General features: G+C 39.5%; 71 protein-coding genes and 1 riboswitch (1 of these 72 cut by a window edge). Of the genes, 68 read left to right on the top strand and 3 right to left on the bottom strand.

All coding sequences use genetic code 11. The features are described 5' to 3' along the window. Positions 1–662 precede the first annotated feature (662 nt). From E7B10_RS08300 to E7B10_RS08270, 7 genes are all read left to right on the top strand, one after another. Positions 663–1523 carry a polysaccharide deacetylase family protein gene (locus E7B10_RS08300; protein ID WP_287511087.1) on the top strand — a complete coding sequence of 287 codons (861 nt, stop codon included), beginning with the start codon at positions 663–665 and terminating at the stop codon, positions 1521–1523. An 8-nt stretch (positions 1524–1531) separates the two neighbouring features. Then, positions 1532–2026: a molybdenum cofactor biosynthesis protein B gene (locus E7B10_RS08295; protein WP_058948488.1), complete on the top strand. Its 495-nt coding sequence runs from the start codon at positions 1532–1534 to the stop codon at positions 2024–2026. A gap of 226 nt (positions 2027–2252) precedes the next feature. Next, the gene (locus E7B10_RS08290) at positions 2253–2684 is read left to right on the top strand and encodes an Rrf2 family transcriptional regulator (RefSeq protein WP_287511089.1); all 432 of its coding nucleotides are present in this window, start codon (positions 2253–2255) and stop codon (positions 2682–2684) included. Positions 2685–2769: 85 nt separating this feature from the next. Next, on the top strand, positions 2770–4158 hold the full coding sequence (locus E7B10_RS08285; protein ID WP_058948490.1) for a cytochrome ubiquinol oxidase subunit I: 1389 nt from the start codon (positions 2770–2772) through the stop codon (positions 4156–4158). Beyond that, positions 4149–5168, top strand: a complete 1020-nt coding sequence (gene cydB, locus E7B10_RS08280) for a cytochrome d ubiquinol oxidase subunit II (RefSeq protein WP_058948491.1) — start codon at positions 4149–4151, stop codon at positions 5166–5168. The genes E7B10_RS08285 and cydB overlap by 10 nt, the downstream gene beginning before the upstream one ends. A 197-nt stretch (positions 5169–5365) precedes the next feature. Further along, the gene (gene cydD, locus E7B10_RS08275) at positions 5366–8953 is read left to right on the top strand and encodes a thiol reductant ABC exporter subunit CydD (RefSeq protein ID WP_316055573.1); all 3588 of its coding nucleotides are present in this window, start codon (positions 5366–5368) and stop codon (positions 8951–8953) included. Between the two features lie 272 nt (positions 8954–9225). Further along, positions 9226–10395 carry a hypothetical protein gene (locus tag E7B10_RS08270; RefSeq protein ID WP_004698486.1) on the top strand — a complete coding sequence of 390 codons (1170 nt, stop codon included), beginning with the start codon at positions 9226–9228 and terminating at the stop codon, positions 10393–10395. Between the two features lie 128 nt (positions 10396–10523). On the opposite strand, the gene E7B10_RS08265 is transcribed toward E7B10_RS08270, so the two are convergent. Next, the gene (locus tag E7B10_RS08265; protein WP_058948493.1) at positions 10524–11108 is read right to left on the bottom strand and encodes a DUF805 domain-containing protein; all 585 of its coding nucleotides are present in this window, start codon (positions 11106–11108) and stop codon (positions 10524–10526) included. Positions 11109–11129: 21 nt separating this feature from the next. Further along, the gene (locus E7B10_RS08260; RefSeq protein WP_287520764.1) at positions 11130–11963 is read right to left on the bottom strand and encodes a pyridoxamine kinase; all 834 of its coding nucleotides are present in this window, start codon (positions 11961–11963) and stop codon (positions 11130–11132) included. A 135-nt stretch (positions 11964–12098) separates the two neighbouring features. Between E7B10_RS08260 and E7B10_RS08255 the strand changes: the two genes are divergently transcribed. From E7B10_RS08255 to ftsH, 21 genes are all read left to right on the top strand, one after another. Next, a complete protein-coding gene (locus E7B10_RS08255) occupies positions 12099–13031 on the top strand; it encodes an ABC transporter permease (RefSeq protein ID WP_287520763.1) in 933 nt (310 codons plus the stop codon). Next, entirely contained in the window at positions 13024–13923 is a 900-nt protein-coding gene (locus E7B10_RS08250; protein ID WP_004695376.1) for an ABC transporter permease, read from the top strand. Before E7B10_RS08255 ends, E7B10_RS08250 begins: the two co-directional genes overlap by 8 nt. Next, on the top strand, positions 13923–14903 hold the full coding sequence (locus E7B10_RS08245; RefSeq protein ID WP_058948494.1) for an ABC transporter ATP-binding protein: 981 nt from the start codon (positions 13923–13925) through the stop codon (positions 14901–14903). The genes E7B10_RS08250 and E7B10_RS08245 overlap by 1 nt, the downstream gene beginning before the upstream one ends. After that, entirely contained in the window at positions 14903–15850 is a 948-nt protein-coding gene (locus E7B10_RS08240) for an ABC transporter ATP-binding protein (RefSeq protein ID WP_004695381.1), read from the top strand. The genes E7B10_RS08245 and E7B10_RS08240 overlap by 1 nt, the downstream gene beginning before the upstream one ends. Before the next feature lie 12 nt (positions 15851–15862). Next, entirely contained in the window at positions 15863–16681 is an 819-nt protein-coding gene (locus E7B10_RS08235) for a serine hydrolase (protein ID WP_105087037.1), read from the top strand. After that, positions 16678–18279, top strand: coding sequence for a peptide ABC transporter substrate-binding protein (locus E7B10_RS08230; protein ID WP_004695386.1), 1602 nt, complete (start codon positions 16678–16680; stop codon positions 18277–18279). Before E7B10_RS08235 ends, E7B10_RS08230 begins: the two co-directional genes overlap by 4 nt. 89 nt (positions 18280–18368) lie before the next feature. Then, positions 18369–19307: an LD-carboxypeptidase gene (locus E7B10_RS08225; RefSeq protein ID WP_004695389.1), complete on the top strand. Its 939-nt coding sequence runs from the start codon at positions 18369–18371 to the stop codon at positions 19305–19307. A 126-nt stretch (positions 19308–19433) separates the two neighbouring features. After that, entirely contained in the window at positions 19434–20573 is a 1140-nt protein-coding gene (locus E7B10_RS08220) for an amidohydrolase (protein ID WP_316055572.1), read from the top strand. A 110-nt stretch (positions 20574–20683) separates the two neighbouring features. Beyond that, positions 20684–22240: an ABC-F family ATP-binding cassette domain-containing protein gene (locus E7B10_RS08215; protein ID WP_316055571.1), complete on the top strand. Its 1557-nt coding sequence runs from the start codon at positions 20684–20686 to the stop codon at positions 22238–22240. 8 nt (positions 22241–22248) lie between these two features. Then, positions 22249–22818, top strand: a complete 570-nt coding sequence (gene folE, locus E7B10_RS08210; protein ID WP_004698508.1) for a GTP cyclohydrolase I — start codon at positions 22249–22251, stop codon at positions 22816–22818. Continuing rightward, entirely contained in the window at positions 22811–23644 is an 834-nt protein-coding gene (gene folP, locus E7B10_RS08205; protein ID WP_316055570.1) for a dihydropteroate synthase, read from the top strand. The genes folE and folP overlap by 8 nt, the downstream gene beginning before the upstream one ends. Beyond that, positions 23644–24006 (top strand): dihydroneopterin aldolase, encoded by a 363-nt coding sequence (gene folB, locus E7B10_RS08200; RefSeq protein ID WP_058948500.1) that lies wholly within the window; start codon positions 23644–23646, stop codon positions 24004–24006. Before folP ends, folB begins: the two co-directional genes overlap by 1 nt. Continuing rightward, positions 24006–24476: a 2-amino-4-hydroxy-6-hydroxymethyldihydropteridine diphosphokinase gene (gene folK, locus E7B10_RS08195; RefSeq protein WP_316055569.1), complete on the top strand. Its 471-nt coding sequence runs from the start codon at positions 24006–24008 to the stop codon at positions 24474–24476. The genes folB and folK overlap by 1 nt, the downstream gene beginning before the upstream one ends. A 101-nt stretch (positions 24477–24577) precedes the next feature. Next, entirely contained in the window at positions 24578–25393 is an 816-nt protein-coding gene (locus E7B10_RS08190) for a hypothetical protein (RefSeq protein WP_004695404.1), read from the top strand. A 94-nt stretch (positions 25394–25487) separates the two neighbouring features. After that, on the top strand, positions 25488–26435 hold the full coding sequence (locus E7B10_RS08185) for an L-lactate dehydrogenase (protein ID WP_316055568.1): 948 nt from the start codon (positions 25488–25490) through the stop codon (positions 26433–26435). Positions 26436–26612: 177 nt separating this feature from the next. Further along, on the top strand, positions 26613–26945 hold the full coding sequence (locus E7B10_RS08180) for a septum formation initiator family protein (RefSeq protein WP_004698500.1): 333 nt from the start codon (positions 26613–26615) through the stop codon (positions 26943–26945). A 69-nt stretch (positions 26946–27014) separates the two neighbouring features. Continuing rightward, entirely contained in the window at positions 27015–27416 is a 402-nt protein-coding gene (locus E7B10_RS08175) for a S1 RNA-binding domain-containing protein (protein WP_012864039.1), read from the top strand. A 97-nt stretch (positions 27417–27513) separates the two neighbouring features. Beyond that, positions 27514–28410 carry a phosphatase gene (locus E7B10_RS08170; protein ID WP_316055567.1) on the top strand — a complete coding sequence of 299 codons (897 nt, stop codon included), beginning with the start codon at positions 27514–27516 and terminating at the stop codon, positions 28408–28410. After that, positions 28379–29377, top strand: a complete 999-nt coding sequence (gene tilS / locus E7B10_RS08165; RefSeq protein WP_316055566.1) for a tRNA lysidine(34) synthetase TilS — start codon at positions 28379–28381, stop codon at positions 29375–29377. Before E7B10_RS08170 ends, tilS begins: the two co-directional genes overlap by 32 nt. A gap of 23 nt (positions 29378–29400) precedes the next feature. Continuing rightward, positions 29401–29946 carry a hypoxanthine phosphoribosyltransferase gene (gene hpt, locus E7B10_RS08160; RefSeq protein WP_287507789.1) on the top strand — a complete coding sequence of 182 codons (546 nt, stop codon included), beginning with the start codon at positions 29401–29403 and terminating at the stop codon, positions 29944–29946. Between the two features lie 88 nt (positions 29947–30034). Beyond that, the gene (gene ftsH, locus E7B10_RS08155) at positions 30035–31963 is read left to right on the top strand and encodes an ATP-dependent zinc metalloprotease FtsH (protein WP_316055565.1); all 1929 of its coding nucleotides are present in this window, start codon (positions 30035–30037) and stop codon (positions 31961–31963) included. 53 nt (positions 31964–32016) lie between these two features. Here the strand turns inward: ftsH and E7B10_RS08150 are convergent, their stop codons facing one another. Continuing rightward, on the bottom strand, positions 32017–33360 hold the full coding sequence (locus tag E7B10_RS08150; protein ID WP_004695419.1) for a threonine/serine exporter ThrE family protein: 1344 nt from the start codon (positions 33358–33360) through the stop codon (positions 32017–32019). 171 nt (positions 33361–33531) lie between these two features. On the opposite strand from E7B10_RS08150, the gene E7B10_RS08145 reads away from it, so the two are divergent. From E7B10_RS08145 to E7B10_RS07950, 40 genes are all read left to right on the top strand, one after another. Beyond that, positions 33532–34506 carry a biotin--[acetyl-CoA-carboxylase] ligase gene (locus E7B10_RS08145; RefSeq protein WP_008715815.1) on the top strand — a complete coding sequence of 325 codons (975 nt, stop codon included), beginning with the start codon at positions 33532–33534 and terminating at the stop codon, positions 34504–34506. 9 nt (positions 34507–34515) lie between these two features. Then, positions 34516–35283 (top strand): type III pantothenate kinase, encoded by a 768-nt coding sequence (locus tag E7B10_RS08140; protein ID WP_004695423.1) that lies wholly within the window; start codon positions 34516–34518, stop codon positions 35281–35283. 94 nt (positions 35284–35377) lie between these two features. Next, positions 35378–36364 carry a tRNA dihydrouridine synthase DusB gene (gene dusB, locus E7B10_RS08135; RefSeq protein ID WP_021147862.1) on the top strand — a complete coding sequence of 329 codons (987 nt, stop codon included), beginning with the start codon at positions 35378–35380 and terminating at the stop codon, positions 36362–36364. A 123-nt stretch (positions 36365–36487) separates the two neighbouring features. Then, positions 36488–36961, top strand: a complete 474-nt coding sequence (gene greA, locus E7B10_RS08130) for a transcription elongation factor GreA (RefSeq protein ID WP_004695428.1) — start codon at positions 36488–36490, stop codon at positions 36959–36961. A 29-nt stretch (positions 36962–36990) separates the two neighbouring features. Next, positions 36991–38505: a lysine--tRNA ligase gene (gene lysS / locus E7B10_RS08125; RefSeq protein WP_021147863.1), complete on the top strand. Its 1515-nt coding sequence runs from the start codon at positions 36991–36993 to the stop codon at positions 38503–38505. A gap of 556 nt (positions 38506–39061) precedes the next feature. After that, positions 39062–41236, top strand: a complete 2175-nt coding sequence (locus E7B10_RS08120) for an ornithine decarboxylase (RefSeq protein WP_021147864.1) — start codon at positions 39062–39064, stop codon at positions 41234–41236. Positions 41237–41298: 62 nt separating this feature from the next. Then, a complete protein-coding gene (gene potE, locus E7B10_RS08115) occupies positions 41299–42618 on the top strand; it encodes a putrescine-ornithine antiporter (protein ID WP_021147865.1) in 1320 nt (439 codons plus the stop codon). Positions 42619–42768: 150 nt separating this feature from the next. Then, a riboswitch (purine riboswitch) is annotated at positions 42769–42867 on the top strand. A gap of 53 nt (positions 42868–42920) precedes the next feature. After that, a complete protein-coding gene (locus E7B10_RS08110; RefSeq protein WP_024060965.1) occupies positions 42921–44270 on the top strand; it encodes an NCS2 family permease in 1350 nt (449 codons plus the stop codon). A 129-nt stretch (positions 44271–44399) separates the two neighbouring features. After that, complete coding sequence (gene guaD, locus E7B10_RS08105; RefSeq protein WP_021147867.1) at positions 44400–45686, top strand: guanine deaminase; 1287 nt, start codon at positions 44400–44402, stop codon at positions 45684–45686. 152 nt (positions 45687–45838) lie between these two features. After that, on the top strand, positions 45839–46792 hold the full coding sequence (locus tag E7B10_RS08100) for a cation diffusion facilitator family transporter (RefSeq protein ID WP_021147868.1): 954 nt from the start codon (positions 45839–45841) through the stop codon (positions 46790–46792). A gap of 125 nt (positions 46793–46917) precedes the next feature. Beyond that, a complete protein-coding gene (gene serS, locus E7B10_RS08095; RefSeq protein WP_004695438.1) occupies positions 46918–48198 on the top strand; it encodes a serine--tRNA ligase in 1281 nt (426 codons plus the stop codon). A gap of 13 nt (positions 48199–48211) precedes the next feature. Continuing rightward, the gene (gene fsa, locus E7B10_RS08090; protein WP_008715804.1) at positions 48212–48856 is read left to right on the top strand and encodes a fructose-6-phosphate aldolase; all 645 of its coding nucleotides are present in this window, start codon (positions 48212–48214) and stop codon (positions 48854–48856) included. Between the two features lie 59 nt (positions 48857–48915). Then, a complete protein-coding gene (gene glpX, locus E7B10_RS08085; RefSeq protein WP_004695442.1) occupies positions 48916–49878 on the top strand; it encodes a class II fructose-bisphosphatase in 963 nt (320 codons plus the stop codon). Positions 49879–50079: 201 nt separating this feature from the next. After that, positions 50080–51345, top strand: coding sequence for a UDP-N-acetylglucosamine 1-carboxyvinyltransferase (gene murA, locus E7B10_RS08080; protein WP_004695444.1), 1266 nt, complete (start codon positions 50080–50082; stop codon positions 51343–51345). Then, complete coding sequence (locus E7B10_RS08075) at positions 51326–52711, top strand: rod shape-determining protein (protein ID WP_038125913.1); 1386 nt, start codon at positions 51326–51328, stop codon at positions 52709–52711. Before murA ends, E7B10_RS08075 begins: the two co-directional genes overlap by 20 nt. A 227-nt stretch (positions 52712–52938) precedes the next feature. Continuing rightward, positions 52939–54279 (top strand): phosphodiester glycosidase family protein, encoded by a 1341-nt coding sequence (locus E7B10_RS08070; protein ID WP_008715801.1) that lies wholly within the window; start codon positions 52939–52941, stop codon positions 54277–54279. 88 nt (positions 54280–54367) lie between these two features. After that, complete coding sequence (locus E7B10_RS08065) at positions 54368–54652, top strand: biotin/lipoyl-containing protein (RefSeq protein ID WP_004695449.1); 285 nt, start codon at positions 54368–54370, stop codon at positions 54650–54652. A gap of 12 nt (positions 54653–54664) precedes the next feature. Beyond that, positions 54665–56647 carry a SpoIVB peptidase S55 domain-containing protein gene (locus E7B10_RS08060; RefSeq protein WP_008715799.1) on the top strand — a complete coding sequence of 661 codons (1983 nt, stop codon included), beginning with the start codon at positions 54665–54667 and terminating at the stop codon, positions 56645–56647. A gap of 30 nt (positions 56648–56677) precedes the next feature. Further along, complete coding sequence (locus tag E7B10_RS08055; protein ID WP_004695453.1) at positions 56678–57439, top strand: ABC transporter permease; 762 nt, start codon at positions 56678–56680, stop codon at positions 57437–57439. 21 nt (positions 57440–57460) lie between these two features. Further along, positions 57461–58219, top strand: a complete 759-nt coding sequence (locus E7B10_RS08050; protein ID WP_287507773.1) for an ABC transporter ATP-binding protein — start codon at positions 57461–57463, stop codon at positions 58217–58219. Next, positions 58219–59478 (top strand): MlaD family protein, encoded by a 1260-nt coding sequence (locus E7B10_RS08045; RefSeq protein WP_287507771.1) that lies wholly within the window; start codon positions 58219–58221, stop codon positions 59476–59478. Before E7B10_RS08050 ends, E7B10_RS08045 begins: the two co-directional genes overlap by 1 nt. Before the next feature lie 42 nt (positions 59479–59520). Continuing rightward, a complete protein-coding gene (locus tag E7B10_RS08040) occupies positions 59521–60981 on the top strand; it encodes a TolC family protein (RefSeq protein WP_316055564.1) in 1461 nt (486 codons plus the stop codon). Between the two features lie 178 nt (positions 60982–61159). Beyond that, positions 61160–65449, top strand: a complete 4290-nt coding sequence (locus E7B10_RS08035; RefSeq protein ID WP_279008231.1) for a translocation/assembly module TamB domain-containing protein — start codon at positions 61160–61162, stop codon at positions 65447–65449. A gap of 176 nt (positions 65450–65625) precedes the next feature. Next, positions 65626–67791, top strand: a complete 2166-nt coding sequence (locus E7B10_RS08030) for an outer membrane protein assembly factor (protein ID WP_287507769.1) — start codon at positions 65626–65628, stop codon at positions 67789–67791. A 106-nt stretch (positions 67792–67897) separates the two neighbouring features. Further along, positions 67898–68386 (top strand): OmpH family outer membrane protein, encoded by a 489-nt coding sequence (locus E7B10_RS08025; RefSeq protein ID WP_316055563.1) that lies wholly within the window; start codon positions 67898–67900, stop codon positions 68384–68386. A 29-nt stretch (positions 68387–68415) separates the two neighbouring features. After that, positions 68416–69387: a hypothetical protein gene (locus E7B10_RS08020; protein ID WP_287507767.1), complete on the top strand. Its 972-nt coding sequence runs from the start codon at positions 68416–68418 to the stop codon at positions 69385–69387. An 11-nt stretch (positions 69388–69398) separates the two neighbouring features. Next, positions 69399–69926: a hypothetical protein gene (locus E7B10_RS08015; protein ID WP_287507765.1), complete on the top strand. Its 528-nt coding sequence runs from the start codon at positions 69399–69401 to the stop codon at positions 69924–69926. Positions 69927–69956: 30 nt separating this feature from the next. Next, complete coding sequence (gene lpxD / locus E7B10_RS08010) at positions 69957–70988, top strand: UDP-3-O-(3-hydroxymyristoyl)glucosamine N-acyltransferase (RefSeq protein ID WP_004695469.1); 1032 nt, start codon at positions 69957–69959, stop codon at positions 70986–70988. Between the two features lie 6 nt (positions 70989–70994). Continuing rightward, a complete protein-coding gene (locus E7B10_RS08005) occupies positions 70995–71897 on the top strand; it encodes a lysophospholipid acyltransferase family protein (RefSeq protein WP_039965501.1) in 903 nt (300 codons plus the stop codon). Between the two features lie 263 nt (positions 71898–72160). Then, entirely contained in the window at positions 72161–73000 is an 840-nt protein-coding gene (lpxC, locus tag E7B10_RS08000; RefSeq protein WP_215675945.1) for a UDP-3-O-acyl-N-acetylglucosamine deacetylase, read from the top strand. Continuing rightward, positions 72997–73422: a 3-hydroxyacyl-ACP dehydratase FabZ gene (gene fabZ / locus E7B10_RS07995; protein WP_004695477.1), complete on the top strand. Its 426-nt coding sequence runs from the start codon at positions 72997–72999 to the stop codon at positions 73420–73422. The genes lpxC and fabZ overlap by 4 nt, the downstream gene beginning before the upstream one ends. A gap of 20 nt (positions 73423–73442) precedes the next feature. Beyond that, entirely contained in the window at positions 73443–74255 is an 813-nt protein-coding gene (gene lpxA, locus E7B10_RS07990) for an acyl-ACP--UDP-N-acetylglucosamine O-acyltransferase (RefSeq protein ID WP_004698481.1), read from the top strand. A 329-nt stretch (positions 74256–74584) separates the two neighbouring features. Continuing rightward, a complete protein-coding gene (locus tag E7B10_RS07985; RefSeq protein ID WP_287507761.1) occupies positions 74585–75421 on the top strand; it encodes an LpxI family protein in 837 nt (278 codons plus the stop codon). Further along, on the top strand, positions 75421–76563 hold the full coding sequence (lpxB, locus tag E7B10_RS07980; protein ID WP_008715788.1) for a lipid-A-disaccharide synthase: 1143 nt from the start codon (positions 75421–75423) through the stop codon (positions 76561–76563). The genes E7B10_RS07985 and lpxB overlap by 1 nt, the downstream gene beginning before the upstream one ends. Next, positions 76556–78286, top strand: coding sequence for an ABC transporter ATP-binding protein (locus E7B10_RS07975; protein ID WP_012864071.1), 1731 nt, complete (start codon positions 76556–76558; stop codon positions 78284–78286). Before lpxB ends, E7B10_RS07975 begins: the two co-directional genes overlap by 8 nt. Before the next feature lie 2 nt (positions 78287–78288). After that, entirely contained in the window at positions 78289–79593 is a 1305-nt protein-coding gene (locus E7B10_RS07970; RefSeq protein WP_012864072.1) for a 3-deoxy-D-manno-octulosonic acid transferase, read from the top strand. Between the two features lie 54 nt (positions 79594–79647). After that, positions 79648–80760: a tetraacyldisaccharide 4'-kinase gene (lpxK, locus tag E7B10_RS07965; RefSeq protein ID WP_004695492.1), complete on the top strand. Its 1113-nt coding sequence runs from the start codon at positions 79648–79650 to the stop codon at positions 80758–80760. A 44-nt stretch (positions 80761–80804) separates the two neighbouring features. Then, positions 80805–81536, top strand: a complete 732-nt coding sequence (gene kdsB, locus E7B10_RS07960) for a 3-deoxy-manno-octulosonate cytidylyltransferase (RefSeq protein WP_004695494.1) — start codon at positions 80805–80807, stop codon at positions 81534–81536. Further along, on the top strand, positions 81537–82355 hold the full coding sequence (gene kdsA / locus E7B10_RS07955) for a 3-deoxy-8-phosphooctulonate synthase (RefSeq protein WP_008715784.1): 819 nt from the start codon (positions 81537–81539) through the stop codon (positions 82353–82355). Between the two features lie 11 nt (positions 82356–82366). Continuing rightward, a protein-coding gene (locus E7B10_RS07950; RefSeq protein WP_287531421.1) for an SIS domain-containing protein crosses the window boundary here: on the top strand, positions 82367–82773 show its beginning. The gene runs 565 nt beyond the window's last position; the window shows 407 of its 972 coding nt (coding positions 1–407); it begins with the start codon at positions 82367–82369; its stop codon lies beyond the right edge, outside the window.

The raw sequence follows: 82773 nt of genomic DNA, 5'->3' as shown, positions 1-82773 counted from the left end.
GCTGATTAACGAAAAGAAAAAGGTCTACCGAATGGTAGGCCTTTTTCTTTTTGCTCATCTTCGACTAGCTAACCCTGCTAGAACCGTCTCCAGCCAAGGTTGTAGAAGTATTGTCTATGTGTATTTATTAATAAGATGGCGTGGGAAAAGTAGGGCAGTAGAAGATGGAGGAGTGAAACGACGACAGATTCACTGCATCACTTTCTTCCGAACGTAAGATTTACCGAACTGCGAAGCAGTGAAGGAAAATCCACAGTGAGGAAGCAAGTAGGGCAAGGGAAAAGTAATTAGGATTAAACGAAGTATGGGGCCCACACATCACTTTCTTCCGAACGTAAGATTTACCAAACTGCGAAGCAGAGAAGGGAAATCCACAGTGAGGAAGCAAGTAGGGCAAGCGAAAAGTAATTAGGATTAAACGACGTATGGGGCTCACACACCACCTTCTTCCGAACGTAAGATTTACCAAACTGCTAAGCGGTGAAGGGAAATCCACAGTGAGGAAGCAAGTAGGGAAAGTTAAAGGTAATAAGAATTAAGCGACGACAGATTCATTGCATCAACCGTTTTTATATTAATCTTATGAGGGATTTTCTTGATAATAGCCACTTATATGTGGTATTCTCATTATGTATGTAAGTCGATGGGAGTGATTATTTTATATGTATAAATATGGCAAGAGCTGCATTAAAAAGTTGTTATATTGTATTGCAATATGTATTGCAATTTTAGCGGTTTCTATTGGGGCTATGTGGGGACTGTCTTCAAATTATAAGTTATATGGTGTACCGGTACTTAATTATCATCAAATAAATGATGAGAAACACTCCGCGTTAACATTGCATGTGGATCAGTTTAAGGAGCAGATGGAATACCTCCATAATCATGGATATCATACGATAACATTGGATCAATTGTATGAGTATTTGCAAAATGGTACGGAGTTACCAGAGAAGCCAATCGTAATAACATTTGACGATGGTTATGTAGATAATTATGAACATGCATTGCCTATATTAAAAGCATATAATATGAAAGCTACTTTGTTCATGATTAGTGACGCAGCCAATACGCATGGTTTTGTAAATACAGCACAAATGCGTCAAATGGAGACGGCAGGATTTGATATTCAAGGGCATACAAATCATCATAAGATACTAACTCATATGGATCCTACGGAATTGCCTGATGCCATTCTCGGTGGTAAAACATCTATGGAAGGTATCTTAGGAGAACCTATTAGTTACTTGGCCTATCCTGGTGGTTTTAATGATATGCTCGTTCAATATGTTACTAAACAGTCTGGGTATAAAATGGCTTTCACTGTCCAACCAGGGACAGTAAAGCCAGGAGATAATCTCTATGCCTTAGATCGATTAGCCATATTCCAAGGTGATACACCGTTTTTATCGTTCTGGTTGCGTCTACATTGCGCACCACTTATTAAGTATACTTGGGCATTGCGTGATACATTACGCGATAATGGATGGCCGATATTGGCGTCTGTTGTGCCTTTATTTTAGGAGGAATTATGTCTTACGAAGTTGTAGCAAGACCATTACGTGTTGCAGTCTTAACTGTATCTGATACTCGTACATTAGAAACTGATAAGGGGGGCAATAAGGTCCAAGAGTTCTTGGAACAAGCGAATCATATTGTAGCAGATCGTAAAATTGTAATTGATGATTGTGATGCTATAATAAATGCTATGACTCCATGGTGTAATGATGAGTCTATTGATGTCATTATATCTACTGGGGGAACTGGTATTGCTATGAGAGATGTTACCATCGAAGCGGTGAATAGCCTATATGAAAAGCATATTCCAGGCTTTGGTGAAATCTTTAGATATTTATCCTATACGGAGGATATTGGTACGAAAGCAATGGCATCTCGTGCAGAAGCTGGTGTTAATAATAACACTTTAATGTTCTCCGTTCCTGGTTCTGTAGGGGCTGTTACCTTGGCGATGAGCAAACTCATCATTCCTGAAATGGGTCATTTGGTGCGAGAAATTACAAAATAATACATATATTGAGACTGCTCTTTTGTGGAGCAGTCTTTTTTTGAAAGTGCGATTATAATAAGCATTTTGTGGAGATTAAAGTAGTCATTTGGCACATAAAGCATGTGCATGAGAACTAAGTGAGTTTTTTCGTTATATTTAAAACAATACCATTGCAGTATTGTTTTATTTCATTTATACTAGATTTAGTAATACGTTTGTCCGAGTGCATGAGAAAGGAGACTTTATGAAGTTAAATCAGGCCACGGATTATGCATTTCGCATGGTCTTGCATATAGCGCTACTACCTTCGGGCTCGAAGATAACTGGTGCTGTATTGGCTGAGCAAGAGTTGATTCCAGAACGCTTTTTGCTTAAGATTATGCGTAGTCTCATTGCAGCAGGAATTATGAAATCTTTCCGCGGTGTAGATGGCGGGTTTGCCTTGAATCGAAGCCCTCAAGAGATTTCGTTGCTTGATGTAATTATAGCAGTAGAAGGGGATGCGTATTTACAACGTTGTTTATATGATGTAGGTTCTTGCTCTAAGTCTTGTAAGGGGCATTGCGCTATAAATGAAGCAATGGGCGTGATTCAGCATCAATTGGTCAATCAGTTGGAAGCGGTTAATTTTAAGAACCTTGCCCAACGAGAACAGTTGATTATCGCTGAGGCTTGAGCTTTTTTTATAGTCGCAATGATGCAAGGTTTTTTGTAAAAGCTCGTCAAGTGATGTTAGTATTTTATTCTAAGGAGGAAAACACATGTTTGAAGCTGTAGATTTAGCCCGATTGCAATTCGCGCTAACATCTATCTATCACTGGTTATTTGTGCCGTTCACACTAGGTATGACAGTGATTGTTGCTGCTTTAGAGTGGACCTACGTGTCGACTGGTAAAGAAGTATACAAAAAAATGGCTAAGTTCTGGGGCAAATTGTTCCTAATTAACTTTGCTATGGGTGTGGTGACTGGTATTGTTCAGGAATTCCATTTCGGTATGAACTGGGCAGAATATTCTCGTTTTATGGGTGACATTTTCGGCGCTCCATTGGCTCTTGAAGCATTAATGGCATTTTTCTTGGAATCTACATTCATGGGCGTTTGGATTTTCGGTTGGGATCGCTTACATAAATGTGTTCACGCCCTTGTAGCTACATTTGTAGCATTAGGTACAAATCTATCTGCGTTCTGGATTCTTGTAGCAAACTCTTTTATGCAACATCCTGTAGGTTTTGTATTACGCAATGGCCGTGCAGAGATGGAAAATTTCCTGATCATCGTTCAAAATGGCTATGTACCTGGACAATTTTTCCATATTGTATTGAATGGTTTATTAACAGCTGGCGTAATTATTATGGCAGTCAGTGCATGGCACTTATTACGCAATAATGCGACAGAGTTCTACCGTCGCTCTGCTAAATGGGGCATGGTTATCGCTCTAGTATTCGGTACTTTAGGCGCATTAGCTGGTCATCACCAAGGTCAGTACATCACAAAAGTACAACCTATGAAAATGGCTGCTATGGAAGCGTTGTGGGAAACACAAGATCCAGCGCCATTCTCTTTGGTAGCTAACATTGATACTAAGGCACAAAAGAATACAAGTGCTCTTGAAATTCCTGGTGGTTTATCCTTCTTGACTCAAAACTCCTTTACGTCTGGTAAGGTAGAAGGTATCAAAGACCTTCAAGCAAAAGCGGAGGCTCAATATGGTCCTGGCAACTATATTCCAGATGTTCCAGCAATCTTCTGGACATTCCGTGTCATGGTAGCATCTGGTTCTCTTATGTTGCTTGTTGCCTTTGTAGGGCTTATCCTAAATGCAAAAGACAAACTTGTTGAAAATCGTACATTCTTAAAAATTATGTTCTGGATGTTGCCATTGCCATTTATCGCTCACTCCACTGGTTGGTTTGTAGCGGAAGCAGGTCGTCAACCATGGCTTGTATATGGCTTGCAATTGACTGCAGATGGTGCGTCTAAATCCGTAACGGCTCCAGAAATTATGACTACAATCATCGGCTTTACACTTGTGTATATCGTGGCTGCTATCGCGGCTATTTATCTTGCTGTAGAACACATTAAAAAAGGTCCGGATGGCAACCCATCTCATGATGTAGTTGAAAAAGAGGAGGCGAGATTATGGAATTAATTTTTAATAACCTTGAAGTGGTATGGTTTATCTTGATTACTGTACTATTCGCTGGCTTCTTCTTATTAGAAGGTTTTGACTATGGTACTGGTATTTTGTTACCATTCATTGGTAAAACTGACGTTGAACGTCGACAAATGATCAATGCCTTAGGTCCTGTGTGGGATGGTAATGAGGTCTGGATGATTACTGCCGGAGGTGCATTATTTGCATCCTTCCCTCACGTGTATGCTACATTATTTAGTGGATTCTACTTAGCTCTATTCTTGATGCTTGCAGCTCTTATTATTCGTGGTGTATCCTTTGAATTCCGTTCTAAAAGCCCTAATTTGTTATGGCGTAAAACATTCGACTACTGCATCTTCTTTGGTTCCTTGATTCCTGCACTATTATGGGGTGTTACAGTAGGTAACTTGATTCAAGGTACTCCAATTGATGCAAGTATGACATATGTTGGTACATTTTTTGATTTATTAAGCCCTTACACAGTACTTTGTGGTATTGCGTTCATTTTGGTATTTACATACCATGGTGGCTTATTTACTTCTATTAAAACAGCTGGCGCTATTTCTGAACGCGCTCGTGCTGCTTCTTTGGTAGTAGGTGTTCCTACAGCTATCGGTGCATTAGCATTGGTAGGTGCAACTTACGTATATACAGATTTGTTTAATTCTGTATTAGCTGTAGTTTGCTTTGCATTAACTATCGTGTTCTTCCTCATTTCTTGGGGCGCAGCACGCACTCGGAATACAAAATGGGGGTTCCTATTCAGCTGTTTATCTGTTATTTCTGTAACAGCTGCATACTTTGCAGGTTTGTTCCCTCGCATTATGGTTTCTTCTTTGAATCCTGAGTGGAGCTTGACTATTACTAATGCAGCTAACTCTACTTACACGTTGACTTTGATGACTTGTGTAGCATTCGTATTTGTGCCAATCATTTTGGTTTATCAATCTTGGGTATATTGGACATTCCGTCATCGTGTAACAGAAAAAGATTTACATTATTAATAGAATAGCCTTATAACTCTTGTGAGTAAAAATTAAATTTTAATGTGAGGCGTGCCGTAGCGGCACGCCTCTTTTTTGTGGTAAGATGATTATAATATTGATAAATTTAGATTCACTTGGACTTTTTTAGGCCTATTTAAAGGGATTTAAATTTGTTTGATTTTATATATTTAAGTTGATTTACCATAGAGGATAGTATGATACAGCGTACCGCATTTAAAGCGCTGCTAGAACATAAAGGACGGCTTGGATTACTCGGTTTAACCTGTTTAATAGAAAGTCTGTCAATTGTTGGGCAAGCTTGGTTCTTTGGAACCTTAATAAATAACCTTATATTTTTGGAACATACACTAGCTGATGAAATGAACACCATCATTTATTTGTTTGTAGCTATTGTTATGAGATTGGTGGCACATTACGTTCAAGAGGCAGTGGCAAATCACTTGGGGAGTGCAGTAAAAGCATCCTTTAGAGAACGCTCTTTGGCCCATATGTTTAAGCTTGGTGTACAACATAAGGAACGTCATGGTGATGTCATCCATATGCTTACCGATGGTTTAGAGCAAGTTGATGCATATGTGGCTCGTTACATTCCGCAGATTTTATACGCTATTATGATTCCACTTATTATGGGAATCGCCATTATAGATACATTATCAATAATTGGTATTATTTTAATTGTTACGGTGCCTTTAATTCCATTTTTTATGATCTTAATTGGGAAGCAAGCTGATCGATTAAATAAGGAACAATGGGAGCGTATGAGCTTCCTATCAGGGCATTTTTTAGACGTATTGCAAGGGATTACTACGCTAAAACTCTTTGGTCGTGCAAAAGATCAAATTAAGGTTATTGGTCGATTATCTCAAGAGTTTAAAGACTCTACTTTACGAGTATTGAGGGTGGCCTTTTTATCCGCTTTAGTGCTTGAGTTAGTGAGTACGATTAGTACTGCTTTGATTGCGGTATATTTAGGCTTAACTTTATTAGATGGTGAAATTACATTCTTCCCAGCCTTCTTTATTTTATTGTTAGCTCCGGAGTTCTATACCCCATTTAGACAATTAGGGGCTGCTTTCCATACGGGGATGGCAGGTAAAACATCTATTCTGAAATACGAAGAATTTATGAATCGTCCGCAGTCCTTACCATTAGGTGGTGATTCTAAACTCGAGAAATCTATACAAGAGATTGCAATTAAAGATTTAACTTTTACCTATGAAAATAGTGAGAATGGGGTACACCATATCACACTAGAGGCTGAGCGTAATGTACCTATTATGCTCGTTGGTGAAAGTGGAGCTGGCAAATCTACTATGGCCCATATTATTGGTGGATTTTTACAGGCTCCGAAAGGAACAGTTACTATCGATGGCATTGATATATGTGATTTAGATATCGACTGGTGGCGTCAGCAAATTACCTATGTGTCTCAACATCCACATATTATGAAAGGGACCTTACGAGAGGTCTTATCCTTTGGTATGGATGTAAGTGATGCAGAGATTCTCGATGCGTGCAAAGAGGTTCAGTTATTAGATGTTATTAATCGACAACAAGATGGTCTTGATGCAGTTATCGGTGAAGGTGGCTTAGGCCTTAGTGGTGGTGAGCGGCAGCGTATTGCTTTAGCTCGTGCATTCCTGCGGAAGGGTCAGGTATTGATTCTTGATGAAGTGACAGCACATCTAGACGTAAAAACAGAAGCTATTATAAGTACGGCTATTCAGCGTTTGATGGAAAATAAGATTGTCATCATTATTGGGCATCGATTACAAACTATGTATTGGGCATCTAAACTATATGTCTTGAAAAATGGATTAATTATTCAAGAAGGTTCTTATCACGACCTACTTCAAGAAGAGGGGTATTTTAAAGAACTTGTTACATCTGGCTTAGGTCAATTTTCAGCAACTCTTGAAGAACCATTGTATATTGGGAAGCAATTTGATTCAGAGAATACATTGGGCATAGATACACCTATCAATGGCACAGAGTATTTTGATAAATCTGTTAAATATACTGAGAACCTTAAAGATAATGCAAAAGGTTTTAATATGGGCATACAAGGTTGGAAGTTGTTGTTTTCTGTATTGAGTCCCGCTAAGTGGTCATTAGTATTGGCCTTGCTATTTACGTTCTTAACAGTGTTCATGAATGTGGGGCTTTTAACAGTATCCTCTTGGCTATTGGCATCTGCCGCACTGCAACCAGGACTTACTTATTTAAGTCTTGCAATCGTAGGAGTTCGATTCTTCGGTGTTAGTCGTGCTGTATGTCGTTATTTTGAGCGCTATACATCTCATCGCATGGCATTCCAAGGACTCTATGGCTTGCGCTTGTGGTTTTATGCTCATTTGGAACCATTGGCACCTGCTATACTCAAACGGTTTGGGGCAGGTGATATGTTGGGACGCATCATGGGGGATATAGAGGTATTACAATTCTTCTACTTGCGCACTTTGATTCCACCCGTAGCAGCCGTTGCCTTGACTATATTGATTGCATATGGAGTTTCTACAATTGACAATAGTTTGATTATACCTATTCTTTTGTCGGCCTTCGTATTAGGTGTAATAGTACCTTTGGTTGTTTATTCGTATAATAAAGAATCTTTACGTACGATTGGGCCCCAACAAGGCGATTATAAAGCGCTTTTAAGTGATACTATGGATAGTTTGGAAGATGTGATTAGTTATGGCAATGAAGACATGGTATATAAGCGTATTCAGCATATGATGCGCAATGTAGATGCTCAAAAAGGTACTATTGAGCGAGGCATGAATATGGGTAATACACTATTCATGGGCGGCGTTCAGTTAACTGTAGTTATTGTAGCTATTATGGCTTCTAATGCGTTAACAGGTGCTTGGGCTAGTGTTATGGTAGCGGTGGCTGCCATTGGCACACAGGCTTGGTTTGAAGCGTTACAGCCTATGATTGCTGCTGTTCATCATGGTGCAGAAAGTAAAGTTGCTACAAGTCGTCTCATGGCTCTCAGTAATGAACCGATATCTATTGTAGAACCTATATCACCAGAATCATTTAACCCTAATGATGATATTATTTTTACAGATGTATCCTTTGGTTATGATGAATATCGCCATATTTATGAGACTCTCAGACTACATATTCAGCAAGGGAAATCCATTGCTATCGTTGGTGCTAGTGGGTCTGGCAAGACGACATTATTTAATATGCTTGAGAGGTTATATGATTATGGTGGATCCATTCGTATAGGCTCGGTGGAGTTGAAAGATATTTCAATTGATACTTGGCGTAATGCATTGGGGACTATAACTCAAGATACGTATATTTTTAATGCTTCCTTTAAGGATAATATACGCCTTGCAAGACCTGAAGCTTCTATGGCGGATTTAGATCAAGCCATTAACCGTGCATCATTGCGATCGGTAGTTGAAAAATTACCAGAAGGTATGAATACGATTGTAGGGAGTGGAGGGCAAGGTTTGAGTGGTGGTGAACGTCAAAGAGTTGCATTAGCTAGATTGTTCTTGCGGAATCCTAAAATCGTTTTATTAGATGAACCTTTAGAAGGCTTGGATCAAGTAACAAGAAAAGCTTTACATCGTGACTTGATGCATTATGTAGAGGGTAGGACATGTCTATATATTACGCATCAATTGGAAGGTTTAGAACAAATGGACCGGATTTTATTTATGGATAAAGGGCAAATTGTTGAAGATGGAACGTATGAAGAGCTAATGGCGCTTAAAGGTCGTTTCTATGAATACTGTTATTTATCCATGGCAAGTATTCAATAAAACTAAATATCATTTAAAGTATCTATTATTAATGCTTAATTATAGATTTGAACAATGTTTAATATTACGTTGCAATTTAAGATCTATTATGAATATTAAATTATAATATGACTAATGTTTAACTACATTAATAAGGCCCCTTTTACTATGCAAAAAGGGGCTTTAATTATATTTATATTTAATAGTATATGTAGTATACTTTTATCGATAAATCATGCAATATATGGTATAATTTTTGTGTTAAGAGCTATTATTTCACCCTTGGAGGGGTTATGACTAAAATCTTCACCAAATTACGAGCTTTGGTGGATGAAGCATTATCTGATCGAGATGCGGTGGTGGATAAGGCGCCCGTATTAGAAAAAGCACCTTTAGAACAAGATTTGTTTGACCATCGCTTATTATATATAGAAGAAGATATGGTTAATCGCATGTTGCGTGCCGCTCTTCGCAATCATTGGTTCTTTTATGCTATAACATTTGAATTTGAACCAAACAATCAAATATTCCTATCCATTATTACCAAATGGGGGAATGTGATTAATGTGGAATTCACCTTAGAGGATCTATGGTTTGATGATTATTCATCATCCTTTGCAATTCGACTTGATACAAATAATATAGATACAGGTGGGTTTATTTTGAACTCCATTTTACACTTGTTGGGGAACTGGTGTCTCAGTCTCTTTGGTATATTCTTTAACCCTATTGCATTGGGAGAAAAAGGATCTACTGTACGCTTTGAGAAGAAAGGGATTATTCAGTTTGACTTATTGCCTAATACGCAAGTGAAAAAATTCATACCTATGCCTGAGCGCCATATTGGTAGCAATGGACCTGTTTTGTTGGGAAACCCGCGTACCAGTCAATCTGTGTTGCAGTTAGATTACTATGCGTTCCATGATCCTGTAGATACTTTTACAGTACCGGATGTACCAACTCGCACTAGCTGGCTTCGATCGATTGATATTGCGGCTGTTCTTTTGTTGCCGATTGGTGTATGGATTACATTTGTTATCTTGCATCATTACTTGCCGACGGAAACACTGGAATTCTCATTTTCTACGTACTTTTTGATTTCCTTAGGGATTTTTATCATTTCCTTCTTAGTTATGAATATTCCGCGATATCTGTATATGTATTTTGATTCTCGCAAACAGTGGCAAAGTGCGTTTGTACATAACAATATCAAAATCCAAATGCGTAAACTACATCGTCGTATCTTCATGCAACAAGCTACATTGACATCTGATTGTGATGAGGATACAGCAAATGAAAGCCAAGAGCGAATTAAACACCTCTTGTTGCAAATTCGAGATAAACGATTCCTTGCAAATCGTCTTAAAATTGCAGATGATGATAGAGCGCGTAAACAAAAGGTTAAGTTTATTATTGCCTATATCGGGTGTACATTGATTGAGTTGATGTTACTAATGAATTAATGTTGTAAGAAATATAAAATATAAAAACGTATCTCTATGTGATATGTCCCACCTTTACTGGATATCCAATAAAATGGGTACATATCAATGAGAGATACGTTTTTTTGATTACAAGTTATTAATTTTGGTTATCGTTTTTTACGACGTTTTCGAGCTGGCTTGCGGTTTTCTTGTTTTTTGCTTGATACAGGAGTTTGTACGGATTCATATGTTGGCTGATTTACAGGCATAAATGGAGGATTACCGTATTGGTTAGGCTCAGGTTGTCCTGGTAATACCCAGAATAGGAAGCCGATGAGCCATATAAAAAGCTCTAGCATGTAATTGAATGGAGAGACAGCCGAGTAAGTATTAATGAAGATCATAATTATCGACCAAAGAATTCCTGCCCATGCATTGAAGCCGATGTCGTGAATACGACGACCAAATAAGACACAAGATAATGGGAAGAGGGTTGCTAATAAGAGCCAGACAATGACTCTAGTCAACCAATATGCAGGTAGGGATACGACAAAGTCCAAGAACATGTTATCTATGTAGTGGACAATATGAAATAAAATCATTAAAGCGATGAAGCAAATGATAAATTGTAGTCGATTTAACCGTCCCGTCAGGTTAAAAATCGATAGGCCCATGCGACGTCCTTGGAATGCAATGAGCAAACCAATGGTACATATGAGCAATGTTCGTAATACGACATAAAGTAAATCCATAAGTTCCCCTTTATTTTTAGCTTATAGTTGAGTTAATTCTGGCAAGATGAGCTCAAATGCAACACCATGTTTCATTGATTTTACTGTATCTAACGTAGCTTGAATTGCGTTGGTAGTAAAATTCATTGCCAGTTCTGCCGCATCATAAGGTGAATATCCTCTCATTACTGCACCTGATAATACAGCAGTAAAAATATCTCCTGTGCCTGTAGCTTTTACAGGTACTAGAGGAATAGAGTATGTTTTTAAAAGGTCTGTAGGACCATTATAGACGGCAATGACCGCATGCGTTTCCGATGGAACACTGGTCATGATAACCATTTCAGGCCCCATGTGATGTAACTGTTTGCACCGTTTGCGCAATTCATCCTCATTAATAGGGTCTGTCGAGAATGGAATATCTAATAAGAAGCAAGCCTCAGTATAGTTTGGTTTTACGATGTGAGCCTTAGATACGAGTTGGCGCATAGCTACAACCATATCAGGAGTATAAATGGAATAGAGGCGACCATCATCGGCCATTGCGGGATCGACGATAACCATCTGACCATTAGAGGCAAATCGATCGATTGCTTCTTCAACGAGGTGAATTTGTTCTGGTGATGCCAAGAATCCACTTACGATAGCGTGAAAGTCAATTTCGTTTTTATCCCAGCAGTCCATAAAATCTCTCATATGAGCAGATAAATCAACGAATTCATAGTGTGGATACTCTAAGTGATTGCTTAGTACCGCTGTCGCCAAAGGAACCGCCTGACAGCGCATGGCACTGATGATAGGAATCATAACAGTAAGGGCACAGCGTCCGATAGAGCTCATGTCTTGAATTGTTAAAACTCTAGGTACTGCTACCATAGACACCTCCAAATAATCATATATTTTATTGTACGTTATGTGAGCCTTTCTGTAAATGTAATGATGTTAATCATGAAATTAACTTCATAATGTAGTATAATAAAACGAATAAACTTTTTATGGAGGAAAGTGACAATGACGAGGTATGTATTTCGACGCCTAGGTGGCGCAATCATAATCTTATGGGTCATCATTACCGTAACATTTGCATTAATGCATGCGATACCTGGTGGGCCTTTTACAACAGAAAAGAAATTACCGCCTCAGGTGAAAGCAAGTATCGAGGCTAAATATCATCTCGATGATCCTGTATGGAAACAGTATGGAGATTATTTAGGTGGCGTCATTACAGGTGACTTGGGCCCATCATTTAAATATGAAGGCCGTAGTGTAAACGATATAATTGGTGATGCATTCCCAATTTCCGCACAGCTTGGCTTATTATCTTTAATGGTAGCTATAGTTGGTGGTATTACAGCTGGTGCGATTAGTGCCATGAGACCTAATAGCATTGTAGATTATGCGGTAACTGTATTATCTACAATAGGGATTTCGGTACCAACATTTATTATCGGTGCTGTTCTTGTGTACATAGTAGGCTTTGAATTGGGATGGTTCCCGGTAGCCTTATGGCGTGGCCCCTCTTACATGGTGTTACCTGTGTTGACATTAGCAGCGCAACCGATGGCATTTATTGCTCGCTTAACGCGCAGTGGTTTACTTGACGTTTATCAACAAGAATACATTCGTACAGCTCGCGCAAAAGGTCTAGGTTCTTGGACCATTTTGACACGTCATGCCCTTGGCAATGCAATTTTGCCAGTTATTACGTACTTAGGTCCATTGGCAGCTAGTTTGTTAACAGGCAGCTTTATCGTAGAAACAATTTTTGCGATTCCTGGTTTAGGTCAGTATTTTGTAACATCTATTTATAACCGAGACTATACGGTTATTCTTGGTATTACGATTTTCTATAGTGCACTTATAGTATTTCTTAATATTTTGGTGGACATGATTTATCCATTAATCGATCCACGAGTTACAACGGAGGAGGGGACAGATGAATAAGGAAGACTTTTTACCTATTGAACGAGCCCCTCAAGAAGAGATTACTAGCTTTATAAAACGTCCTAGTAAATGGGAACGATTTAAGGTAAATCGTTTAGCTGTAGTTGGTGCAACCATCATTATTGTGATGATGGTACTTGCTATTCTAGGTCCACTTATTTCACCTTATACCTATGCGGACCAATCCTTAATTGATGCGAACCAAAGTCCAAGCTTTAGCCATTGGTTTGGTACGGATACATTGGGCCGTGATATCTATACGCGTGTTATGTACGGCGCTCGTATTTCCTTAACCATTGGTTTTGTAGCAGCTTTTATTAATCTTGTGATTGGCGTTGCTTATGGCGGTATTGCGGGTTATATAGGTGGCAAGGTAGACCGTATCATGATGGGGATCGTAGATGTTTTGTACGGTATTCCACTTTTACTATACGTAATCTTATTGATGGTTGTACTTGGGCCTGGGCTAATCTCTATTTTTGTAGCGTTGGGGATTGCGTATTGGCTTAATATGGCCCGTATCGTACGCAGCCAAATTTTGAAAGTTAAAAACGAAGAATACATCATTGCAGCAGAAGCTATGGGTATTCCTAAGCATCGAATTTTATTGCGTCATATTTTACCAAACTGTGTAGGGCCGATCATTATTACTTTAACATTGGCCATTCCTGAGGCTATTTTTACAGAAGCATTTCTTAGTTTTATCGGTTTAGGTGTAAATGCACCTATGGCGAGCTGGGGCGTACTAGCTTCTGAAGGTATTAGTAGCATGCGCTCTTATCCGTTCCAATTGATTTTCCCAGCTGTTGCTATTAGTATTACCATGCTTGGTTTCGCATTTTTTGGCGACGGTTTACGCAATGTATTAGACCCTAAGGAAGGAGATAGATAATGAATAATGCTATTGTTGATGTACGTAATGTATCTATTACCATCAATACCTTTCAAGGTCCGTTGCGAGTTATTCGCAATCAAGATATTTCTTTATACCCTGGTGAGATTTTAGGTATAGTCGGGGAATCTGGGTGTGGTAAATCCGTTTTAGTTAACTCTTTAATGGGCTTATTGCCATATGGTAAAACTAAAATTAAAGCGGATACATTCATGATTGATGGTCATGATTGTTTAGGATTTACTGAAGATGATTGGAATGAACTTCGTGGTACGACGGTTGCCATGGTGTTCCAAGATCCTATGACCTCCTTGAATCCTATCATGACCATTGGAGAGCAAATGTATGAGGTTATTCATCGTACAAATGCGTATGGTGAAGATTACGATGAAAGGGCCATTGCCATCGATTTATTGAAGAAGATGGGTCTGTCTACACCGGAACGCCGGTTATCTCAATATCCTCATGAGTTGAGTGGCGGTATGCGTCAACGCGTATGTATTGCCATGGCAGTGGCCGGTCGTCCTAAGATTTTGATTTGTGATGAGCCCACAACAGCTCTTGATATTACTACAGAGGCACAAATTTTGCGCCTTATGCAAACATTAGCCGTAGAGGCTGGCATAGGGATTATCTTTATCTCTCATAACCTACGTGTTATTGCTCAAATTTGTGATCGGGTTATGGTTATGTACGCAGGTAAATGTGTTGAGTCTGCTACAGTAGATGGTATTTTTAGCGAGCCTCGTCATCCATATACTTTGGGGCTGTTGCTTGCATTGCCTCAAGGTAAATGGCACGGCGAATTGAAGGCTGTTGAAGGTCAACCACCTGATCTATTTGATTTACCTCGTGGATGCGCATTTAATCCTCGTTGTAAATGGGCTATGCGAATCTGCGGTAGTCGGGTTCCGATGGTTACAAATGTTGGTGAAAGTCACCAGTTTACATGTTGGTTAGCTAAGTTGGAGGGACTTTAATGAGTTACGTATGGGAGACTGACAATCTCGTTAAAGAGTTCACCCTGTCAGGCGGCTTATTTAAGCCAAAACAAACGGTACACGCCGTACAAGGCGTGAGTCTATATCAATCACCAGGGGAAACCCTAGGTATCGTAGGTGAATCTGGATGTGGTAAATCTACATTTGGTTACACTTTGATGGGTTTATATCAAGCTACATCTGGTTCTATTTATATGAATGGTCGACATATCAACCCTTATGTGGATAGAGAGTCTGTTCACCCGGTGATGCAAATGGTATTTCAAAATCCTTATGCATCCCTTAATCCGCGGCTTACGGTTAATGCAATTTTAGAGGAGCCTTTAGAACTGGATCCAAAGTATACACCCCGAGATCGCGTGATTCGTGTAAAAGAGGTGCTTGACCAAGTTGGCTTAAATATGTCATTTGGTGAGCGTTATGCTCATGAACTATCTGGTGGGCAACGTCAACGTATCGGCATTGCACGGGCTCTTATTATGGAGCCTCAATGTATCATTTGTGATGAGCCGATTTCTGCATTAGATGTATCTATCCAAGTGCAAATTATGACATTACTAGAACGGTTACAAGAACAACATGGTATTTCGTACCTCTTTATTTCTCATGATTTAAATATGGTGCGCTACATTAGTCATCGCATGGTTGTTATGTATTTAGGTGCCGTCATGGAAGAAGGTCCTGCATTGGACTTATATGAATTCCCTCAGCATCCGTATACCCGTGCATTGACGGCCTTAAATGGTCCAGTTATGCCACATGCACCAATTGGGGCACCGCTTAAAGGGGATCCACCAAATCCACTAGATCCACCAAAAGGGTGTCTGTTTAGTGGTCGATGTCCAGAAGCGGAAGGGCGTTGTTTTACAGAACGTCCGCCACTTAGAGATTGGGCAGATCGCCGCATCGCATGCTGGCACATATAATGGGAGAATAGTATGGAAAAACTAATTGTTGGCAAGTCCTTGGAACATCAACTAGATACAGTCATTAAAGAATTGGCACCAGCAGGGAATATATCTTATGCGGTGCTACAATTTGATGATGAAGAGGAACCAACACTCATCGCAGCTAGAGGTGAAAATACTGTACATTCTAGTGCGAGTTTAATTAAGGTACTTATCATGGAATATGTCTTTCATTTAGCGCGTACTGAGCAATTGGACATTAATGATACAGTTCCTTTATCTAGAACTCCACGCGTTGAAGGTGGCGGCGCACTACAAGAGTTAGTTGGTAAACATAGTTTTACATATCTTGAGTTATGTCGTCTCATGATGGTTCTTAGTGATAATATCGCAACAAATCTACTCATCACAGTGCTCGGCATGGAAAATATCAATGCTCGTGCAGAAAAGCTTGGTGTGGATGAGATGGAGCTTAATCGTATGATGATGGACCTTAACGCCCTAGCTGAAGGTCATGATAATCACATTACAGCTATGTCGTTAGCTCGTTTGTATAAACACATTTTTGAATGTCGTGATAGAGATGCTTATGGCAGAGAAATGTGGAATATCTTAGGTCGCCAACAATTCCGTGATATCTTACCATTTTACTGGGGAGAAGGCATACGCTTTCACCATAAAACAGGATCCCTTGATCGTGTAGAACATGATGGGGGTGTAATAGAAACATTTAGGGGTCATTTTTGTTTTATCCTTTTAATGAGCGATATCGATAATGACCGAGGTAAAGAGTTAGGCGCTCGAGTTGGGCGCATCATGAAAGAATTTGTAGAGGAAGCATTGCCATGATGGATAAACGAAACTTGTTAAAACTCATGGTCCTCGCTCTAGGGGTGAGCGTACTCTTATTCGTATTTGGGTACCCTCGTGGTGTTCAACCAATCGATGAACACACAATCCGCTATGTTATTGAGCAGGAACCATCCACATTGGATCCCGCAAAGTCTACTACCTCTCCGGAGGCTACGGTTCAACTTCAATTATTCGATGGTCTAGTTCGTTTGAATGATGAAAGTGAACCTGAAGCAGCACTTGCTAAAAATTGGGACATCTCCGATGATGGTCGTGAGTATACCTTCCATTTACGACCTAATTTAAAATGGTCCAATGGAGAGCCTTTGACGGCTTATGACTTTGAATACGCTTGGAAGCGCGTATTAGACCCTGAAGTCCATGCGGATAATGCATATATGTTATATGTATTGGAAAATGGTGAAGCTTTTAATACGGGTAAAGCTGCAGCTGAAGATGTTGGGGTTAAAGCTATTGATGAGGATACATTGGTAGTTACCTTAGAAAATCCAACGGCTTATTTCTTGAAATTATTAGCGTCTCATAGCTATTACCCAGTGAGTAAAAAAGCAGTAGAAGCTCACGAAAACTGGGCGGCTAATGCGGAAACAATAGTATCTAATGGTCCATATCGTTTACTTTCTTGGAAGCATAATGGGGAAATGGATTTCATTAAGAATCCAAACTATTGGGATGCAGAATCTGTGAAGACAGAGAAAATGAATTGGCCTATTAGTGAGTCTCAAAGTACACGCCTTACCTTAGTTGAAGGTGGCGAAGCTGATATGACGGTTGAGCCTCCTGTAGCGGATCAAAAACGTCTAGAAGAAGCCGGCCTATTACATATTGGCCCTATGCTTGGTAACTACTATTACGTATTCAATGTGAAAGCAGAACCTTTCACAGATCCAGATGTGCGTAAAGCCTTTTCTATGGTTATCAACCGTGCTAATATTGTTAATAATATTGTTAGAGGCGGTAAAGAGCCAGCTTATGCATTCGTACCATATGGTATGCTTGAAAGCAATGGTCGTGAAGACTTCCGTGAAGCTGGTAGCTATCTCGTATACGAAGATGTAGAGCAAGCCAAGGAAATCCTGAAAAAGGCTGGCTATGGCAAGAATCGTCCATTGCCGCAAATTACGATTTTGTATAATACAAGTGAATTACATAAAGCTATTGCAGAAGCGATTCAAGATGCATGGATAAATGCATTTGGCGCAGATGTACGCTTACAAAATCAAGAGACAAAGGTATTCTTGGCAGACCGTGAAGCTGGCAAGTACCAAGTAGCTCGCGCTTCTTGGGTTGCCGATTATAGCGATCCACAAAACTTTTTAGAGGTATTCTCTGCTGAAGATAACGATGGTCAGTATCATAGTGATGAGTATAATGAGTTGATTGCACGTATTCGTACAACTCCAAATGGGGCGGCTCGTGATGCGTTGATGCATGAAGCAGAAAAGATGATTTTTGATGAATCTCTTGTTATGCCGTTGTACTTTACAACACAACCATATGTGACAAACGGAACAATTCAAAATTATTTCTGGACCACATTGGGACTTGTTGACTTTAAAAAAGCATACAAATAAGATACACTTAAGACGTACACTTTGTGTACGTCTTTTGTTGTATGGGAATATTAATATATTATAAGTTAACAGGTATTTTCTGAGGATATATGGACTGGATTGAACCAAAACGTTTGGCACCGGGGATGACCATAGGTATTATGGCACCTGCTAGTGCTAGCGATGAAGATTTACATAGAATAGAAGAAATTTGTAAGGCTAAAGGCTATAAGGTGCTTGTAGGTGAAAGTGCAAGGAGAAAGGGGCTATATGGAGGCACACCTGAGGAGCAAGCCGTAGAATTTCAATACATGATGACTGTGGCTCCTTGTGATACGGTTCTTGCCTTGCGCGGTGGTTATGGCACGATGCGCTATTTAGATTTATTAGATTATAAAGCGATTCGTAAGTATCGGAAGGCTTTTGTTGGATATAGTGATTGTACAGCACTTCATATGGCTATTAATCGATATAGCCGCCTCATTACTTATCATGGACCTATGGGGGTAGATTTTAAATTAGACCGTAAGTCAGATATTGATACGCTATTTAATGCTTTAGAAGGCAAATTAAAAGTTATAGAACCCTTGCCAGAGCCTCCCCGAGGTGCGATTGGCACAGAACTCGGTGAGGGTATTTTACGAGGTGGTAATATGACGATGGTATCCATGTTATCGGGAACGCCTTATTTTTTAGAGAATGAATCATGGGAAGATACCTTACTATTTATTGAAGATGTAGGGGAGGCTCCTTATAAGCTGGATCGCATGTTACAACAATTTCGACTCAGCGGTTTGTTGAGCCGTATTAAAGGCTTAGTCATTGGTATCTTTACAGATTGTGAAGGAGATGAAGATGAGCGTGATTACGATTTAGGTTATGAAGCATTGCGCTATATGGAGGAAAATAGAAATCCAAAATTACCAGATCCTTTTGTATGCTATGTGCCAACGGGACATGGGGCGCCACATCAAACATTACCGCTAGGAGCGACGATTAGCTTTAGATATATTTCTAATACCATCATCGTTCATCCTTATACGAAATAGTTAAGAGCTTTTGGATGAACGATTTTACTTAATAGGCAAATAGATATTAGATAAAAATAGTAGTTACCGTGATATTAGGTAATAAAATAATAGGTAATAAGATATTAGATAATAACAAGGGGAGTTATGACACTACAAGAACGAGAGGCTCGCGCCTGTGCCATCATAGATAGTATGGCACGGGAATTGCGTGCAGTTTCCATATATTTACACGATAATCCTGAATTGGGCTTGAATGAGCATAAAGCAGTAAAGGTAATTCACCAATTCTTAGAAACACATAATTTTATATCTCATGTAAGTCTAACTAATCGGCCAGAGTTACAAACAGCGTTACGGGGCGACTATAACGGTACTGCACGGCATAAAATAGCCTTCTTAGGTGAATATGATGCGTTACCGGAACTAGGCCACGGCTGTGCTCATAACCTTATTGCTATGATGAGCTTAGGTGCTGCTGTTGCTTTTAGTCAAAGTGCACCACAGGATTGGGGTACAACATTCTTTGGGTGCCCTGCAGAGGAAACTATCGGTGGTAAGGTATATATGGCAGAAGCCGGTCTTTTTAAAGGCTATGAGGCAGCACTTATCATTCATCCAGGTGGAGAAAATGAGGTGGGAGGTACATCATTGGCGACACATCCTCTAGAGGTTACGTTCCATGGACGTTCTTGTCATATTGCATCCTTAACAGATTCAGGAATCAATGCCTTAGATTGTGCGGTAGACTTATATCAAAGGGTAAAAGATTTAAAAAAGACCTTTCCTAAAGGTGCTATTGTAGGTGCCATCTTTACAGAGGCAGGTACGGCACCAAATGTGGTTACACCAAAGGCTACGATTCGTATGACTGTTCGTGGTAGTACAGTGGATGATTTAGAAGGTATTATTTTGCCGGCTATTAAAGAGGCAGCCCAAGAAATCGGTTCATCCTATGGAGCTCAAGTTGAGATGCATCACTATGAGCCACTCTTTAAGGATATGCGTCAAGATAAACAGTTATTAAATCTCTTTAAAGATGTGATGACTGAATTTGGTGAAAGCCCACGTATATTGCCTGATGATGAGGCGGATGGTAGCACTGATGTAGGTAATGTGTCTTACGAAGTACCAACAGCACAGCCTACCTTGCAGATTGGATTAGGTTTAGAAGCGCATACGCCAGAATTTACTTGTGCTGCTGGATCTGACTATGGGTTAGACCAAGCGATTAAGGGTGCTAAGATTATGGCTGTTGTAGCCTTGCGTTATGCGATGTGTAAGTAAGTTCAATTTTTGACATATAGAGGTCAAAAAGGTACAATAGATATAATATTTAAGTAAGTATGAAATAAGCCGTCTTCAACAAGACGGCTTTTATTCCGGTGGAGATAGATATGAGTGTTTTAACCGTTTCAAATGTAACTCATGGTTTTGGAGCGCGACAAATTTTAGATGATGCATCATTCCGTTTGCTAAAAGGTGAACATGTAGGCCTCATTGGTGCAAATGGTGAAGGTAAATCTACGTTTCTTAATATCATTACAGGTAAATTGCCACCTGATGAGGGGAAAATTGAATGGTCCAATCAGGTAACTGTTGGGTATTTGGATCAACATGCTGTTCTTGAAAAAGGTATGACCATCCGTGATGTATTACAACGTGCTTTTGATGATTTATTCGTCATGGAGCAAAACATTAACGATGCGTATAATCGCATGGGTGATGTGTCCGAAGATGAAATGAATAAGCTACTTGAACAGGTAGGGGAATGGCAAGAAATTCTTGAGCAACGTGGGTTCTATGAAATTGATGCGGTTATTGAGCGTACCGCTGCCGGATTGGGACTTATGGATATCGGCTTAGATCGAGATGTAATAGAGCTCAGCGGTGGTCAACGTACCAAGGTTTTGCTCACAAAACTATTACTAGAGAAACCGACTATTTTGCTCTTAGACGAACCGACAAACTATCTTGATGTGGAGCATATTCAGTGGTTGCAAAACTATTTGCAAAATTATGAAAATGCCTTTATCTTGATTTCTCATGATATGGAGTTTTTAAACTCCGTAGTCAATGTTATTTACCATATCGAACAAGCGGTGCTTACGCGTTATACTGGTGATTATCATCAGTTCCAAGCTGCTTACGAGGTGAAAAAAGCGCAAGCAGCTAAGGCGTATGAACGTCAACAGCAAGAGATTGAGCGTATGGAAGACTTTATTCAGCGCAATAAAGCGCGCGTTGCAACACGTGGTATGGCAAATTCTCGAGCAAAGCGCTTAGAAAAGATGGAAATTCTAGAAAAGCCAAAAGAGTATATCAAGCCCACTTTTGGCTTTAAAGAAGGCCGTACGCCAAGTCGCTTTATCGTAGAGGCTTTTGGATTGCAATTAGGTTATGATGAACCATTAACAAGACCAGTAGACTTTCAAATTGAAAGAAACAAAAAAATTGCTATTCGCGGTGTCAATGGTTTAGGTAAAACAACGTTGTTGAAGACTATTTTAGGTCTATTAAAGCCTGTTAGTGGTGAGTTGGTAAAAGGTGAGTTCTTACAAGTAGGTTATTTTGCCCAAGAGGATACGCCATCCAATTCTGAAACAGCGTTAGACTATATTTGGAATGAATATCCTGCTATGACCAATGCAGAGGTGCGTGCAGCATTAGCTCGTTGTGGCCTTACTAATGAACATATTACGTCTCAAATGCGCGTATTATCTGGTGGTGAGAATGCAAAGGTTCGCCTATGTAAGCTCATGCAGAATAAGTACAATGTGTTGGTGCTAGACGAACCGACCAACCATTTAGACATATATGCGAAGGAAGAACTGAGCCGAGCATTGCGTGATTTTAAAGGTACGATTGTACTGGTTAGTCATGAGCCCGAATTTTATCAAGGTTGGGTTACGGATATTTGGAATATTGAGGATTGGACGACAAAGATCGTTTAGGAGGACCGATGAATCAACGTGCAAAGGACGGGATAAAGCAATTCTTAGAGGCTTTATCTGTTGATACAGAGGCACCAGAATTAGAGAAGACACCAAGTCGTGTAACAGAATTATATAGTGAATTATTCAGCGGTGTAGGATTAGATACGAAAGCTGCATGGGGAGAGACTTTTAGTACAGACTATAAAGGTCTCGTAGCAGTTACAGGGATTCCGTTTTACTCCATGTGTGAGCATCATTTATTGCCTTTTTTTGGTACCGTAGATATCGTGTACCAACCTAAGGATGGATGTGTGGCAGGACTTAGTAAGTTTCAAGATATCGTGAATATCCTCAGCCGTAGACCGCAATTACAAGAGCGATTAGCATCCGAATTAGCTGATGCGATTATGAATGATTTATTTGCTCATGGCGTATTTGTACGCATTACATCGACTCAGTTGTGTATGCTCATCAAAGGTACCATGCAGCAAGATTCAAAGGTTATTACATTAGAAAGCCGAGGCGTATTAGCCGAAAAGGGCACATTAAGAGATGAAGCGTTGGCAATGTTAGGCGGAGGACAGGTAAATGTTTAAACGTAGAAATTATACATGGAATGATGGCAAAAGTTTGTCTTTGTGCGATCGAACCCTTATTATGGGGATACTGAATGGTACACCTGATTCCTTCTCTGATGGAGGTCAATTCAACACACCAGAAACAGCAGCAGCGCATGTAAAACAAATGATTGAAGATGGTGCAGATATTATCGATTTAGGCGTTGAATCTACACGCCCTGGTTCTACACCTTTGACCGCAGACGAGGAAATAGAACGCTTATCTCTATTAATAGAGCCTGTCTTACAGGCCTCTACAGTGCCTGTATCTATTGACACATATCATGCTAAAACTGCAGAATATGCTTTCTCTAAAGGGGCACATATTTTAAATGATGTATGGGGATTACATTATGATCCTGACATGGCCGCGGTGGTGGCTAAATATAAGGTACCTGTTATCATCATGCATAATAGTAATGATACAAATTATGGTGATATCATTGAAGATATGAAAGCGTTCTTCTTCTGTGCTATCGATAAAGCGTTGAAAGAGGGGGTAACGCCACAACAAATCTGGCTTGATCCAGGTATTGGCTTTGGTAAAACTGAAGAACAAAATATTGAAGTTGTGCAACGCTTGGGTGAGTTAACCGCTTATGAATATCCTGTTTTACTTGCGCCGAGCCGCAAGCGTTTCATCGGATCTATGTTAGGCGGATTGCCTCCAGCAGATCGCGATGAAGGTACGGTAGCAGCTTGTATTACAGGTGTATTCCAAGGTGTTGATATGGTGCGTGTTCACAATGTGAAAATGCACAAACGCGCCTTAGCAGTAGCAGACGGCTTGTTACGAGGTGAATAATGGATAGAATCGTTTTAAAAAATATGGCATTCTACGGATACCACGGAAATTTGGCATCTGAGCAAGAACAAGGACAACGATTTTTTGTAGATGTAGAAATAATAACTGATCTTACAAAGGCCGGTCAAAGTGATCAATTAGAGGACTCAATCAATTATGTAGAGGTATATGAAATTGTAGAAGCGATTATGACTGGTGAAAACTACAATCTTTTAGAACGATTAGGGACGCTTATCGCCGATTCCTTGTACCAACATTATCAAGGTATTGTAGGTCTCTCTGTAACGGTGCGTAAACCATCTGTACCGATTTCAGGTATTTTGGATTATGTTGAGGTTATCACTACAAGAGGACAAATTTGATGTATACCTATTACATCGGTGTAGGCTCGAATATAGGGGACAAGAGAGACCACATTAATTCTGCTTTTCAATCCTTACAACAACATGGGGAAATTTCTAAGCTAGTCACTTCTTCTCTGATTGAAACTGAGCCGTGGGGATATACGGAACAAGATATCTTTGTTAATGGCGTATGGTCTTGTGAAAGCACTTTAGAACCACATCAAATGCTCAGCCTTATTCAGCAATTAGAGCAGGCGGCTGGACGAAAACGATTGATTCATTGGGGCCCTCGCACATTAGATTTGGATATTATTTTAGTGTACGATACAGAGGGGAAAATGATTTCTCTGTGTGATGAAAGTCTTGTGATACCGCATCCTCATTTTTGGAATCGTAATTTTGTACTAGAACCGCTATCTCAGCTGTTACCAACTTTCACATATAAAGGGGTTAAGGTTGCCGACCGATTATCTCAATTGGAGGTATAAGCTAGAATCGTATATAAGCTAATGTTAGATACATTGTAAACACGATACATATTGTACGCATGCTTTTACGTTTTATGATTGGGGAGTCATGGAGAGCGTAGATGAATATAAAACGTATTGGATTATTTGTACTGGCACTTATTATAATGGGCATATCTTACTGGCTTGCTGTAGGGGCAAATTATGATAGTAAAACAGTACGTATTGATCCAGAAGCGCATACACTGGTTAATTCTAGTGATGCCATTATTTCAAAACGAATATTAGCGATGAAGACCAGTGGATCACAAGTGTATTTCTTAGGTTATGAAGGACTAGGGATTTATAATTTATCTGATAATGCACTTCGTTTAATGCCAATAACCTTTAGGGGGCAACATATAGAGCCAACTAAATCGGATGATTACCAACGAGGTTTACGGAATATAACAAAGCTAAAATCTTTATCCGATTTCAGTGCTGAAGAGCAAAAAGAATTTAAAGGCTTGTTGGAGTCTACTGATGGAGGGGCCCATTATTATGGTGACTTTTACCATTCTGGTTATGAGTCGTCCCTCATTGATTTGAAGGACCAGTATTTTATTACGAATACAGTACGTGCATTAAAACGTGTTAATCATACATTATATGTGTATGATGGATCAGGTTTTATTATTATAGATTTAGGTAATCGTCGTATCCAAGGGTTCTTTAATAACCGCATTAGTGGTGAAGGCTCTAAGGGTGTACCTGATAGCTTACGTGGGCACTATGGTTCTGACTTTACTATGATATATGCATTATCAAAATTGGATCCTACAGATTTGGATATTTTATGGTCCATGCGTAAACAATATTTAGAAAAATCTCCTCAAGCGATGGAAGGAAAAGATTTGTTCCCACTCAATTTGGATGAGATGAATTTAAATGAGTTATGATTCTATTAAGATAAATCATATACAGATATACGTGATTTAAATAATTGGCATTTGAGGATATGCTATCGTTTTATGCTAAGGTATGGAGGCTCTTATGAAGTTACGTAAGGTAGGTATTATTGGCACTGGCCATGTAGGCTCTCATGTGGCATTTTCTTTAGCCTTGCAAGGTGAGGTTGATGAATTATATTTGATGGATATTGACGAGAAAAAAGCTCAGGCGCAAGCTATGGATATTAATGATGCCGTTAGCTATATTCCACATCAAGTAACTGCTACATCAGGTCCTATTGAAGAATGTGGAGATTGTGATATCCTCGTTTTTAGTGCGGGGCCTTTGCCGAATTTGTATCAGGATCGCCTTGAGAGCCTTGGTGAAACAGTGGCTGTACTAAAAGACGTTATTCCACGTATTAAGCAGTCTTCTTTTCAAGGTTTCATCATTTCAATTTCTAATCCTGCTGATGTAGTAGCTACCTATTTATGTAAACATCTTGAGTGGAATCCTAAGCGTATTATTTCAACGGGAACCGCTCTAGACTCAGCTAGATTACAAAAAGAATTAGCTCATATCTTTACTATTAGTAATCGCTCTATTACGGCCTACTGTTTAGGTGAACATGGAGGTAGTGCCATGGTGCCGTGGTCCCATGTCTGTATACAAGGTAAACCACTTTTAGAATTATATCGAGAGCTACCTCATAGATTTCCTAAACTTGACCATACAAAAGTACTAGATGATGTTAAAATTGGTGGCTATCATGTACTAGCTGGTAAAGGCTCTACGGAGTTTGGGATTGCTAGTGCTACCACAGAATTGATTCGCGCCGTATTCCATGATGAAAAGAAGGTATTGCCTTGCTCCTGTTATTTAGATGGACAATATGGAGAAGAAGGAATATTTGCATCTACTCCTGCTGTTATTGGTAAAGATGGTATCGAAGATGTTTTTGAACTGCAACTAACCAATGAAGAGCTAGCCTTATTTAAAACTTCTTGTGCTGTCATTCGTGAACATGTTGCAAAGGCTGAGTCTATGTAAGTGGATGTTTACTTTTGTGTATAGAAAACTACAATTGCGTATGAAGTTTTAAATTTATACGGATTTATATTATTGTTCTTAATGAGAAATATCTGTAATTTTCTTTAGTCCTAAGCTCTGTTATGTGGTATAATCTAAAAATGACAGTATACAGATGATGAATATTTGGGGGACATTATGACTCAGGACACTATGGATGTACAACGCCCAAAAAGGCCGCGCAAACGGGTTCGTCCTAATCGCAAAGCACAGGATCAGCGTATTATCCTCATGTGGATCAAGCGAATTGGCATAGGGATTATGGTGCTGTTACTGTTAGGGCAGGCTTATCGCTTGGTGGCTGTATATCAAGAAAAACAACATATAGAGCAACAATTGCAAGAGTTACAGCAGCGAAATGAAGAGTTAGAACAGGAAAAGGCCAGGTTACAAGATCCAAAGACCATAGAAGGGGTTGCTCGTGAGGAGCTAGGATTGGTAAAACCTGGTGAAGTACCATATGTAAAATAGAGTGTATTCTATTATTTTTTCTTTTCATCAGTTTGTAGTTTAAGGTTTCCGCATTAATTAGGAGGTTGCATGGCAATCGAAGTTGGTAACATTATTGATGGTACCGTATCAGGTATTACAAAATTCGGCGTATTTGTTGATTTAGGAGAAAAACAAACAGGGTTAGTTCATATTTCTGAAGTAGCTCATGGGTATGTCGAAGATATTAATACTCTTTTAAAGGTTGAGGATCCGGTAAAGGTTAAGGTTTTATCCATTGATGGTAATAAAATTGGCCTTTCGATTCGTCAAACACAACCTAAAGAGGGTATGGACGAAGAAAAACGTCCTCATCGTGTTCAATCGAAACAAAGTATAGAGTCTTTCGAAGCGAAGATGAAATCATTCTTGCGCGATAGTAATGAACGATTACACGATTTAAAACGCAATACCGAAGGAAAACGCGGAGGCCGAGGTGGTCGTCGAGATTAATAGTGAGAGATGGCATCTAGCCATCTCTTTACTTATGTATAGAGTATTAACGCTATAATAGTATTAGGAGAAATCTATTTATATGTAAGGAGCGATTATGAAGTTAGCAATTATCGATATTGGCTCTAATTCGGTGCGCTTATTATTGGCTACCTATGAGAATAACGAGTGGCGTTATGAGCCTAAGCAGTTGTGGACTACTCGTTTAGGTCAACGAAATGCAGATGGTACCTTGCGAGCTGAATCCATGGAAGCATCCTATCAAGCTTTTACAGATATAAAAAAAATAGCAAGCCAATATGGTGCTGAGTATTACTTTGGTTTTGCTACGAGTGCTGTTCGTGAAGCGGCTAATGGACTTGCATTTATGGAACGTATTAATGAATACTGTCCCATGGAGTGGCGAATTTTATCTGGTGCTGAAGAGGCTATTTATGGTTTTAATGGTGCGTTAGGAGATCAATTAAAGGATGGACGTCATTATACGACCATCGATATTGGTGGAGGTAGTACAGAGCTTGCATTAGGTAACAAAAATGGAGTGTACTGGAGCCGTTCCTATCCTGTGGGGGCTGTACGACTTCAATCTATGTCTGATGAAGGGCCTCAACGAGTATGGGAGGAAACACGATTTCTCTGGGACCCGATGATGATCGAAGGTGAATTTGGTGAATTTATCGGTATTGGTGGCACTCTAACAACCTTGGCTGCTATTGATTTAGGCTTAGACCACTATGATGGTACAAAGGTGCAAGGTCATAAATTGAGCCGTGAAACTGTAGAAGGTATCATTATGAAATTGCGCTATATGAGCCGCGATGAGAGATTACAAGTGAAAGGTTTACCGGCAGGTCGTGCCGACATTATCGTTGCTGGTGCGGAGATTTTAACGTCCTTTATGGATTCTTATGAGGTCTCTCATGTATTTGTGAGCGACCAAGATGGTATGGAGGCGATGGCCTGTGAATGTGAAAGCACTCATTCGAACCGTTAATCACACTTTAAAATTACATGATATATTTCCTGAGAATTGTCGTATCTTGGTAGCTTGTTCTGGTGGTCCTGATTCGATGGCTTTATTACATTTATTGCAAGATATTGCTACACATCGCCATACAGTATATGAGCTTGGAGTTGCCATCGTAGATCATTGTATTCGTCCTGAAAGTAAGGATGAGGTTCTATGGTTACGAAATCAAGTGGAAGCACTAGGACTGCCATTTTATACGGCGACTTTTGACGTGCCTAAATTGAGTCAAGCTCAAAAGCTATCAGAGGAAACTATAGGCCGCCAAGTTCGGTATCAATGGCTAACCGATATAGCACAGTCTGAGGGGTATGACTATATTGCAGTAGCTCATCATAAAGATGACCAAGCCGAGTCAATCTTAGCACATCTCATTAGAGGGACTGGACTTAATGGTTTGACAGGCATGGCCGTTGTTAGTAATGATTATAGTATTCCAGTAGTAAGACCTCTGTTAGATGTCACAAAAGAAGAACTACTTTTATATTTGAAAGAAAAAGATATTTCTTACTGTGTAGATAGGACAAATGAGGATGTGCGATATCAAAGAAATAGAATTCGTCATCGCATTATACCTGAGTTAGAAACTATTAATCCTAACGTTGTTAATACTGTCGTAAGACTAGGGAATTCTGTACGTGAAGATGTAATACTTATCTCCCAATTAACGGATACGGCATTTAATGAGTTAGTAACTATCTCTGATGAGGGCGCGTTTATATCTCGTAGGGGGTTACGTAAGAAGCCGTTGGCTATCCAACGTCGATTGTGGCAAAGACTGGTGAGCATCTTTGATCCTGAAATCAAGCTTACCACTGCTCATCAAGAGCAATTACTCGACATTGTTAACACTGGGGAAGGGAAAACTTTCAATATTAAAAGTATAAAAGTAAGTGCTCAATGTGATACAATAAAGGTATATTGCAAACATTAATATGAATCGCGGAGGTCATATAGATGCATCAAGATGCAAAAGATATTTTATATACAGAGGAACAATTAAAGGCTCGTGTGGCTGAATTAGGTCGTCAAATCAGTGCTGACTATAAAGGGGAATCCGTAGTTCTCGTAGGTGTATTGAAAGGTGCTATCGTTTTCTTTACAGATTTAGCTCGCTCTATCGATGAGAATGTGGATGTAAGCTTCGATTTTATTTCTTGCTCTAGCTATGGCAGCGGTACAACTAGTACAGGGGTAGTTCGAATTTTAAAAGATTTGGATCGCTCTGTAGAAGGAAAGCATGTACTCGTTGTAGAAGATATTGTAGATACGGGTACAACATTACATTACTTGCTAGAAAATTTACATGCTCGTGGAGCTAAAAGTGTACGCCTTGCAGCGTTGTTGAATAAGCCTGAACGCCGTAAAATGGATGTAGAAGTAGACTATGTGGGCTTTGTCATCCCTGACTACTTTGTTATCGGCTATGGTTTAGACTATGCAGAAAAATATCGTCACTTACCTTATATCGGTATTTTAAAGGAAGAAATGTATCAAAATTAAAAATATGATATAATATATGAGTGCATCTCTCAATGAGATGTACTCAATTCGTTTATGCCACTAAACTATTATTGAAAGGGGTAATATTTTGGGTCGATTTACAAAAAATATCGTCCTTTATTTACTTATCATTGCCGCTTTCGTTATCGCCATTGACGCTTTCTCTGGTCAAAGTGCGAATAAATCTGAACTCAGTTATACAGGATTTATTCAACAAGTACAACAGAAAAAGGTTGAGTCCGTAACGATTACCAATGATCATGGTATTAAAGGTAAACTAAAAAATGGAACAGAATTCAATTCTTATGCGCCAACTGATGAAACGTTAATCAAAACTTTACAAGATAATGGCGTAGAAATTACTGCAGCTCCACCTGAGCAACCAGCTTGGTGGATGAGCTTGTTAGGTTCTGCTATTCCAATTATTATTTTGGTTGTATTGTTCTTCTTCATCATGCAACAAACGCAAGGTGGCGGTGGCCGAGTGATGAACTTTGGTAAAAGCCGTGCTAAATTGATGGGTGAAGGCAATGTAAAGGTTAGCTTTAAAGATGTAGCTGGCGCTGAAGAAGCAAAACAAGAATTAGAAGAAGTAGTAGAATTCTTGAAGGATCCAGGCAAGTTCACTACTATCGGGGCTAAAATTCCGAAAGGTGTATTATTAGCAGGACCTCCAGGTACAGGTAAAACATTACTTGCTAAAGCCGTTGCTGGTGAAGCAGGTGTACCATTCTTTACGATTTCTGGTTCTGACTTTGTAGAAATGTTTGTTGGTGTTGGTGCTTCTCGTGTGCGTGATCTTTTCACACAAGCAAAAAAGAACGCCCCATGTATCATCTTTATAGACGAAATTGATGCGGTTGGTCGCCAACGTGGTGCCGGCCTTGGTGGTGGTCACGATGAACGTGAACAAACATTAAACCAATTGCTTGTTGAAATGGATGGCTTTGGTGCCAACGAAGGTATTATTACTATTGCTGCAACAAACCGCCCAGATATTCTAGATCCCGCACTTTTACGTCCAGGTCGTTTTGACCGTCAAGTTATTGTAGGTCGTCCAGACCTACGCGGCCGTGAAGCAATTTTGAAAGTTCATGCTTGTAATAAGCCTTTGGCTGATGATGTAGACTTGAAAATAATTGCGAAGAAAACTCCAGGCTTTACTGGTGCAGACTTGAGCAATTTGTTAAATGAAGCAGCTCTTTTGGCGGCTCGTCTTAACAAAAAAGTAATTACTATGGCTGAAGTTGAAGAAGCCAGTGAAAAAGTTAGCATGGGACCTGAACGCCGCAGTCATATTGTGAGCGATAAGGATCGTAAATTAACAGCATACCATGAATCTGGTCATGCTATCGTAGCACATCTATTGCCTCATGCAGATCCTGTTCATAAAGTAACGATTATTCCTCGTGGTGCAGCTGGTGGCTACACTATGATGCTTCCTACTGAGGAACAAAACTACAAAACAAAATCTCAATTATTAGCAGATATTCGAGTTGCTCTTGGTGGTCGAATTGCAGAAGCCTTGATTTTAGATGAAATCAGTACAGGCGCTTCTGGGGACCTTCAAAGTGTAACTAATACTGCTCGCGCTATGGTAACGCGTTGGGGGATGAGCGATGAGCTTGGTCCTATCGTGTTTGGTGAACAACAAGAACAAATCTTCTTAGGAAAAAACCTAGGTCATGAGCGCAACTATAGTGAAGAAATCGCTGCGAAAATCGACTCTGAAATTCATCGTATCGTAGAAGAAGCTTATAAAGATGTAACAAAACTTCTTAGCGATAATGAAAAATTCTTACATGACATGGCAAATGCTTTGTTAGAAGAGGAAACAATCGATGCGAAAGCGGTAGATAATCTTTACAAATATGGTACAACAAAAGAACCTGAAGCTGAGGAGCCTAAAGTAGCTTCTGAAGTAGAAGGTAGCGTAGTACCAGAGAGTGTTGATGCTAAAGAAATAACTAGTACTGTAGCAGATCCTAGTGAAGCATCATCTAATGAAATTAAATAATGGATTTTGTCCAAATGAAAAAGAGCTAGCCTTTTTAGAAGGCTAGCTCTTTTTTACTGTCCATCGTTTATATGACGTGTGGCAAGAAGTTCTGTCATGCGTTGTTCTTTTAGTTTTTGCAAATATTTTTGTGCCAAAACATTTGGTATAGCTACACCGATTGCTATAGCTATAGTTGTAAATGTGCCAGTTACACCATTTTGTATCATAAGGATTAGACTAGCATCATTTAATGCATTGATGTGTAACATGTCGAAGAGAAATCGGTAGTACAGTATACCGGGCATTAATGCGATGGCAGACGGCACGATAATGATAGTGCTAGATGTTTTTAACCAAGTAGAAACTTTTACAAAAATAATACTCATAATGGCAGCACCAATAAAGGTAGCACCTGGTGTAGAAAATCCTAATTCTACGGATAGTATATTGCGAATACATACACATAGTACGCCACCAATACCAATGGATACTAATAGTCTGACAGGAGCATTAAAAAGTACCGCAAAAGCAGCTGCAGCTGTAAAAGAACCGATAACTTGCTCAATGGAAATAACATGAGGTTTAATATCAACAAAATTAAATGCTGGTGCAGGGCTAAAGTAGAGTGCCATGGCCATACCTAAAGTCATGCTACCCACGATGAGTAATGTTCTAATAGCGCGTGTCATACCCGATAAAATATGATTATTAATGATATCGATGACACAATTGATCAATGGTACCCCAGGAATCATGAACAAGGTACAGCAAACGAGTACATATAGTAAGGATTCATTATTTACATGACTATAAAAAGCGTAAGCCGATATCATGGCACCAAATCCGCCTAATGCGATTCCTACATATTCATTAAGCCCTAATCTGCCTGATAGGGTGCGCGTAAAATAACCAATACTAGAACATATGATGGTAACGATGAATGCGATAATATCGCCACTGTAAAGGTATGCAAGACCTGCCGAACCTAGTGCACAAGCTAGTCCTTTTATCCAGTTTGGATACGTTGGTATAGTTGTATCCAGTTTGGCAATTAGTCGTTCATAGGTCGTTAGTGAGTAATGTCGCTCAAAGGCGCGCCATGTGAGCTTTGATACGGCATTGATCATAGCCATATTCGGAATATGAACCGGTGTTTTTCTGAAGACTGTTATGGATCGTTCTTTGTGTAATAGATTGACCATAATAGTGGTATATGAAATATGGATATTTAAGTAATCATGAGGAATTCCCATAAATGTTGCGGCTTTTAGCATTTCCTCAATGATTCGATTTGTATTTGCCCCACATTCCATTAGTAACTTCCCTATATTGAGTAGTACATCCAGTTTTCGATGAATATGGATAAAAGGGTTCTCTAAAACTTGATTTTTCTCTTCTAATGTAAACTGTTTCATATATCTCTCCGAAGGATAATAGATAGCATTATTGTTATCTATTTTTTTATGTATACCTTTATACTATATACATTATAACATTAATTATTTTAAATAATCCTTGCATTTTACAAGGTACACTTGTACAATCGAATTGTAAACCTAGGTTGACAAAGAAAGGGGCTCTAAACTATGCGTGATGAAGTGCTAGAATTCTTGAGACAAAACCAAGGTAGTTTCGTATCGGGACAAGATATGTCCGAAGCCTGCCATGTTTCGCGCACAGCTATTTGGAAACATATCAAGGCGTTACGTCAAAAAGGCTACAAAATTGAATCTTATACCAAGAGAGGGTATCGATTATTGGAAGAACCTGATTTGTTGAGCCCCTTGGCAATGAAACAAATCTTAAAAACAGATGTATTTGGTAAACGATATGTTTATATGGATACCACGGAGTCTACGAACTTAGAAGCTCGTCGTTTAGCTCAACAAGGTGCAGAAGAAGGTACGGTTGTGGTTACTGAGGAACAGGCTGCTGGTCGTGGGCGTTTATCTCGCGGTTGGTATTCTCCATTTGGCAAAGGCTTGTGGTTTAGCTTGATTTTACGTCCTGATTTTCCACCTGTAGAGGCTCCAAAGTGTACTTTGATGGCTGCAGTGGCTTTAACAAAGGCCTTTCATAAGATGGGGCTCACTGATGCGGGGATAAAGTGGCCTAATGATATTCTTGTGAATGGTCGTAAGCTAGTAGGTATTTTGACAGAAATGTCTGGTTCTATGGAAGAAATTTCTCATATTGTAATGGGCATTGGGGTCAACGTAAAAACAAAACAAGAAGAACTACCAGAAGAGTTAAAATTAATTGCTACATCCCTTGCGATGGAAGATATTGATATTGAGCGCACAGAAGCATTTAGACTTATATTAGAAGAATTAGAACATCAATATTATGAAGTGCTCGATAGTGGCTTTGACGAAACCCTTAATGAATGGCGGCAATTATCTGTTACTCTCGGTGAAGAAATTGAAGTGCGTGCTCCTGGCAATACCTATGAAGGGGTGGCTACAGATATTGATGAAGATGGTAATTTATTAGTAAGAATCTCAGATGGGACAATTAAACGTATTGTGGCAGGGGACGTATCAATTCGTCCGCGTAAATAGGAGGCATTAATGTTATTAGTAATTGATGTGGGAAACACCAATATTGTTCTCGGTGTATACGACAAGACAGAACTTGTGGGTCACTGGCGTATTTCCACAGATCGGGTCCGTACCACCGATGAATATGGCATGCTGATGATGAACTTATTCTTTCACGACCGTAAGGTTGATGTAAAAGATATTAATGCTATCATTATTTCCTCGGTTGTACCACCATTAATGCCTACATTAGAGCGCGTGTGTTTGCGCTACTTTAATGTAAATCCTCTTATTGTAGGTCCAGGTACTAAAACTGGCATCGCTATTAAGTATGATAATCCTCGTGAAGTAGGGGCTGACCGTATTGTAAATGCTGTAGCAGCACATGAGCTTTATAAGGGCGATTTAATTATCATCGATTTTGGTACGGCTACAACTTATTGTGCGGTACAAGGTAATGGCGATTATATGGGCGGGGTTATTACTCCAGGGGTAACAATTTCTGCAGAGGCTTTATTCCAACGGGCGGCCAAACTACCTCGTATCGATGTGAGAGACCCGGGGCAAGTCATTTGTCGAAATACGGTGTCCTCTATGCAATCTGGTATGTTCTACGGTTATGTAGGTCAAGTAGAAGGCCTCGTGTCTCGTATGAAAGCGGAAATGGGGAATCATGTAACTGTAGTGGCTACAGGTGGTTTGGCACAGCTTATTAGCAGTGCTACAGACTGCATTGACCATGTAGAACCTATGCTTACATTAGAAGGCTTACGCCTTATTTACGAAAGAAATAAATAATGCTACTATAATATAGTTACGTATAGGTAACGAAGTAGTGTACATTCGGGTACAGCTTATGCTGTACCTTTTTTATTAAGGGAAATAGAATTATATGAATAATAAACAGTGGCAAATTGGGGCTGTCAAAATTGATGGTCAAGCCATATTAGCGCCTATGGCAGGGGTTAGCGATATTGCGTATCGACTACTGGCCAAAGAACAAGGTGCAGCCTTGGTATGTACCGAAATGGTCAGTGCTATGGGTATTAAATATAAGAATGAACGTACTCATGAATTATTGCGCATTGAAGAGGCAGAACGTCCTGTATCCATGCAAATTTTTGGCTCTAATCCAGAAGCAATCGCTTTGGGGGCTAAGGTTGTGGCCGATGCGGGTGCCGATATTGTAGATATAAACATGGGCTGTCCTGTAAAAAAGGTAGTTACCTCTGGCGATGGTTCGGCACTTATGAAAAATCCTGATCTAGCGGCGCGTGTTGCAGAAGCCGCTGTTGAGGCTGTTGATGTACCTGTTACTGTAAAAATGCGTATCGGTTGGGATAGTGACTCTATTAATGTTGTGGATTTTGCAAAACGCATTGAGTCTACAGGTGTGGCTGCTATAGCCGTACATGGGCGTACAAAGGAGCAAATGTATAGTGGACATGCGGACTGGTTTTATATTAAGGCTGTGAAAGAAGCGGTATCTGTACCCGTACTTGGCAATGGTGATATTGTGAATCCTGAAGATGCTAAGCAAATGCTTGATGAAACCGGTTGTGATGCTGTAATGGTAGGCCGTGGTGCACAGGGGAATCCTTGGATCTTTGGTCGTATTCATCATTATTTAGCCACTGGTGAAGTATTGCCGGCTCCGACCGATATAGAGCGTCTAGATATGTTATTAAAGCATTTTGACTTGTTATGCCAATACAAAGGTGAAAGTATGGCCGTTAAGGAGATACGCACTCATGCGGGCTGGTATATGAAGGGACTTCCGGAATCTGCATATTGGCGCAATCGAGTGAATACAATTCATACTGTAACGAGCTTTCACAATGAGCTAGAATCATATCGCAAAATACTGTCCGAAGGGTAGTCAGATTGACAAATAAATAGTATTTTTATATAATGATTGAGATAATTTAGAAACAAGAGATAAGGTGTCATCTTATTATGACACTTTTTCTTATTATTTATATGTAGAAAGAGTGGGGTACCCATGGCAGACGTAAAAGAAACATTACTCACCGCCGAAGGTTTAAAGAAGTTAGAAGAAGAATTAGCGTACTATAAATCTGTACGCCGTATTGAAGTATCTGAACGTATTAAAACTGCTATTGAATATGGCGATATCAGTGAAAACTCTGAATATGATGATGCAAAAAATGAACAAGCTTTTATTGAAGGTCATATTGTAGAGTTAGAGAATAAGATTAACACTGCGAAGATCATCGATGAATCTGTAAAAGGTGACGTTGTATCTGTAGGTAGTAAAGTTACTGTACTTGACACTATGTACAACGATGAATTGGAATATGTTATCGTTGGTTCCTCTGAAGCGGATCCATTTAACAATCGTATCTCTAATGAATCTCCTGTAGGTAAAGCTATTTTGGGAAAACGTAAGGGCGATGAAGTAGAGGTTTCCACACCAGATGGTCCTGTAACATTCAAAGTGTTAGCAATCCAATAATTTACAATTACCGACAAAGAGGCGATAACATGAGTGAAGAAATTAAAAATATACAAGAAGAGCTGAATGAGCAAATGCAAATTCGCCGCGATAAATTAGCCGAATATGAAGCTGATGGTATTTACCCATTTGGACAACGTTTTGTCGTAAAAGATTACGCAAAAGATATTAAAGAAGACTTCTTCTTGAAATATGATGGCCAGCCTGTAGTTATTGCAGGTCGTTTGATGACAATCCGTTCCCATGGTAAAACGGCATTTGCGAATATTCGTGATAAATCTGGTGATATTCAAGTATACTTCCGTAAAGATGTTTTGGGCGAAGAGGCTTATAAATACGTTAAAATGCTTGATATAGGTGATATCATCGGCGTAGAAGGTCACGTATTTAAAACTCATACAGGTGAAGTTACCATTAAAGTTAACAAATTAACATTGTTATCTAAGTCTTTACGTCCATTACCAGAAAAATGGCATGGATTAAAGGATACAGAACTTCGTTACCGTCAACGTTATGTTGATTTGATTGTAAATCCTGAAGTACGTGATACATTTGTAAAACGCTCTCAAATCGTTGCTAAAATTCGTGAATACATGATGCGTGATGGCTTCATGGAAGTGGAAACACCGATGATGCATGCTATCCCTGGTGGTGCTGCTGCACGTCCATTCATCACTCACCATAATGCGCTTGATATCGATATTTATATGCGTATTGCACCAGAATTGTACCTCAAACGTTTAATCGTTGGTGGTATGGACCGCGTGTTCGAAATGAACCGTTGCTTCCGTAACGAAGGTATCGATAATCGTCATAATCCAGAGTTTACTACTATCGAATCGTACCAAGCCTATGGCGATGTAGAGGATGCCATTCGCTTAACAGAAAATCTTGTGTCCTACTGTGCTCAAGAAGTACTTGGTACACAAGAAATTACATACCAAGGTACAGAAATTAATTTGACTCCTCCTTGGAATCGTATCACAATGGCTGAAGGTGTAAAAAAATACACTGGTGAAGATTTTGATGCAGTCACAACTATAGAAGAAGCTCGTGCTATTGCTGATCGCTTAAATGTAGAATACACAGAAAATGATGGTATTGGTAAAATCTTAAATCTTTGCTTCGAAGATTATGTAGAAGAAAACTTGATTCAGCCAACTATCGTATATGGTCATCCTAAAGAGATTTCTCCACTTGCTAAAGCAAGTCGTGAAAATCCATTGGCTACAGAACGTTTTGAAGCTTTCATCTATGGTCGTGAATTGGCAAATGGCTTCTCCGAGTTAAATGATCCAATCGACCAAAAACAACGTTTCTTGGATCAATTAAAAGAACGTGAAGCGGGCGATGATGAAGCTCACCGCATGGATGAAGACTTCGTTACAGCTCTTGAATACGGTTTACCTCCAACAGCTGGTCTTGGTGTTGGTATCGACCGTCTTGTTATGTTCTTAACAGACTCTGCATCTATTCGAGATGTATTATTGTTCCCATTGATGAAACCAGAAGCTCCTAAGCATTTTGAAGCTGAAGAAGATTAATTCTAAAGCTCACTACCGTGTATGGTGGTGAGCTTTTTGCTGTTTAGCATACAAAAAAAATCGATATAAAGCCCGTATCAAACACTTTGATACGGGCTTTTATCAACTCTTATAATGTTGATTAATAAATATATGAAGTGTGATTAGATATATAATATAAAAATGGTGTACGGATTATCTATGATTACATTATGATATACATAAAAAATTTTGATTTACTTTGTGATGAAATAAAAGAACATGGATATATAGTATTTATCGTTGATTTTCCAATATTATAGAGATATATGTGATTAAATTTACACATACCTGTAATAGTATAGATTATACATTTAAATCATGCACAATGTATAATTATGATATATGTGTATAATTAAACACTTTTAAATGAAAAATTCAGATGTTAAGATAGAAATATAGATACGTGAATTACCTTTAAAACAAGGAGGTGTATTTAGTAAAGGTGAATTCATTAATAAATTTTATAAATCAACCCTATGTGTAAGTTATATTCTTTAAATTATCGTTGTTAACATAATTTAGGAGGAAACACATCATGAAACATTTAAAAATTGCTTTCTCTCATAAGGCGCAATTCTACTTCGGTTCTATGGAAGGGCGTACAAATGTGGAGCTTAGTCAAACTGATTTTACCGATGTGGGGGCCATCGTCATTAGCGAGTCCGATACAGATGTACTTGAAAATGAGTTGGTACAATCCTTTGGTATACCGGTTTTCTTGGTTGTGTTTGATAAGTCTGTAGATATTTCTCCTTTTATCGGTAAGGTGGAACGTGTTATCGACGGATCAACTACAAATTTTGATTTATATAAACGACAGATTGAAGCGGCTGCTGCAAAATATGAAGCATCTATGTTACCGCCATTCTTCCAGGCCTTGGCAAATTACGTAGAGGACGGTAATTCTCAATTTGACTGCCCGGGGCATCAAGGGGGGCAATTCTTCTGCAAGCATCCTGCAGGACGTGCTTTCTATGATTTCTTCGGAGAAAATGTATTCCGCGCCGATCTTTGTAATGCGGACGTTAAGTTAGGTGATCTTCTGATTCATGAAGGTTCCGCAGTTGAGGCTCAGCAACATGCTGCACAGGTGTATAATGCGGACAAAACATATTTTGTATTGAACGGAACATCATCTTCTAATAAGGTCGTGTTAAATGCATTACTTACTCCTGGGGACATTGTTTTATACGATCGCAATAATCATAAATCGATTTGTCACGGGTCGCTCGTCATGTCCGGCGCAACACCTGTATATCTTGAAACGGCACGTAATCCGTTCGGGTCCATCGGCGGTATCTTAGAACATTGCTTTGATGAAAAATATATTCGCAAGCTGATTGCTGAAAAAGATCCTAAGAAAGCAAAGGCAAAGCGGCCTATCCGGTTGGCGGTTATTCAATTGGGAACGTATGACGGGACCATTTATAATGCGCGTCAGGTAGTCGATAAAATCGGACATCTCTGTGATTATATCTTCTTTGATTCCGCTTGGGTCGGCTATGAACAGTTTATCCCTATGATGAAAGACTGCAGTCCGTTGCTTTTGGAACTTGGTCCTGATGATCCTGGTATCCTGGTATCTCAATCCGTTCATAAGCAGCAGGCGGGCTTCTCACAGACATCTCAGATTCATAAGAAGGATAAGCATATTAAGGGGCAAGACCGCTATGTAAATCATAAACGTTTGAATAATGCGTTTATGATGCATGCCTCTACATCACCGTTCTATCCGTTGTTTGCAGCCCTTGACGTAAATGCAAAAATGCATGAAGGCGAAGCGGGTAAAAAATTATGGATTGAATGTGTGGAAACGGTTATCGAAGCTCGTAAAGCCGTATTGAAACACTGTAAATATCTACGTCCGTTAGTACCACCGGTTGTACATGGTAAAAAGTGGGAAGACGGCGACACAAAGAAAATGGCACAGGATGTGGATTACTTCGCATTTGAACCGGATGCGAAATGGCATTCCTTTAAAGGCTATGGCAAAGGTCAATATTTCATAGATCCTTGTAAATTTCAATTGATTACACCGGGTATTAATGTGGAAACGGGTGAATACGAAGATTTCGGTATTCATGCCAATATTCTTGCAAACTACTTGCGTGAAAACGGAATCATTCCTGAAAAATGTGACTTGAATACCATTCTGTTCTTGATGACACCGGCGGAAACAAAGACGAAGATGGATGATTTAGTGGCGCAACTTGTCCGATTTGAACAATTGATTGAAGCTGATGCACCTATGCAAGATGTATTGCCGTCCATTTATTACAGCCACTTGGATAAATACAAGGGATATCACATTCGTCAGCTATGTCAGGAAATGCATGACTTCTATAAAGACCGGAATGTAAGTATCTTGCAACAACGATTGTTCTTATATGATTACTTCCCGGAATATGTTATGAATCCTCAGGAAGCTAATTTTGAATTCCAGCGCGGCAAAGGTGAACTTGTACCGTTGAGCGAAGCGGAAGGGCGCATCGCTCTTGAAGGTGCGCTTCCTTATCCTCCAGGGGTATTGTGCGTACAACCGGGCGAATGTTGGTCAAAAACTGCTTGTGATTACTTCTTGGCGTTGGAAGAAGGCATCAACAAATTACCTGGATTTGCTCCGGAAATTCAAGGCGTATACATTACGGAACAGCCGGATGGAACGAAGAAAGCATTCGGTTATGTGTTGAAAAAAGAATTTGAAAAATAATTCCTCTGTGTACCGTCGGAGGTTTTCCGGCGGTACAATACACAAGATAAAAGGAGGTAACTATGAGTACAGGCAAAAATAAGATGTCCGTATTGCAGCTTACAATTTTGACCGCTGTAAATATGATGGGCTCAGGTATTATCATGCTGCCTACAAAATTGGCGCAGGTAGGATCATTGTCAATCGTATCATGGCTGATTACAGCTGTAGGTTCCATGTGTTTGGCCTATGCTTTTGCAAAGTGCGGTATGTACAGTCGTAAAGGCGGCGGTATGGGCGGTTATGCCGAATATTCCTTTGGCAAGGCGGGGAACTTCATGGCGAATTATACGTATGGCGTGTCTCTTTTAATCGCCAATATTGCTATCGCTATTTCAGCCGTAGGCTATGCGGCGACCTTTGCAGATGTTACGTTGACTCCGTTGTTGACCGGTATTTATACGATTGTCACATTGTGGTTGGCGACGACGTTGAATTTCGGTGGTGCCAGCATCACGGGACGTGTATCCAGCTTTACGGTATGGGGTGTTATTGCACCGGTTATCGTAATCAGTACAGTCGGTTGGGCTTATTTCTCAACAGATATGTATGTGGCGAACTGGAATGTTAATAATATGCCGTTCGGCGAAGCGGCAACTAATTCCATCGCTATGACTTTATGGGCATTTCTTGGCCTTGAGTCCGCCTGTGCAAATGCGGATGCCGTAGATAATCCTGAAAAGAATGTACCGAAAGCAGTTCTCGGTGGTACATTAGGGGTTGCAGTTATTTATATCGTATCCACCAATATGATCTTTGGTATTGTTCCTGCAAATGAACTCGTTAACAGTAATGCACCGTTTGGTTTGGCCTTTGCATCCATGTTTAACGGTGTAGCCGGTAAAATCGTTATGGGTCTTATGGTTATGTCGTGTTTCGGATCTTTACTCGGATGGCAGTTTACCATTGCCAATGTATTTAAAGGTGCTGCGGACGAAGGATATTTCCCTAAATTATTCAGCAAGATTACATCTAAAGATGCACCTGTAGTTGGTATGGTAACGATTACAATCATTCAATCCTTCCTCAGCTTGATGACAATCAGTCCATCTTTGAGTGAACAGTTTGAAACGCTCGTTAATTTAGCGGTTGTAACGAATATCATTCCATACCTCTTGTCGATGGGGGCTATCATCGTGTTGATGAAAGCTACGGGCCGCAGTGGCGGCGAATTGAAGGGGACAACCTTTATCGCTTTCATTGGCTCCATTTATAGCTTATATGCGCTATATGCATCCGGTCTTGAAGCAATGACATATGGTGCCATTGTAACCTTTGCGGGCTGGACCTTGTACGGCTTTGTATCGGACCGATTTGATTTGGAACGAAATCTCGGGAAATAGTCTTTATACGATGCGCCTCCTGAGGGAGGCGCATTGTTAGGATGTTTATTTATTATTTATTATTTATTATTGACAGTATATAAAAATAATTTTATACTTAAACTAAGACATATTTGTTCGGTACATATTTTATACAATTGATATATATAATTTCATAGTAAGACTATACCTTGTATACCCTTGACATGATGGGTCAAGGCTTTCTAGCGGGAACCGATATTCACGACTACAAGAGCTATTTTGTGATGCTCTTGTAGTCGTTTTTATTTATTTTCTTCTCTTTAAGTTAGGAGGTAAGTAAGATGAATTCGATGTCGAATGAGAGTGTGAGACACGGACAGGACCGGTGCTGGCTTGATAAATTTTTCAAGCTGTCTCAGCATGGTACGAATGTGCGTACCGAGATTTTTGCGGGCATAACTATGTTCATCGCTTCCGTATATATTTTAGCGGTTATACCGAATTTGCTGGTTGCATCCGGTATGCCTCATGAAAGTACGGTTGCGGCAGTTATTTTGACGACCGCATTTACGACAATTTTAATCGGTTTAGTAGCGAACGTTCCGGTTATCGTCGCTCCGGGACTAGGACTTAGCGCATTCTTCGCCTATACCATATGCGGATCGATGGGACTGACCTGGCAGACCGCACTAGGTGCCGTATTTATTTCCGGTGCTGTCTTTATTGTTTTGACAATAACGCGTATTTTGAATCTTATCATCGACGGTATTCCCAAGGTACTTAAAACATCTATTGGTGTCGGTATAGGTCTCTTTATTGCTTTTATCGGATTTAAAAATGCTCATATTATCGTAGCGGATAAGGCCACATTCGTAACACTTGGCAATATGCAGGATCCTGCGGTATTGTTGACATTGGCCGGTTTGCTCATCACCAGTGTGCTCTTAGCCAAGCAGGTGAGGGGCGGTTTGTTGTTGGGTATGATTATCACGACTGTTGCGGCCATGATTTTCGGTTATACAAAGGTCCCTGAAACTAGTGCGGATATTTTCAACTTGGTGCCGCCATTTCCTGTGGATACATTTGCTCAATTGGATGTGATGAGTGCTATTAAATATGGATTTTTGTCTATTATTTTCTCTATTACAATTGTAGATATGTTTGATAACATCGGTACGCTTATCGGTGTCACGCGAAAAGCGAATCTCGTTGATGCGGACGGTAAATTTAAACGGTTAAATCATGCATTACTATGTACATCTATAGGTGCCGCGGCCGGTGCAATCATCGGTACGTCTACGGTAACTTCCTATATTGAAAGTGCGGCCGCTGTTGCCGATGGTGGACGTACGGGTCTTACGGCATGCGTAACGGGTATATTATATTTAATCGCTCTGTTTTTTGCGCCATTATTCTTATTGGTACCTGCTCAAGCAACAGCTCCGGTACTCGTTATCGTAGGTGTATTTATGATGAGTGAAGTGACACATATCGACTTCGGTGATTTTACGGAAGCGTTGCCTGCATTTTTAACGATTCTTCTTATGCCGCTTACCTTCAGTATTGCGCAAGGTTTATCCTTCGGTTTTATCTCTTATACATTGGTGAAACTTATTACAGGACGTCGTAAGGAAATCCATCCTGTTATGTATGTAATGACCATTGCTTTCATCATACATTTTGCTATATAAGCTGTGAGAGTCGGGATTGTTATATGTGTTTTTATTGTTGAGAGAGTAGCATCGAGCAATTATAGTTCATTGTAGTTGACGTACGTATATTACGGTTAAGCGGTATTGTTGAAAAGAGGAGATTATTCGATGAATTCCGTTTATATAGTAAAAGGTAATATTATTTATACATCACGACCAGCGGAGTTTGCAGTGATTCCAAACGGCTATATGATTGTGCGTGACGGTCGTATCGCATATTGTGGTGAAAGTATTCCCTCCGAATTTGAGTCGTATCCGGTTGAGGACTACGGGGATAATTTAATTATTCCCGGATTTGTCGATACCCATGCTCATGCGCCTCAATTTTGCAATCGAGGCCTTGGCATGGATAAAGAATTGCTGCCTTGGCTTGAAACGTATACATTTCCGGAGGAGGCGAAGTTTTCGGATTTAGACTACGCAAAGACGGTATATAGCGCTTTTGTTAACGAATTATGGCGTTACGGTACAACGCGCAGTATTTTATTTGGCACTATTCATAAAGAAAGCACATTGCTATTGATGAGGTTGCTTTCAGAAGCCGGCCTATCCGCTTTTGTAGGCAAGGTTAATATGGATCGGAACAGTCCCGATTATCTGATTGAGGATACGGACCAGTCCTTACATGATACGAGAGTATGGCTTGAAGAGGCTCGACAGTTTGGACCGCTCGTACGACCTATTGTAACCCCTCGCTTTGTGCCATCCTGTACGAGCCGCCTGATGAGTGGTCTCGGAGATTTAGCGGTGGAGTATAATGTGCCAATTCAATCGCATTTATCTGAAAATCATGGTGAGATTGAATGGGTTCATTCACTTCATCCGGATTCCTCCAGTTATACGGATGTATACTGTGAACATCGTCTGATGGGTACAGTGCCGACGGTCATGGCTCATTGTATTCATCTGAGCGATGAAGAAATGGAGCGGATGCATGAAACGAAGACGATGGTGGCACACTGTCCGTATTCTAACGTGAATTTGTCCAGCGGCATTGCACCTATACGAAAATTATTGAATCATGGTATTTCCATTGCACTGGGATCAGACATTTCAGGAGGCCATGACATCAGTATGGCTAAGGTTTTGACCGAAGCCGTGGGTTTGTCAAAGATGAAGTGGGCCGAGGTGGATGCCAGCTATGCATCGCTTACATTACCGGAAGCTTTCTATATGGCGACTAAGGGAGGCGGACAATTCTTTGGTGACGTAGGTAGCTTTGAAACCGGCTATGAATTTGATGCTCTTGTTATCGATGATCATGAATTGTTTGATCCGAATGAACGGAGTATAGAGGAACGTCTGGAACGGTGGCTATATATAGGTGATGATCGCCATATTGTTGGGAGATATGTAGCCGGTAAATTGTTAGATGAGCCTCCGATGGCTATGTAGCTATCATATAATAGAATAAAAGTTCATATGTTAGTGATTATTGAAGGTCCACCGTGCATAAGGTATACGGTGGACTTTTTGTAATACATTTTATACACTTCGATGATTAGTGTATAATAAAGATGTATATAAGTCAGAAAGGAGTGTGCTCAATGGATATATTAGGGGCAAGGCGCTCCATTGAACAGAAACTGCTGATGCAATCCGTAGGGCTTATGGCTTTGGTGGCTGTGAGCGGTACGATAATGGGGATTGTAACGGGATCTAGTGCAGTGTTGTTAGATGGGGTATTCTCCTTCGTTGATGTTGTTATTAAGATTATGATGCTTATGACAGCTAAGTTAGTTGCTAGAGAAACGAGTAAGCGATTCCAATTCGGTTTTTGGCAATTTGAACCTCTGGTGCTCGCCGTGGAGGGCTTTTTTATTCTTCTCATAGTAATTTATGCCTTATCTAGTGGGATTACAGATCTTTTGTCTGGTGGACGTCACGTAGACTTCGGGCCAGCTATTTTCTATGCTATATTCTTTACTGTTGCGGATACTGCTTACTATCTTTATGTACGTCGTATTAATAAAAGTTTGCAGTCTAACTTGATTAAATTTGATAATGTAAGCTGGTATGTCGATGCTTTGTTAGAAGCGGCTATCTTGATTAGTTTCGTTGTAGCTACTATGCTAGAAAGTACTGAATATGCTAGATGGGCTACTTATATTGACCCTATTGTATTAATTATTTTAGCGGTACAGATGATACCCTCTGCATTTCGTATCATTGTGCCATCCATGAAACAAATATTAGGATGGGCACCAACTTCATTGCATAATGAAGTGCAAGAAATTATGGATCGATTTATGGAAAAGTATAATTTTAAAGATTATGTGACGAGCGTGCAAGTATATGGCAATACTCGAATCATTGAAATTGATATTTTAGTTCCTAAAAGTTTTCCATATCAAACCATTGCTGAAATTGATGCTATTCGCAATGAAATTGACCAAGAAATCGGCGGTAACCCAACGGAAAAATGGGTGACCATTTCTTTTACAGGCACGCGTAAATGGATGGCAAAAGATTATTTGCTAGATGAAGAAGAGGATGAATAATATAAAATATTGGTGAGAAGTCTAGTATATAGCACATAATTTAATGATAAATACACCAATATATGGTATACTTAAACGTATTGAATATATTGTGCGTAACATAGTTGGAAAATGAGGTTTATAGTATGTTAGATTTAAAATTTGTCCGTGAAAATATTGATTTAGTGCAACAAAATTTAGATAATCGTCATACAAAAGGCGATCTGAAAACCTTTGTATCCGCTTATGATGAACGTCGTCAATTGATCGGTCGAGTAGAAGAATTAAAAGCGCTTCGCAATTCTGTAACAGAAGAAATTAGCAAATTAAAACGCAACAAAGAAAATGCTGATGAAAAAATCGCAGAAATGAAAAAAGTAGGCGATGAGATTGCTGAGTTTGATAACCGTATTCGCGAAGTGGAAACAAAATTGCGCGATGCGGCATTGATGTTGCCAAATATGTGTGATGCATCTGTTCCTGTAGGGGCCGATGAAGATGAAAATGTGGAGCAACGCAAATGGGGCGAACCACGTCAATTTAATTTTGATGTACAGGCTCATTGGGATTTAGGTGAAAGCCTCGATATCCTTGATTTCAATCGTGCAGGCAAAATGAGTGGAGCTCGCTTTACTGTGTATAAGGGGTTAGGGGCTCGTTTGGAACGCGCTCTTATCAACTTCATGGTGGATCTTCATGTAGATAAACATGGCTATACTGAAATGATGACTCCATATATGGTAACACGTGAAACTTTGACGGGCACTGGGCAATTGCCTAAATTTGCTGAAGATATGTACCATGTAGAGGGAACGGAATATTTCTTGATTCCAACTGCTGAGGTTACATTGACTAATTATCACGGTGGTGAAATTTTGAGCGAAGAGGAATTGCCTAAATACTATACTGCATTCACCGCATGTTTCCGTGCTGAAGCGGGTTCCGCGGGGCGTGATACTCGTGGCCTTATTCGCCAACATCAATTTAATAAAGTTGAAATGGTTAAATTAGCTAAACCGGAAGATTCTTTCAAAGAATTAGAAACATTAACGGATAATGCAGAAGAAGTATTACGTTTATTAGAATTACCGTTCCGTGTTATCACTCTGTGCACAGGTGATATGGGCTTTGGTTCTGCTAAAACCTATGATGTAGAGGTGTGGATGCCTGCACAAGGCAAGTATAGAGAAATTTCCTCTTGCTCTAATATGACTGATTTCCAAGCTCGTCGTGCTAATATTAAATTCCGTCGTGGACCTAAGGGTAAACCGGAATTTGTTCATACATTAAATGGATCTGGCCTTGCAGTAGGGCGTACGGTAGCTGCTATCTTGGAAAACTATCAACAAGCCGATGGGTCCGTTGTAATTCCAAAAGTTCTCGTGCCATACATGGGTGGCGTTGAAGTGATTTCACCGGCTAAATAAGAGGGGGCATTTTATGAGATTCTTTATTGATACAGCAGAATTTGATGAGATTAAAGAGGCCTATGATTTTGGTTTTATTGATGGCGTAACTACAAACCCATCGCTTATCGTGAAAGCTAAACGCGATTTGAAACAAGTTATTTCTGAAATTGCAAACCTTGTTGATGGACCTGTTAGCGCAGAGGTTATTTCCTCTGATGCTGAAGGCATGGTGGCGGAAGCACATGACCTTGTGAAATTAGGCTCTAATGTGGTTATTAAAGTTCCTATGACTCCAGAAGGTCTTAAAGCCGTTGCTATTTTGAGCAAAGAAGGCATTAAAACGAATGTGACTTTGATTTTTTCTGCAAACCAAGCCTTATTAGCTGCTCGTGCAGGTGCAAGTTATGTGAGTCCATTTGTGGGTCGTATTGATGATATCAGCATGGATGGTCTTACATTGATTCAAGATATTACAGATATTTTCGCTATTCATGAAATTGAAACTGAAATTATTGCTGCAAGTGTGAGAACTCCGCTGCATATTATTCAATGTGCTAAGGCAGGTGCTCATATTGCAACTGTTCCATTTAAAGTACTCATGCAAGCTATGAAACATCCGTTGACTGATGCAGGACTTGCAAAATTTATGGAAGATTGGAAACAAGCTAATCAATAAGTTAGAGACTCTAGGTAAGAGTCATATCAATACATAGAGGACTTATAAGGAGGCCCATTATGGATCGTACATTATCTTTGGAATTTGCTCGTGTCGTTGAAGCCGCAGCTTTGCGTAGCGGTCGTTTGCTTGGCCGTGGGCAAAAGGATGCAGCCGATGGTCTTGCTGTAGATGCTATGCGTCAAGCGTTTGATTCTGTTCGCATTTCTGGTACTGTGGTTATCGGAGAAGGCGAAATTGATGAAGCTCCTATGCTTTATATCGGAGAACACGTAGGTGCTGGCGGACCAGAAGTAGATATCGCTGTTGATCCTATTGAAGGGACAAACTTGATTGCTAAAGGTCAAAATGGTGCTATTGCAGTTATGGCGATTGCAGAAAAAGGTGGCTTGTTACATGCACCGGATATGTACATGGAGAAACTTTGTGTTGGTCCTCGAGGTGCAGGTGCTATCGATATTACGAAATCTTTGACCGAAAATATCAAAAATGTAGCGGCTAAAATGGAACGTAATGTAGATGAAATCACGTTGGTTATGCTTGATCGTGAGCGTCATCAAGGCTTGATGAAAGAGGCTCGTGAAGTAGGGGCTCGTATTATGCTCATTTCTGATGGTGATGTTAATCCAGCTATGGAATGTTGTATCGAAGGTTCTGGGGTGCACATGGTTGTAGGTACTGGTGGTGCACCTGAAGGTGTATTAGCGGCTGCAGCCTTAAAATGTGTAGGCGGCGATATGCAAGCTCGCTTAAAACCAGAAACGGAAGAAGAAATTCGTCGTTGCCATGAAATGGGCATTGCCGATGTAAACCAAGTGCTCACATTAAATGATTTAGTTCGTACTGATGATGTTATTTTTGCGGCTACTGCCATTACACGTGGTAACTTATTAAATCCAATTCAATATTTCCCAGGTGGTGCGCGTACACATACTATTGTGATGCGGTCTAAAACTGGTACGGTTCGTTTCCTTGATACAGTGCATATGGATCATAAACTTAAAACATTAAAAGCTAAATAAGAATAAAGCCCTGAAATATACTCAAAAATTTGGCACAAATTTTTGAGATATATTCAGGGCTTTTTTTTCTTTGTATTTTCTCTCATTCTCTTGATGAGATATATCGAAAAATAGTATAATAACATTTAGTATATGACGTTATAAATACAAGGTCTTGTAGCTTATACAAGATGAACGATATAAAGTGTAGGAGGAATTCTGTTGGAAAAGTTAATCATTCAAGGTGGCAATCGATTGGAAGGACGTGTACGTGTTAGTAGTGCTAAAAATGCAGTACTCCCTATTATTGCCGGTACTTTGCTAGCATCAACGCCTAGTAAATTGCTTGAAATTCCAAATTTAGAAGATGTAGGCACGATTTGCCAAGTTATCGAGTCTTTGGGGGTTAAAATCACTCGTAATAATGCAGATGGTGAAATTGTTTTCGATGCTTCTACATTGACTGCTACGGAAGCTCCTTATGAACTTGTGCGTAAAATGCGTGCATCCTTTCTTGTCATGGGTCCACTTTTGGCTCGTAAAGGGGAGGCTAAAATCTCAATGCCTGGTGGATGTGCTATCGGTGCACGTCCCATTGATCTTCATTTAAAAGCATTTGAAGCATTAGGTGCAAAAATTGAAATTACTGAAGATTATGTATATGCTCATGCTCCGGAAGGACTTAAAGGGACTCAAATTTATTTGGATTTCCCAAGTGTGGGGGCTACAGAGAATGTAATTATGGCTGCTTCTATGGCGGAAGGTAAAACCGTTATCGAAAATGCTGCAGAAGAGCCTGAAATTGTTGATTTAGCTACATTCTTAAATGCTATGGGTGCTAATATTCGCGGAGCTGGTACAAATGTGATTCGTATTGAAGGTGTACCTCAATTACACGGTGCTATTCATACAGTTATTCCTGATCGCATTGAAGCTGGTACATATTTAATCGCTGCTGCTATGGCAGGTGGTGATGTATTCGTAGAAAATGCATTGCCAGAACATCTAAAACCAGTAGTGGCTAAATTAAAGGAAGCTGGTGTAACAGTAGAGGAAGAAATCGACGGCATTCGCGTTATCAGTAGTGGTAAAGGCATTAAAGCTGTCGATATTAAAACCTTGCCATACCCTGGATTCCCAACAGATATGCAAGCTCAATTCATGGCTCTTACCACGATTGCGGAAGGCACTAGTACAGTAACAGAAACTGTATTTGAAAATCGTTTTATGCATGTTGCTGAACTTCGTAAAATGGGGGCGCATATTGACATCGATAATCGTCAAGCTATTGTCGAAGGTATGCCAAGCTTACACGGGGCTATAGTGAATGCTACTGACCTGCGTGCTGGAGCGGCGCTGGTATGCGCTGCATTGACTGCGGAAGGTAGAACAGAAGTCGGTCGTTTACATCATATTGACCGAGGTTATGATGATTTTGTAGGTAAATTGCAAAGGTTAGGTGCTGATATTGTTCGGGTTGACGAATAAGAGTACACAGCCAAAACAAAATAAAAAGAAAAGAAGCCGGCGCTCTAAAGGGCCGGCTTTATACAACGAGCAACAGAACTTAGGTGCTGCAAAGGTTGAGAATTCGAAAGCGAGTACTACACGTAAACCATTGAGAAGGACAAAACGTAAGTCTACTAAGCTTTCAAATGGCGTGGCAAAGCAAGCTAATCATTTGGCCTCCAATATGCGCGAGACCATGATTAAAGTTACAAAAATGCGCCGTGCTGAACGACGTAGTCGTGAGACTGTAGCGATTGCTAAAACAACGCCAGCCATGACATTAAAACGTTTAGTTCGACCTGAGCAAGTTGGAGATTTTATGAGTCGTTTGAATCGATCCTTAAACTTCGATTTGGGAATTGATTTAGGGACTGCAAATATCCTCATTTTTGCGAAGGGTAAAGGCTTGGTATTAGATGAACCTGCGTATATTGCACGGGATGATAAAACCGGTGATATTCTTGCTTTAGGTGAGGCTGCACGTTCTATGGTAGGCCGCACTCCAAAAGGGATTTCCGTCATCCGTCCAGTTCAAGCGGGCGTTATTGCAGATTATGATATGACAGAATTCATGTTGAAGTACTTTATTCGCTCCGTTGTACCTGCTTCTAGATTGATGAAGACGCGTATTATCGTATGTGTGCCATCAGGCATTACACCTGTAGAGAAACGCGCCATTTTAGAGGCCTTACTCAGAACCGGTGCAAAAAAGACGGTCCTTATTGAAGAGCCATTGGCTGCTGCTATGGGGACTGGTCTCAATGATGCTAAGCACGTAGGGGCGATGGTTGTCGATGTTGGCGGTGGCACTACGGATATTGCCGTTCTTTGTGATACGGGTGTGGTTGTAAGTGAATCACTTCGCATCGGTGGAGATTCTTTTAACGAATCTATTATCCGTTATATCCGCCGTAAGAAGCGCCTCGTTATTGGTCCGCTAACGGCAGAGAAAATTAAAATTTCTGTAGGGACTGTGGATCGTCGTGCAAAGGAGCGTACGATTGAGGTACGAGGACGAGATGCAAGTTCTGGATTACCAAAGATGGTTGCGGTGAATTCTTTAGAGATTCAACGTGCTCTAGAAGCACAAGTGATGAATGTTTTGGAAGGCGTTAAGTCCATTTTAGAAAAAACTCCACCGGAACTTGTGGCCGCTATCAATGATCATGGTATCATTCTTACTGGTGGTGGCGCGCTCATCGATGGATTAGACCGTGTTATTACACGTTCTATTGGAATCGCGGCATACCTTGTAGAATCTCCAAGATATGCAGTAATTAAAGGTGTTGCAAAGGCTTTAGATGAAATGTCACAGCTTCGTGATACATTAGATGAGTTACAATAATATAGTTACAATAATATATCATGATGAAGTAAGCTTAAATTGACGAGGTTATGGTCTACAGTTATTCTATTTTATGTATGGAGTATCTTTAGACTGTAACTTCGTTTTTCGTTTATTTTTTGAATTTTTCATCTTTATGCTGTATACTATAGTAAAAGTATATTGCGTAAAATTGATGTAATGATATAAGGCCATTATTATGGTTTGTAGCTATAGAGGAATTAAAGATGAAACGATATCTGTATATGACTTTTGCTGTTTTAGGTCTACTGGGTAGTACCGTTCCTCATGCTGAGGCCGGTAATTTAACAGGGGTGCGCGTATCTAATCATGAAGGTACAAGCCGAATTGTTTTAGATGTATCTGAAATGCCTGTATCTTGGACTCAATCCTATAATGAAGAAACACATGCTCTTACATTGAACTTAGGGGGTACTACAAATGGTTTAACTGGCCCCATATCACAAAATGATAAAAAAACGGGAGTTCTTAAAGGCATTGGTTTACAACCGGTTAATGGGGCCTTACGAGTAACATTAACAGCGAATAAGGATGTACAACATCATGAGTTTGCATTAGAAAAGCCTTCGCGTATAGTAGTGGATTTATTTTCTGGCTATGCGCAACAGACTACAAAAGATGTAAATAAATCTGTAACGTATAGCAAAATTAATAACACCGTAGCTGAAGGGAAAATTCAAGCCTTTGCATTGACCGTAGATAATGATTCACCTATGGTGGTGGCGCATGTTCCAGAAGGTAAACCATTATCTTCTGTCACTCAAGCTCATACAGCTATCATTGGAGCAAAGGTAAAAGGGGGCAGTTTTGAACGACCTTACTCAGTGGCGAGTGATGGAGCCATTGATTTAGAGCGTATTTCTAATCGTGGTACGTTACGATATACGCCTAATAGAGGATACTTTATAGAAGAGAAAAAACCTTTGCTTCAAGCTAAAACAAAGAATGAGAGTTTTGTAATCACCTCCGTTGATACGGTTCGTAAAGAGAATGCATTGACCCTTTATACGTCAACTTATGGTCCTTCTACAAAGACCAATGAATATGGTTATGAAGTGACTGTAGCTAATGGCAAGGTTATTAGTAAACAAAAGGGAAATTCTAAAATTGGGGAAAACCAATACGTATTGTCTGGTCATGGCGAATCTGGAAGTGCTTTACGTAAATTAAAAGTTGGAACACCTATTACGATTCAAAATAGAGAAGAACTTGCTCAAGTTAGTACTACCGGTGGAGCTAGTTTAGAAGTGGGCACTATGGTGATGAAAGGCGGTCGCTATGTAGGAGCTGATGAATCTAATAACAAAGGTCGTAGTTTCATTGGAACCACAAAGGAACATGATTTAGTTGTGCTAACAGTTGATAAATCCGAACTTCAATCTGTAGGTGTGACTCAAAAAGAAGGAGCTCAGTTATTGTCTAAATTAGGTGTTGTTGATGGCGCTGAATTATCAAATCAAGGTAGCATTGATATAGTTATCAATGATGATTATGTACACAAATCTTCTGCACCTATGAGTTATGAGGATATAGTAATCATAAAATAGATTCGTTGCATACAATTTTGTTTGAAATATTACTAATAATTTAGTATACTATAAATACATAACTAATTTTGTAAAAGGAGGGATCGTTATGAAAAGAGTAGTGTTAGCTTTAGCTGCATTAGGTATTTTAAGTGTTAGCTCTGTAATGGCGGCCCCTGTATCATACCAAAGTGTATTAACAGGTAAAGTTGCTTCTACAGTTTCTGTTGGTACTTCTGTAACAGAAGGCCAAACATTGGTGACTGTAGAGACATTGGCTGGTCCTATGGCTGCTGCTAAATCTACTGTAACTGGTACTGTAACGGCGGTTAATGTTACAGTGGGTTCAGACGTTTCTCGTGATCAAATCGTTGTCACTGTAGAAAGTAAATAAAGGAGAGAAGGAATGAAGTTTTCTCATTCTTGGCGTTGGTATAGAAAAGCGATACTGGCGCTTTTCTTCTGTACTTCACTTACAACTGCACAGGCTATTGATTTTATGCCTGTCAATGATGTAACAACAGGTATGGAAGGTATTGCAAAAACTGTAATCGTAGGGGATACTATTTCCACCTTTGATGTAAAGGTACTGGGTGTCATGAAGGATAAGGGACCATCTGGTCATCTTATTTTAGCCAAGTTTTCCGGCCCCGTTATGGATCAAACTGGTGGCATTGCGCATGGTATGAGTGGTAGCCCTGTATATATAAATGGTAAACTCGTTGGGGCTGTTGCTTATGGCTGGGGGTTTGCGGATGGTACGATAGGTATGATTACTCCTATTGAGGATATGGTCAAACTATGGAATATACCATATGAGAAAAACTTATCTAAACCTTGGGATGATACACAATTGATTCCTTTAGGTACTCCACTTATGGCATATGGCTTCGATGCGGCATCAATGGAATACTTTAAATCGAAGTTACCACAATATAAATATGAAACATATGACACCGCAAGTGCTAGTGGTGATGAAATTGCAAAACCTTTAGAAGCTGGTGGCTCAGTAGCGGCTTTGCTAGTTGATGGTGACCTTAAATTGGGCGCTATTGGTACTGTTACTCATGTAGATGGTGAAAAGGTTGTTGCCTTTGGTCATCCATTCTTAAAACATGGTTCTTCTAACTATTTTATGCACAATGCAAGTATCTTTACCGTTGTAAAAAGCTATAATGCTGCCTTTAAGCTTGGCTCTATGGGTAAAGAGATTGGCTCTGTTACCGAAGATAGAGGTGCCGGTATTGCAGGTGTATCAGGCGTGATTTCGCCAGGTATTCCATTGCGATTCCATTTAAAGGATATTGATATGGGCCGTGATAGAACTAGTTCCGTCAAGGTTATTGAAGATGGTGAAATGACACCAACTTTAGCAGCTACAGCCTTATACAATATGTTGAATAAAACATTGGATCGCAGTGGCTCTGGTACGGCTACAATTTCTTATACTATTACGCCAAAAGGGAAAGAACATAAGCCATTAACGCGGACAAATATGTTCTACAGCTCTGATTCTATTAGTGAAAAAGCAGTTGATGAATTTTATAATGTCATTGATGTTCTTATGAACAATCGATTCATCAACTATGAAATTTCGGATATTTCGGTTGAAACAAACGTAACGCAAGATAAGAAAACAGCAAAGCTTATCGATGCTTCTGCTTCGTCTACTGTAGTTTCTCCTGGGGATACTATCGTAGTAGATGTAACATTAGAGCCGTTCCGCGGTGAAAAGGTTATTAAACAAATTTTCTTTAAGGTACCTGAAGATCAAGCTATTGGTAAGTATACCTTAGAGGTGCGTGGCGGTGGCGAGATTCCATTACCATACGTATTGGAAAAACAGAAATATAATTTAACAGATGAAATTTTACGCCGTTTGAAAGTTCATAAAGATTTTGATGAGCTTTATGATGAAATTCAAAAGACAGATACAAATAATCAAATCGTTGTAGAATTTTTGGAAGATGGTATCAGCTTAGTTGATGAAGATGGCTCTCAATCTGTTAAAAAGGCTAAGCTTAAAGATGTGGAATCAAAACCTATGCCAGGGGATGTAAAGAAAAAAACAGGTCAAGAAGATTTGAGTTCTAGTAAGGATGATGAAAAGAAACCTGAAAAGACTGCTGTTGATACTGAGTACATTGTGCAAGGTGATGGTCAATTTACGATTCATGTAATGAAGCCTGCTGATCGGGATAAAGAATTAGCAAAACGTGTCAAAGAAGCGAAACATCAGATTAAGATGGAACGCAAGTTAGAATTGGAAGATCAATCTAAAAAAGATAAAACGGATAAAGCTGAGTCTAAAAAGGATTCTAAAAAAGAGTCGAAAGAAACCAATAAAAAAGATGAGGCTAATGCTGGTGGAACAAATACAGCTGAATAAGTTGAAACTGTAAGGGAAAGGGATAGACTGTTGAGTTGGCTAGAATCGATAGGTCGAGTCGTCATAAACGGCTTATCGCAGATGGGTAGTGCTACATTATTAGTGTGGCAAACAATAAAACAATTAAAAATGATTAATCTGTGGCATGTATTTCAACAGATGGCTCACTTAGGGGTAGACTCCTTGCCTATTATTAGCTTAACTCTACTCTTTGCTGGTGCCGTTATGACCTTACAGATTACAGATGTACTCATTACCTATGGTGCTCAAAGTACAGTAGGTGGCCTTATGGCTGTAGCTATGGGCCGTGAATTGGGTCCTATCTTAGTTGGTGTAGTATTAGCCGGCCGTGTTGGCGCAGCTATCACGGCTGAAATTGGTACAATGAAGGTAACAGAACAAATTGATGCCCTACGTGTTATGGCTGTTGATCCTGTTGGTTACCTCGTGGTACCACGTGTAGTAGCGTGTATGATTATGGTGCCAATTTTGGCATTTTATGGTGTTGTTATCGGTATTGCCGGTGGTTACTTTGTAGCCACTGTTATCAAGGGTTTGGCGCCTAGTACATATTTAGATTCTATTCAAATGTTTTCTACCATTTCAGATTTCACCTTAGGACTTATAAAGTCTAGTGTGTTTGGTGCTGTCATTGCATTGGTAGGTGCTTATAAGGGCATGGAAACTAAAATGGGCGCAGAAGCTGTTGGTTTTTCCACTACTAGTTCTGTAGTAACTAGTATTATTCTAGTATTTGTATTAAATTACTTTTTATCTACATTGTTATTTTAGTGGATATTTTTAGAGGGATTTATGATTGAACTACGCAATGTTGTAGTTGCCTACGAGTCACGTGTGATTTTAGACTCTGTTAATCTCACTATTAATGATGGGGAGACGTTAGTTATATTAGGCGGCAGTGGTAGTGGTAAAAGTACATTACTTCGCTTATTAATAGGTTTACAACGTCCTACATCAGGGCAGATTATCGTAGATGGCACAGATATAACTACATTATCTGAAGATGAATTTAATACGGTACGAAGAAAAATGGGGATGGTATTCCAATATTCAGCTTTGTTTGATTCTATGTCGGTAGGTGAGAACGTAGCTTTTGGTTTGCGTCAACATACGAAGTTAAAGGATGACGAAATCAAACGCATTGTGGCAGAAAGACTTGATTGGGTTGGTTTAAAGGGATATGAGTCCTATATGCCTAATGAGTTATCTGGTGGTATGAAAAAGCGGGTTAGCTTAGCTCGTGCTATAGCACTAGATCCGAGTTTAATTCTTTATGATGAACCTTCATCAGGGTTAGATCCTATTACATCAGGTACGATTAGTATGCTAATTAAGGGGATGCAGAATCGGCTTGGTTGTACTTCTATCGTGGTAACACATGATATGCAGTCAGCATTTTATGTTGCTGACCGCATAGCTTTACTCGATCAGGGGCATTTTGTAGAAATTTCTGATACAATAGAATTTAAGAATTCTACAAATAAGAAGGTACAACAATTTATTCATGGTGAAGCAGAGCCGATTAACGAATCTGCGATGGGAGAAATATAATGAAGTGGACGACGGAGGCCAAGGTAGGGGCTTTTACAATAATAGGTATAGTTCTATTCATTGCAGGCATACTATTTGTAGGCCGTATCGATATTTGGGCTAAACCGCAAATGACAATTACAGGTGATTTCACTCAAGTAAATGGCTTAAAAAATGGGAATCAGGTTAAATTTTCCGGCGTGGCTATCGGGACTGTTTCTGATATTGAAATTACACCGCGTGGCGTTGTGGTTAAGATGAAACTTGATGAAAAAACGCAGATTCCAAGTGACTCGATCTTTTCCTTGGGGTCAGATGGTTTTTTAGGTGATAAATTTATTCAAATTTCACCAGGACAGTCTAAAGTATATTTACAAGATGGTGACTCCGTTAAAGGTGAAGGCGTTGATGCTGTGGATAAGGCCATGCAGAGTGCACAAAAATTAATGGATGGTACTGAGAAGATGCTACAGTCTATTAATAGTATTATTGGTGATCCTGCAACTCAAAGTGCACTTAAATATTCTTTGCAATCTACAGCTGTGATGGCTGATAATGCGGTAGCTATTACACAAAATATGGCGGATGTAACGGCTCAGCTAAATCAAGCAGCACAACAGTTTAATGCTGATGGTAATGCAGGCAATGATATGCGTGCTATTTTAACTAATTTAAAACAAACTACTGATCGTGTAGATAATATGGCTCGTACCATGGAATCAACTGTAACAGATCCTAAAGCACAAGAAAATATTAAGGAGACTTTACATAATACGGCACAGATTTCAGCTCGCATCAATAAACTGATGGGCGGAAAGGCGTACCAAACGGATGTAAATGGAAATAGTGTAGAGGTTGGTATGACTGAAAAAAAGTCATCTACCAAGATTGAACCATCTGTAGATTTGTTGTATAACACAACGGATAATGAATTCCGTGTCAATGGTAGAGTACGTGCCTTTAACAATAAAGGAATGGCTGAAATTGGCCTTTCTAATATAGATGATGATACTACTTTTGATCTGAATGCAGGTCGATTTATCAGTTCTAAATGGTTGGTGCGTGGTGGTATTTTTGAAAGTGAATTGGGTCTTGGGGTGGATTATAACCTCCGTGGTCCAGTGTCCTTATCAGCCGCGCTATATGACCTTAATCATCGTAAATATCGTATTCGTAGTGATATACGTTTGCATAAAGATACCTATGGCGTTATTCAAATGACCAGACCGTTCAGTTCTACGAATGGAGGTACCTATTTCGGTATTAAACAAGTATTCTAATGACTAACACATTTACTCTATATGAGTATGGAGGTACATATTATGAATAAAAAGGTTCTTTCCTTAGGTGTAATGCTTTCTTTAGTTACTACTGGTGCATTCGCTGCTGATGTAGTAACTACATCCGTTAACAACGGAGACCAATTAAGCAAATATCAAAAAGAAGCTATTCAATTAACACAAAAGCAATTAGCAGAAAAATCTGTTTTAGACAGTAAAACCTATGAACGTACATTAGCTTTAAACGAAGCCCGTACGGTTGATTTAGCATTAGCTAATAATCGTACAGCTAAGCAAACTAAATGGGGTTATGAAGCTGCTAAATCTGCAGTAAGCCAAGTAGCAGCTGGTAAGAATCCAAGTGTTAGTTATGGTTGGAGTGCTCAAAAAACGGGCGGTGACACAGGTAGTGGCAAATCTGGTAGTCATAACTTCTCCATTAGTGCGCCTGTATTTAATCCACAACTCGATGCAAGCATTGATTCTGCACGTTATACTCGTGAAGGTACTGGTGCTAGCTATGAAGAGGCTTTACAACAAGCAAAATATGATGCTCTTAACGGTTATTATACATTGATTATGAGCCGTAATATGGTAGATGTAGCACAACAAGCTGTTAAAGATTATCAAGGTCATGTAACCAATGTAGAGGCACAGTATAATGTTGGTTTAGTGGCGAGCTCCGATGTATTGGCAGCTAAAACAAATCTTGATGATTCTCAAACATCTCTTGTAAAAGCGCAAAATGCTGCAAATTTAGCAGAGGCGAACTTAAATCAAGTTATTGCATACCCTGCACAAACAGCTATTACTACAGCAGAGCATGATTTACAATATAAACCATATAATGTAACCTTGGAGCAAGCGAAAGCATATGCTATGCTTCATCGTTCCGCTCTTGTTAAATCAGCTCTTGATGTAAAATCTGCGGAAGAAGCTGTAAAATCTGCTAAGGCGGGTTATTTGCCTACGGTTGCTGTAAAAGCTGGTCGTGGCTATGGTGATCCAGATGGTTACTTTGGTACAAGTACAAAGTCCTGGAGTGTTGGTGCTAGTGCTACTTGGAACTTATGGGATGGTGGTGGAACACAAAATGCTATTAAAAAAGCAAATGCACAACTTGAACAAGCAAAAGAAGCTAACTTGGCAACTGTTGATGCTGTATTGTTAGCTGTACAAAAAGCATACTTGAATTTACGAGCTGCTGAACAAACAATCCAAAGTACACAAACTGCAGTCGCACAAGGTCAAGAAAGTTTCCGTATTGCTACGCTTCGTTACCGTGCAGGTGTTGGTACGAACCTTGATGTACTTGATGCAGAAACTAAGTTGACAACAGCTCGTAATAACTATGTAGAAGCTCTTTACAATTACAATATTAGCATTGCGGCTCTTGAACAATTAACAGGCGTTCCATTGTCTACACCTGTAGGTCAAGGTGCTGAAGTTATCGCTAATAGTGGTGCTGTTGAACAATTGTCAAAACTAGGCGGCAATCAATAATATGATCTTTAAAAAGACGACTTCGGTCGTCTTTTTTCTTGTAATGGACATTATAGACAATGAGTGTTCTTGATAGGTTTTATAAAATTCACTCTGAAAATACTATAGTTATTACTGTGTCTGTGGTAAGATTAGTATATATATTTATATTATTCATAATGTGTATGGGAGTATCATTATGACCCGTAAAAAGTGGCTCCTTATCGGTGCAGCGATTTTAGGTTTGTCTGGTATTGTTGGTGCCAGCATTAATCCTATGGCTCAAACTTACATTGCACCTATGGTTAAAGAACAAGTAAATAATGTCATAAACGGTTCTATAGACTATGATTCTCTCCGAATTAATTGGAATGGTGATGTTGTTCTAACAGATGTGATTATCAAAGATAGAGATGGACATTTAGTTGGAACTGCTCAAGAGGTAGCTGTAGGAGTTAAATTATCTTCTTTACCGAAGATTATTGGTGGCAACACATCAGGGGCTACGGCTATTTCTAGTGTAATCGTCGAGGCGCCAGATTTTCATATATGGCAACTAGCTGATGGGTCGTGGAGTATAACTAAATTAGTAAAACCATCCGATCCAAATAAGTCGGGTACTTTTGATGGCGCTGTGACTATTAATGATGGTCGCGTAGCGCTACGTACTAAAGATGGAATAAAGAGGAATGTAGAAAATCTTGATGGGACCATGGCGCTTGATATGAGTGGCATGTCTAAAGGTGCCTTTACTGCTGATGTAGATGGTTCCGCAATTACCTTGAATGGCAAAATTGATATGAACAATGTATCTAATTTTGATCTCTTTGTACAAGCTGATGAAATTGATACTGCTGGTATTATGAGTTTTGTTCCACTTCGTAAGGATCTATCTGTAACGAGTGGTAAGTTACAAGATTTACATTTAAATCTTAAAAGTGAAGATGGCAAATACATTATGAGTGGTAATGTAGGCTTTAAAGGTTTAACAGGCACTTATAAACGGGGTAATACAATTTATAATATTACCGATGGCACGGGTCGCATTATGCTTAATAATGATCAAATCGTTATTAGTCGTAGTTCTTGGAGGGTAAATGATCAAGTAACAAAGATCAATGGCTTAGTTACACTAGGCAAAGATGAAGAGTATTTAAATCTTAATGTTGTGGCCGATAAAGTAGATTTAGAGGCGATAACAGACGTCGGTGTTTCTGGTATTGTAGGTGGGCGTGCACATATTGGTGGTACGACAGTAGCTCCTCGTGTAGATGCAACGATTGCTAGTGATGGTATTTCTTATAATGGTTACTATATTGATCGTTTACAAGGTGATATTGTATATGATAACGGTTTAGTTCGTACGGATGATGTGCGCCTATCAGTAGGCGAAGGTAGTGCAAAGGTTAAGGGCCAATATGTGGTTGATACAGGGGATTTTGATACTACTATAAAGATTCAAAATTTACCTTTAGGCACTTTCACAAAAGATATGACCTCACCGGTTACAGGTAATATCGATGGTGAGATGCGTATCTTAGGAAAAAATAATCAAGTTACAGATGTTGTAGGCGCTGTTGAAGGTCGCCAAATAGGCATTCGCGGTGTTGTAGTTGATACTGCAAAAGCTAACTTTACGCACGCTGATAATAGTACAAATATGACCGTTGTAGGCACTATAGGAGATGGGGCGCTAAGCGGATATGGCTATATCCAAAATGGTAATATAGATGCCACTATTTCCGGTAATGCATTGCCATTGACCGCACTAAGTCCTATTATTGGTCAAGATGTTGATGGCACCTTGAATACCTCTTTTGCGATACAAGGTACATTGGATAATCCAAATGTAATGGGCACTGTATGGGGTCAAGAGGTACATTATAAAGGGGCTCGATTCAATAATATCCATGGAGATATTAAGCTAGATAACCATATTCTCACTATCACCAATGGACATATTGGTGATGGCGATGGGGGCTATGATGTTAATGGTTGGTATAATCTTAATACAGATGTGTTAGATCTAAATGCCAAGGCTCGGGCTGCTCGTATTGAAAATGTGATTCGTACTGTTACAGATGTTCCTATTACAGGTTGGTTTGAAACAGACAATCATATTACAGGGACGGCTGCAAATCCGATTATAGAAGGTCGTGCTCATTTGTGGGATGGTTCTGCTTATGGCAAACTCGTGACCAATGCGTTTGCAAAATATAACTATCAGAATGATACATTAGAGCTTTATAGATTTGATATTGAAGGTTATGGTGCAACTATCACAGGTGGCGGTACAGTATCTAAAGAAGCAATTAATATTGATTTTGAAGGCAAAAAAATTGATATGGGCAGATTGCTCATTAATACGGATTACAAAGTTGATGGTTTGCTATCTGGTCGAGGACAAATTACTGGATCTGTGGATAACCCTCAATTTAATGGCTATATTTCATCCGATGCCTTATCAGTTAATGGGGAATTATTGAACGATATTCATGGTCGTGTTTATGCAGATAAATCGGTTGTAAATGTGCAAGATTTCACCTTTGCTGAAGCCGATGGTGGTCGCTACACTGCTAAAGGTGGTATGAAGTTTGATGATAGTAGACAACTATTTGGTGTATTAGATGTTACTAATGGTAGCGTAAAGAATTTGCTAACCTTGCTAGACCGGTCCAATGAACACATTGATGGCAAATTAAATGGTTCTGTTGAAATCGGAGGTACACGCGACAATCCAAGCGTTAATGTAACAGGCAAGATTAATGATGTAAGTATTGATGAAAAGATTGTTGGTGATGCAACTATCGATGCAAGTCTTGCTAATCGTAAATTCAAAGTTACAACTTTGAAACTGCCTGTTGATGAAGGTCTCATTGCAATAGGCGGTACGATGGATCTTGATGGTCAAGCGGACTTACAGGTTGCATTAAAGGATGTTGATATAGTACCGTTCTTGCCACTTATGGGTAAGGATATTCAAGCTACTGGTTGGGTGACTGGCGTTGTAAATATCACTGGGGAAACTAAGAATCCTAAAGTAGAATTATCCGGTGCTGTAGAGTCGGGGTCCTTTAATGGTGTTGGTATTGATGAAGGTTTTGTATTGGCTACAATGCAAGATCAAGTTATTCAGATTCAACGAATTCAAGGTGCCAAAAGTGGGTATAAGCTAAGTGTCTATGGTAAGATTCCATTAGCGGCAATCTTTACGTCTGGGTATATTCCAGCAAATGATAGCAAATCTATGGATGTAACTATTGATTTTAACGAAGCAGATATGGCTGTTATTCCTCTTCTTACAACTAGTGTTAAGGAGGCAACAGGTCCGTTAAAAGGCACGGTTCACATTACAGGCACTATTGATCAGCCTGAAGCATATGGTACTGTATCGGTACGTAATGGTACGATGAAATTGGCAAGTGTAGAAAATCAAATTACTGGTATTGATGGTGACTTAATTTTCTCTGGTCAACAAGGTGATTTCCAATCCCGTATTAATATGGGCAAAGGCTCAGCTGGTTTGGCTGCTAAAGTAAATTGGTCTGGACATACTCTTACTAATTACAAGGCGGCAGTTCAGCTAGAAGACTTAGAGGTTCGCAGTGAATATGTAAGAGGACCTTTGAATGGTGAACTTTATATTGCTGACCGAGATGGATTGCCGACCCTTATTGGTACTTTAAATCTTGAAAAGATTCAATTCAAAATTCCTCTTTCCTTACAATCTAGTGAAAGTACCAAAGATATGGGGGTGGATGTTACTGTTCATGCGGGTAAAGGTGTACGTTTATATGATCGCACCTTATACAACATGTTTATCAGTGGCGATGTTCATTTTGGTGGATCCTTACAAAATCCAACTGCTAGTGGTCAATTCGATGTTAGAAATGGCACGTTTAAGTATTTGAGCCATGTATTTAATATTACAAAAGGGAATGCTCATTTCGTAGGTGGCTCTTATTTACCAAACTTACAATTAGAGGCTGAAACAAATGTAAGTAATTACACTATTATGCTTGGCGTAAAAGGGACAGTGGATCATATGGACTTATCATTGTCCTCTAATCCTACATTGTCTAGAAAGCAAATCATTTCCATGTTGACCTTCGGCCGCGGTGCAGATTCAAATAGTAGTACTTTGACAAATGAAGATGTGAATGCTGTGGCTACAGCAGGGCTTCAAATGTTTGCTTTTGGCTATGTACAAGATGCATTACAAAATACACTTGGGTTAGACCGCATCAATATTACAACAGGGTCAATTGATCCCGATGAGCCAACTAATAGGGATACGGCAAGTAATTATAATATTGAAATCGGTAAATATGTATTACCGAGAGTCATGTTGACTTATTCTCAAGGTATTAATAACAAACAAAATAAATATGGTATAGAATATTCTGTTAAACGAAACCTTAAGTTCACGGGATGGCATACATCAAAAGGGAACAATTATATAGGTGGTCGTTGGACACGTAGCTTTTAAGAGTATGACTAGAATGTGTAAACCCCTTAGGTATGCACATTCTAGTCATATTAATTTCATAAAATTTGTTTAATATAGTACTCATTCCAAGCAATTTATGCTATAATGATAAAGATTTATTAGTCTTTATAAATAAGATGTAAACTCTTTATGGGGATGAGTTCTAGGAGGAATTTATGTTTAAACCAAAAGCTTATAAAAGTATGCTTGCAGCGTCCGTGTTGACCGCTGTCATGGGGACAGGCAGTGTATTTGCTGCTGAGGTACAAGCTGGCTATACTCCAGATTTAAATAGCACAACGACGACTAATGCTGCTACAACAAATGATGCAGCTACTACACAAGCTGTTTATAATGCTGATGCAACTACTACAACTATACAAGATGAAACTGATGCAGCTATCTTAGCTGCTCGTGGTGATACGACTATATCTAGTGACGGCACTGTAGTAAAAGGTTCTGATGGAACTGTTACAGTCAATAATGCTGCTTTAAAAACTGATGATAAACAAGTAAAAATGGTATCTAAAACTACTGGTGGTACTGATCTTGATAAGGCTGCTGAAAATGGCCAAACTCAAGCTGTTACAACAGTAGAAGCACAATATGTTACATCTGCTAGTGCAGAATCTGTTAATCCTTACGTAGGTAAATTGATTACCGGTTTATCTATATCTGGCGTTACAGCTGAACAGCAAGCAAATTTGTTGCCAATTTTAACTGAAAAAGTTGGCGATGCCGTATCTGTTGATGGCGTATTTAAAGATGTAACTAATCTTGGTAATACTGGTTACTTCTCCGAAGTAAATCCTGTATTCACTTCCGTGCCTGAAGGCGTAAAATTGGACTTTGCCGTAACAGTAAATCCAGTTACTACTGGCGTTTCCTTTGAAGGTAATACTGTATATTCCTCCGAAGTATTGACTAAGTTCATGGACATTCAACCAGGTCAAGTTCTTAACTCTGTATCCGTAGGGCAAAAAGTTCAAGGCATTAATGCTGCATATGCTCGCGATGGCTATATGTTAGCACATGTTGATGGTGTCCGTGTAGATGACCAAGGCGTACTTCATATACACATTGTTGAAGGTATCGTAGAAGATATCATTCCAGCAGGTAACAAGAAAACCCGCAATAAAGTTATTACTCGTGAATTTGTTCAAAAGAAAGGAAAACCTTTTAATAAATTCTTGGTACGTCGTTCTGTAGAACGCGTATATAACTTAGGTTTCTTTGATGACGTAAACGTTCGTATGTTGCCAGGTGAACAAGATCCAAATAATGTAATTATTGAAATCGATGTATTGGAACATAAGACTGGTACCATCACATTAGGTGCTGGTTACTCTAAATCTGATGGGTTGATGGGTATTGTTGAATTCGGTGAAGATAACTTCCGTGGTACTGGCGATAAATTTAAAGTTCACTGGGAAATCGGTGGTAAGAAAAAATATAAGAACTACCAAATCTCCTACTTGAAACCTTGGATCGATAGCAAAGGTACATCCCTTGGCTTCTCCTTCTTCAACCGCGAAGATGAATACACAGATTACAATGAAGATGGTAATGAAGTAGCAGAATACAATAAGAAATCTCGTGGTTTCAATATTTCCTTCGGTCGTCAAACTGGGGAATATACTCGTGATTACTTGACATTAGAATCCCGTAAAGATTCTTATAAATGGGATGATGATAGCTCTGGTTTCCGTTATGATAAAAATGCGGGTAAAGGTACAAACTGGGATAATGGTTCCTATAACTTCGCATCTGACAACTATGTAAAAAATAACTTCGGTCGCATTAACTCTGTAACATGGCAAAAAGTATACGATTCTCGCGATAATATCTATGAACCAACTCGTGGTCGTCGTATTTCCTATACTACACAATGGGCTGGTCATGGTTTGGGCGGTGACTTCGACTTCTACAAATTCACAGCTGAAACTCGTATGTACAAGAAATTGGGTGCTAAAAATGTATTGGCATTCCGTGCACGTGCTGGTTTCATCCAAGGTGATGCTCCTTATAGCCAATTGTTCACATTGGGCGGAGCTGATTCCTTACGTGGTTATGAAGATGATCAATTCCGTGGTAAGAAGATGTACAATGCTACATTGGAATTCCGTTTCCCAATTGTTAAGAAAGTTAGCGGTGTGTTATTCGGTGATATTGGTGATGCATGGGATGCACCAAATGTTACATGGTATAACAGCAAAAAATCCTTTAACTATGGCGTTGGTGCTGGTGTTCGTATTACAACTCCAATTGGTCCTGTTAAACTTGACTATGGCGTGGGTAAACACAAAAATAAATTCCACTTCAGCTTCGGTACACAATTCTAATATAGTAAATGTATATGGTGAAAGCCTCTTTTTAAAGAGGCTTTCACCAATATCTCTATATGGCATCCTTTGATGCAGTGATTTAAAGAAATGAGGGCACTCTATTATGATGCGAATGATGAACAACAAGGCGAATGTAAAGATTTTTTCCATCGTCATTGCTGCAATTTTTATTGTTGGTATTGGTGCGTTAGCTTATACGCAAATGGCTTCGCCTAGTAGTAATAGTGGGACTAGTACTATTGGGGTTATCGATACATCTCGTATGTTGTCTCAAGATAATCCAATTTATATCTCTGCAGCTCAAGAGTATATGAGCTATCAAAGCCAATTACAACAAGAAACGCAAGCTAAAATTGATGCAGCACAAGATGATGCTACTAAACAAAAAATTGCTGAAGAAGCTCGTCAAAACCTAGCTAAAAAAGATCAAGAAATTGCTAAATCCGTTCAAGATAAAGCTATGGAGGCTGCAAAAGCGGTTGGTGATGCTAAGGGTCTTAGCGTTGTTATGACTAAAGACACTGTACTATACGGTGGTGTTGATATTACAGATCAAGTATTGAAAAAACTAGCTACTAATGCAAAAAAATAAACTGTAGTTCTATGTAAGGGAGAACGACAATGAACGGGAAACAACGATATATAGGACTAGTCATATTTCTCGTTGCTGCAATAAGTGCTATGGTTTGGGCCTATGGTTTTGTAACAAATCGCCAACAGGGTCCTGATGGTATGTCAATAGGTGTTGTACGCATTGATGATGTACTAGAGTTTAATCCATCCTATGAGGATTATAAACAAGCCAAAAATGAACTGGAACTTTTACAACGTCAATATGAACTTGAACAACAAGCCTTAAATGCCAAGTCAGAGACACAAGATAAACAGTTGAAAACGCTTGCACTGGATTCAACCTTGTCAGATGCTCTTACGGTCGAATTGCAAACTCGTATTGCAACAAAAGAGAATGAACTAAATCAGCAATTAAATGCAAAACGCAATGAATTGACTCAAAAGTATTTAGCTGAGTTAAAGGTTAGTACTAATGAATATGATCTGGAAATCGTAAACCTTCAACTAGACTTATATGCCTATGATGCACGTGTATATATAGATGATGCACAAAGAGCAGCGGCTATGGCTGAAAAAGCTAAAAAAGAAGAAAGATTAAAGGACTTATTAGCTAAGAGAAAACCATCGGATTTCGATGTAGATTCAATTAAAGCAAAGGTACAGGCTGAGCTTGCTCCAATGCAACAAAAAGGGCAGGAAGAGCTCAATCAATACGCTGCATCCCTACAGAAGGAATTAGCTGAGAAACGAGACTCCATGGTACAACAACAAGCACAATCCATCATTGCTAATAATAACCTGCCTGTGGCGCAAGAGTGGAATGATACATGGGCAAAAAAGCTTTCAGATAAAGAAGCTGAGGTGAGTGCACTTCATGAGGCTATTTTAGAAGATGTTCGTATGCGCGTAGCAATTATTGCTGAGGAACAACATTTGGATTTAGTCATCATCGATGATGGTGGTAATATTAAAGGGCTTGATATTACTGATGCAGTGAAGGCGTCCTATCGAGTTCAATAAGGAGTTATATTATGAATAAACGTATTAAATCTTTAGTATTAGGTGCATCTTTAGTAGCTTCTATGGCTATCTTAGGTGGTTGTGGTTCTAATAATGTTGGTTATGTTGATAGCGTGAAAGTGGCAAACAGTACTGAAAAAGGTATTGAAATTACTAAAGAAATCAATGCTAAAAAAGCGGAATTAGATGCTAAAATTGCTGCTGCCGATGAAGCATCTAAACAAAATGTATTTAATCAAGCGAATCAAGAATTAAATGCCTTTGCGAATGCAAAAGCGCAAGAATATCGTCAATATCAAGAACAAAAAATCAATGAACTTGTGAAAGAGAAAAAACTTGATGTTATTATTGAGAAAGGCGCTGTTGTTGGCGGTGGCTCTGATGTAACTGAGGATTTGATTACAAAAATGGGTAAAGCTTCTGACGACCAAATCAAAGAAGTTGAAAATGCAGCTAAAGCCCAAGAGCAACAAGATGCTCAGCAAAATGCACAACAAGCAGATCAAGCTGCAACAAGTACAACTGAAGCTGCACAATAATTGAAGATTACCACGGGGGAGGAGTTTGCCTTGGAAAAAACTTTACAGGAACTCGCAAATTTAGTAGGCGGTCAACTTATAGGGGATGAGTCTATTGTCATTACTGAGACACGTAGCTTTGAACAAGCGGTAAAACAATCCATAACTTTTGCAATTGGTGAATATGTTGAACATATTGCGTTATGCCAAGCGGGTGCTGTTATCGTTGAATCAGAAGTAAAAAATGCACCGATGGCGCAAATCGTAGTTGATAATGCAAAATCTGCATTTGCCCAAGTGCTAGAAGTATTCCATCCACCTGTTGTAGTTCCCCGTGAAGTGCATAGTACTGCTATTATTGGCAAGAATGTTACACTTGGTAAAAATGTAGCTATTGGTGCCTATTGTGTTATTAATGATAATGCTGTTATCGGTGATAATGTAACGATTCGACCTTATGTATATATTGGTCATAATGTACGAATTGGGGAAGATTCTGACATCTATGCGGGTGCTATCGTACATGAGAACTGTATTTTGGGTAAACGCGTTGTATTGCGTGCTAAAGCAGTTATCGGTGGTGAAGGTTTTGGTTTTGCCACAGAAAATGGTATTCATACGCATATTCCTCAAGTAGGCAATGTTATTCTTGAAGATGATGTAGAAATTGGCTCTTGCACTACTATCGACAATGCTACAATGGGATCTACCTTGGTACGCCGCGGTACCAAAATTGACAATCTTGTTCACCTTGGCCACAATGTTGAGATTGGAGAAGATTGTTTCTTAATCGCACAGGTTGGGATTGCAGGTAGTACAAAATGTGGTAACCATGTAATCTTTGCAGGACAAACAGGCTGTACAGGTCATATTACAATTGGAGATAATGTACAATTTGCAGGTAAAACAGGAATTACTGGCAATGTGCCTTCTAATTCTGTTATGGCTGGGTATCCAATGAGACCTCATAAAGAGTGGTTGAAATTGGCTGCTTACGAGAATCGTTTGCCAGAAATGGTGAAAACTGTAAAACAATTACAAAAAGAAATTGACGCTTTGAAAGCACAGCTTAAGGAGAGCTAATAATCCATGTATAGGTTTATGAAAATCTTTAGTGCCTTTATTTGCTTATTACCTAAAGGTTTGCAATATGCTATTGGTACATTGCTTGGTGAAATTGTGTGGTTAGTGGTGCCACCTAAACGCAAGCGCCTGGCGATAGGCCAAATTTTATTCTGTAATATTACAGATGATCCTAAAGAAGCTCGACGTATTGCGAAAGCTAGTACTACACGCTTTGGCCGTATGATTATTGATGTATTGCGCTATCCTGAAATTAAAGATGGCGCATACAAAGATATGGTGGAGTTTATTAATCGAGAGTACTTAGATGATGCCTTAGAAAATGGTCGAGGTGCAATTTTAGCTGCTGTTCATAGTGGTAACTGGGAACTTTTAGGTGGCGTTCTTGCTTCTGAAGGATATCCGCTGATTTCTGTGGCTATGAAACAGAATGGTGATGCCGATAAGTTTATCAATGAATATCGTCGGATTATGCATCAACATGTGACCTATAAAACAGGTGTTCGTGAAATGATTAATGAACTAAAAAAAGGTGCATTTTTAGGCCTTATTATGGATCAGGACCCTGGTGATGATGGCGTTCTTGCACCCTTCTTTGGCTATGAAACATTGACGGCTGCTGGGCCAGCTGTACTGGCTCGTATGCAAGATGTGCCTATTATTTTTGTAACCATACATTATAGTCCGTTTTCTGAGAAACATGAGATTGAAGCACATCCACCAATTTATGTGGAACGTACAGATGATAAAAAGCGTGATATAGCGGTAACAACAACTCGTCTAAATGAGTTTATTGAAGATTATATTCGGCGATATCCTGAAGATTGGTTCTGGCTTCATAACCGTTGGAAATGGACTCGTCGTTTTTATGGTGAACAAATAGATACACCACCTGATGTTTTTCAATAGTTAATAATTTTAAAGAGATTTTGTTTATGCGATTGTGGAATCTTCAAGATGAAACTGATTCCTACTAGCATGGATGAAATCTCTTTTTATTTTATAACTTATAACTTAGTGTTTAAAAATAGTCTATTAAAATTTTAAAGACTAAGAATAGTCTTTCCAATTAGCGTAATATATGGTAAATTTCTTGTAACGCCTATGCAAATAGGGTATAATACATATTGGTGTATAGTAAACGTGAATTCGGATTATGAAAGGACATTCTTATGAGTAAGCCACAACAAACAATAAAAAAGGCTGTTTCATATCAAGGGATTGGCCTTCATAGCGGTGAACCAGTATATATGGTTTTTAAGCCTGCACCTGAAGATACAGGAATTGTGTTTGTCCGCACGGACATTGAAGGGCATCCTTCTGTGCGAGCACACATTGATAATGTGACGAACACTATGCGCGCTACCACGCTGGAAAATGGTGAAGCAAAGGTATTTACTGTTGAACATGTGATGGCAGCGTTCAGTGCTATGAATATTGATAACTGTTATATTGAAATGGATTCTCCAGAACCTCCTGTAGGTGATGGTAGTAGTGCTATTTTTGTCAATCTTATTGAAGAGGCTGGCATTGAAGAACAAATAGCATCGCGTCATATATACAAAGTGACTCGATCTCATGCTGTTTATGATGGGGATCGTTTTATTGTGATTTTGCCATATGATGGCTATCGCATGACTTTTACATCAATTAACAGCCATCCGTTACTTGGTACGCAACAATGTGATTTTGAAGTATCGCCTGAGTATTTCAAAGCACACATTGGACCGGCTAGGACTATCGGATTTATGAAGGAATTGGAACAATTACAGGCCATGGGGCTTGCAAAAGGCGGTAGCCTAGATAATGCATTAGTCTATGATGATGAGAAATGTCTATCTATACCACGCTTTGAGGATGAATTAGTTCGCCATAAAGCATTAGATGTTATAGGGGATTTATTCTTGTTAGGACCGATTGAAGGCCATGTAATTGCTTTGAAATCGAGTCATGAATTAAATTCAAGATTGGCTCGCAGTATAATGGAAGAAATAAGGGAGACACAGCCATGATTCTTAATCACGAAGATATTTTAGAAATTTTACCTCATCGTTACCCAATGCTTTTGGTTGATCGCATTGTTGAGTTAGAACCTATGAAACGTGCTGTGGGTATTAAAAATGCTACATTCAACGAATTGTTCTTCCAAGGTCACTTTCCAGGGAACCCAGTTATGCCAGGTGTATTATTGACTGAAGCTATTGCTCAAGTCGGTGGTATTGCATTATTATACCCTGAGGAAAATCGTGGTCTTACTCCTATGTTTACAGGTATTGATAAAGTGCGTTTCCGCCATCCTGTAAAACCTGGCGATCAAGTTCGCATGGAGGTAGATATTGTTAAAATTAAAGGTAAAATGGGCAAGGTTGAAGGCCGTGCCTATGTTGGCGACAAATTGTGCGCTAGCGGTGAATACATGTTTGCCCTTGTATAATAGAATGAGGAGTGATTGTAGTGATAGTTGTAGGCATGGAAAATGCGAAATCCAACATCCATAGTACAGCCATAGTCCATCCAAATGCTAAATTGGGCAAAGATGTAATCGTAGGTCCTGGCGCTGTTATCGGCGAACATGTCGAGATTGGCGATGGCACACAAATCGGTGCACATGTTGTAATTGGTGGTTGGACAACCATTGGTAAGCGTTGTGAAATTTATCCTAACGCATCTATTGGGTTGGAACCGCAAGATTTAAAATTTAAAGGCGAAAAAAGCTATTGTAATATTGGCGATGAAACGGTTATTCGTGAATTCGTAACTATTAGCCGCGCTACTGGTGAAGGTGAAGAAACACGTGTAGGCAATAATTGTTTACTTCAAGCCTGTACACATGTGGCTCATAACTGTATCGTTGGTAATAATGTAATAATGAGTAATTGTGCTGGTCTTGCAGGGCACGCTATCGTTGAAGATCGCGTTGTTATTGGTGGCCTTGCAGGTATTCATCAATTTGTTAAAATCGGTCGTAATGCAATGGTTGGCGGGATGGCTAAGGTGGTACAAGATATCCCACCTTACGTAATTGCTGATGGTCAACCGGCACGTGTTATCGGTCTAAACTCTGTAGGCCTATCTCGTGCAGGGATTTCCGAAGATGTACGACGTGATTTGAAACAGGCATTCCGTATTATTTATCGTTCTGGATTCAGCTTATCTAAGGCGATTGAAGAAATGGAATTACAATTGGATTCTTCCGTAGAAATTGAAAATTTATTACGCTTCCTACGCAATGCGGATAGGGGAATTATGCGTACTCGTCGCGACTAATTATGAGGACCTCGTACAATGTACGAGGTCTTTTTGTGTGCATTATTACTAGTTGAGTTTTATATCAATGATAATTTACATTATATTTTTATATTTATAGAAAAGTTTTGATAGATATAATCGTAGATTTTTTAGTGCTTAAAAGGAATAAGGGAATTATAATAAAATGATGAAGAAAAGGGCATAAACCATGGCTTTTTAATGGTAAAAAGTAGCTATTTATAGTACAATATATTGTATATGATTATGTCTATTTTTAGGCCTTTTCATAGGGAACTTGAAATTACTAATTGATATATAGGCCGTGAGGCCATCTAGGAGGTATAGTCTTGGCAAAGGTAGGATTAATTGCGGGCATAGGTGTTTTGCCTGTAGAATTCATGCGTGCCGCTCATGTATTGGGCCACGAGGTGGTTGTTATCGGTGTGGTACCTGATATAGACCCGGCTCTAAAGGCTGAGGCTGATGCTTTCTACGATATTGGTGTTGCTAAACTAGGTAAAATCTTCAAAACCTTGAAAAAAGAAGAGGTTGAAGAGTTAACCATGCTTGGGAAAGTTACTAAAGAGATTCTTTTTAAAGGTCTTACGTTTCCTGATTTAAAAACATTAGGTGTTTTAAAGCGTCTTAAAAATCGTAAAGATGATACGATTATGCTTGCCATCGTTGATGAAATCGAACGAGAAGGCTTTAAAGTATTAGATCAAACAGCATACTTGAAACCATTTATGCCAAAGGTAGGAGTGCTTTCAAAAGCACAACCTACAGATGAGCAATGGGCTGACATTTGTTTTGGTTTTGAACTAGCTAAACAAATGGGGGCCCTTGATATTGGTCAAACCGTTGTTGTTAAACATAAGGCGGTCATGGCAATTGAAGCCATTGAAGGGACTGACAAGTGTATCTTGAGAGGTGGAGAACTGGGGCGCGGAGATGCGATTGTTGTTAAAACAGAAAAACCAAATCAAGATGTACGCTTTGATGTGCCGGCAGTAGGTATAAAAACGCTCATGTCTATGATTGATAGTGGTTGTAAGGTACTAGCTGTAGAAGCGGAAAAGACTATTTTCGTACAACAACAAGATGTGCTTGATATGGCAGATCGTCATGGTATTGTTATCTGTGCTGTTGACCAAGAATTTGTAAATTCCAGAAAGGATGCATAATGAAAGTCATGTTTTCCGCCGGTGAAGCTTCCGGCGATACTCATGCGGCAAGTGTAGCCAATGCATTGAGAGAAATAGATCCTTCTGTAGAAATGTTTGGTATGGGTGGCACCTTGATGGAGCGTGCTGGTGTTCGTATCGTGTATGATATTAAGAATCTTGGTGTCATTGGTATTGTAGAGATTGTGAAATCATTGCCAAAATTCTTTAAGTTGCGCACGTATTTGAAACGCGTCATGATGAAGGAGAAACCAGATATTCTCGTTTGTGTAGATTACCCAGGTTTTAATATGAAATTAGCTGCGGTGGCTCATGAACTGGGGATTCCTGTTTTGTATTATATTGCTCCAACGATTTGGGCATGGCATAGTAGTCGAGGTAATACAATCCGTAAGTATGTAACTAAGGTAGCATCTATCTTTCCATTTGAAGCTGAAGCATATCGCAAGTATAAATGTAATGTAGATTTTGTAGGGCATCCTTTACTCGACATCGTACATCCTACGATGACTAAGGATGTGGCCGAAGCATACTTTGGGGCTCGCAAAGAGGCTAAAAAGATATTGCTCATGCCTGGCAGTCGTAAACAAGAGGTTTTATCCTTACTTGATACGATGTTAAAAAGTGGTGAGCAATTGATGGCGAAGCATGAAGATATTCAATTCTTCTTGCCTCGAGCACATACAATTGATCGAAGTGAGCTAGAAGAGTTTATCGATGTTCATAAGGTGCCTGTTACGATTACGGAAGACCATACATATGACTTGATGCAGATTTGTGATGTGTGCCTTGCTGCATCAGGAACGGCTACATTAGAAACGGCGATGATGGAATTGCCAACGGTATTATTGTATCGTGTATCTCCAATTACGTATGGTATTGGTAAGATGGTTGTGAATGTAACACATGTGGGCTTGCCTAATATTGTAGCGGGTAAAGAAGTCATTCCCGAATTATTACAAGATGCTGTCACTCCAGACGCAATTGTGTCTTTGGTAGAACCATTGCTCAGCGATGTAGACAAAAATGAAGCTATGCGCAGTGAATTGCGCGAAGTACGTCATAAATTAGGTGAGCCGGGTGCAGTAAAACGGGTAGCACATCTTGTATATAATCTCGGTAAGGAGAAATGTAATGAATAGTTATTCTAGGCTCTTATACTTTGTAAAGCCTTATTATAAGCGAATGCTTTTTGCAGTATTCTGCATGATTGTCGCTGCTGCTGCCTATTTGGTAGTACCTTGGCTAATTAAGAATGTAGTAGACCAAGTATTAGATGAAAAGAATATGTTTATGTTGAACCTTATTGTAGGTGCTATTATACTCATTTTCCTAATTCGTGGCTTTGCTACCTATGGTCAAACTTATAACATGTCCTACATCGGACAGCGCGTGATTATCGATGTACGTGAGGCTATTTTTAATCATCTACAAAAATTAAGCTTATCCTATTTCGATCGTCGTAAGACGGGCGTTATCATGAGTAATCTTACAAATGACGTAGCTGCATTGCAAACGGCCGTGGTAGATAATTTGATTTCTTTTATCACTGAATCTGTAACACTTATCGGTTCCTTGGTGTCCATGCTTCTCATTGACTGGAAATTGACGTTAGTTACTTTTATTACGGTTCCCGTAGTTTTAGTGATTATCAATGTTTTTGGTAAGAAGCTTCGCGTGGCAGGGCATGATGTCCAAGGGCGTGTAGCTGATATTACGGCACTTTTACAAGAGGTAATTAGTGCAGTTCGCGTTGTAAAATCCTTTGCTCGTGAAGATTTTGAGCGTAAGCGCTTTGAAGATGAAAATGATCGCAATTTTAAAGCAGTTATCAAAGCTACTAAATTGACTAGCTTGTTAAGCCCAATGGTTGAGTTTTCTGCGGCAATCGCTGTAGCGGTCATCCTTTGGTACGGCGGTTACTCCGTAGTAACAGGTGCTATTACTGCAGGTTCTTTGATTGCTTTCTTGATTTATGCTATTAACTTGTCAAATCCCGTAAAACGTTTGAGTCAAGTATATGGTAATATTCAAAAGGCGTTGGCTGCTGCTGATCGTGTATTTGAAATTTTAGATACTAAAACAGATGTTGTGGAGAAACCTGATGCTATTACATTGCCTGCTATTACCGGCAATGTGGAGTTTAATGATGTTTCTTTCTCCTATGATGGAGAAAAGGCTGCCTTAGAAAATTTTACCTTGTCAGTTAAGGCTGGCGAAAGTGTAGCCCTTGTTGGTCCATCTGGTGCAGGTAAGACAACTCTCGCTAACCTACTACCTCGTTTCTATGATGTAACAGGTGGCTCTATTACAATAGATGGTTATAACGTGAAAGATGTTACTTTTAAATCTTTGCGTGAACAAATTGGTCTTGTACCACAGGAAACCGTATTGTTCAATGCTACAATTAAAGAGAATATCTTGTATGGTCGTTTAGATGCTACTGATGAAGACGTGTATGAAGCGGCTAAAGCGGCTAATGTACTTGAGTTCGTTGAGAAAATGCCTGATGGTCTCGATACGATTGTAGGTGAACGAGGCAGTTCGCTATCTGGTGGACAACGTCAACGCGTTGCTATCGCACGTGCTATTTTAAAAGATCCTCGAATTCTAATTTTAGATGAAGCCACATCTGCTTTAGATACTGAGAGCGAAAAGCTTGTACAAGAGGCGTTAGATCGTCTCATGAAAGGGCGTACGGCATTTGTCATTGCCCATCGATTGAGCACCGTTCAAAATGCTCATCAAATTGTTGTACTTAATCAAGGTCGCTTGGTAGAGCAGGGGACTCACCAAGAGCTATTAGCTGTTGACGGCGGATTGTACAATCATCTTTATTCCGTTCAATTCTCCAATAAAGGATAACCATGTACTGGATATATAACGTATTGCTCATATTTTATTGGATAGGCTTGATTCCGGTTATTTTATACCGACTTGCCTTTGAAGATGGCTTTTATGAGCGTATCAAACAAAGTGCAGGCTATATGCCCGCTTCGCTATTAAAGAAAATTGAAGGGCGTCGTGCTATTTGGATTCACGCCGCTTCCGTAGGGGAAATTGTGGCTACCAGTCCATTGGTAAAAGAGGTTAAAAAGGAATTTCCTGAAGCTGTTGTGGTTGTGTCAGTAGTTACTGCTACTGGTCATGCTATGGCTCATCGTATCATTCCTGAAGCAGAAGGAATTATATTCTTTCCCCTTGATTTGCCGTATTTAACTCGTAAAATTTTACATATTATTAAGCCGATTACTATTTTACTCGTAGAAACTGAAATTTGGCCAAACTTCTTGCGTATCGCCGAATCGGAAAACATTCCAGTTATGATGGTTAATGGACGCATTTCAGATCGCAGTATGAAACGTTATAAGTATATCAGTGCTTTTACGCGTGAAATGTTACGCTCTATTGAGCGTTTCTGCATGCAGTCCAAATTTGATGCGGCGTATATTGAAAGTTTAGGTGCTCATACACCTGATATTACCGTAACAGGTAATATGAAATACGATCAAACATATGCCACCGTATCATATGAAGAAAAACAAGCTCTTCTCGATGAATTTGGCTTTGGAAATAATCATCCTATCATTATTGCAGGTAGTACTCACAAAGGTGAAGAAGAGGCTATTTTTGAAACCTTCAAGCAAGTATTGAAAGAGTATCCACAAGCTCGTTTATTGATTGCGCCTCGTGAAATTTATCGCGGTCATGATGTGCAAAATATTGCAAAGCGTTATGAATTGAGTGCTATTTGTCGTAGCGATATGAAGGAGCCTGTTCATGAAGGTATTCCCGTTGTCGTTTTAGATACCATTGGTGAACTTGGCCGACTGTATAGCTTAGGCGATATTATCTTTGTTGGTGGTTCCCTTGTTAAAACTGGAGGCCATAATATTTTGGAACCAGCTGCACATGGTAAGCCAATTTTGGTTGGGCCTCATATGTTTAACTTTAAAGAAATTTTCGCCTTATTAAACTCTCGAAATGCTTGTGAGCAAGTGAAGAATGGAAAAGAGTTAACCGCTATGGTCTTGCGTTTATGTAAGGATAGAGACTTGGCTAAAAAGATGGGGCAAAACTGCCTGGATATCATTAAAGAAAATCGTGGTGCTACGCGGCGTAATACACAAGAGTTACGTTTGCTATTTGAGAAACATCAAATTATTCCGTAGTAAGACTAAATTTGTAGATTAGTTTACTGTATTACATAATAGGAGGCGTCACCTATGAGTGGGGAAGCATTATTCAAATCCATCGTTAGTGGTGAAGATCAATCCGTATTAGGTGATATAGCTCGCTCCAGTTTAGGCCTTTTGAGTAAAGGTTATGAGAAAGCTGTATCAATACGCAATGCTCGATTTGATGAGGGTAAAGGCGTTACGAAAGTTACAGTGCCTGTAATCAGCGTTGGCAACATTACGGCTGGTGGTACTGGAAAAACACCGATGGTGCGATTTATTTGTGATGTGCTTACTCAGAAGGGCCTTCATCCTACTGTTCTTAGTCGTGGATACCGTGCAGAAGATAATAACAAAAATATTATTATTTCTAAAGATGGAACAATGCTTGTAGAGCCATCTATCAGTGGTGATGAGGCTTGGTTACTGGCTAAGGTTTTACAAAAATCTAATGTAATCATTGGACGTGAACGTTCCAAATCTGCAGAAATCGCTATTAATGAGCTAGGTGCCGATTGTCTTATTATGGATGATGGCTTTCAACATCGTGCACTAGCAAGAGATATTGATATTGTACTAATCGATGCATCCAATCCGTTTGGCTATGAACATGTATTGCCACGGGGACTATTACGTGAACCCCTTAGTGGTTTACAGCGTGCGGATATTATCGTTCTTACTAAGGTTGATCAAGTAGCACCAGGTATTGTATCCGGCATTCGAAAGCGATTAACTCAGATGATTCCCAATATACCTGTCTATGAAACAACACATAAGCCGCAATTTATGTACACCTTAGATGAGTGGGCTAATGGTTCTGTTGGGGCTTCTGTAGATGCTTACAAGGAACAACGCATTATGGCTGTGAGTGGAATTGGAAACCCTCAATCCTTTACACAAACGTTAACTGATGTAGGGTATAACGTTGTTCATACCTTGCCATTTGGAGATCATCATGACTTTTCAAATGATGATGTAGTTGAGATTTGGAAACAAGCATTTGCTCATCAAGCTGATGCTATTTGCATTACAGAAAAGGATGCAGTTAAGTTAAGTCAGTTGCATGCAATTGAAGACTTGAAAATACCGATTCTGGTGCTATCTATAGGGATTGAATTTGTTTCTGGAAAACAAGAATTCATAGAAAATTTAGAGATTTAGTGTATAATAATAAGATACACGAATAACAGAAATGGGGTTTTATCGTGAAGTTTGGATGTGTTATTCCTGCGCGTTATGGTTCTACAAGATTACCGGGCAAACCATTAGCTGATATTGCAGGTAAACCTATGATTGAACGGGTTTATGCAAGGGTATCACAAGCTACAAAGACAGTATGTACAATTGTAGCCACTGATGATAACCGCGTATATTCTGCAGTACAACAGTTTGGGGGAACTGTTATGATGACAGATCCTAATCATCCTACAGGGACGGATCGATTAGCAGAGGTTGCGAGTCATTATACAGACTTGGATGTTGTTATCAATGTCCAAGGTGATGAACCGATGATTGATCCAAATCTTATTGATGACTTGGCACGTCTATTTGAGGAAGATCCAAACTTGCAGATGGCCACAGTAGCTACTCCTTTATTAGAGGAAGAGTACGAGGAGCCATCAGCGGTAAAGGTCATTTTAAATAATCGTAATGATGCGATGTATTTTTCTAGATCTTTAATCCCATATCCTCGCCATGATTTTGTGCGTCCGCCACTAAAACATATTGGCATCTATGCATATCGTAGAGAGTTTTTATTAAACTACGCTAAGATGGAGCCAACTCCGGCGGAGCAAACAGAATCTCTAGAACAATTACGTGCTCTAGAGAACGGTTATACAATTCGTGTTATTTTGACAAATAAACGATTTATCGGTGTTGATACACCTGAAGACTTAGCTCGTGTTAATGCAATTTACGAGCAAGAGGAGAAATAAATGAAAACAGTTCAAATTAAAGATATTACTGTGGGTGGCGGCAAGGGTTTATTTGTCCTTGCAGGTCCATGTGTTATTGAGGACTATGACCGCACATTAGCTATCGGTAAACGAGCAAAAGAGATATGCGAACGTTTAGGTGTTCCCTATATCTTTAAAGCTTCCTTTGATAAAGCTAATCGCTCTAGCTTTAGTTCCTTCCGTGGACCAGGTCTTGAGGAAGGGTTAAAAATGCTTGCTTCTATTAAGAAGGAACTCAATGTGCCCGTTGTCAGTGACATTCACTCTATCGAGCAAATTGAACCTGCAGCTGAAGTATTAGATATTCTACAAATTCCAGCTTTTTTATGCCGTCAAACTGATCTTGTTTACGGCGCTGCTAAAACTGGTAAATGTGTAAATGTTAAAAAAGGTCAATTCATGGCTCCTAAGGACATGGAAAATGTTCTTAATAAAATGAAAGAAACAGGTAATGAAAATCTTATGCTTACCGAACGTGGTTTTAGCTTTGGTTATAATAATCTCGTAGTTGACATGAGATCGTTTCCAATTATGCGTTCTTTCGACTATCCAGTAATCTTTGATGCTACTCATAGCGTTCAATTACCAGGTGGTGCAGGGACTAAATCTAGTGGTAACCGTGAATTTGTACCAAATTTGGCACGTGCGGCTGTGGCTAGTGGTGTAGATGGGCTATTCTTTGAAGTGCACGATAATCCTGAGGAAGCATTGTCTGATGGTCCTAATATGTTGTATTTAGATCAATTCGAAGATGTGCTTCGTGATTTAGTAGCTATTGATAAAATCGTAAAAGGTTAGGGGCGGTATTTGTGACTATTTTAGAACAAGCGGCACAGGTGCTTCATGAGGAAGCTCGTGCTATTGAAGAGTTAAGTTCTCGTTTGGATCACAATTTTGTAAATGCTGTAAATATGATTTTGGCTTGTAAGGGCCGTGTAGTATGTACAGGAATGGGAAAATCTGGTCATATTGGTCGTAAAATTGCGGCTACCTTGGCTAGTACAGGGACACCGGCACTTTTTATGCATCCTGGTGAAGGCGTGCATGGTGATCTTGGTATGATTACTGAAGATGATGTAGTGTTAGCCTTTTCTAATAGTGGTGAAACAGGAGAAATCATTAGTATTTTGCCGTCTCTGCGCCGCATAGGGGCTAAATTAATCTGTGTTGTAGGGAAACCAGAGTCTACATTAGCAAAAAATTCTGATATTGTATT

It is taken from the genome of Veillonella sp. (genome assembly GCF_032470285.1).
Taxonomy (GTDB): Bacteria; Bacillota; Negativicutes; order Veillonellales; family Veillonellaceae; genus Veillonella.
Note: the sequence above shows the minus strand (reverse complement) of the source record. Positions and strands in the feature narration are given on the sequence as shown.

What these genes read in the sequence shown, in the direction of transcription:
- lysS (WP_021147863.1), top strand. Translation starts at nt 36,991, where the DNA reads ATGAGTGAAGAAATTAAAAATATACAAGAAGAGCTGAATGAGCAAATG.
- E7B10_RS08295 (WP_058948488.1), top strand. Translation starts at nt 1,532, where the DNA reads ATGTCTTACGAAGTTGTAGCAAGACCATTACGTGTTGCAGTCTTAACT.
- E7B10_RS08015 (WP_287507765.1), top strand. Translation starts at nt 69,399, where the DNA reads ATGAATAAACGTATTAAATCTTTAGTATTAGGTGCATCTTTAGTAGCT.
- E7B10_RS08050 (WP_287507773.1), top strand. Translation starts at nt 57,461, where the DNA reads ATGATTGAACTACGCAATGTTGTAGTTGCCTACGAGTCACGTGTGATT.
- E7B10_RS08260 (WP_287520764.1), bottom strand. Translation starts at nt 11,963, where the DNA reads ATGGTAGCAGTACCTAGAGTTTTAACAATTCAAGACATGAGCTCTATC.
- E7B10_RS08175 (WP_012864039.1), top strand. Translation starts at nt 27,015, where the DNA reads ATGGCAATCGAAGTTGGTAACATTATTGATGGTACCGTATCAGGTATT.
- E7B10_RS08100 (WP_021147868.1), top strand. Translation starts at nt 45,839, where the DNA reads ATGGATATATTAGGGGCAAGGCGCTCCATTGAACAGAAACTGCTGATG.
- fabZ (WP_004695477.1), top strand. Translation starts at nt 72,997, where the DNA reads ATGATTCTTAATCACGAAGATATTTTAGAAATTTTACCTCATCGTTAC.
- cydD (WP_316055573.1), top strand. Translation starts at nt 5,366, where the DNA reads ATGATACAGCGTACCGCATTTAAAGCGCTGCTAGAACATAAAGGACGG.
- lpxB (WP_008715788.1), top strand. Translation starts at nt 75,421, where the DNA reads ATGAAAGTCATGTTTTCCGCCGGTGAAGCTTCCGGCGATACTCATGCG.
- E7B10_RS08285 (WP_058948490.1), top strand. Translation starts at nt 2,770, where the DNA reads ATGTTTGAAGCTGTAGATTTAGCCCGATTGCAATTCGCGCTAACATCT.
- E7B10_RS08230 (WP_004695386.1), top strand. Translation starts at nt 16,678, where the DNA reads ATGATGGATAAACGAAACTTGTTAAAACTCATGGTCCTCGCTCTAGGG.
- E7B10_RS08225 (WP_004695389.1), top strand. Translation starts at nt 18,369, where the DNA reads ATGGACTGGATTGAACCAAAACGTTTGGCACCGGGGATGACCATAGGT.
- E7B10_RS08235 (WP_105087037.1), top strand. Translation starts at nt 15,863, where the DNA reads ATGGAAAAACTAATTGTTGGCAAGTCCTTGGAACATCAACTAGATACA.
- E7B10_RS08250 (WP_004695376.1), top strand. Translation starts at nt 13,024, where the DNA reads ATGAATAAGGAAGACTTTTTACCTATTGAACGAGCCCCTCAAGAAGAG.
- lpxK (WP_004695492.1), top strand. Translation starts at nt 79,648, where the DNA reads ATGAGTGGGGAAGCATTATTCAAATCCATCGTTAGTGGTGAAGATCAA.
- E7B10_RS08220 (WP_316055572.1), top strand. Translation starts at nt 19,434, where the DNA reads ATGACACTACAAGAACGAGAGGCTCGCGCCTGTGCCATCATAGATAGT.
- E7B10_RS08070 (WP_008715801.1), top strand. Translation starts at nt 52,939, where the DNA reads ATGAAACGATATCTGTATATGACTTTTGCTGTTTTAGGTCTACTGGGT.
- E7B10_RS08140 (WP_004695423.1), top strand. Translation starts at nt 34,516, where the DNA reads ATGTTATTAGTAATTGATGTGGGAAACACCAATATTGTTCTCGGTGTA.
- folE (WP_004698508.1), top strand. Translation starts at nt 22,249, where the DNA reads ATGAATCAACGTGCAAAGGACGGGATAAAGCAATTCTTAGAGGCTTTA.
- cydB (WP_058948491.1), top strand. Translation starts at nt 4,149, where the DNA reads ATGGAATTAATTTTTAATAACCTTGAAGTGGTATGGTTTATCTTGATT.
- E7B10_RS08040 (WP_316055564.1), top strand. Translation starts at nt 59,521, where the DNA reads ATGAATAAAAAGGTTCTTTCCTTAGGTGTAATGCTTTCTTTAGTTACT.
- E7B10_RS08060 (WP_008715799.1), top strand. Translation starts at nt 54,665, where the DNA reads ATGAAGTTTTCTCATTCTTGGCGTTGGTATAGAAAAGCGATACTGGCG.
- guaD (WP_021147867.1), top strand. Translation starts at nt 44,400, where the DNA reads ATGAATTCCGTTTATATAGTAAAAGGTAATATTATTTATACATCACGA.
- serS (WP_004695438.1), top strand. Translation starts at nt 46,918, where the DNA reads ATGTTAGATTTAAAATTTGTCCGTGAAAATATTGATTTAGTGCAACAA.
- E7B10_RS08025 (WP_316055563.1), top strand. Translation starts at nt 67,898, where the DNA reads ATGATGCGAATGATGAACAACAAGGCGAATGTAAAGATTTTTTCCATC.
- folB (WP_058948500.1), top strand. Translation starts at nt 23,644, where the DNA reads ATGGATAGAATCGTTTTAAAAAATATGGCATTCTACGGATACCACGGA.
- E7B10_RS08020 (WP_287507767.1), top strand. Translation starts at nt 68,416, where the DNA reads ATGAACGGGAAACAACGATATATAGGACTAGTCATATTTCTCGTTGCT.
- hpt (WP_287507789.1), top strand. Translation starts at nt 29,401, where the DNA reads ATGCATCAAGATGCAAAAGATATTTTATATACAGAGGAACAATTAAAG.
- E7B10_RS08255 (WP_287520763.1), top strand. Translation starts at nt 12,099, where the DNA reads ATGACGAGGTATGTATTTCGACGCCTAGGTGGCGCAATCATAATCTTA.
- E7B10_RS08245 (WP_058948494.1), top strand. Translation starts at nt 13,923, where the DNA reads ATGAATAATGCTATTGTTGATGTACGTAATGTATCTATTACCATCAAT.
- E7B10_RS08300 (WP_287511087.1), top strand. Translation starts at nt 663, where the DNA reads ATGTATAAATATGGCAAGAGCTGCATTAAAAAGTTGTTATATTGTATT.
- kdsA (WP_008715784.1), top strand. Translation starts at nt 81,537, where the DNA reads ATGAAAACAGTTCAAATTAAAGATATTACTGTGGGTGGCGGCAAGGGT.
- E7B10_RS08145 (WP_008715815.1), top strand. Translation starts at nt 33,532, where the DNA reads ATGCGTGATGAAGTGCTAGAATTCTTGAGACAAAACCAAGGTAGTTTC.
- E7B10_RS08180 (WP_004698500.1), top strand. Translation starts at nt 26,613, where the DNA reads ATGACTCAGGACACTATGGATGTACAACGCCCAAAAAGGCCGCGCAAA.
- E7B10_RS08035 (WP_279008231.1), top strand. Translation starts at nt 61,160, where the DNA reads ATGACCCGTAAAAAGTGGCTCCTTATCGGTGCAGCGATTTTAGGTTTG.
- dusB (WP_021147862.1), top strand. Translation starts at nt 35,378, where the DNA reads ATGAATAATAAACAGTGGCAAATTGGGGCTGTCAAAATTGATGGTCAA.
- E7B10_RS08265 (WP_058948493.1), bottom strand. Translation starts at nt 11,108, where the DNA reads ATGGATTTACTTTATGTCGTATTACGAACATTGCTCATATGTACCATT.
- E7B10_RS08270 (WP_004698486.1), top strand. Translation starts at nt 9,226, where the DNA reads ATGACTAAAATCTTCACCAAATTACGAGCTTTGGTGGATGAAGCATTA.
- E7B10_RS08215 (WP_316055571.1), top strand. Translation starts at nt 20,684, where the DNA reads ATGAGTGTTTTAACCGTTTCAAATGTAACTCATGGTTTTGGAGCGCGA.
- glpX (WP_004695442.1), top strand. Translation starts at nt 48,916, where the DNA reads ATGGATCGTACATTATCTTTGGAATTTGCTCGTGTCGTTGAAGCCGCA.
- potE (WP_021147865.1), top strand. Translation starts at nt 41,299, where the DNA reads ATGAGTACAGGCAAAAATAAGATGTCCGTATTGCAGCTTACAATTTTG.
- greA (WP_004695428.1), top strand. Translation starts at nt 36,488, where the DNA reads ATGGCAGACGTAAAAGAAACATTACTCACCGCCGAAGGTTTAAAGAAG.
- E7B10_RS08190 (WP_004695404.1), top strand. Translation starts at nt 24,578, where the DNA reads ATGAATATAAAACGTATTGGATTATTTGTACTGGCACTTATTATAATG.
- E7B10_RS08005 (WP_039965501.1), top strand. Translation starts at nt 70,995, where the DNA reads ATGTATAGGTTTATGAAAATCTTTAGTGCCTTTATTTGCTTATTACCT.
- E7B10_RS07975 (WP_012864071.1), top strand. Translation starts at nt 76,556, where the DNA reads ATGAATAGTTATTCTAGGCTCTTATACTTTGTAAAGCCTTATTATAAG.
- E7B10_RS08290 (WP_287511089.1), top strand. Translation starts at nt 2,253, where the DNA reads ATGAAGTTAAATCAGGCCACGGATTATGCATTTCGCATGGTCTTGCAT.
- lpxC (WP_215675945.1), top strand. Translation starts at nt 72,161, where the DNA reads ATGAGTAAGCCACAACAAACAATAAAAAAGGCTGTTTCATATCAAGGG.
- folK (WP_316055569.1), top strand. Translation starts at nt 24,006, where the DNA reads ATGTATACCTATTACATCGGTGTAGGCTCGAATATAGGGGACAAGAGA.
- fsa (WP_008715804.1), top strand. Translation starts at nt 48,212, where the DNA reads ATGAGATTCTTTATTGATACAGCAGAATTTGATGAGATTAAAGAGGCC.
- E7B10_RS08240 (WP_004695381.1), top strand. Translation starts at nt 14,903, where the DNA reads ATGAGTTACGTATGGGAGACTGACAATCTCGTTAAAGAGTTCACCCTG.
- E7B10_RS08170 (WP_316055567.1), top strand. Translation starts at nt 27,514, where the DNA reads ATGAAGTTAGCAATTATCGATATTGGCTCTAATTCGGTGCGCTTATTA.
- folP (WP_316055570.1), top strand. Translation starts at nt 22,811, where the DNA reads ATGTTTAAACGTAGAAATTATACATGGAATGATGGCAAAAGTTTGTCT.
- E7B10_RS08120 (WP_021147864.1), top strand. Translation starts at nt 39,062, where the DNA reads ATGAAACATTTAAAAATTGCTTTCTCTCATAAGGCGCAATTCTACTTC.
- E7B10_RS08045 (WP_287507771.1), top strand. Translation starts at nt 58,219, where the DNA reads ATGAAGTGGACGACGGAGGCCAAGGTAGGGGCTTTTACAATAATAGGT.
- E7B10_RS08065 (WP_004695449.1), top strand. Translation starts at nt 54,368, where the DNA reads ATGAAAAGAGTAGTGTTAGCTTTAGCTGCATTAGGTATTTTAAGTGTT.
- E7B10_RS07970 (WP_012864072.1), top strand. Translation starts at nt 78,289, where the DNA reads ATGTACTGGATATATAACGTATTGCTCATATTTTATTGGATAGGCTTG.
- E7B10_RS08030 (WP_287507769.1), top strand. Translation starts at nt 65,626, where the DNA reads ATGTTTAAACCAAAAGCTTATAAAAGTATGCTTGCAGCGTCCGTGTTG.
- E7B10_RS08150 (WP_004695419.1), bottom strand. Translation starts at nt 33,360, where the DNA reads ATGAAACAGTTTACATTAGAAGAGAAAAATCAAGTTTTAGAGAACCCT.
- E7B10_RS08110 (WP_024060965.1), top strand. Translation starts at nt 42,921, where the DNA reads ATGAATTCGATGTCGAATGAGAGTGTGAGACACGGACAGGACCGGTGC.
- E7B10_RS08185 (WP_316055568.1), top strand. Translation starts at nt 25,488, where the DNA reads ATGAAGTTACGTAAGGTAGGTATTATTGGCACTGGCCATGTAGGCTCT.